We start from the raw sequence: 115,343 nt of genomic DNA on the forward strand, positions 1-115,343 counted from the left end.
TCATCGGCCGCGGCCTGGGCGCCGTTCTGAACAATGGTATTGTACGGCCCGCCTACGCTGCCGCCGGTGTCAAACCAGATCGTGACGCCTTTGCCGCTGGGTGTTTTTTGCGCCTCCGCGTGGTTCGCGACAAGCATGGTCAGCAACAACGCCGCAAAGAACAGTAAACCGTACCTGGTTCTCATGAGCTGCTCCCTCGATTTCAGGTGAAAAAAGTCACATACCCGCATTAGCGTTGCCTACTTAACGCATTTCCGGACTTGGTGTCTAATTGGAAAAAATAATGCACATTGCACTTGTTGATTGCTTTTTTCGATGTTTGGCAGTGTTTTTCGCCTGTCTTTGAATATGAATATTTTAAAAAAAATAGCGTGTTAGTGACTAAAACAGTGTTCGCGTCTAAATTTTGACGATATTTGTTGTCACCTGCACTTGGATGTGCTGCCTTTTTGTTGAGAATTTGAAGTCAATTTTGAAACCGAATGCCATTGCTTCAATTCAATAGAAAAACTCTATTTGACATTATTTGTCTTTGATCGTAGCAGGCCACATATGCTTAAAACAAAAGATATTCATTCGGGTGCATCGATGAAACCTTGCTGTTTCCATCACAAAGGCATCTGAGCATTCTTTGCTTCGGGGCGAGGTCGTCCCGCTATTGCAATGGAAGCTCAAATCCTTTTTGAACGCCATGCTTCTACAAGCCAATGGACGTCGGTTGACGCCGTCCGACCACCCTCAGCCCCGCTCCACGGGACACCTGTCGCATAGCAGGCGTCCACCTTTTCTATTTTTCTTTACAGATATTCTTTCATTTCTTCGCCGGCCCTTTATCAACTCGTTGATAAAGGGCCGGCGTTCTTTATTGTTCTGGTTTCAAGGAAGCCTTGATTACCGAAAGGAAGCGGATCCCTCGAGATTTGCCGCAGGGATATATCTGTTCACCCTCAACACAAGGAGATGCCATGCAGATCAGCAGAAGGAACTTCATGAAGTTTTCGGCCGTAGCCGGTTCGGCCCTGGCCTTCGGCGGTCTGGGATTCAATCTCAGACCCGCCGTGGCCAAGGCTGAATTGTCGAAATTGCGGGACGCCAAGGAGACAACCTCGGTCTGTTGCTACTGTTCCGTGGGCTGTGGCCTGATCGTCCACACAGCCCTTGGCGGGAAGGGGCGGACCGTCAACGTGGAAGGGGATCCGGACCATCCCATCAGTGAAGGCTCGCTGTGCGCCAAGGGGGCCTCGGTCTACCAATTGGCCGAGAACGAGAACCGGGTGACCAAGGTGCTCTACCGTGCGCCCTATGGCGACAAATGGGAGGAAAAATCCTGGGATTGGGCCATTGACCGAATCGCCCGGAAGGTCAAGGAGGCCAGGGACCAGACTTTCGTGACGAGCAATGCCCAGGGGCAGGTGGTCAACCGTACGGACGGGATCGCCCATGTGGGGTCAGCGGCTCTGGATACCGAGGAGTGCTGGTACCTCCAGGGCCTGATGCGCAGCCTGGGGCTGGTGTACATCGAGCATCAGGCCAGATTGTGCCACAGCTCCAGCGTGCCGTCCCTGGCAGAGTCTTTTGGTCGCGGGGCCATGACCAACCACTACAACGACCTGATGAACAGCGACTGCATTTTGATGATGGGCGGGAATCCGGCGGAATGTCACCCGGTTTCCTTCAAATGGATCATGAAGGCCAAGGAGCGGGGCGCGACGCTGATCAGCGTGGATCCGCGCTTCAACCGGACCTCCAGCAAGGCCGACATCTACGCCCCGATGCGCTCCGGTACGGACATTCCCTTTCTGGGGGGGATGATCAAGTATATCCTGGACAATGAAATGTATTTCAAGGACTACGTGGTCAACTACACCAACGGCGCCTTCCTGGTGAACCCGGAATTCGGCTTTGACGACGGGCTGTTCACAGGCTGGGATCCAGAGAAAAACGCCTACGACAAGTCGACCTGGACCTATCAGTTGGACGACAAGGGCGTGCCCAAGCGCGACCTGTCTTTGAAGGACAAGAATTGCGTGTTCCAACTGCTCAGGAAGCACTACGACCGGTACACCCTGGACCGGGTCTCTGAGACCACCGGCACGCCCAAGGACAAGTTGCTGGAAGTCTACAAGGTGTATTCGGCAACAGGAAAACCGGACAAGTCCGGGACCAACACCTATGCCATGGGCTGGACCCAGCACACCATCGCGGTCCAGTTGATCCGGACCATGGCCATGATCCAGCTCCTGCTGGGCAACGTGGGCAACGCCGGCGGCGGAGTGAACGCCCTGCGTGGCGAGGCCAATGTCCAGGGCTCCACGGACAGCGCTTTGCTCTATCACATCATCCCGGCCTACAATCCCGCTCCCCGGGCGGTCTGGCCCACGTTGGCCGATTACAACAAGGCTAACACTCCCGTCAGTCACGATCCCAAGAGCGCCAACTGGTGGCAGAACCGGCCCAAGTACATCGCCAGCCTGCTCAAGGCCATGTATCCGGACAAGACGCCCGAGGAGAGCTACAACTACATGCCCCGGCTGGACGTGGGCCAGAACTGTTCCTGGCTGGTGATGTTCGACCATATGCTGCAAGGCAAGTTCAAAGGCCTGTTCGCCTGGGGCATGAACCCGGCCGTCAGCGGCGCGCACTCCAATAAGACCAGGGAGGCCATGACCAAGCTGGACTGGCTGGTCAACGTGAACATCTTCCGGAACGAGACCGGCTCATTTTGGCACGGCCCGGGCATGGACCCCGCCAAGGTCAAGACCGAAGTCTTCATGCTTCCGGCCGCAGTGTTCTATGAAAAGGAAGGCTCCATCACCAATTCCGGGCGCTGGGCCCAGTGGCGCCATGCCGGTCCCGAGCCGTTGGGAGAGAGCAAGGCCGACGGGGACATGATGGTCATGCTGCTCAAGCGGTTGAAGGAACTCTACCAGGAGGAAGGAGGCGCGTTTCCCGATCCCGTAGCCGGTTTCACCCTGGACGCCGTGGTCACGGACGGCAGGTTCGATCCGGTCAAGATGGCCAAGCTGCACAACGGCTACTTCCTCACCGACAAGAAGATCGGAGACGTGACCTACAAGGCCGGGACCCAGGTCCCCGGCTTCGCGCTGCTTCAGGACGACGGCTCCACGGCCTGCGCCAACTGGCTGTACTGCGGGTCCTTCACCGAGGCCGGAAACCTGATGGCCCGCCGCGACAAGACCCAAACCGAGATGCAGGCCAACATCGGTCTGTTCCCCAACTGGGCCTGGGCCTGGCCGGTCAACCGACGGGTCCTGTACAATCGGGCTTCCGTGGACCAGCAGGGGATGCCATTTGCCCCGCAAAAAGCGGTCATCAAATGGGAGCAGGGCAAGTGGGTCGGCGACGTACCCGACGGCCCCTGGGCTCCTTCGGAGAGACACCCCTTCATCATGACCACCGAGGGCTTCGGTCGTCTTTTTGGACCGGGTCTGGTGGATGGACCGTTCCCGGAACACTACGAGCCCCTGGAATGTCCCTTTGAAACGCAACCGTTCTCCAGTCAGCTGCATAATCCCACGGCTCTGCACTTTTCCGGGCCATTGGAGAAGCGGGCCGTGTGTGATCCGCGCTATCCGTTCGTTGGAACCACGTATCGGGTCACCGAGCATTGGCAGACCGGGGTCATGACCCGATGGACCCCATGGCTTCTGGAATGTCAGCCCCAGATGTTCGCGGAGATCGATCCGGAACTGGCCAGGCTCCGGGGCATCGCCAACGGGGACAAGGTGATCGTGGAGAGCATCCGTGGCCAGGTGGAGTGCGTGGCCATCGTCACCCCCCGGCTGAAACCCTACAAGGTCATGGGACAAAGCCTGCATATGGTCGGCGTGCCCTGGCACTACGGCTGGGTGCATCCCAAGGACGGCGGGGACGCGGCGAACCTGCTGACTCCGGCCGTGGGCGATCCGAACACCGGTATTCCGGAGACCAAGGCGTTCATGGTCAACATCCGCAAGGCATAGCCGTCCGTTGAAAAACTCCCAATTGCCGCGTTGCCGCGAAAAGTTCAAATTCTCACGTATGAAGATATACGCTTCGATCTTGAGCTTTTTTTGCGCATTGCACTTGGGGTTTTTGAACGAACAGCGGACAGGGACAACTCACACGAAGACTGGAGGAAACTGAGTCATGCAAGGAAAAACGTTTTTCGTCGACCTGACCAAGTGCACAGCCTGTCGGGGCTGCCAGGTGGCCTGCAAGCAATGGAAGAAGCTGCCCGCCGAGGAAACCAAAAACTGGGGCTCGTTCCAGAACCCCAAAGATCTGTCCTTCAACACGTTGAAGCTGGTCCGGTTCTCTGAAGTGGAGGAGAACGGGGAGTTCAAGCACTGGTTCTTCTTTCCGGACCAATGCCGGCATTGCGTGCATCCGCCGTGCAAGATGGTCGGCGACATGTATGACGACACGGCTATTCTTCACGATCCGGAAACCGGCGCGATCCTTTTCACGGACAGCACCAAGAATCTGGACGGCGAGGAGATCCGGATGTCCTGCCCTTACGACATCCCCCGCTGGGATGAAACCAAGGTGCAGGCCAAGTGCGACATGTGTCTGGACCGGGTGCAGAATGGGCTGTTGCCGGCTTGCGTGCTGTCCTGTCCCACCGGGACGATGCATTTTGGGGACCGTGAAGAAATGCTGGAACTGGCCGGGAAGCGCCTGGCCGAAGTCCGGGCCTACCGACCCAACGCCGTGCTGGTTGATCCGGAGGATACGCGGGTTGTCTTTCTGTGCGAGGAAAGCCCCCGCAAGTATCACGGCTACGCCATGGCCCATGCGGACGTTCCCGGGGCGCTGAGCCGGAAAAGAATGCTGGCCGCCGCTGTTTCGCCCGTAAGGCGCTTGTTGGGATAAGGATTCGTCAATTCACAAGGGCCGTGCCCGATCCCCAAATGTTTGGGGATCGGGCACGGCCTTGTCATGTCAACCTTGTAACCAATCGTAAGGAGAAATGAAGAAAATGATTGAGATCACCCCTTCCGTGAAGCAGCAACTGGACAACCGACTTTGTCGGCAAGCCCGCGGCCTCGATTCGCGTTTATCTGGCCGCGGGCTGTGGTGGAGAGCACCTCGCCCTGGCCCTGGACGAGAAGCGGGACACGGACCTGGTCCAGGAAATCAGCGGCTATGCCTTTCTCGTGGACAAGGAATTGAGCGAGAGAACCGGAGCCATCAAGGTGGACATGACGCCGTATGGATTTTCCGTCACTTCCGAGGTCCAGGTGGGTGGCGGGGGGGTGGGGGAGGGTGCTCCGCCTGCTGAGGAGCCGTGTGGTAGTGAATGCAAAAAGGGGCGCGGCTCAGCAGTTGCGTCTCTTTTTACGAATCCCGCCGCAACGCGCCGTGCATGGCCGCGCCCAGAGCGCCGACCATGTCCGGTTGTTCCGGGACGATGATCCGCCCTCCGATCCGTTCCTTTAGCAGATTGACCACGCAAGGGTTGTGGGCCACGCCGCCCGCAAAGCAGAGTGGCTGCTCCAGGCCGACCCTGCTGAGCATGGCCATGGTTCGTTCCACGATGGCCAAGTGGAGGCCCATGGCGATATTTTGCGGTTGTTCACCACGGCCCATGAGGGAGGTGGCCTCGGATTCGGCGAAAACAGCGCACATGCTGCTGATTTGCACCTGTTTGTCCGCGGCCAAGGCGAAGTCGCCGAACTCCTCGATGGGAACTTGCAGCGAAGTGGCCATGATCTCCAAAAACTTGCCCGTACCCGCGGCGCAGCGGTCGTTCATCTCGAACTTCAGCACCCGGCCTTCAGACCCTAAAGAGATGACCTTGGTGTCCTGACCGCCGATGTCCAGGACGGTGCGTGCTTCGGGATACAGTTTGGCTGCTCCCAGGGCGTATGCCTGGATTTCGGTAATTGCATCGCACGGATTCAGGATGCCGTTTTTCACGAACAGCTTGCGGCCGTACCCGGTGGCCGTGATCCGGCGTACTCGCACTCCCGTGAGGATCTCGCGACATTGCCGCAAAGGGTCGAAGGTGGTGGGGACTTTGGCTTGGTGCGTGATTTCCCCGGTCGGGCTGAGAACGACCAGTTCGATGGACCGGGAGCCAATGTCTATACCTGCGGCTCCTTCGGTATATTCGGCGTGTAACATAAGTGAAAATACTTGATCAAAGGTTGGTTTGCCCCCTCCCAAAATCTCTTCCAATCAACGGGGAATCATCTTTGAAATCCTTATCGCAATTTTGGGTTTTATGTCTAATTGTAAATAATGATGCATGATTCCTGATTAGATAGCTTTTTTCGATTGATTTCCGGCATGGACGTTTATTAATGCGTTGCGGCGATTTAAAGAAACTCCTGTCAGTGCCATTTAACATAGAACCGACGTTGAACTGTAACACAACTGTAACCACGTGATTCACGTTGGGGTGATATGGGTATCTCGAACAACGGCGTCCCGGAGCAATTTGCTCTTTCCGATAAACCACGAGAAAAACAGCAGGGGGCACAAGGACAGACATGACGACAGCCATGACCGCTCAAGTCGATTATCTGATGCCGAAAAACGATGTTTCTTCTCCGCCTTCGCCCAACATTCACCCCGTAACACTGAACTATCCGGCATGCTCCAACGGCCGTCCGGACACGTCCTCTCCCAGGGCCTGCGTCCTGATGCGTCCGGCTCCGTACGTCGCCCCCACCATGCCTCTGCTCAATGTTTACGATACCTTCCGCAATCACCCGGATCTGATGGTCTTGCCCGTGGTTCAGGAAGGCAGACCGGTGGGGCTGATCAATCGCTTCAAGCTTCATGAGATGTTCAGCCAACCGTTCACCCGGGAACTGCATGGCCGCAAACCCATCAGCATGTTCATGGCCTCCAATCCGGTGGTCGTGGACAAGAATGTGTCCCTGGACGATCTGGCCCGGATCATCATCGACGCCGGGATGCAGCACATGTACGACGGCTTCATCCTGACGGAGCAGGGAAAGTACGCCGGTATCGGCAACGGGCATGACCTCCTCGGGGCCATCACCGAGCGCAAGCAGGCCCACCTGTTCTACCTCGCCCACTACGACGCCCTGACGGACCTTCCCAACAGGCTTCTGTTCAAGGATCGACTGGGCCAAGCCTGTACCCGGTCCCAGCGCAACGGCCACTCCGTGGCCCTGATGTTTCTCGACCTGGATCGTTTCAAATTGATCAACGACACCCTGGGTCACTCCGTGGGGGATCGGCTTTTGAAAAGCGTGGCGGCCCGTTTATTGGACACCGTGCGGAAAAAGGACACGGTATCCCGACTGGGCGGGGACGAGTTCACGATTATTCTGGATGACGTCGAAACGCCTCAGGACGCGGCGGTGGTCGCCCAGAAAATACTCTACGCCATGGGTCAGCCCTTTGTTCTTGAGGGCAACGAGGTGGTGGTGACCACGAGCATCGGCGTGGCTTTTTATCCCCAGGACGCCGCGAACCCGGAGGAATTGCAGAAAAACTCCGACGCGGCCATGTACCATGCCAAGGAAAGGGGCAAGAACAACTACCAGTTTTTCAAGTCGGAAATGAACCTTCAGGTCAACGCCCGGCTGAGCCTGGAAAACCACTTGCGCAAGGCCGTGGAAGCGGAGCAGCTCCTGCTGCACTACCAGCCCCAGGTGGAGCTGAGCACCGGCAGGGTCGTGGGCGTGGAGGCCCTGCTGCGTTGGCAGCATCCGGAGCTGGGGTTTGTCCCTCCTTTGAACTTCATCCCTCTGGCCGAGGAGTTGGGGCTGATGGCCTCCATCGGCGAGTTCGTGCTTCACGAGGCCTGCCGTCAGAACAAGCAATGGCGGGACGAACTGGGAGTGCGGGTCTGCATGGCCGTGAATCTGGCCGGATGGCAACTGGAGCAGCCCGATTTCCCGGATACCGTGGAGCGCATCCTGCGCAAAACCGGCCTTTCCCCGCGTTGCCTGGAATTGGAGCTGACGGAAAACGTGCTCATGGAGAACATCGAGCAGGCCCAGAGCGCACTGAACGTGCTCGGCCAAATGGGCGTTCTCGTGGCCATCGACGACTTCGGCACGGGGTATTCATCCCTGAGCTATCTGCTCAACCTGCCCATCGACACCCTGAAGATCGACAAGTGTTTTATCCAGAGCATCGGCCAACAGGAAGACGGCGCGACCATCGCCACCGCGGTCATCGCCCTGGCACGCAGCCTCAAACTCAACGTCGTGGCCGAAGGCGTGGAAACGGCAGAACAGCAGGAGTTTCTCCGCGAACAGGGCTGCGATTTCATTCAAGGCTATTTTTTCTGCCGCCCCCTGCCCGCAGCGGACCTCGTTCCAATCTTCGCCAAACACGCGAAAATCCCCACCTCCCGCAAACTCAACTGCCTGGCCGCGGACTGAGCTGAATGCTCGGCGTTCAGCTCTCCGGAGCGGTGGGCAATATGTCGGGAATGCAACGACCCCGCTTTTGTCGTCGACGTCTCTGATCTCGCTTCCCGGCAATGAAATCATTGATACTCCCAAAATGGTGCAGGCAGTTTTCCAGGCTGTGAATCCCGCTGAAAATTGCATGGAGAGGCAGCTTGCGCTAAACACGAATCGGTTCGAAAGCTGACCCGAGTCTGGCAATTGTTCACGTATTGAATCGCGGCTTGGCTGGCGCCGCGGGACTGGTTTCGACGATTCCGCGTTCGTGGAGGTTTTCAGGTATGGGCGACGAATCAGTGCAAAACAAACACTCCGAAAGAGCTAACACCGCTGTGACAGGTCAGCTCCATCATCAGGGCAAGCGGACCGGCAATCTCTATTTCCCGAAATCAGCCGATTTGGCGGCGCTTCTTCAGCCGGTACTCTCGCGGGAAAGCACGATCATCGCCGCGTATCTTTTCGGCTCCGCGGCCAGGGGGCAGATGCGGGTCGGCAGCGACATCGATGTCGCGGTCATCCTTGACAGCCTCGGCCCCAAGATGGATCGTAAACAACTGTTTGACCGGCTTCTCCCCCGTCTTTGCCGCGCCGTCCGCCATGACGTCCATCTTGTCGTTCTCAATGATGCGTCCTACCTGCTCCGAGTCCAGGTCGTCCACGACGGGAACCTGATTCACGTCGCGAATCGGGAAAAAATGGCCCGGTTTCAGATGGTCAGTACGGTCCTTTACGCGGATTTTTCTCCCATTTTGGAAATGACCCGATCCGGGCTACGGCAAAAACTGCGGGAGCGTACTCGTGCTTAGGGACACCCTTTGGGCCAAGATATCGGCACTGGAATTTCACTTGGAGCGGATCAAGGAAAAGAGAAATGTGCGGATGGAAACATTTCTCAACGACCTGGACCGCCAGGAGAGCGTGCTCTTCAATCTGCAAATGGCCGTTCAGAATTGCATCGACATGGCGGCGCACATTGTCAGCGAAAACCGCATGGGCATTGCGGGCAGTACCAACGAGCTGTTCTATCTCTTGGAGGAGCGGGGAATCATCGAGACTGAGTTGACGGAAAAGATGGTCCGGGCGGTCGGTTTTCGCAATTTGGTTGTCCATGAATACGGAAAAGTCGACCTTGAGATCGTCTTTCGCGCCGCACACGAGAATATTGACGACTTGATGGTTTTCTCCGAGGTCGTTGCTGAGCGGTTTGGATGATATGCCAACAGGACGACGGCGCGATTCTCACAAAACACCCGCATATCCCCACCTCCCGCAATCTCAACCACAGGGCCGCGGAATGAGCTGAATGCCCGGCGTTCGGCTCTATTGGTCGACGGCGTCGCGGAAGGCTTCGAGCCCGAAGCACGCCGCTGGGCGCGTTTCGGGCTCGTGTTGGGAATCAATCGCGGCGTGCTCTCAGGCCCAGGCCAGCGCGCCCATGGCCGACTCCCGTTCCCGTTCCTGCTGGCAACACACGCACAGGGTGGAAGTGGGGTGGATTTCCAGGCGCTTGAGGGGGATTTGCTCGCCGCATTCCTGGCAAACGCCGTAAGAGCCGTCGTCAATGCGGGACAACGCGGCCAGGATTTGCCGCGCCAGATTCCTTTCGCGCTGACCGATCAGGATCAGCATGTGTCGATCCGATTCCAAGGAGGCCCGGTCGTTCAGATCCGGGCAAGCCTGATAGATTTCGCTGATCGCCTCGGCCGTGGCCGTGCCCTTGTCCCGAATCTGATCCATCAAGCCGTGCAACAGGTTCCGAAACACAAACAGTTGATCGTGGGTCATAGCGCTCCCTCCTGGTTTTTTTCAGAACACCACTACCAAGGGCGTATGACGAAAACATGTCGGGAATGCGACGTTTTCTCGTCAATGCGAAAGGGGGAGGATTCCCATTGACGTTTGACCTTCGCCTCGGTGCATCCGCCCCTCGGCGCGAGCGATTCATGGTTGGAGCGTGATCGGGAAGACGCCGTACCTGATTGCCACAAAACTGTAACGGAAATGTCGCGAACGGATTGACGCTTTCGGCTACGATCTTGTAGTTAGCCGCCATTAAGGTGACGGAAGGCAGGCTTTTAACCAAATGAAGTTGCATCAATGCGCATTGAGTTGAATCAGATCGGCAAGCTCTTCAAGAGCGCTGTGGCTCTGGACGATATCACTTTTACCGTTGAATCCGGGGAGTTGGTGGTGATTCTCGGGCCGTCCGGGTGCGGAAAGTCGACCTTGCTGCGAATCATTGCCGGCCTGGACGACGCCAGTTCGGGGATGGTGCGGATCGGCGAGCAGGACGTGACCAGACTGTCTCCGGATCGCCGCGGCATTTCCATGGTCTTTCAATCCTACGCCCTGTTTCCACACCTGAGCGTCGCGGAGAATATCGTCTTTGGGCTGCGCATCCGGAGGCGGAGCAAGGCCGAGATCCAGAAACGGCTGAACCATGCCGCGGTCATGCTGGGACTTGAAACCCTGCTGGACCGCAAGCCGGCTCAGCTTTCCGGAGGCCAGCGCCAGCGGGTGGCCCTGGGACGGGCCATCGTCTCGCAGAAGCCGATCTGCCTGATGGACGAGCCCCTTTCTAATCTGGACGCCAAGCTGCGCCATGAAATGCGCCGGGAGATCCTGGAACTGCAACGCGAGCTGCGCCTGACCATGGTTTATGTGACCCATGACCAGGTGGAGGCCATGACCATGGCCGATCGCATCGTGCTCCTGGATCATGGCCGCGTGGCCCAGATTTCCTCGCCGGCGGATCTCTATGCCCGGCCCTCCAGCTTGTTCGCGGCCCAGTTCATCGGGTCACCGCCGATGAACATGCTGGCCCTGGAACCCTTCGGCGAGGGCTGCGCGCTTGCGGGAGGTGAGAGGCTGATCGTCCGGGGCGGGTGCGAGCCGTTGTTTCTTGGGGTTCGCCCGGAGGACGTCCGCCCGGCTGAGGATGGAATACCCGGCCTAGTCACCCGAACGGAGTATCATGGCGCGGACACCCTGGTCGCCGCCCGAGTGAGCGGGCAGGAGGTGGTCATGCGTTTGTACGGCAAGCACGACTATCAGGCCGGAGATGCGATCCACGTGATTTGGGACCGGGAAAGCAGCCACCTTTTCAGCGCGGAGAACGGGGAGCGTCTCGAAGGACTGGAGCCTCGGCTCGTGCTCCCGGAAATCGCCCGCTGAGCGATGACGGGGCGGACTAAAGGTCGAATGTCCAGGGGCATCTTTTCGGCCTCTTTATCCTGAAACCAGAAACAAGGAGAGTTTGCATGCGCCTTATCGCGACCGCCGTGGTTTTCTGCCTGCTGCTCATGACGAGCACGTCTGCTCTGGCCCAGAACGTCAATCTGACCATGTATTACCCCGTGGCCGTGGGTGGCCCGATCACCAAGATCATCGACGAGATGATCGCCGATTTCCAAAAGGACAATCCGGGGATCACGGTCCAGGCCGTGTACGCCGGGAACTACGACGACACGCGGACCAAGGCCCTGGCCGCGCTGAACGCCGGAGAGCCGGTGCAGCTTTCCGTGCTGTTTTCCATCGACGTTTTCGATCTGATGGATCAGGACGTGATCGTGCCTTTTGACGATCTGGTCGCCACCGATGAGGAGCGCGAGTGGCTGCGAAGCTTTTATCCCGCGCTGATGCAGAACAGCACGGTGGACGGGAAGGTGTACGGCATCCCGTTCCAGCGCTCGACCATTGTGATGTACTACAACAAGGACGCGTTCCGGGATGCCGGACTGGACCCGGAGAGCCCGCCGGCCACTTGGGACGAAATGGTCCAGGCTTCGAAAAAGCTGACCAAACGCGACGCTTCGGGCAACGTGACCCAGTGGGGCGTGCACGTCCCGTCCTCGGGATATCCCTATTGGATGTTTCAGGCCTTTGCCATGCAGAACAACCAGGTGTTGATGTCCGGTGACGGCACCGAGGTCTACTTTGATCATCCGGCTGTGGTGGAAAGTCTGGAGTTTTGGCGCGACCTGTCCCATGCCCACGACGTCATGCCCAGGGGCGTGATCGACTGGGGAACGCTGCGCCAGAAATTCCTGGAGGGCAGCACGGCCATGATGTGGCACACCACCGGCAACCTGACTCCTGTCCGCAACGAGGCCCGTTTTGATTTTGGAGTGGCCATGCTCCCGGCCAAACAGCGCCGCGGCAGCCCCACGGGCGGCGGCAATTTTTACGTGTTCAAAAACGCCAGCGCCGAGGAGCAGAAGGCGGCTTTGCAATTCATCCGTTGGATGACCTCCCCGGAGCGGGCCGCGGACTGGTCCATCGCCACCGGGTACGTGGGTGTTCGCCAGGACGCTTACGCCACCCCAGCGTTGTCCGAGTACGTGGAAGGTTTTTCGGCGGCGGCCGTAGCCCGGGATCAACTGGAGTACGCCACCGCGGAGTTCTCCACCTTTGAGACGGCCCGGGTGAAGAAGTTCCTGGACGACGCCATACAGTCGGTGCTCACCGGGCAGGCCCAGCCAGCCCAGGCTCTGCAAGGCGCCCAGGCCGCGGCTGAGCGCGTGTTGCGCGCGTACAAATAGATGCAGTTTGATGGTCCGCCCCGGTCCGGTACTTCGGATCGGGGCGATTCCATCGCAACGGTTTTCTCTTCTTCTTTGCGGCGCGAGGGGTGACGGTGGTTCGCGTTTCCAATCAAGTGTACGGATGGCTGCTTTTTTTTCCGGCGGCGGTGATGTTTTTTCTCTTCACCCACTACCCCATCCTGGCCACCCTGAAGGCCAGCTTTTTCTCCACGCCGCGCGGTGCCCGTCCGGCCAGGTTCGTGGGTCTGGAAAACTACCGGGTAATGTTTGACGACCCGGTTTTTTGGAAGGTCCTGGGCAACAACTTCATCTTTGCCGCCGGAACCATTCCGCTGAGTATCGGCCTGGCCCTGCTGATGGCCGTCTGGGTCAACGGCAAGCTGTCCGGCCGCAGCATCGTGCGCACCGCGTACTTCACACCCACTGTGCTGCCCATGATCGCCGTGGCCAACATCTGGCTCTTTTTTTACACCCCGCAGATCGGTCTGCTGGACGGCTTGACCGGGCTGCTCGGTTTTCCCAGCCGCAACTGGCTGGGTGAACCGTCCACCGTGATGAGCTGTTTGATCGTGATGACCATCTGGAAGGAGGCCGGCTTTTTCATGATCTTCTATCTGGCCGCGCTCCAGTCCATCTCTCCGGAACTGCAAGACGCCGGGCGGATCGAGGGGGCCGGCAGGTGGTACTTCTTCCGCCGGGTGACCTGGCCGCTGTTGATGCCCACCACGGTGTTCATTCTCTTTAATGCTGTAATCAACGCCTTCAAGCTGGTGGACCACCTGTTCATCATGACCAAGGGCGGCCCGAACAACGCCTCTTCGCTGCTACTGTACTACATCTATGAAGTGGCCTTTTCCTTCTGGGATACCGCCTACGCCTCCACCCTGACCATGGCTCTGCTGGCCGTCCTGGCCGTTTTGGCCCTCAGCCAGTTCGTGTACCTTGAACGGCGGACCCACTACCAATGATTTCCGCTAAAATTTCCCACTACCTGGAAAGTTTCGGAGCCTGGCTCCTGGCCCTGATCTGGGCCGGGCCGCTGCTGTACGCGGCCTGGGCCGCTTTTCACCCTCCGGCGTACATCGCCAATTTCGATCTGTTCGCGCCGTTGACCCTGGACAATTTCCGCACGGCCTGGAACACCGCTCCCTTTGCCCGCTACTTCCTGAATTCCTTCGCCTACGTGAGCATGACCCTGGCCGGGCAGTTCGTCTTGTGCACCCTGGCCGCCTTTGCCTTTGCCCGGTTTTCGTTTCCCGGGCGGGACATCGCCTTCATGCTGGTCCTGGTGCAGCTGATGATCATGCCGGACCAATTGATCGTAAAGAATTACGAACTGATGAGCCGCCTGAATCTGGTGGACACCACCACGGCCATTTCCCTGCCCTACATGGCCTCGGCCTTCGGCACCTTCCTGCTGCGTCAGACCTTCAAGCAGATCCCCAGGGAGCTGGAGGAAGCGGCCCGGGTGGAGGGCGCGGGCTGGCTGCGGGTGCTCTGGAAAGTCTACGTCCCCCTGGGCAAGCCCACCTACATCGCCTACGGCCTCGTCTCGGTGAGTCACCACTGGAACAACTTTCTCTGGCCCCTGGTGATTACCAACTCCGTGAACACCAGACCCCTGACCGTGGGGCTGGCCATTTTCGGCGCACCCGAATCCGGCGTGAACTTCGCGATCATCACCGCCGGAACATTGATCGCCGTTGCCCCGCTGCTCATCGCCTTCCTGCTGTTCCAGCGCCAGTTCGTGCAGAGCTTCATGCGCTCGGGCATCAAGTGATCGCCCTGGTCTCAGGGCCGGCATTCACCTGTTTTTGAGTTGGACCACAAGGATCACCGGGGCTCCCGGCCCTTGCCGCGGAGCCGGAGCCATGCCTGGGCGGCCTTGTCGCAAAAAGTTGTCGCGTCGGCGAGGAGCAGGGGGAGGCGTCTGGACAGGTCCGTATAATACGCATCAGGGAACTGGTCCTGGTAGGCGCGGTAGGCGGGAATGCCTCCCTGGCGAAACAATGTCAGCCAATCGGCGAGAATCGTTGAATCCGCCTCCAGGTGGAATTGAAAGCCGTACGAGGCGCGGCCGACCCGGAAGCACTGGTTGGGACACGTCTCCCCCTGGACAAGCAGGGTCGCGCCGGGGGGCAGGGTGAACGAGTCCTCGTGGAACTCCATCAAGGGAGGCAGGGGCAGGGCCGCGCTGATGACCGGATCGTCCTCGGCCGCCGGGGTTGGGTGGTGCTGAACGAATCCGAACTCCAGCCCGGAAAGGGTGTAGGTGGTTCCACCGTGGGCCCGGGCCAGCAGTTGCGCGCCCAGACAGATGCCGGCCACGGGCCGTTGCTTTGCCTCAAAGGTGCGCATCAGGTCCAGGAGCCGGGGGAAGTGCGGGGCCGATGCGTCGTCAAAGGCATGTTGCGGCCCGCCCAGGACCACGAGCCCGGCGAAGTCGTCCAGCTCTTTCGGCAGATCATCGCCGTCCATGGGACGCAGAGTGGTCACCCGTGCGCCCTGGCGCAGCAACGCCTTGACGAAGTTGCCCCCCGGTGCCAGGCGACTGTGCTCAATCACGAGGATACGGACATCCTGGACGTCTTCGGCGGGCCACGGAGCTATGGCGACACGTGTTTCGTAATAGGGGCAGCCGTCGCCGACCCGGCTGGCCATATCCCGGGTCAACTGGTTCAGGCCGTGCCCACCCTTGACCCACCCTCCCCGCTCGGCCACGAGAATGTCCTCACGCATCCCAGAGGCTACGCTCAGACGAGCCTTGACCGCCCCGTACGGACTGAAGACCTTGACCATCCGTCCTTCTTCGAGCTCTAGCCTCGCGGCCTGACACGTGGACAGAACGACTACGGGCAGCGGTTCATGGTCGGCCAGGGTTCGTTCGGAGCAGATGGCGTCATGGGGAGCGACGGTCAACAGGGTGTAGGGGAATTCCGGAGTCTCCGGAGACGGGTCGGGATCGTCCAAATGTTTCAGGAAGCGGAACTTTCCGGACGGAGTCGGAAAGCGGCGGTCCGCGTAGGGAACCATGGGCGCGTTGACCCGGAAGGGGCGACTTCGCAGCGCCTGCAAGTCCCCTCCCTGATCCCGGAGTGGTGCGCAAAGGTCTTCCAACCAGGCTTCCAGATTGCGACAATAGGCCTCGGCAAAGGGAAACCGTCGGGCCAGTTCCTGAAACATCCGGAATTCCGACCGGCACTCGCCCACCGGCTCAATGACCCTGTTCACCGCGCCGACGTAGTTGTGGCCGTAGCTGGCCATGACGTCCTGTTCTTCCAAAAACGTGGTCGCGGGGAGAAAGGCATGGGCGTGGTCCGCGGTGTCGTCCAGGAAGTGACCGCTGTAGACCACGAACTCGGTTTGGCGAAAGGCCCGGCTGACTTTGTCGCTGTTGGGCGCCATGCACACGGGGTTGGAAGCGGTGACGAAAATCATCCGGATTTTCGGGTTCGTCGCGTTCAGAATCTCCTCCCCGATCCTGGGCATGAGCAGGGTCCGCCGAGGCGGATGCAGTCCATTTCCCCACAATCGCTGGTCATAGGGCCCGTACTCCTCGAACCCTTGACTGACGCCTCCTCCGGGAACGCCCAGGTTGCCGCTGAGCGCTCCCAGGGCGTCGATGGCCTGGATGGACTGATGGGCCAAGGCGTGCCGGTGCAGGCCCCAGCCCAGGAGAATGGACGTGGGCTTGGACGTGATCAGGGTGTCGGCGAAAAGCCGGACCTGATCCTGACCAACTCCGGCTTTTCGGCACAGTTCGTCCAGGCTGAAACCGCCCACCAGCTCCAAAAACGCCTCGCCTCCCTGGCTGCACTGCTCCAGGAATGTTTTGTCCTCGGCCCCGGCGGCCAGGATCAGCTTGGCCGCGGCCAGGGCCAGGAAGACGTCGCGGCCCGGCCGCACCGCGATATGGTGATCCGCCAGGGCCGCGGAACGGGTCCGGGCCGGGTCGACCAGCAGAATCGGCCCGCCTCGTCGGCGCAGATCCCGGATGATCGGGATCAAGCCGGCGTTGGTGGAAACCGGATTGCGGCCCCAGAGAATCATGGACCGACTGTTGGCGTGATCCAGCGGGTCATGGGAGACCCGGTCGCCGACACTGAGATTCTGGGCCGCCTGACCCGTCCCGCCGCAGAGAGAGCCGCGCGGGGTGGTCACGCCGCCCAGCAGGCTGAAGAAATAACGGTTGAGCAGCTTCAGGGCCGTGCGTTCTCCGTACCCTTGGTAGGAGAGGATGGCTTCCGGCCCGGATTCGGCGATCACGGTTTTGATCCGCTCGGCTACAAGGTCCAAGGCAGCGTCCCAGCTCACGATCTCCCAGCGGCCATCACGTCGGACCATCGGAGCCGTGACCCGTTCCGGACTGTAGACCCGCCGCACATACCGCGCCGTCTTGCCGCAGGCCGCCCCCCTGGTCAGCGGATGCTCGGGGTTCCCGCTCAACCGGACCAGGCGTCCGTTCTCCACGGTTGCCAAAAGCCCGCAGGTGCTGGGGCAGTCCCGGGTGCACGTCGTTGGGATGATTGTTTTCATGGTCATGGTATTGCTCGGTTCAGTGAAGGAATCCCGCATTCCCGACGAGAGTTCGCGCGGCACTCGCCGAAGTCATGACCGCGATCGTCGGGAGTCTGTGCTCGACATGGATTTCCCGCAAGGCTTCAATGGCTTCGATTTTGTTGCTGTCGGGCTACGATTGATGGTCCTGGGTCTGGGGGGTGGCGTCGGAAGCGGCGGTGGGCGCGACCAGGGCGAGATAGCGGCCCAGCAGCCAGATGGTTCGCTCGAAGAGACTGGTGGCCGCGAACAAGGATTCCTGCACGGCATACGACAGTTCCTCTGTATGGCGCAAGAGACCGTGCCGCAAACGCTCCATGAGTGCGGAACGGTCCGAGGTCATGGCCGCCAGCATGGCCGCGTCATCTTCGTCGAGATCGATTTTATCCGATGCACTCAGCGTTTCGGCCATGGTGCGCAGGATGGCGTGCATCCCTTCGGTCAGGGATCGCTCCAGGTGGGTTCGGTCGCGCAATGCATCCGCGGGCCCCAGCATCCGTCGCAAGGCGAAGAGGCTCTCCCGGAGGTCGCCGAGCACCCTGTTTCGGGCCTGATGGTTCAGGATGCGGTGCATGGTTTGGCGGTCCTGGGTGCGATCGATCAACTCGGAGAGAAACAGCTCGATCTCGCGCAATACGCCGGCATTGCCGTTGTAAAGCGCCTGGATGTCTTTTCGGGCGGTTTCAACGGCCTGGTCCGCCGTGACGATATAGTCGGGCAGGCAGCTGAAGAGGCGGTTTTGCTCCCTGCTGACCAAGTCCAGGGCGGTTTCCGCGTCTCCCAGGGCCTGATCGTAGAGGTAGACCGGTCTGGCCAGTTCCTCCTCCTGGGTGGCCGGGGCCAATCTGCCCAGCAATCTGAGGACCGGCCCCAGGAGCATGGAGGCCAGGATGCAGCCCAGCAGCTGTTGCAGAAGATAGACCCAGGCGGCCTGGAGGCTGATGGACGGAGTGATCCAGGCGGTCAGGGCCTGGACCAGGGGGATGTGCCGCCACTGTTCCAGCCCAAACAGGATGAGCATGATCGCCGTGGAGCCAATCTTGAGGATGACCTGCTGCAGGATGATCCGACGGGAGGTGCCGGTGAGATTGGCGGAAAGAAACCACAAACTGCCCGCGGACCCCAGGCCCGCTCCGTAGATGACCATCATGGTCTGGGGCATGGTCAGCAGTCCGACGCTGGTCATGGCCACGGCCACGATGGAAACCGTGGCCGAGGACTGGGCGACCAGGGTCAACGCCGCGCCGATGCCGAAGACCATGAGATAGGAGTCCGCCCCCAGTTCCAGCAGGTCCCGCACCGCCTGCATTTCCCGGAGCGGGGCCGCGCCTTGCTTGATGAACTGCAACCCCAGAAACAGCAGGGCCACGCCCAGCAGCGCGCCGATGAGATGCCGGAATCGACTTGATCTGTCCAGATTGAAGTAGAACGCCGCGCCGACCATGCCCAGCAGGTACAGGACCAGAACGCGGATATCCACCGTGGCCGCGAGCACCAGGGCCGAAGTGCCCAGGTTGGCCCAGATGACCACGGGCATCGCGCCGCGTAAGGACATGAGTCCGGCCGTGGTCATGCTCGTGGCGATGTAGGCCACGGCGTTGGTGCTTTGGGTGGCGGCCCCGGCCAGAACGCCCAGCAAAGCGCCTCGTACCGGGTTGTTCACGACCTTGGTCACGATCTTCCGGAACTTGCGACCGCTGAGTTGCTTGAGATGGTCCCCCACCAGCTTGACGCCGATGAAAAACAGCCCCAGCCCGGCCGTTATCGTTCCCAGAATTTCGATCAGCATCTCGGGATGCGGTCCGCGGTTCAGCCGCGGCGAACGGCCAGGCCGAGCATGATCAGCAGGAGAATGGTGGTCGCCCCGGCCCCGATGACCAGGACACGAGTGGTTGTCGCGTCCCGGGCCATGAACTCACGGGACAGCTCCAGACGCATCGCGGCGGCGCGGATGAGCAGCTCGTTCACCAAGCCGTCCAGGTTCACGTTCAGTTCCCGGTCGATTCCGCGCAATTCGTGATCCACGTCTCCGGCCTGACCGGCCAGATCCTCCCCCCACAGATTCAGCCGTTCTTCATAGGCCTTCAGGATCAGATCGTGCTCCGCCAAAAGAGGAGCAACCAACCCGGCCTCGGGTAATCGCAGTTCCTCCATGCCCTCGCGCGCAACGCTCAATCTCTCCCGCATCCCGGACGCTTCCCGCCGCATGGCCGCGGCATAGAAGGCCAGATCGTCCGGGTCCGCGCCGCGCAGCAGAACGTTTTTCCACTCTTGCACCTGGTTCTTGAAGTGGACCTGGGCCTGTCTCGCGTTGTCCGATGTTTCCATGAGCTGATTCAGGGTCTGCATGTCCCTGGCGTACCGTTGGCTTGCCAGGCGCAGGCTGAAGAGGCCGGCGGCGCTGTTCACAACGAACAGCAGGATGATCAGTCCAGCCAGGCGAACCAGAAAGCCGCGTCGGTCGGGAAAAGTGGTGGAGGACATGGGGTCGATCTCTTGATGAAGAGGTGATCAAGGAAAAAGGCAATGGGCCATGAACCTGCCGGGAGCGTGAGAAAAGCTGCTCGCAGGGTGTCCAAGTAGTGCCAATGGAGAACCTTGGCAATGCCGGTGAGCCGGAAAAGGCGGGGTCAGCCCTGACGGGGCGAGGGGTTTTTGAGGTTGGTTTTGATTTCCGACCAGAGGTCGACGTAGGACGCGACGCAGTCCTAAGCGTCCGGGGGGCGAAAAGCGTAATTGACGGATATTTTTCTCTGGATGGGCAATGCCTGTCGTGAAAATGTCGTCAACTCGTCACGAAATCGTGATGCATCGCCGTGCGAGCCGCGGTAGGAATGCTTCCGTCCATCCCGGGAACGAGGACCGTCGCGAGGATCATTTGATGTTCGCGGCCCGGGCCGAACAATCAAGCAGCCAAATCAGGAGGAAGCCATGGTGAATCTGGAAAAGGCGCAGGACGAGTATCGCAAACGACAACTGGAACTGAACACCATTCGCAGACAGCATGAAGCGCAGATCAAGGATTATTCGGAGTTCATGAGGACCATCAGACAGCGCGATGGTCGCAAAGCCTCGCGGGGTTAACAGCAACCGAGAAGACGACCCCCCTCCGCTTCCAACCAGGCAAATTCCAACCAGCCAAAAGAAAGCCGACCCCGTCCAGGAAGACGCGGTCGGCTTTCGGCGTTTGGAGGCGTCGCCACGGGCCGCTACAGGCTGGAGGCCAGGACCATGTCCGCGATGGGGCCGCGGGAGTGGGCGCCTTTGAGCACCCTGATGGTTCAGCCGTCCTTGCGTTTCGTGTTCAACAAATGGAGATTACCCAAAAACTGCTCGGTGCAACGTTCCCAGGAGTAGGTTTCGGCATGGATTCGGCAGGCTTGGGGAGAGATGGGTAGGGCCTGGTGCACGGCTTCATGCAGATTCTCGGACAGCCATCCGGTCTTGCCGTGGACGACCACGCTTTGGGGGCCGGTTACCGGATAGGCGGCCACGGGGACGCCGCAGGCCATGGCCTCCAGGAGGACCAGGCCGAAGGTGTCCGTTGTGCTGGGGAAGACGAAGACGTCTGCGGCGGCCAGGTGGGCGGCCAGTTCCTCGCCGCGTTTGGCTCCGACGAACCGGACGTCCGGATAGGCCGCTTTGAGCTTCGCGAAAGCCGGGCCGTCGCCGACCACGTACTTGGTGCCGGGAATATCCAGGCGGAGGAAGTCCTCGATATTCTTCTCCACCGCCACCCGGCCCATGAACATGGAGATCGGACGCGGAGCGTCCACGTTTCCGGCTCGACCCGTCACGTGCTCACCTCTGGCGCGGTTGTCTGAATTGGGGAATCGGAGGGGGGCCAATGAAGAGGGGATCATGGTTTTTGACCGTCGCTTTTTGGAATTTTTCACGGCGTTCAAGGGCCTGAAAAGCAACACCGTCAAGTATGCCCGGTCAATGTTACAGAAAGATGGTGGTTTTGTGGCAATTCTGTCGAACCCGGCATGAGGGGCCATGCGGCGCAAATCGTCATATGGACGGCATCCCACCTATACTATATTCAGCCTCGGTCGCAGGCCTTTCACAGCGGCCTTGCTGACGTCATCAACGCCTCGGCGGGGACGACGTTCGCCTACTCATGGAAGACTAGAAGGCGGCTGGTTTGGGGTAAGGTCGTATTTCGCGCATCATGAGCGGTGAATTAGTAAAAAAAATCTAGTAACTACTCAGCACCGAGTAGTGCCGTTGTCGGTATCGGAATCGGGATCGGGATCGAAAACGCTGGGAAGCGTTCAAAATTTTTCCTGTTCCGATTCCGATTCCGATAGCGACCCCGACTCCGATTGCCGGAGCAAGGGCGGATACAAAATGTGCTGAGTAGATACAAAATCTAGAGGATATCATGCAGCAGCACTCCGATGTCGTTTCGATTACCTTCCCTTCCAAAGCGACCTTGATCCCTGTTTTCGGGGCAGCGATTCGGGAATATGCCACGCTGGCTGGTTTTTCCGCGAAGGATGCCGAACGTCTTTGTCTCGCCTTTGAAGAAGCCGCTTCCTACGCCATTTCGCTGGGTTTTGGGCAGGAGGACGACGTGTTGCGGCTCGGATTGTCCCGCACCACGATCGGCCTTGAGATGGTTGTCCGCTCCAAGGGGCTGCCCCTGGAGGACGAGGCGCTTCCGACCTTCGATCCGCAACGGTTCGCGGTCGCAGGGGACGACACCGGGTTGCACTCTTTTCTTGCCCGGCAAATGGTTGACGAGGTGACGTTTTCTCTACTGGAGGGTGGAGAGCGGGAGATCCGACTCGTCAAGCATGGGGGCGCCCAGGAAGGTGGACAGGACAAGGGACGGGAAATGAGGGCACTGTCGCGGAAGCCTTCCACCGGTCCGCCCAAGCGTCGGACACTGACCAGCCACGCCGTTCGCCTGGGCAAGCCCGAGGATGGCGAAGGCATCGCCCGGTTGGCATTGCGGGCGCATGGCGCGGTGTTCTTCAATGAAGCCATCTATTATCCCGCCCGAGTTCGCGAGATGCTCGAGCAGGGGGAGATGGTCTCCGTGGTGGCTGAAACGGCAAGTGGAGAACTCATGGCGCATTGCGCCCTGGTGGCCGACACGCCGGGAGCGCGCGTGAGGGAACTGACCTATGCCTTCCTGGATACGCGGTTCAAGAGCCCCGGCGTGAACGAGGCCGTGTACGCCTTTCTCAGCGAGAGCGCCCGAACGCTGGGTCTTCGCGCGATGTGCGCCCTGGCGGTCACGAACCATATCCATTCCCAGCGCAACCTCCTTCAGCAAGGATTTAAGGAAAGTGCACTGCTTTTGGCGGCAAGCCCGGCCTCCCGGAGTTGGCGGGAAAAGGACGGGCATGATCCGGGGCGCATCGCCAGCGTCGTGTTCGTCAACTATCTGTGCGGAGGCGACGAGGCCCTCCTCCACGTTCCGGACAGGCACCGGCCCATGGTCAGGCAAATATTCCAGCATCTGGGGAAAAAATATCGCTTTTCCGATGATTCGGGGCGCGGTCTGCCTGAAGGCCCCGCACAGATTTATTCGGAATCCGACTTCAAGGAAGGGTGGACGTGGATCAGCGTCGCTCAATACGGATACGACATCCTGAAACACGTGGGCGACCGGTTGGCATTGTCTTGCGGACAGGGAATCCCGGTCGCGCACCTCGAGCTTCCCTTGGCGGACCCGGCCACCGGAGCGGTGGCCGATCTTGTTGAAAAGATGGGGTTCTTCTTTGCCGGAGTCGGCTTGAACGACGATGGAGGAGAGGTTCTTGTGCTCCAGTACCTGCATGGCGTGGATCCGGGCTACGACTCCACCCACCTTGCCACCCCCTTTGGCCGTGAACTTTTGGAGTATGTGCGCAGCGTGGAGCCCGGCACGTATTCTGATTCGCGTCCGTGACCAGGCTCGGACAGGAAGGGTGAATCTACATCGAAATCCAAATCGCGATCGAAATCAAATCGAAATCGAAATCGGAATCGGAATCGGAATCGGAATCGGAATTAATAAAATGGTGTCTACCATCCCGTAATTGCGTCACCTTCTTGGTCATGACGTTCGATTTCGATCACGATTTCGATTTCGATGCCGATTCAGATAGCGAGTGGGGTCGAGAACAAATCTACCCTGCTCGGACACGAAGGGGAACGCCAGGGGAGGATATCAGGGGGCGAAACGCATTAGCACACTGATTCCGTTGCAAGCGATACGCTCACGAAACTGTTTTCGATTTTTCCTTCCAATGACTCCCGCATGGACCGGATGACCTGCTGGACTTCGCCAACGCGTTGGTCGGGGTCAAATTCCAAAAAGATTTCAATGAAGACCCGCCCTCCCGTTCTCCGCGAGCGGACACCGTGATAGTGGACATACTCATGATAAAATTTCGCCAGTTCCTGGGTGATGATGATCTGGTATTTTTCTTCGAGGGTTCTGTCCAGGAGGTCGAAGAGAGAACTTTTTATCAGCCCGTAAAAGGAATAGATGATGACGCCGCCTAATGCCAGGGATATGACGGGGTCGATATAGAGCGACCATGCGTATTTCCGCAGGAGAATCATGGCCAGCAGGCTGACCAGTATCCCTCCGGCGATGACCGTGTCGGACATGGGCACCCGCCATTGAATGTCCGTAACCGGAGAAGGGATCCTTTTGTGGATCCGATAGTTGCGAATCCAGAGATAGCCGCTTGAAATCATGGATGCCAACATGATCACGGCTCCCATGGCCAGGTGGCCGGGATCAAGAGGAACGGGCGAAACAAGCCGCCCGATGGACGTGTAAATGATGTATCCGACGGAAAGCACAACAAACCAGGCGCCGATCACGCCAATGAGATTTTCAATTTTCCCCGCTCCGTAGTCAAAATTGGCGCCCATCCCTTTTTTCATTTTGTGAAGAATGAAAAAAAGCATGGCATTGGCGAATAAAACGTTGAAATCGCCGAGAAGATCCGCATAGAGCGTCATGGAATTCGCAAGAACGGCAATGACGAGGGTCGGGCCGAGAAAGGCCAGGTCCATGATGACTGAAATGAGCGCCGTTCGTTCCTTCGTGGCGTCGGCGTTTGTGTTGGCTGGCGTGTTCATGTGGGGATTGATACTCCGTAATGTCATTTGGGTAAACCGCCGGCATTGCCGGGAGACTTACGGAGCGAGACAGTTCCTGGAGTACCATTGAAAGCGCCTCACCCCGTCTGCCCGTAATACGCCCAGACCTGGTCGAAGGATTGGCCGAAGGAGCGGGTTTCCATGTAGTTTCGGGCTTGGGCGCGCATTTTTTGGAGCAGGTCCGGGTTGTCCAGCAGGGTGGTTATGGCCTGGCAATAGGCTTGGGCGGTGGTGGAGGGGACGATGAAGCCGGTTTGGTCGGGGATCAGGTTTTCCTGGGGGCCGCCTTCGGCGGAGACGATCACCGGCAGGCCGGAGGCCTGGGCTTCCAGGACCACGTTGCCGAAGGTGTCCGTGGTGCTGGGGAAGACGAAGACATCCGCCGAGGCGTAGGCCTGGGCCAGGGCTTCGCCGTCCAGGTAGCCAGTGAACACCGCGGGCGTGCCGCCGAGGTTGCGCTCCATCTCCTCCCGATACGGGCCGTCGCCCACGATGATCAGCCGCACGTCGTTTCGTTCCCGGGCAAGCTCCCGGAACGCCTGCTCCAGGATGTGCAGGTTCTTTTCCTTGGACACCCGGCCCACATAAAGCAGCCTGGTTTCGTTTCGGAACTGGAAGCGCTTTTCATAAAAGCCGTTGCGCTTGGAGGGGTGGAAGCGATCAATGTCGATGCCCCGTGGATAGACCCGGACCTTTTCCGGGCTCAGGCCCTTGGCGATCAGTTCGTTGGCCGTGGCGTGGGACGGGGCGAAGACCAGGTCCATCTGGTCATAGTACCAGAGCGTGAACCGCCACATCAGTTCCTCCATGGCGGAGTCCTGGGTCAGGCACTGGGTGTATTGGGGCAGGGAGGTGTGGTAGGTGCCGTAGATGGGCAGGTGCATCATCTTGGCCAGGGCCAGGGCGGTCAGGCCGATGGGGCCCGGGGTCGCGGTGTGAATGTGGGTGATTTCCTTGTCAAAGCAAAAGCGCATCATTTCCAGCAGCGGCGGGTAGAACAGCTTCAACTCGGGGTATTCCGGCAGCTCGAAGACCCCGATGGGCGTGAAGTTTTGCACGCCGTCCGCGGCCCGGACCGCCTCGTCCGGGGCGCAGGTGATGATGGTCATGTCCTTGCTGGTGGCCAGGGCCAGGGAAAGCTGCTGCTGAAGGGTCAGGGCCACGCCGTTGACCTCGTAGAAGGTGTCCGTGAAATGGGCCACCCGGGGGGCCGAGGCGCTTCTGGATTCCAGAAGTCCCTTGTCCGCGGCGAGTGATTCCCGGATTTCGCGGCTGAATTTCCGGTCGTGGGCAAACATGGAGTAGGAGAGGAAGTAGGGGGCCAGCAGGGTGTACAGGGCTCCGGCCGAGCCCAGGGAGTGGAAGATGTTGAAGATGCTGCCCTGGGCGATCTTGCGCAGCATGTGGTCCGCGGAATGTTTCAGAACCTGGTTGGCGGAGCGGTTCACAAAGGAGAACCATGCCTTGCCCTGGCCTTCGCGTCCGTTGTCGCTGGAGCGGACGATGGACATCAGTTCCGGGTCGTTCCAGATCAGCCGGGCCGTCTCGTAGCGCAGCAGATCCTGGAGCTGTTCCGGGGGATTGCGGTGGGAGCCGGGGCCGATTCTGGGCCGAATTCTCTGGGACCAGAGGGCGTGCAGGGAGCCCAGCAGCCCGGATGCGTCCTCCCGGCCGGGATACAGGTTGCGGTCGATGAACTTGAGCAGAATGTCCTTGTTGACGTGTTTTCTCAGCTCGAATTGTCGGGCGTAGAACTGGTAGGCGATGCTGTAGAGGTTGTGGGCCAAGGTCTGGGGAGAGGACGAAACGCCCACTGGAATGGCCTCGCCGTCACGGACGCCATTGAGAAAGCCGACTGGGTCCCGGTGTCCGGACATTACCGTGTGCGTCCGGGCCATGTTCAGGGAACTGTGGTCGTCCGAGCCGCCGGTGAGGTGCTTGATCCAGGGTTCCGGAGGCAGGGCGGCCCTGTCGTGGACGTTCTCCAGTCGCTGGATGTCCTCCGGAGAGAGGCCCCCAAGGATGCGCTTCAGGTTGATGTTCAGGTGCTCGTCCCGGGCTCCGTTGATCTCGAAATGCTTGAACAGCAGCAGGAGCTGTTCGAAATGGGCCTTGGTCAGCTTGTCGTTGACCGAGAACAGCGGGTGGGCCAGAACGTGCACTATCCCGGTTCGTTGCAGGTACGCGGCCAATTCGAAGACGTTGTCGCGGTACTTCTGGATTTCCCGGTGCTGGACCTCGGTGATGTCGTAGGCCAGCACGTGGACCTTGCAGCGATCCTCGGGGAAGTAGGCCGTGATCTCCTCGCTGACGAAGGTGCCCGGCAGGTGGGCGATGTCCAGGCTGCCCTCGATGGTGTTGTGATCCGTAATGGTGATCAGGTCCATGCCCTTGTCCCGCAACATGCGATAAATGTGCAACGGTTCGGTGTAGCTTTCCGAACATCCGATTTTTTGCAGCACCCATTGCGATGGTCGCTTGGAGTACTTCGAATGCACGTGCAGATCGGCCTTGGTCGTCGGTTCCATATTCACCTCCCTGGTATGTTGGGGAAGTGGTACCCGGAACAGGTGACGAAATGACGACAAGGGGGTGACCAAAGATGACAGGCTTGTAAAAATCTCGTGACATTTCGGGTTGTCACCGAATCTTCACATCTCGGTCACCCGGCGGTCATGCTTCGGAGCGGGAATAGGATAGTGAGCGGGCGGTAGTTCACTTTCCCTGAACCTTCAGCCGGAGGATGTCCGTGATGAGCGCCACCGCTCCTGCTTCGCATCGCCTGATCGACCTGCCTTCACCCTTTGTCCGCCCGCTGCCCAGCAAATTGTTCGGCCTGGCCAAGCCATCCCTGGAGAAAGTGCTGGCCCTGAGCTATTTGAATCGCAAGTACGGGGAAGTCCTGTCCGGTCTGGATCAGACGCTGGGGGGCCGGGACCGGGTTGATTTCCTGGACCGGTCCTTGAAAGCCCTGAACATCAGCGTGGTCCTGGACGACGCGGAATTGGAGCGCATTCCAAAGGAGGGAGCGGTGGTCGTGGTGGCCAATCACCCCTTCGGGGCGTTGGAGGGGCTGGTCATGGCCGCGGTGCTGCGCAAACGGCGGCCGGATCTGAAGATCATGGCCAATCATCTGTTGGAACGGGTGGAGGAGTTGCGGGACTTGTTCCTGTTTGTCGACCCCTTCGAGGGTGGGGCAAACACGGTGCATGGCAACGGGGCGGCCCTGAAGAAGATTTTGGCCTGGCTGCGGGAGGGCGGATTGTTGGGGGTGTTCCCGGCCGGTGAGGTCTCTCACTTGCAGGTTCGGCGGCGGACCATGGGCGATCCGCCCTGGAACGAATCCGTGGCCCGGATCATCCGCAAGACCCGGGCCACGGCGGTGCCGATGTTCTTCCAGGGAACCAACGGTCCGCTGTTTCATATGGCCGGACTGATTCATCCGCTGCTGCGGACCGTGCTGCTCCCCCATGCCCTGGTGCGCAAAGCCGGTTCGGAAGTCCGCGTGCGCATCGGTCGGCCCCTGGGACCGAAGCACCTGGCCAACTGTCCCACGGACGCCGATTTGATCGGATATCTGCGCCACCGGACCTATCTTCTGCAATGCGGGGCCAAGTCGCGACCGAAACCTGCGCGGTCTTTTCCGCCCTTGTCGGTCTTGCCGTCCTTGCCCCCATTGCCGTTAGGCCCGGAGTGCCCGGAGGGACTGTCAGGGGCTCCGCGCGCCGTCGGGAACCCGTTGCATCTCGAACAGCAAGCCCTGTCCGCGGACCAGACTCTGCTGGAAACCGATGATTTTTGCGTCCATCTGGCCGAGGCCCACCGCATTCCGCATCTGCTGCACGAAATCGGTCGGTTGCGGGAAATGACCTTCCGACTGGCCGGGGAAGGCACGGGCAAGGAAGTGGACCTGGACATCTTCGACGCCCACTATCTGCACCTGTTTCTTTGGGACAAGCGGGAGCAACGGATCGCCGGGGCCTACCGGCTCGGGCGCACGGACGTGATCCTGAAGAACCACGGTGCCAAGGGACTGTACACCACCACGCTCTTCTCGTTCCGGCCCGGGTTCTGGGACAAGGTCGTCCCGGCCCTGGAACTGGGGCGGTCCTTCGTGCGCCCGGAATACCAGAAGAATTACGCGCCACTGCTCCTGCTCTGGAAGGGCATCGCCCGGTTCATCCTGCGCCATCCCCAATACCGCACCCTGTTCGGCCCGGTGAGCATCGACAACGAGTACCATCGCTTTTCCCGGCAACTGATGGTCGGCTTTCTGCGGGCCAACGGCCACATGCACGAACTGGCCGACCACGTCCGGCCCCGCCGCCCCTTTCGCCAACGCCGCCTGTTCCGCCTGGACGACTCCCTGCTGACCATGATGTCCAAGACCATCGACGACATCTCGGACATCATCACGGACATCGATCGGCACAAGATCGGAGTCCCGGTGCTGCTGCGCCAATACCTGAAACTGGGCGGGAAAATGCTCGGGTTCAACGTGGACCGGGAGTTCAGCGATGTCCTGGACGGCCTGGTCCTGGTGGACCTGCTCCAAACCGACCGCCGCACCCTGGATCGGTATTTGGGCAAGGAAGGGGCCAGGGATTTTCTGGCCGTTCATCAGGCTGGGGAAGGAGAGCCGAAAGAAGAGGAGAGCGGATTGAGCGGCGGAGGTCTAGCCGCGATGGCGGGGTGAAGGGGACGGGTATTGGGCTGAACGACGATATCGGATTATCAGTATTCGTGTACTCATCTTTTGGCCGGATGCCCTCCCGTGCTTTCCTCAATCCGACTATCTCCGTCACACAACTGTCATCAAAACATTTGGGAGTTTGTCGGTGGCTATGGAGAAGTCCTGCCTACCTATATTTTCTCCTCAAACACCTCATCAAAAAAAGTATCCTTCTCCAAACCGTCTTGCCATTTCCTGTGTCTTCGCACACTTTCTTCGCGAACATCTCGCGGAATGGACAAAAATCTAAGAGCATCCGTATATCCAAGCTCTTTAAACAGGATTTTTGTTCCCTTTTCCAAAAGAATCGTCTCGTCAGTATGTTTCAGCATGGTCGTTGTCATTTCAGATCTTCCTTTTCACAAAAAAAGATCGGAGAACCGGTCCAGATATCCAGGGTACGCCCAGATTTCCGAAGGCTGGAGAATGGGCAGGCGCGAGGCCTGCCCCTACCTGATATTGCCTGGCTGCCGACCCAAAAGCTCTAACAATCCGGATATGTCCGGCAGGACGATGTCGGCCTGGGAAGCCAGCGACGCCATGGTTCCCGCACCGGTGAGCACGCCGACGCACAGGCGTACCTCGGCCGAGCGGCCCATGATCATGTCGTGCCTGCTGTCGCCCACCACGGCCACATGGCGGGGCGAAAGCCCCACGGATTCGCAGAAAGCCAGGGCCATGCCCGGTCCGGGCTTGGCCCCGTATCCGCTGTCATATCCGGCGACAAAGCTCACGAATTCCTTCAGGGCGTAGCGCTCCACGGTGGCCGAGGCCGAGGCTTCGCTGTCGTTGGTGGCGATGCCCAGGCGCAGATTGAGCCGGGTCAGGTGCGTAAACAGGATGCTTAAATCCGTCACGGGCACGGCGCCGGCCAAGGCCTCCTCGGCAAAGATGGCATCCAGTGCACGCTGCAAGTCGCTCCGAGGGAGAACAGCGCCCAGATCGCGCCACAACTCGGCCAACTCTCCGACATGCCCCGCCGCGATGACCGAGTCGGCCTGAAAACGACACGTCGCCGCGTCATACCCGCCCGCTTCCATCATCACCCGTGCAAGATCTTCACTCCCGCCAGAAGCCATGGCCGCCGCCTTGGTTATGACCGAGCGCCATGTTTGGTGAAAGTCGAACAGGGTGCCGTCCTTGTCGAAAAGGACGCCGTGTATTTGTCTCGCGGGCATTGATGACATGGTTTTACTCACGATTTTCGAGTACGGTGGTTTCGGTGTCGGGTTGGTCGTTGAGGATGACGACGGGGTTGCGACTGAGCGCTGGATTTGCGTGGCGGCTCAGATGTTCAGTTCTTCCCGAACAGAGCTGAGTAGGGTGACGGGGGCGTTCATTTCTTCTGTTTTTGCCGCGCGAAGATCCTTGAGAACCTCGTAATCCTCGAGTTCTTCCCGAACCTTTTGGAATTCCTCGTAAGGTAAAACAACGAAGGCTTTTTTGCCGTCGTGTTCCAAAATACTTGGATTCAAAGTAATCATGCCTTTTTTCCTTCGATTTACCGATAAACTTCGCGACGATGGACAATCCGGTACACGAAAATCGTCGGCTTGACGGAGCGTCAGGACATCTTGGCCAGAAGCGCGGTGAAGTCCGCGCGGATTCGGTCCACGCGGCGGCGGTTCGCGCCCAGGTCCCAGTACCCGGTGCGCGAGGCCGAGCGGATGTGGATGACCGCAGCTTCATGGTCGAAATGGAACTCCAGGTCGTCCTTGAAGCGAAACAGGGCGCTTTGGACCACGGCCTTGACCAGGGAAGGGGATTGCTCGGTGATCTCGGTGCGCGGCAGGTCGCGGAGTACCTGGAGGAGGGTCTTCAGGGCCAGCTGCTCCTGGCCTGGGGGATAGGGCAGAGGCTCCACCCGGCGGGCCGGGTTCGTGGCTTGGCTGGAAACGCAGTTGGGGCTAGTGGGGCAGTCCAGCAACGTCATCTTATTTACCGCCTTGATCCGGGAGCCGGATGGAAAATGTGACATTCATTGGAATTCTCCTGTGCTGGCTATAGAGAACAGGTTTTAAGTTTTCCTGGCAATACCACCAACAGCCCCACTACCTGAAGCATCAGAGCCCCAGACGAAATTCAAATCTACTTTTACCACCTTGCGTTTTGGTGAGATTTCGTAAATTTTTTCTAGCAAAACGGCTTCTGTCTCGTCAGGCAAAGAAAAGACCTCCTGGGCAATGGCACCATCCGTAATTATTGACAACTGAAGTAGGCCCTTTTGTACTAGAAAACGCCCTGCGGAATAGACTTTATTTGGCATCAGCTCCCCGGATGTTTGGGTGCCAAACGGAATTTTTTCCGCCCAAAAAATACTGAGAAATTCTTGATGATGTCCACGGATATTGTCTACCGTATGAGTAATGACCTTAAGTAACTCTGAATTTTCATATTCAATTAGCAGGTTCTTCACGCACGGATCAAGCTTCGCGACAAATTTGCTAGCAGATGTTTGCACTGTTTTATGCATCCACTTCTCTCTGAGAAGCCAGGCAACGCCTCTTTCGCGGAGATCAATCGTTGTTTCAGAACTCTTAAGTCTAGTTAGTAAATCCAATATTTCTTTATCCAGAGCGGGAAGAGAAATGCGTACATTTTCTTTAAACTCCTCGTGTTGCACTTGAGATCTTGATTTATCTTTTAATTTATCAATAAATTTCCAGACTTTTTGCGTCCAAAAAATAACGAGGCAGACGGACAAATATGAGAATGTCAGCGTGGCCATAACAACGATGGGGAAAATATAGTCTTCAGGAATAGATCTTTCTAATGTGACCTGTGATAGCCATGGCCACACGACTAAAGTCACCACGACGCACAGCAAAACTGTCGCGGCATTAGTCGCGGTTACTTTAGAAAGAAAAAAATTTGATAACCATTCTGTCATCACAAAATCCATAAAATTTTAAGAAAAAACTGTCATTTGCTCCATGTGGTGCTAGATAAAATTATTTTGAGGAACAGGTTAATCCTTCCACTTCAACAAACTCTTAAAATGCCCAGAGAACAGGGGCATGGTGGTCTTGTCCATTCTATAAAAGACAATAATATAATACGAGAAGACCAATCTTGTCCAGGCGTAACGGGAGGTTGAATGAAGGGATGGCGATGTAAGGCCTCTGGAGTGGCGACTTGGGGAGGGGCATGTGGGGTCGGCGTTGCGTGACCAGGATTCCCGCATACGCGGGAATCCTGGCGTGGAGGGGGAGCTTTAAAAAGGTATCCGCCCTTTTTGGGGCGGATACGATTTCAGGACATTCGGCGATTCGTCAGGGCCGGATGACATTTCCGGCCAGTTGGAGGCTGGTGACCACGTCCAGCATGTTGGTGGTCTGGCCCACGGCTTTTTTGTCCAGCAACTCGAAGTGGGTCAGGCAGGTGCCGCAGACCAGGATGGTTACTCCGGCCGCTTCCAGTTTTTGCAGCGCTTCCAGGCCGGGGCTGCCTTCCACGGCCAGCCGCACGGCGCCGTTGACCAGGATCATCCGCCACAACTGAGGCCCCATTTCCGGCAGGGTGGCCAGGAAATTGAGCATCAGTTTTTCGCCCAGGCCCGGATCGCCTTCGCCAATTCCCGGAGCCGCCAGGAAGATCAGGGTTTTGGCGCCCTGGGCCGGCGTGGCGGTTTGGCCGACCGGGGCTTTGTCCGCCTGGGCGCCGGCTTCCCGTTCCCCCGTGATCCGCCATTCGCTTTGGGCGGTTTGTTCATTGCCGACCCGGTAGCCTTGATTTTCCAGAAACCGGGTCACGTTCTGCAAGGCAGCCTCGTTGTCCACCACGACGCTCACGGCTTTGGGCTGTTGGGCGTCGATATATTGCTTGCACTGGAGAACCGGTTGCGGGCAGGGGAGGCCTTTGCAGTCGAGATGGGTATTGCTCATGGCTGGGATTCCTTTTGGGCTGTAGGGTTTGAGTTGGAGGATATGAACAAGCACAGCCGGGGGGAAAAATCAAATTGAAGATTTCTATTGGATTTGGTGGTTGTGATTTGGTTTTTCGATAAAGGTGGGGGGAGTCAGAATTCAGGAGCCAGAATTCAGAAATCAGAATTCAGGAGTCAGGAGTCAGGAGTCATGTGGTGTGAGGTAGGTGTCGGGAAGCTGGTACAACTTGTCTTGAAATTGGGGAATCAGAACCGCTGAACCGTGAACCATTGAACCGTGAACGGCTAAACCTTTCTTCCCTTGTCTCCAACCGGCATCCGGTTTAGAAGCCTCGCCATGGGCATTCGCGTCAATCCCCTTTGGTTCGTCACTCCGGCTGTTCTGTTCACCGAAGTGCTGAGCCGGACGTTGCGGTTTTCCCAGGAAGGATTGGAGGATGTGGAGGGGGTGCGGCGGGAGGAGCCCATTGTCGTGCCGTTCTGGCATGACGAGTTGTTTCCCTTGATCCATCTGCACCGCGACCAGGGAGTGGTGGCCGTGGTCAGTCAGAGCCGGGACGGGGAGTTTCTGTCCCAGGTTATGGCCAGGTTCGGCTTTCAGCTCGCCCGGGGCTCCAGCCGTCGGGGCGGGGTGGCCGCGTTGATCGCGGCCCGCAAGGAGATGCGTTCGCGCAACGCGGACGTGGTGGTCACTGTGGACGGTCCGCGCGGCCCCCGGCACAAGGTCAAGGAAGGGGCCGTGTATCTGGCCGCCAAGACTGGCGCGCCGCTGGTCCCCTTGCGGGTGTTCATGTCCCGGTCCTTTGTCTTCCAGAAAGCCTGGGACAAATTCCAGCTCCCCTGGCCCGGCGCCCGGTGCCGGGTGGTTTACGGGCGGCCTTACCGGATTCCGGCGGAGCTGACCGCCGAGGACATGGCCCGGGAGTGTTCGCGCTTGGAAGGGCTGCTCAACGCCCTGGGCTCGTAGTCCCTCAGCAAATCCCGGAGTCTTCATGGATTTTCTTCAAGCCGCGGTCCTGGCCCTGGTCCAGGGGCTGACGGAGTTTTTGCCCATTTCCAGTTCCGCCCACCTGATCCTGGTGTCCGTGTTCACGGGCTGGGAAGACCAGGGGCTGACCTTTGACGTGGCCGTGCATATGGGAACCCTGGCGGCCGTGGTCTGGTACTTTCGCCGGGATCTGTTGGAAATGGCCCGGGATTTTTTTCGTTCCTTGACCGGCAAGGGGAGCGGACCCGGGGCACGATTGGCCTGGGCCGTGATTCTGGGGACCATTCCCGTGGGGCTGGCCGGATTGGCGTTTCGGGACGTGGTGGCCACGCATCTGCGCGATCCGTTGATTCTGGCCTTTGGGCTGATGTTCTTCGGGCTGCTTCTGGGCTGGGCGGATTGGCGGAACAAGGGGGGGCGCGATGAACACGGTCTGACCTGGCTGGACATCCTGATCATCGGCTGCGCCCAGGCCGTGGCTCTGATTCCCGGCACATCCCGATCCGGAGCGACCATGACCGCCGGGCTGTTTCTGGGCCTGAACCGGGAAGCCGCGGCCCGGTTTTCCTTTCTGCTGTCCATTCCGGTGATTTTTCTGGCTGGGGCCCTGGAGGCCGGACAGCTTTTCGGCCGGCCGGAACCCACGCAGTGGGGGATGATCTCCGTGGCCACGGTGCTGGCCGGGATCAGCGCCTATCTCTGCATCCACTACTTTCTCAAATTCATCCGCACGGTGGGGATGCAGCCGTTCGTGGCGTATCGGCTTATGCTGGGGGTATTGTTGGTTTGGCTGTATTGGTAGCGGACGCCGGGAAGCGACCGGATCGGCTCTTTGTTTTGAAGAAAAGTAACTATTCAGCACCGAGTAGTGCCGTTGCCGGTGTCGGTGTCGGTATCGGTATCGGAATCGGGATCGAAAAGGGTGGGGCTCGTTCAATTATTCTCCGTTCCGATGCCGATACCGATAGCGACCCCGACCCCGATTGCCGGAGTAAGAGCGGGTAAGATGTGCTGAGTAGATACGAAGAAAATTGGAACATCTTAATGCAAAACGGCATATTGTATGGAATCGGCGTCGGCCCCGGAGATCCGGGGTTGATCACCCTGGCGGCGGTCAAGGCCTTGTCCGAGGTGGACGTGGTCTTTGCCCCGGCTTCAACCAAGAATGATTTTTCCGTGGCCCTGGACATCATCCGGCCGCACTTGCGGGCGGATGTGGAAATCCGGCGGCTGGACTTTCCCATGACCAGGGACGACGCGGTGCGCAACACGGCCCGGGGCAGGAACGCCGAAGCCGTCCTGGAATGTCTGCACGGCGGACGCCATGCGGCCTTCATCACCTTGGGCGACCCGCTGATCTACAGTACCTTCGGGCATTTGCTGCGGGAACTGCGGGCTCGCGACGGCCAGGCGGAAGTGCGGATTATTCCGGGCGTGACCTCCTTCCAGGCGGCCGCGGCCCGCCTGGAGCAGACGTTGGTGGAGGGCGACGAGAGTTTGGTGGTGGCCACGGGCAACAGCGACATTGATCGGCTGGCAAAGCTGCTGGACGTGGCGGATGCCGCCGTGATCCTGAAACCGGCCAAGCGCTTCCCCGCGCTCAGGGCAGCCCTGGAAGACCGCGGACTGACGGACCGGGCCAGACTGATCGAGCGGTGCGGGCTGGATGGAGAGGCCGTGTACGCGAACCTGGATCAGGTCCCGGAAAAGCTGTCCTATTTTTCCCTGCTGCTTGTCGCGCGCAAGGGTGCTTGAGATATCAGCACGAACTCAGGAAGATTCCGCCGGAAAGACGTAGACTTGGTCCATGAGAACATGGACGTGGACGTGCGCTCCCTCGGGCATGGGGAACAGGCAGGGAACTCGGGCGTGCAGATGGATGTCCTCTCTGGCGTTGCCAAAAGCGTTGCCAAGAGCATTACCAGGAGCATTATTTGGCGCTTCGGGGGGGACCGCCGGGGGCTTGGACGCATGCGGCGCAATGCGCAGGTGGACCAGGGTCGCACCGGGCAGGAGCCGGGTGGCCAGCACTTCCCCCGGCACGGTGGATATCGGCGGGGTCGCGTCTGCCCTGAATATCTGGACCGCTTCCGGTCGAAACATGATTTCAACTTCGGCCCCGTCCTGAAACCCGGCGGAGGCTATCCGTCCAAGCGGGGTGGCGACCTGTCCGCCCCGAACCATCCCCCTGATCACGTTCACATCGCTGAAAAAGGTCGTCACAAAGGCGTTCACCGGCTTGGAGTAGAGTTCCACCGGGCTTCCGGTCTGAACGATCCGGCCCTGGTGCATGAGCACGATCCGGTCACCCATGAACATGGCTTCCTCGGGGTCGTGGGTGACCATGACCGTGGCCACGCCGCTGGATTTGAGCACGTGCAGGGTCTGGTCGCGGATCTGGACCCGGAGCCGGGCGTCCAGGCTGGAAAACGGTTCGTCCAGGAGAATGATCCGCGGGCCGGGAGCCAGGGCCCTGGCCAAGGCCACGCGCTGTTGCTGGCCACCGGAGAGTTCGTGCGGGTAGACCGCCGCGAAATCCTGCATGTTGACCTGCTCCAGGGCCTGAAACGCCTTTTGTCGGCGGGCGTCCTTGGACGCGACGGCCGTCAGCCCGAACAGGGTGTTTTCCAGGACCGTCAAGTGGGGAAAAAGGGCAAAGTCCTGGAACAGAAAGCCGGTGCCGCGCCGCTCCGGAAGCATCTGGCGGTGCTGGTCCGCGATGACGTGGTCGTCGATCAGAATCCGGCCGTGCTGGAGTTCCTCCAGTCCGGCGATCAGCCGCAACAGCGTGGTCTTCCCACAGCCCGACGGTCCGAGCAGGCAGACCACCTCGCCGGGTTGGACCTCGAGGTTGATGTTTAGCAGGACGATTTTGGGGCCGTATGCATGGCGAATGTCGTCGAGGATCAGGGACATGGAAAGGGCCTTTGGCGGTTGTCGTGGGTTGGGAGGAAAAAAATGTTTCGCGGGTCGGTGGTTACGTCTGCCCCGGTCTGGATCTGGCGATCATCAAGCTGGCCAGGATCACGGGGATGATTCCGGCCAGAACAATGGCCAGGGAAGAGCTGGACGACTCCTTGAGCAGGCCGTCCGAGGCCAGCTCGTAGGAGCGGATGGCCAGAGTGTTCAACCCGAAGGGGCGCATCATCAAGGTGGCCGGCAGTTCCTTCATCACGTCCACGAAAACCAGGACCCCCGCCGTGAGCAGGCTGGCGCGCATGATCGGCCCGTGCACCCGGCGCAGGGTCTGACCGGCGGACAAGCCCAGGGTTCTGGCCGCGCCGTCCATGCTGGGCGTCACTTTTTGCAGGCTGGCTTCGACGGTATTGGTGGACACGGCCAGGAAGCGGACCACGTAGGCGAAGATCAGCGCGGTCCAGGTGCCGGTGAGCAGCAGGCCCGTGGAGTAGCCGAAGAGCGTGCGGGCCAGATTGTCCACGGCGTTGTCCAGAAAGGCAAAGGGGATCATGATGCCCAGGGCGATGACCGCCCCGGGGATGGCGTAGCCCAGGGAAGCCGTTTGAACGGCGATCCCGGTGGCCTTGCCCGGAACCAGCCTGCGTCCGTAGGCCAGCAGGACCGCCGCGCACACCGCGGCCAGGGCGCTGATCCCGGCCAGGGAAAGGCTTGTTCCGGCCATGCGCAGATAGCGCGGATCGACGAAATCCCAGGTTTGCCATGTCCAGATAATCATCGCGCCCACCGGCAGAATGAATCCGAAGAACACCGGCAGAAAGCAGACCGTGAAGGCCAGCCCGGCGGAAATGCCGGAAAGCTGGAATCGGGGCAGTTGCCGATAGTAGCCCGTGGTGTGGCTGACCCGTCCCCTTCTGGACCAGCGCTCCAGAAGGATCAGCCCCAGAATGAAGAACATCAGCACCGCGCCCAGTTGGGCGGCGATGGCCGGTTGTCCCAAGCCCATCCATGTCCGGTAGATCCCCGTGACGAACGTGTCCACGGCGAAGAAATCCACCGTCCCGAAATCATTCAATGTCTCCATCAAGGCCAGGGCCAGGCCTCCGGCGACCGCGGGTCTGGCCAGGGGCAGGGCCACGCCGAAAAAGGTGCTCCAGGCTCCCCTGCCCAGGGTCCGGCTGGCGTCCAGGACGCAGACCGATTGTTCCAGGAACGCCGCCCGGGAGAGCATGTAGACGTAAGGATAGAAGACCAGGGTCATCATCACGATGGCCCCGGGCAGGGAACGAATCTGAGGGAACCAGTAGTCCGCCGCGGACCGCCAGCCGAAGGATTCCCGCAGCAGCGTCTGCACCGGGCCGCCGTACTCCAGCAGTCCGGTATAGGTGAAGGCGATGACGTAGGCCGGAATGGCCAGGGGGATGATCAGGCTCCATTCGAAAAATCGCCGCCAGGGGAAGCTGGTCATGCTTACCAGCCAGGCCGTGCTCACTCCAAGTAACAGGGTGCCCGCCCCCACGCCGAGCATCAGACTCAGGGAATTGCCCACGTAGCGGGGCAGGACCGTGGCGGCCAGGTGTCGCCACACCTCCAGGGAGGGAACGAACAGGTGGGCCATGATCACCAGGATCGGCGCGGCCACCAGGGCGGCAAGGCCCAGAACCATGAACATCCAGATGCGCAAGCAAAGACTCCGGCTAATGGAATGAGCCTCGGCGCGGCGCGGGCCGTGCCAAGGCAGGAATTGGGTTCGGCAGTGGTCATGGTCGAGGGCGACAACATGTCGCCCTCGACCATGGGAGAAGATGTTACCTCAGAGGACGGTTCCGGGCAAACGGTGTCGAAGCGGAGAACTTATCGCCAACCGGCGCGGTCCATGACCCGCACGGCTTCGGCATTGTATTTTTCGATCAGTGACAGGTTCAGATCGTCGGCCTTGAACTCACCCATCCGGACCACCGGGCCGCTGGGTTGGACGCGAGGATTCACCGGGTACTCGTTGTTGTCCCGTGCGTAGACGTCCTGAGCCTGCTCGCTGGAGAGGAACTCCAGGAGTTTTAGGGCTTCGTCGATGTTCCGGGCGCTTTGCGTCATAGCGCCGCCGCTGAGATTCATATGGGCGCCGCGATCATCCTGGTTGGGCCACATCACGCTCACCTTGGCGGTGACGTCCTGGTCCGCCGGATCGTCGGAAGCCAGAAGACGTCCGAAATAGTAGGTGTTGGCAATGCCCACGGCGCATTCGCCGGAGGCCACGGAACGAATCTGCGCGGTATCGTTGTCCTGGGGCCGACGGGCGAAGTTGTTCACGAATCCCCGCACCCACGTTTCAGTTTGCTCCACGCCGTGGTGGGCGATCATCGAAGCCACCAGGGACTGGTTGTAGATGTTGGAGGAACTGCGCACGCAGATCACGTTCCCCAGTGCTGGATCGGCCAAGGCTTCGTAGGTGGCGATCTTTTCGGGATTGATCCGCTCGGGATCGTAGTAGATGATCCGGGCACGTGAGGAGAGACCGTACCAATACCCCTCGTCGTCGCGGTACTGGGCTGGGATGTTCTCCTCCAGCACGGTGGAACGGGCCGCCTGCAGGACGCCGGCCTGCTTCGCGGCCACCAAGTTGCCGACGTCCACGGTGATCAGCACGTCCGCGGGGCTGTTTCGGCCTTCGCTACGCAGCCGTTCCAGGAGCGCGGGACCCTGGCCGGTGAGCAGGTTGGCGGAGATTCCGGTCTGGGCTGAGAACTCATCCAGGAGCGGCTTGATCAAATGCTCCTGCCGGGCGGAATAGATGTTGACCTCCGCGGCATGCGCAGACGGGATTGTGGGAAAAATCAAGGACAGGACAAGCAAGGGCAGGGTGAGGAATATGGTTTTTGTTTCTTTCAGAAGCGACATGGTCAGTGAACCTCCGGTTTGATGTGAGAGTAAGGCAATCCTTTTTGTCGAGAAATATCGAGAAAGAAATTGATAGGCACTTTCATATTGGTTGTCAATGTTGCGTTGAGCAGTGGCGAAAAATAATGGGATTTGTCGGACCATTTTTTGACTGGAAATCAGAATGTGCTGAGCAGATGTAACTACTCAGCACAGAGTAATGCCGTTGCCGGGGGTCGGAATCGGAATCGGAATCGGAATCGGGATCGGGATCGAAAACGCTGGGATGCATTCTCAATTCTTCCTGTTCCGATTCCGACCCCGATACCGATTGCCAGAGCAAAAGCGGACACAAAATGTGCTGAGTAGATACAGCAGTTTCCCAACAAAAAAAGCGACTCGGTATAACCGAGTCGCTTTTTTGAAGTATGGAAGTTGTTTTTGGGTGCTATTCCAGCCACCGATTGGCGTAATATTGAAAAATTTCCGTGACCTTGCGGCCATGGACCGGCACGAAGGGGCCCAGGGCCGCGGCGGTCCGGGTGTCGGCCGCGCATTCGTAGGTCCATTCCGTGTATTCCAGTATCCCGATGTAGTTGCCGGGGCCGGTGCTCGCTTGCTTGACGGACCAGGCCACGGAGTCCCGATCCACCTGCATGTAGCGCCCGACGTATCCGGCCCCGTTGTTCACGAACTCGACATTTCCGATCCGGGAGTGGAAATTGCGGTCGATTTTATCGATCCAGTTTTGGGAAAACAGAGCGAATTGTTGTTCAATATAAATTGCCTGCGAGGAGACCGGAGGCGAGTCGAATCCCGAGGCGGCCGATGGAAGGGGGGCCGCCGGAAGCAGAACCGTCAGTAACAGGATCATGCGAAGATGTCGCATAGGTGTCTCGTGAAGGTTGAAGGTCCCCCTCCCCGGACGGGGAGGGGGAAACTGAACAGGAGAGATGTTATTCGAAGCGAATTTCCACGCGACGGTTCAGAGAGCGTCCTTCGCGGGTGTTGTTGTCGAAACGGGGTTGGGTCAAGCCGAAGCCCTGCGTCGTGATGCGGTCCGCGGGGATGCCTTCGTTGACCAGGAAGCTCCGGACCGAGGAGGCGCGACGCTCGGAAAGGCCCATGTTGTAGCTGGCCGGACCGATGTTGCAGGTATGACCATCGACCATGACCTGCTTGCCGGGACGGGACTTGATGATTTCAGCGGCTTCTTTGAGCAGGGGCGCGAATTCGGGCTTGATGTTGTACTTGTCGAAGTCGAAGTTGACGTTGCGGAAGACGATGACTTCTTCCACCGGAGCCGGAGCGGGTTCGGCCACCGGTGCGGCGGGGATAACTTCCACGTCGTAGAAGACCTTGCGCACGAAGTCCGCACGCTTGCCGTCGTCCGTCAGGTCCATGAGGTCCGCGGTGACCGAGCAGGGGTTGATGGCGGCGATCTGCTCCACCATGGCTTTTTCAGCCGCGGTCTGGGCGAAGCTGATCACGTGGAAGCAGATATTTTCGCCGTATTTGGCGTACATGTCCTGCACTACGGGCAGCGGCTTGGGGCCGATGTTGGACTCGCCGTCCGTGACCAGGATCACGGCGCGTCGGTCGGACAGGCCGCCGACAACGGAGTCAAGGGACTTCAGGCCCAGACCCATGGGGGTCAGGCGACCGAAGATGTCGTACTGGGTCTTTACGCTGTCGATGCCCTGGTTCATGCGACCCTTGTTGTACGGGGAGGGCCCGATGTATTCTTGGAAGGGAGCGTAGGTGTACAGCCCGGAGGTGAAGGCGATCTCAGGAATGTCGGCGTTGACGGCCTTGAGGACTTCCTTGGCCACTTCGATTTTTTCCTGCTTGTTCGGATCGTGGCGGGCGGCCAGGGAGCTTTGGGACTCGGAAGGGGCGCTCATGGCCATGGATCCGGAGTGGTCGATGAAAAAGAGAAAATTCTCCGCTCTGGGGACGATCCGTTCGGTTTGGGCCACGGCGGTCGTCGCCATGCCCAGGCAGAGGGCCAACAGGCCCAGGAGGGCCAACAGGGAAACCAGCGGCTTCAGAACATGTTTACGCATCATTTCATCTCCTTTTGCTTAAGTCTTAAAAGCGTGCAGGGCACGACGCCCGTGGTGTCACGGAAAAAAACCGAGAAGGAATACGGTTGGGTCTTTTAGAAAAGTCGCGAAAAAAAGGTCACCTCCTTCTCCAGACAGCGACTACTCGTTACGCCATAGGGTGAAGAATATCGCACCCCGAAAAAAAGCTCAAGAGGGGGTTGATGCGTCCGGTGAAGAATTATGCGGAGAGCTTGGGGGCGAGCTCGGCGAAGAGTCGTATTGGGAAAGCAACGGAGAAGCCGACGCTTCCTTGGGCAGGATGAAGTAGAAATTGTTGCCCATGGGAGTCGGTTCATAGCTCATCCTGCCGCCGTGCAGTTCCACGATCTGGCGGATGAAGAACAAGCCGTGGCCGGTCCCCGGTTCCTGAGCGGTGTTCCCGGCTCGGAACCCTTCCTCAAAGAGGTGATCCCGTTCCTCTCCGGTGATGTGCGGTCCGGTGGTGAAAACGTTCAGCTTGACTCCGTCCAGGCCGATGCCGAAAAAATTGGGCATGTCCTCCCATCCATAGGAGAGAAACTTGACCCACCGACCGCGGGCGTCGCGAACCGGGGCGGCGTACTTCACGGCATTGGAAAACAGGTTGGCGTAGACCTGGGTTATCAGGCCGACGTCCACGACCACCTCGATTTCCTTGTCCGGAACCCCGGCCCAGGCGATTTCGATGCCGCGATCCTCGAACTGGGTCATGAATCGGGCGATCTGCGGATCAATGATCTGGTTCTTGAAGTTGCAGACCCGTTTTTCCAGGACATATCGCCCCTGTTCAAAATGACTTCGGCGCAACAAGGTTTCCAGAAACAGACTGGTGTTGTCGTAGTGGCGCTGAATTTCCCCGAACTGATCCTGGAGCGCGTCCTGAACGTAGTCCATTTTGGCGACGAGTTGCTTCCACCGCGCGTCGTCGACGGACAGGCCGTCCGGGGGAGCTTGGCGCATGTCTCCGGCCAGCTCGCCGAGGGCGTTGATGGTGCTTTCCAGACGACGATAAAACAATTTGAAGTACATGTTGGGCACGATGACATTATGCCCGATGTCCTTGACCAGGCTGCGGATGAACAGGATGTGCTCCTGGTTCTTCTGGCTGATCATCCGATTGTGGAGTTGAAAGCCGACCCGGTTGGCGTATTTTTCCAGAAAGAGTCGGTCGTGGTCGGAAAGGGCGTCCACGGGGTAGATGTCCAGAATGCCGATCAGATGATTCTCGGAGTCGGCCGGAGGAAGGGATTGCAGGTCCTTGTTGCCTTTGATCGGGAGATAATAATGGCCCTCATGGATCGTGGGCGTGGAGAAAGAGGGAATATCCGACGCGGGGGTCGGTTTTTGGCCTCGCTCCGGGCAAATGACGATATGATCGACGCGGTGATCCTGGAACATGTACAGGGTGCAGTCCAGGTTGAAAAAAACTTTTGGGACCAGGGCGCAGACGGTCATCAGGTCCCGAAAGGAATCGAATTCCTGGGCCAGGTCGAAAAAAACGTTCAGGGCCGTGCTTTGCAGGGAGGAGAAGTTGTAGTCCGCGTAGTCGTCGATCTTTTCATGGATGCGTTTCTGGACGGACAGAGCCCTGGGGTATTCCAGGCAAAGCGAGGCGATATCCAAGGGGGTGGGGCTGTGCATATGCTGATCCGAAATAATCGTCTTCGCAATCCGCTTCGAGGTTTTTCGGGTTGAGTCGATCCAGGCCGCGACGGTCAGGGAGTGAAGCCGGGGGGCAGGGCGTCCTTGTCCGGCACGGCGTCGGGAAGAGGAGCGAAGGCGGTGTCCGGCGTTTCCAGGTCAAAAGGGGCGTATTCGGCTTGATCCGGCGAAACGACGTGCAACATCAACCCCATGTCTTGACCATGGACCTTGTAGGATCCAGCGCCGAGGCGCAACGCTTCCATGGGCTCAACGATAATGGCCGACGCGGCGCGAACCGGGCAATGGTATTCGCAGAACCCGCATCCCGAACATTTTCGTCCGTCCACAAAGGGCACGGGCTGAGAATGGGTCGCCACCCTTCGCAGATCAATGGCATCATACGGGCAAACTTCATCGCAAACAAGGCATTTTTTGTTCCATTCCCAGGCCAGACATTTGTGGCGCAGGATCGTCGCGGTTCCGACCTTGGCCCAGGTTTTTTCAGTGAGCGGGAGGTCGCGGATGGCCCCGGTGGGGCAGACCCGGCCGCAGGCCGTGCATTCCGGTTCGCAGGGGCCCCGGCGGGGGGTCAGGCGCGGGCTGAACAGGGCGACGGCTCCGGCCTGGAACCAGATCGGCTGGAGGGTGTTGGTGGGACAGGCCCGCATGCACAGCCCGCAACGGATGCAGCGGGCCAGGAAATAGCGTTCCGGCAGACTGCCCGGAGGGCGGAGCAGGGTTTCCGGAGTAATGTCGCCGGGCAGCATTTCGTCCCGGACCTCCAGCAGTCCGGTGTAGGTCAGGGTCGCGGTCCCGGCCCCGGCCAGTCCGGCCAGCAAGGCCTCGCGCCGTTGCGGGGAAAAGCTCGGCGTCTTTCCGCCGAATTCGCGGGATGGCTGGAACGTCACGGCCTGAACCGGACAGATCCGGACGCATTCCTGGCAGGCGATGCATTCTTCATGGATGGTCCGGGATGGATTCGCCGGGATGGCGGCCATGGGACAGCGCCGCTGGCAGGCTCCGCAGTCGGTGCAGGTTTCGGAGACGGTTCTGCGGATCAACGGCCGTCGGCCCACAAGGGCCAGCAGGGCCCCGGAAGGACAGAGATACCGGCACCAGAAGCGGGGGCTCCAACGGGCCAGGCTGAAAACAGCCAGGAAGAACAGGAGAAGAAACCATTGGGTCGTGAACCTGGGCTGGTGGAGTTCGGCGTAGGCGGCCCAGGTCCAGTCCAGGTGCAGGGCCAGGGGACGCAGGACGTGGAGCGCGGCGTCGCCGAGCAGGGACGCCGCCGGGTGGACCAGAAGGGTGTAGAAGCGAGTGATCAGGGACAGAGGCGATGCGAGGAATACCGTGGACACGCCGAGGACGGCGGCGGCCAGGATGAAGAACAGGATCAGATATTTGACCCGGCGCAATCCGCTGGAAGGCTGGGACGGGGGCGGCAGGATCGGGGCGGAGGGATCGTCCTGAGCCGAGAGCTCTCCGGAAGAGCGGCCCTTCCCGGCGGAGCGCGGGATGCGGGCTAGGCGGTCGGTGAGGTCCAGGGTCGTGCCCATGGGGCAAAGGTAGCCGCAGAAAAAGCGGCCCAGCACCACGGTCAGGGCCAGGATCAGGACCGCCGGGGCCAGGGCGGCGATCCAGGCCCGGTCCGCCAGAACCGTGCCCGCCAGGACCAGGGGGTCCAGGCGGAGAAAGGCGTCCACCGGGGCCCAGTCCGGCACGGGGAAAAAGGCCAGGCCGAGCAGGATCAGGAAGGCGGCCAGGCTCAGGGTTTGGACGATGCGTTGAAACGGGATCATGCCGCGACTTCGTCGATGCGCAATCCGGACAGGTCCATGGTGCCCAAGCCGCGTTCATGGGCCAGCAGAATGTGTTGAACCTGGCGCGGTTCGAAGCGGCGGCCGTACCATTCAAAGAGGCTGACGGCCATGGCGTCCGCGGCCACCACGTCCCTGGATGCGATCACCGTGTTTTCCTGGAGCACCTTGCCGGGTCCGAAGGGGCCGTTGGTGGAGAGCACCCGTGTGGCGTCCACCACCGTGAGGTCGGGCATGAGCAGGGTGGTCAGGTCCACGATGGCCGTGTGCAGATCGAACCGGCGGTGCAGGATGCCCCGGTCCAGGATCAGGCCGAGCATGCCCTTCATGGCCAGGCTGACTCCGGTGGCGGAATGGGATTTGGCCACCGGCGCGGCGATGAGCACGTCGGCGGTGAGCACGTCCTCCATGACCTGGGTTTCGCGGAGCTGTTCGCCCTGAGGGATCGGGACGGAGCGGAAAAAACGGGCCGCGTTCAGGGTGTGCACGGAAACGTCGGGCAAGGCCGCGCAGGCTTCCTGGATGCCGGACTGGACCAGGCACATTTCCGCGTTTTGCAGGGGGTGATCCAGAACGCGCACCCGGGCGGCTCCGGCTTCCCGGCACATCAGGGCCAGTTCGCGGACCACGTCCGGATGGGTGTTGGTGGCCCGCTCCGGCGGTTGGGCAAAACTCATGTTCGGCTTGATCACCACCCGCTGGCCGGGGCGGACAAAGGCGGCCATCCCGCCCAGAGCCTCCACAGCGGCCCTGGTCGCCGGGCCGGGTTCGCCCCTGGCCACGGTCAGGTCCGGTGTTTCGTCAGCTCTTTGGGCCGCGGCCAGAGGCCGGGCGTGCAGCAGTCCGTGGCCGCCTGCGGCCAGGACCAAGGCCGCCGTGCCCTGGGCTTTCAAAAAATCCCGGCGGGAGACGCGGAGGGGGGGCTGGTGGGCAGGACCACAAACAGGACCCAAAACAATATCGGATACCGTATCGGAAAGACTCTCGGAATCGGCGAAACGGCGGGTTGACGGCATGGGGAACTCCTTGGATTGGGGTTCGGGAAGAGAAGCGGAACGCGCCTTTACAATGGCGGACGGGGTGGCGTAAAAAGGCGGTTTGCCGAACTCAGACCGGCAAAACCGACGGCGAACATGGAAAACCATTCATTATTTCATTCTTTTTTTCAAGGCCGCGCCATGGGGTATCTGGACCGGCTGATCGACCTGGCGTTGGAAGAGGACGGACGGGACCTGACCTCCGAGGCGCTGTTTACCGAGAACGACCAGGCCAAGGCCCGGATTCGGGCCAAGCAGGACACCCGGATTGTCGGGCTGCCGATTATTCCCTTGATTTTAGCCCGGTTTCCCGGTGCGGTGCGCGTGAGTTTTCCGGAGGCCGAAGGAGCCCTGGTGCCTTCGGGCACATATGTCGCCCTTTTTCAGGGTCAAGCGCGGGCCTTGCTCAAGGCCGAGCGGGTGATCCTGAACTTTATCGGCCGGCTCTCCGGCATCGCCAACCTGACCCGGGCCTTTTGCGAACGGATTGCCGGGACGGGCGTGCGGCTTCTGGACACCCGCAAGACCACCCCGGGTCTGCGCTATCCGGAGAAATACGCGGTGGCCGTGGTCGGCGGGTCCAACCACCGGCTGGACTTGAGCGAGATGCTGATGCTCAAGGACAACCATATCGACCGGGCCGGAGGGATCACGCCTGCCGTGCGACGCCTGCTGGCGGCCTACGACCCGTGTCCGCCCATCGAGGTGGAATGCCGGACCCTGGAAGAGGTCGCCGAAGCCGCGGCCCTGTCCGTGCAACGAATCATGCTGGACAACATGCGTCCGGAAGAGATGGCCCGGGCCCTGGCCATGATCCCCCAAACCATGGAAACGGAAATCAGCGGCGGCGTCGCCCTGGACACCATCGCCGCCCTGGCCGCCCTCCGGCCCACCTTCATTTCCGCCGGAGCCCTGACCCATTCCGCGGCCTGCGCGGATTTCAGCATGACCATCGATCTTACGCCCAACGCCTGATTTTATAATACGTGCAGCATGAAACAAATAGCTGGGGTGAACTTCAAGTCGAAATCGAGATCGAAATCGAAATCGCTATCGAAATCGCTGATGCAGTCATTCTCTTTGAAGCACTTGTTTTTCTCGATTTCGATTTCGATACCGATTTCGATTCTGACACCGGGGCCAAGTTGACCCGGTAATGTCATTCTTATGCAGCAACATATAGTAATTTTTGCCTTTGTTTAAGCAACAGGATACCTTCATGACCACCGACATCTCCCAGCGTACCCAACGCATCACGGCCCTGCGTCGCGAACTCGGATCATCCCTGGCCATTCTCGGCCACCATTACCAGAGCGACGACGTGATCCAACACGTGGATTTTCAGGGGGACTCCCTGGAGCTGGCCCGCCGGATACCCGGGCTGGACGCCCGGTACATCGTGTTCTGCGGCGTTTCCTTCATGGCCGAAACCGCGGCCTTGCTGGCCAAGCCGGAACAGACCGTGTTGATTCCCGACCCCAAGGCCCATTGCTGCATGGCCGGGACCGCGCCGGATCGCAGGGTGGCCGCGGTTCTGGAGCGGATCACCGCGGCGGGCCGCAAGGTCGTTCCCCTGGCCTATGTGAACTCGTCCGTGGGAGTTAAAGCCCTGTGCGGGCGGTACGGCGGCAGCGTCTGCACCTCGGCCAACGCGGCGATCATGCTCGAATGGGCCTTGGAACAGGGTGACAGCGTTCTCTTCTTGCCGGACAAGAACCTGGGCATGAACACGGCGGATTTGCTGGGCATTTCCAAGCAGGACCAAGCCGTGCTGAACGTGCGCGAAGAGAGCGGTTGGAACGAGGATATTTTGGCCCGGAGGCTGCTGTTCTGGCCCGGGGTCTGCGCCATCCACTTCCGGCTCAAGCCCGAGGACGTGCGCCTAGTGTTGGAGGACGATCCCCGGCCCCTGATTTTCGTGCATCCGGAATGCGATCCGGCGGTGGTGGCCCTGGCGGACGTTTCGGCGTCCACTTCGGGCATTATCCGGGCCGTGCGCGAGGCCCCGGTCGGCGCGACCATCTACATCGGCACCGAGGACAACCTTGTTTTGCGCTTGGCCAGGCTGCATCCGGACAAGCATATCTCTCCGCTGGGGGCCGGGTATTGCAGCGCGATGCTCAAGATCACCGAGCCGAAGCTGCTGGACGCCCTGGAAAATTTGGACCGGCATGAACCAGTCCGGGTGGACCCGGAGGTGGCCCCTGACGCCCGCAAGGCCCTGGAAACCATGCTGGCCGTGATGGAGGGCGCGAAATGACCGACACCATCGAAACCACGGCCCTGGTCATCGGTTCCGGCATCGCGGGCTGCGTCGCGGCTCTGACCATGGCCGAGGCCGGTCTGGAGGTCACCCTGGTTTGCGCCGGGGATCAGCTTGACGAGGGGAACACGGCTCTGGCCCAGGGAGGGATCGTCTATCGCGGCCTGGACGATTCCGCCAAACTGATGGCCTCGGACATCTTTACCGCGGGATGGGAAATGAATTCACCCTCCGCGGTGCGTTTTTTGTGCCGCAAAGGGCCGGAGATCCTGCACAAGGTGTTCCTGGAAAAGCTGGCCGTGCCCTTTGCCCGGGAAGAACTCGGCGATTACCATCTGACCATGGAAGGCGGGCACAGTCGGGCCCGGGTGCTGTACAGCGCGGACTATACCGGACGGGTGATCATGGACAGCCTGATCGTGGCCGTGCGCAAGAGTCCGAATATCCGGGTGATGACCGGGATGACCGCGGTTGATCTCCTGACCACCCACCACCACAGCGGTGCGCTGGAAATCCGCTATCAGATCACCAATCAGTGCGCGGGGGCGTACATTCTGGAGAACTCCACCGGGATGATCCGCCGCTTTCTGGCCGACTACACGGTGCTGGCCACGGGCGGCATCGGACAGGTCTACCTGAACACCACCAATACCCCGGGCTCCCTGGGGTCGGGCTTCGCCATGGCCCACCGGGCCGGGGCTCGGCTGATGAACCAGGAGTACATCCAGTTCCACCCCACGTCCTTGTTCCATCGCGGCCCGCGCAAGTTCCTGATCTCCGAGGCGGTACGCGGCGAGGGAGCGCGGTTGATCAACGTGCATGGCCGCGCCTTCATGGGCGACTACGACCCCAGGGCGGATCTGGCTCCCCGGGACATCGTGACCCGGGCCATTGTCGATGAAATGCTCAAGACCGGGGATGACTTCGTCTACCTGGACGCGGCCAAATATATCCATAAAGACCTTGCGGCCCGCTTTCCCACCATCCACCAGCGCTGCCGGGAATTGGGCGTGGACATGACCAGGGAGCCGATCCCCGTGGTTCCGGCGGCCCACTATTTCTGCGGCGGCATTCTGGTGGACCAGCGCGGCCGGACGACCATCGAACGCCTCTACGCCGGGGGCGAATGCGCCTGCACCGGGGTCCACGGGGCCAACCGGCTGGCCAGCACCTCCCTGCTGGAAGGGCTGGTCTGGGGTTGGGCCATCGGACGGGACGTGGCCTCCCGAATGAAGCGCGGGACCATGCTCAGCGCCAAGCTGAAGGCGTCCATCGCGCCGTGGAAGGTCCTGGGCCAGCGCCAGAACGAGGACCCGGTCCTGGTGGCCCAGGACTGGGCGGCCATCAAGCACACCATGTGGAATTACGTGGGCATCAAGCGGACCACTCCGCGCCTGAAGCGGGCCTTCGACGATCTGCGCGACCTGAACAAGCGCCTGCACTCCTTTTATAAGGAAACGAAGCTTTCCAAACCGCTGGTGGATCTGTTCCACGGCTGCCAGACCGCCTACATCATCACCACCGCGGCCATGCGCAACACCGAGAGCAAAGGCTGCCACTTCCGGGTGGATGAGTGAAACGGCACACGTCTTCCTGGCGCGGTTATCGGGGCCGGTGTCGGCCCGGACAGGGAGAAGTGGGCTTTCAGGCCGTGGTGGAGCAGACGGATTTGTGGGTCGTGGCCCAGCGGGATCTGCGGCGGGAAGTGCTCCAGGCGGTGAACGCTTGTCGTGGGCTGCTTCAGGCGCACATCGCCCGGCAACCGGAATTCGCCGCCAGCCTGGAGCCGGTGCAGGTCCAGGCAGATGTTTCGGAAATCATCCAGGACATGGCCCGGGCCGGACGGATCTGCGGCGTGGGCCCCATGGCCGCGGTGGCCGGGGCCGTGGCCCAGTGGGTGGCCGCCTGGATCGTCGAACACTGCCCCGAAGCCGGTCCGACCTTGCTGGTGGAAAACGGCGGCGACCTCTACCTGCGGTCCGACCGGGAGCGGATTATCGGCCTGTTGGCCCTGCCCGAGGGCGAGTCCAGCCTGGGGTTGCGACTCGGCCCCGAGGATTTCCCCTGCGCGCTCTGCTCCTCCTCCGGGACCATCGGTCACTCCCTGAGCTTCGGCCAAGCCGACCTGGTAGCCGCCCGCTCCCGCGACGCCGCCCTGGCCGACGCCGCGGCCACGGCCCTGGCCAACCTGCTCCGCACTCCCAAGGACATGCCCCTGGTCATGCAACGGGCCGAAGCCTTTGCCGAACACGGTCTGGACGGCGTCTTCGCCCAATGCGGGGATCAGATTGGGGTCTGGGGGCGGATGGATTTGGTTTGCCTGGAGGCGTGATTGGTTGAGGCGGTTGTGCAACTGACCGGCGTAGTTTTGAATGAGGTCGCGTAACTACTCAGCACAAAGCAATGCTGTTGTCGGGGTCGGAGTCGGGGTCGGAATCGGGATCGAAAACGCTGGGATGCGTTCTTATTTTTTCCTGTTTCGATTCCGATTCCGATTCCGACCCCGATTGCCGGAACAAGAGCGGACGTAAAATGTGCTGAGTAGATACGAGGTCGCTTTGTTTAATCTACGATATTCACTCTGGCCCTCTCGTGCTCAAAAGAGGTGTCGATTCCTTTGACAAAGCCCATGAGTTGGGAAATGTCCCGCTCGGGGGTAAGCTGGGCTTGCGGGTTCCTTGCGCTTGACGACGGGCATGTCGGGCTCTTCACAATCTCCAGCAAGTCATGCTTCACGGCCCAGTGGATGCAAAACCGGATTTCTTCCGGGCAGTGCGGGGTGAATTCGGAAGACAGCAGGGTCATTTTGTGGATCAGGCGGTCCAGGGGGATGGGGTTGCGGGCGAGGATGAGGAGGGGTTTGAGCTGGTCCGGGGAAATCAGGTGTTCCAGGCCGGCGTAGATCACGGGAAAGTCGTGTCCGGCGGTGATGCGTTCTCCGGTTTGGGTGCGGATCAGCAGCGTTTGGGGCGTTGGGCTGTTGCTGGGGAAGTTCGCGAAGATTTTGGAGAAGGGGAGTTCCAGGGGGCGCGGGGTGTCGCGGGATGAGCGGGGATCTTCGGCATGGTGGGGCGAGGTGCGTTCCCGGAGGTGGTCCCAGAGCGTCAGGTACTGCTCGATCACCCGGGACCAGGAGAAGGAGGTCCGGACATGCTTTCGGGCCTGGGTTCCCAGGGTGGCGCGCAGTTTTGGGGCGTCCAGCAGTCGGCGCAGCGCGGCGGCGAGGTCCGGGACGTGGACCGCGGTTTGCTGGGCCAGGAGGAACTGGACTTCGTAGTCCGGGATCAGGCCGGAGAGCATGTCGATGTTCGACGAGTCCGGCGGGCCCCAGGTGGGCACCAGCAGGCCGGTTTGGTCGTGTCGGATGATGTCCCGATAACCGCTGTAGTCCGCGGCGATGGTCGGCAGCCCGGCCAACCCGGCCTCCAGGAGGGTCAGACCGAAGGTCTCCTGGGGGTTGTCGGCCAGGGAAAGGAAAATGTCCGCCGCGGCGTAGAGCCGGTGTTTGCGGGCCTCGTCCGGGCTGGGGACGAGGCGGCAGGGCAGGCCCACGTTGTGGGCCAGGGCCGTGAAGGCGCCGGGAAAGTCGTCCTTGGGCTCGACCCAGCCGGCCACCACCAGGAGCACATCTTGCCGAGGGTCCGAGCGTCCGGAGATGCGCTGCCAGGCCCGGAGCAGGGGCAAAAGGTCCATCTTGGAATGGGGAGTGATCCGGCCCAGGACGAGGAGCACCTGGGTCTCGGGCCCCGCGTCCAGCTCGGCCCGGCCCTCTTTGCGCAATGCGACCGGATCAGGGGTCACGGGTTCGTCCATGCCCAGGGGGATTACCGCGGTCTCGGGCTGGGGGAAGCGCTCTTGATCCAGACTGTAGCTCGCGCGGAGATGGTCGAAATAGGCCAGCACCGCGTTTTGTCCGGCCGTGGAAGTGGCCACGACGCAGTCCCTGGGAGTGCAGCCCGGGTGGAGGTGGTCCAGGAATCGGGCCGGGTAGCCGGGATAGCTCAGGGAGTGGGTGACGCTGGTGATGGGGAATTGCCGTGCGGCGCAGGCGTTGCGCAGCCTGGCCAGAGCGGGAGGATGGTTGATGCAGTCCGAAAGATGGAAGCAGTGGTAGTCGGTGGATCGCAGGGACGATGGGAGATCCTGGCGCAAAAAAAAGCGCAGCCGCTTATCCGCGGAGAACTGAGGGAACCGTTGTTGGAAGAGCTGCTGAGTCGAGTGGATCTCCCTGGGGGTAGCCAGAAAAAAATGATATTCGGCAAAAGGATCCCGGTGCAGCAAGGCGGCCAGAAACTGCTCGTTGGCCACCTTGCGGCCCCAGACCGCGCCGGGTTCGAGAAAGGGGTCCAGCGTCGCCCAGATGCGTCGAGAGGGGTTCTCATTCAGTTCTGCGTTCAACATGACACAAACAGCCAAGGCATGCTCAGGGTTGAAATCGAAATCGCCTTCATCTTCATGATATAATTACTTTCTGGTAACTACTCAGCACAAAGCAATGCTGTTGTCGGGGTCGGAATCGGAATCGGAATCGAAAACGCTGGGATGCGTTCTTAATTTTTCCTGTTTCGATTCCGATACCGATACCGACCCCGATTGCCGGAACAAGAGCGGACGTAAAATGTGCTGAGTAGATACGCTTCAGGGTACTCCCGGGTCAGGATGCTCCCCCGGCCGCGCTAAGATCATTGGCGCGGATTTCGGCGCGTTTAATCTTGCCGCTGATGGTCTTGGGCAGTTCGTCCACGTAGTCGATGATCCGGGGGTACTTGTAGGGCGCGGTGAGGGACTTGACGTGGTTCTGAAGTTCCTTGGTCAGTTCCTCGGAGGCTGTGTAGCCCGGAGCCAGGACCAAGGTGGCCTTGACCGTCTGCCCGCGATCCGGGTCCGGGATCCCGGTCACCGCGGCTTCCACCACCGCGGGGTGGGTGATCAAAACGCTTTCCACTTCAAAGGGGCCGATCCGGTAGCCCGAGCTTTTGATCAGGTCGTCCACCCGGCCCAGGAACCACAGGTAGCCTTCCTCATCCATCCAGGCCTTGTCCCCGGTATGATAGAAACCGCCCTTGCGCGCCTGGGCCGTCTTGTCCGGTTCGTCCAGATATCCGGCGAAGAGGCCTAGCGGAGCAGCGGGGTCCAGGCGGATGCAGATCTCGCCCTCCTCGCCCGGGGCGCAGGGCTGGTCGTCGTCGTTGAGCAGGACCACGTCCCAGCCTGGGCAGGGTTTGCCGATGGAGCCGGGTTTGGGGGTCATGAACGGAAAGGTGGCCACTTGCAGGGTGGTTTCGGTCTGGCCGTAGCCCTCGTAAATGGGCAGTCCGGTGGCTTCCTTCCAGGCGTGAAAGACCCCTTCGTTGAGCAGCTCTCCGGCAGTGGTGCAGTGGCGCAGGCTGGAGAGGTCCAGGCCCGAGAAGTCCTGGCGGATCAGGAAGCGGTAGACCGTGGGCGGCCCGCAGAACGAGGTCACCTTGTGTTCGGCCAGTAGTTCGAGCAGCCTGGCCGGGTCGAACTTGCCCCGGAAATCGTGGACAAAGACCACGGCTTGGGCCATCCACTGGCCGTAGAATTTGCCCCAGACCGCCTTGCCCCAGCCGGTGTCGGCCAGGGTCAGGTGGATGTCCCCGGGGCGCAGATCGTGCCAGTGCACGCCGGTGACGTAATGCCCCAGGGGGTAGGTGTGCAGGTGCTCGACCATCTTCGGCGGTCCGGTGGTCCCGGAGGAAAAAAAGATCAGCAGGCTGTCCCGGCCTCCGGCGTTTTCAGCCGGATCCTCGGGCCGGGGAAAAACGTCGGATGCCTGGGCCATGATCGCGTCGTAGTCGGCCCAACCTGGCTTTAGGGCGCTCCCGCCGACCTGGATCAGGGTGCGCAGGCCGGGGCAGTCCGGCAGGGCGGCCTGGACCGCTGGCGCGACCCCGGCGTCCGTGATCACGGCCTTGATTCGGGCGAAATTGACCCGGTAGACGATGTCCTTGGTGGTCAGCAAAGCCGGAGAAGGCACGGCCACCGCGCCCAGCTTGTGCAGGCCCAGCATGGCCACCCAGAATTCCACCCGGCGATGCAGGATGAGCATCACCCGGTCGCCTTTTTTCAGGCCGAGCTGTTGCAGGGCATTGGCCAGCTTGCCGGATTCGGTCCGGAAAAAGCCCAGGGAGAAGTCCCGGCGGTTCCCGGCGTCGTCCACATGGATCATGGCCGGACGGCCCGGCTCCCGTTCGGCGTGCACGTCCAGAAAGTCGAAGGCGAAATTGTAGTTCTCCGGTATCTCCAGCCGGAAGTTGGTCAGAAAGTCTTCGTGGGGATGGTAGGTCGGGTGCATGATTGTCCGCATTGGTTGTTTAAATGATGACGTCCAGAAAAGTGGCCTCGGATTGGTCCAGGCCCCGCAGGGCGTGAGGCGTTCGGGAGGTGAAGTAGAGGCTGTCTCCGGGTTCGAGGATCAGGATCTGGTCTCCCAGGCGCAGTTCCAGGCGGCCGGAGAGCATGTAGATGAATTCCTGTCCGGCATGTTCGGTGAAGGTCGGTTCCTGCTCGCTTTTCGGCGGTACGGTGACCAGAAACGGCTCCATCCGGCGGCCGGTGAAGCTGTAGGCCAGGCTTTTGTAAGTGTAGTCCTTGCGCCGGTCCACGTTCATGCCTTTGTCCTTGCGGACCAGGGCGTGGTTGTGCAGGTGGGCCTCGCCGCCGGAGAGCAGCACGGTCAGGTCCACGCCGCAGTTTTTGGCGGTGTTGAAAAGATGGCTGACCGGGATTTCCACGGTCCCGGATTCGTACAGGGCCACCTTGTCCGGGGTGGATTCGATCCGGGCGGCCATTTCCTCGACGCTGAGGTCCAGGGCCTCGCGCAGACCGCGCAACCGCGGGGCGACCTGGGCGTAGGGCGGGGTTTCGGGGGAAATGTCAGGCATGATGATCGTCCTGGGATGAGGTTTCGTTACTTAAGTGATGAAAAAGTGTTTGTCGACAGGCCGTTCAAAAACCCCAAGTGCAAGGAGCAAGAAAAGCGCAAGGTCGAAGCGTATGTGTTGATACGTGAGAGTTTGAACTTTTTACTGCGACGCGGCAATTGGGAGTTTTTCAGCGGACTGTCAGGGCGACGGCCATGTTGAGAGCGTTACGCAGGCTTTGGGCCGAGGCCTTGCCCTGGCCGACCAGGTCGTATCCGGTGCCGTGGTCCGGGCTGGTGCGGACGTAGGGCAGGCCGAGGGTGACTTGGACGCCGTCGTGAAAGTGCAGCAGCTTGAAGGCCGTCAGGCCCTGGTCGTGGTACATGGCCAAAACCGCGGAGAAGTCGCCTTGCGCGGCCCGGTGGAAAACCGTGTCCGCGGCCAGCGGGCCGACCACGTTCCAGCCTCTGGCCCTGGCCTGGCTCACGGCCGGGGCGATGATCCGTCCGTCCTCGTCGCCGATCCGTCCATCCTCCCCGGCATGCGGGTTCAGGCCGCAAACCGCGACGGGGCCAGGCAGACCCTGGGCGTGCATCGCGGCTCTGGTCAGCTCCAGCTTGCGCAGAATCCGCTCGACGGTGATCAAGCCGGGGACCGCACGCAGCGGGGGGTGGGTGGTGACCAGGCTGACTCGCATCCGAGGCCCCGCAAAGTGCATGCAGACGTCGTCCGGGGTCAACCCGGCCTTGGCGGCCAGAAACTCGGTGTGCCCGGCGAAATTGAATCCTGCCCGCTGGAGCGTGGCCTTGTTCAGCGGGCAGGTGGTCAAGGCCTGGACATGGCCGGATTGCAGCAGGGAACAGGCGGTTTCCAATGCCAGTCCCGCTGCCTGGCCGCCTGCTGTTGTGGCCGCTCCCGGCTGCATCTGGAAGGAGTCGAGGTCTGGAGGCGTATAGAGATGGACGCTTGACGGCTGAACCTTTACCTGTTCCGATAATCGGTCCAAATTGGACAGCCGATGCCAGAACACAGAACTCCCTGACGCCTGCTGGTGGTGCGCCAAGGCCTGTTCCGGGCCGATGATCAGCACGGAGGTCCCGGCGAGCGACTCGGGGAGGCCGTGTTGGAAAACGCGACAGACCAGTTCCGGGCCCAGCCCGTTGGGGTCGCCCAGGGTCAGGCCCAGGGTCAGGCCCAGGGTCAGGCCCAGGGTTTGGCCCAGGGTTTGGCCCAGGGTTTGGCCCAAGCCTCGGCCCTGAACGGAAGAGGGGGGCACGGCTTACCCGTTATTCTGCTTCGGAGCCAGGGTAAGGCAATCCTCGCGAAAGATGCAGCCGTCCTGGTCGCAATAGCCGGCTTCGGCCCGGGCGAAGCAGTCGAAGTTGCCTTCGTCCAGTTGGATCATTCGGACGGCTTGAATTTTCGTGGTGCCGACGCCAAGTTTTAACCCGCGTGATTTGGCCATGGCTCGAATTTCCGTCATTTTCATGGGAGAACCTCGTTTGTGAGGGGTGAAGGGCGGACGTCCAAAACGGCGGTCAGGCCGGGGACAGGTCCGCCCCAATGTCCGTGTAGGCTTGGATATACTGCTGCGCCGCGCTGGACCAGGAATAGTCCTTGCGCATGGCCCTGACCCGCATGGCCTTCCACTCCGCCGGGCGTTCCCAGACGTCCAGGGCCAGCTCAATGCTTTGCAGAAAGGTCCGGGCGTCGGGCGGGGTGAAGATGAATCCCGTGGATTCGGGATCGGGGTAGCCGGTGATGGTGTCCAGGAGTCCGCCCAGGGCCGAGGCCACGGGCAGGCTGCCGTAACGCAGGCTGTACATCTGGGTCAGGCCGCAGGGTTCGTAGCGCGAAGGCATCAGGAAGAGATCCACCCCGGCCTGGATGCGGTGGGCCAGGTCTTCGGTGTAGCCGATGCGGGCCACGAGCCGTCCCGGGTAGGTTTCCATCATGTCCTGGATCTGGGCTTCAAACTGGAGATTGCCTTCGCCCAGGACCACCACGCAGACGTCCTTGCGCATCAGTTCAGGCAGGATTTCCAGGAGCATGTCGATGCCCTTTTGCTCCCGGAGGCGGCCGACGAACCCGAGCAGGGGGCGGGACAGCAGCTCGGGGTCCAGGCAGAGTTCGTGAAACAGGCTCTCCTTGCAGCGCAGTTTGCCCCGCAATGTCTCCGGCGAATAGGTGCTGGGCAGGTAGCGATCCTGCCTGGGGTCCCAGACGGCGTAGTCCGCGCCGTTGAGAATTCCCCGCAAGTCCGCGGTCCGGTGGTTGAGAATGCCTTCCAGGCCGCAGCCGAATTCCGGGGTCAGGATTTCCTTGGCATAGGTCGGGCTGACCGTGGTGACCAAGTCCGCGTAGGAGATGCCGGACTTGAGCAGATTGAAGTCTCCGAAAAATTCCGCCCCGGAGCTGTTCCAGGCCGCCGAGGGCAGCCCGGATTCCAGGAACAGGCGGTAGGCGAACCGGCCCTGAAAGGCCAGATTGTGGATGGTCACCACGGACTTGGTTTTTTTCCAGAAGGTGTCCACCTTGCGCAAAAAATGCAGATAGGCCGGAACCAGGGCCGCGTGCCAGTCGTGGGCATGGATGATTTCCGGGGGGTTGGACAACCGTCTGGCCCATTCCATGGTCGCCCGGCAGAAAAAGATGAATCGCTCGCAGTTGTCGAAATAATCGCCCTTGTGGGTGCAGTACAGAAAGCGGCGATCAAAGTATTCGCCCCGGGAGATGAAATAGACCGGCAGACCGTGATAGTCGGCCAGGAAAATGTCCGCCGTGGTGTCCGGCCAGGGGTAGCCCACCGGGCAGTCTTCGTAGATCAGGCGTAAGGGAAATTCGCTGCTGGCCAGCCGCCCGTAGAACGGAGTGATCACCCCCACGCTCACGCCAAGTCGGGACAAGGCCAGGGGCAGGGCGCCCATGACGTCCGCGAGGCCCCCGGTCTTGGAGAAGGGGTACATTTCCGAGGCCACGAACAGGATCTGAGGATGGCTGTCCATGCTGATTCCTTTAGGTTTTGCGTCGATGGAGCGAACTACGAGACGGACACCGGAGGGTTCAGGGCCTCGTGACGGCGACGAAGTTCTTGGAGGATGCTTCCGTGGTCAAAGGCCAGTTGGTCGGGCAGGGCGGTCAGGGGAAAGACGCGCACGGCCCCGGCGTCGTCTCCGGCCCGGAGTTGGTCCGGATTCTTGGCCTGGGCCGTGAAGATCGTGCTGATGGTGTGCTGGCGCGGGTCGCGGTCCGGGGCGGAATAGACGCCGAAAAGTCCGGTCAGCTCCACTTCCAGTCCGGTTTCCTCCAGGGCCTCGCGCACAGCGGCCTGTTCCGCGGACTCGCCGTAATCGATGAACCCGCCGGGAATGGCCCAGCCCGGAGGAGGGTTGCGACGTTCAATGAGGACGATTCCCCGGTCGGGAAGGGTGATCAGAATGTCCACGGTGGGTACTGGGTTGGTATAGATGGTCAGCGGTTTGGCGCAGTGGGGGCAGGGTTTTTGGAGTCCTGGCATGGTTGGGGATGCTTTCATGGAGGCGTGAAAGCCGGGGAAGAGGATGAGGATGGGGCGGTTGACTGAAAAACTGTTCCTGCACGGGAAGATACCATATTAGTCGGGGCCTTGGCAAAGGGCAACAGGTAGGCTTGCATTGGGCAGGGAAATACGAAATCGAAATCGAAATCGTGATCGAAATCGAAATCGATATCGAAAATACTGTTCATTTCCAAGTAATTAAATCGTTTTCTTGGTCATGACGTTCGATTTCGATTTCGATCACGACTTCGATATCGATTCAGAGAGCGGGTGAGGATAAAGATCAAATCTGCTCTGTGAAATTGGGCGAAAGCGCGGACTGCTCAACGCGGGCTTCGATTTCAAAGAGGTCCACGCCCTCTTCCTCACGTTCCTTTACAGCAGCCCGACGAACCGTGATGAATTGTCCGGTGGGTTGACGGACCCGGTCTTGGCCGGTGAACAGGCTGAAGGCCACGCTTCCTGATCCGCAGGCTGTTTCCGGGACAAAGGAGTCCACGGTCGCGACGTAAACGTACGGCGTGATGGCATTGCCGGAGAAGTGGATCGCCCCGAAGGCCGGGAGGTCGAAGCGGTTGCACAGATCGGCCAGTTCGCGTTTGGTTCGGGCGTGGCCCGTGGGGCTGCTCGAGGCATGTCCGTCCGGTTTTGGGGTGAGAATGAAGCCGATGCCTTCCAGGAGGACGATGTTTTCGGACATGGACCAGCGCAGGGGGATGGTCGCACGGGTGGCGTGGGGCATGTTGACGAAGTCCGCCGGACGATCCAGGCCGCTGACTCGGACGGTTCCTTTCGGCCCCAGGGTGGAGGCGAAAGCCAGGGTGGCATTGATGCAGAATTCCCCGCCCATCATCTCCAGGCGCGGCGGACGGGCCTGTTCGTCCACGAAGCCGACCTGCTCCACGTCGCAAAGCAGGTCCGCGGCCAGGGAGGCCCGAAGGGAGGTCGGGCAGTCCTGGACCAAAGCGGTGGCGTTGCCGCCGGCGATGAGGAATTTGCGAGTCGTCATGGAGAACGGGCGCGTCAGGTTCGAGGCGCGGACGACGGCTTGCGGCGGCGGGAACGCTTGCGCGGTGGGCGGGAACGCTTGATCTCGACGTTTTCTCCCGCTGTTTCGGTTGCCGGTCCGTCCGGTATCGCCGTCGTCTTCTCGTTCGGTTTTTCGGCGCTTGCCATCACCTGACGGCGTCTTGTCCTTTCGGGCTTTTTATCGGCGGTCTTTTTATTGATTTTGAAGTCCGGACGTTGCGCTTCGATTTCCATGCGCAGGGCGTTCCAGGGTTCGAGGCGCTCCGGATCCTCGCCGGCCACGCGCAGACCGATTTCATACAATGCCAGGGTCTCGGGGAAGGTCTCCTGGGCCACGAAGCCGCGCTTGGAGAAGCGCTTGCGTTTGTCCGGGACGAAGCGGGACTGGTTGGCCATGACCTGGATCATCCGCATGGTCATCAACTTGGGCATGCTGATCCGGATGCAGATGGGCGTGAGCAGTTCGGTCAGCCGGAGGTGGAGCGCAAGCCGTTCTTGCTCCTCGTCCCGGGCCGCTTGTTCACTGAGGAGTCGGCTCATGGGGGCGAAAAACAGGGTCGCGAAAATTAGGACCGGATTTAGGCCGCCCCTGTCTCTGATCCGGTCGTCCAGGCGGCCCAGCCAGGACCACAGGACGGATTCCCGGTTTTGCGCGCGGCCCTGGTCCAGATACTGCGCGATTTCCGGGAGTAGATCCCCGAGCAGGCCGGTTTTATAGAGCAGGCGAACGGCCTGTTCCCCGGAGCCGTAGGCAAAGAGCTTGATCAGTTCCTCGAAGACCCGGGGCGGGGCGGCCTTGAGGATTTCCTGGTGATGGCGGAGAATGGCGTTGAAGGTGGCGGGTTCGATCCGGAAGCCCAGGCGGGAGGCGAAACGCACGGCCCGGATCATGCGCACCGGGTCCTCCCGGAAACGAATGTTCGGATCTCCGATGCAGCGGATCAATCGGTCGCGGATGTCGCTCAATCCCCCGACATGGTCGATGACGGAGAATCGCTTCACCTCGTAGAACAGGGCGTTGATGGTGAAGTCCCGGCGCAGGGCGTCCTCTTCCGGAGAGCCGTAGCAATTGTCCCGAAAGACGTACAAATCCCCGTTCCCGTCGGCATCCGGCTCGGGGCAGCGCCGAAAGGTGGAGGTTTCGATGATCTGGTCGCCGAAATGGATATGCGCCAGCCGGAACCGGCGGCCGATGATGAAACAGTTTCGGAAGGCCTTCTTGATCTGATTGGGCGTGGCGTTGGTGCCCACGTCGAAGTCCTTGGGCTCGCGCCCGAGGATCAGGTCGCGCACGCCGCCGCCCACCAGGTAGGCCGTGAATCCCTTGCGCCCGAGTTGGTACATGACCCTCAGAGCGTCGGGATGGATGTTTTTGCGGGAGATGGGGTGTTCGTCGCGGGGAATGATTTGTGGGGGCATGCGGGTGAGGAAAACGTAAAACGTATTGCTATATTCGGTTGCAGGGAGTGTCGGCCAAAAATTCTTCCATCAGGTCGTCCAGGGTGGTTCCGTATTCGTGCAAGGCAAAGGCGGCGCCGCAGGACCCGCAGCGCAGGGCGACGGCCCGTCAGCCGCGCCGGGCGTGCAAGCGATCGCCGCACTTCCGGCAACGGAGTCGGGTCCTGATGTCTTGGATGGGCGGGAGCATGATAATCCTTGCGTGGCGGGACAGGTTGTGGTCACGGACGCGAACATACAGCGAGACTGCGGAAAGTCAATTCCAATCCCGTGGCTTCACGGCTTACGCGGTTTTCTTTTGTAAACGATCCGGGTAAGAATCTTCAGCCGTCAACCATCAACAACAAGGATACGGAGACGATATGCACGGACGTTTGTTGGTTTGCATCCTGGCCGCGATGTTCTGGTTCTGGAGCGCGGGAATCGTGTCGGCCCAGCCACCGGGACAGCAGGGAGGGCCGCCGCCGGCCGTGGTGGTCGTGGCGTCGGTCGCGTCCGGGGAAATGGTCGAGGAACGGGAGTTCGTGGGCACGGCCTATTTTCAGGAAACCTCCCTGGTGGCCTCGGAAGTCAGTGGTCGGGTTCTTGAGGTCCATTTCGAACAGGGGGACCGGGTTCGCCGCGGCGACAAGCTGGTGACCATGGACGGGGTACTCAAGTCCAAGGACCTCTTGTCCCGTCGAGCCCAGCGGGAAGAAGTCCTGGCCGAACTGTCCCGCGTCTCGCGGGAACTGGATCGGATGCAACGGCTGTATGAGCAAAACACCGTCGCTGAACAGGAGTATGAAAAGGTCAAGTTTCTCGCCAGCGCATTGGAGCGACGAGCCGAGTCCCTGGCAGCGGACATTTCCCGGATCCAGGAGGAGCTGCGCATGCTGGTCATCCTGGCCCCGTTTGACGGAGTGGTCCTGTCCCGGAAGAGCAATCTCGGGGAATGGCTGTCGTCGGGCTCTCCCGTGGCGGAACTGGCGCGTTACGATGTGGTGGACATCCTGGTCAATGTGCCCGTGGACGTGGCTCTCGGGCTGGAGCTGGGCCAGGTCGTGCGGGGAAGCGCCGCGGGCCGGGAGTTGGAGGGGCGGGTTCAGGCCGTGGTGCCCCGTGGCGACGTGGGCTCGCGGACGTTTCCGGTCAAGGTCCGGCTGCCCAACGAGCATGGCCTTCTGGAAGGCATGGAGGTGCGGATGTACCTGCCCACCGGCCAACGTCACGAGGGATTGACGGTCCCCCGGGACGCTGTTGTTCCCAGCCCCATGGGCCAGGTGATTTTTCTGGTCCGGGAGGGGCAGGCCAAAATGGTCCCGGTGACCGTGCTCGGCTTTGCCCGGGACACGGCCGGGATAGAAGCCCAGGACGTCGCCCCCGGTGACCAGGTGGTGGTCAAAGGCCAGGAGCGCCTGCGAGACGGACAGCCGGTGCGGGTTGTGGAGTGAAGGGTGAGGAGTGAATGATGAAATGTGAACCTCGCAATTGCCCCCTGAACCGTGAACCTCATCAACCGCTGAACCCTGAACCCCTGAACCCCTGAACACCCATGAATCCCATTAGCTTCGCCATCCGCAATCCGGTCACCATCCTGGTGGGCGTGATTTTCGTCGTGATTTTTGGTCTGATTTCCCTGCTCGGCATGCCCTACCAACTCACGCCCACGGTGATCGAGCCGGAGATTTCCGTGCAGACCGTGTGGAGCGGGGCCACGCCGTATGAGATCGAGCGGGATATTATCGAGGAGCAGGAAAACGTCCTCAAGGGCATCCCCGGCCTGGTGGAGATGGAAAGCGAGAGCTTCAGCTCTTTCGGGCGGATCAATCTGCGCTTCTCCCTGGGCACCAACGTGGACGACGCCCTGCTGCGGGTCTCCAACAAGCTCAACGAGGTCCGCTCCTATCCCCAGGGCGCGGACCGGCCCGTGATCACGGCCACGGGCGCGGCTTCCTCGCCGATCATCTTCACCTCGTTGCGGACCTTGCCGGACAACCCCAAGGACATCGACACCTATCGGACATTTTTTGAAAACGAGGTCCGCCAGGACCTGGAGCGGGTCGAGGGGGTGGCGGACCTGTTCGTTTTCGGCGGCACGGAGCGGGAAATGCACGTGGTGGTCCTGCCGGAACGGCTGGCCGCCTACGGCATGACCTTGAGCGAGGTCATCCGGGCTTTGCAGGCCGAGAACGTCAACGTGGCCGCAGGGAGCATCGACGTGGGCCGACGGGACTACCGTATTCGGACCGTGGCCGAGTTCCAGAGTCCGGAGGAGATCGAGGCGCTTCCGGTCCGTTCCTCCGGGCAGGAGCGGGTGTTCTTGCGGGATGTGGGGCATGCGGAGTTCGGGTACGAAAAGGCGTCCGCGGCCATGCTGCATCGGGGTGAAAAGGGCATCACCGTGGGCATTCAGGCCGAGCCCGGGACCAACGTCCTGGAACTGACCGACGCGGTGGAGGCGGTGGTCCGGCACCTGAATCAAACCGTCCTGGAACCCCAGGGGCTGGTCCTGCTCTGGCTGTCCGATCAGCGCGACTATATCCAGGGAGCCATCTCCCTGGTTCAGCAGAACATCCTGATCGGCGGCCTGCTGGCCATGATCGTGCTGTTCATCTTTCTGCGCCGGATTTCCACCACCGGCATCGCCGCCGGGGCCATTCCCATCAGCATTATCGGCACGTTCATTTTCATGAGCGCCTTCGGCCGGAACCTGAACGTGGTCAGTCTGGCCGGGATTTCCTTTGCCGTGGGCATGTTGGTGGACAGCACCATCGTGGTCCTGGAAAACATCGACCGCCACCTGAAGATGCGCAAACCCACCTGCCAGGCGGCCCTGGACGGCACGCGGGAGGTCTGGGGCGCGATCCTGGCCTCGGCGTTGACCACGGTGGCCGTGTTTCTGCCGGTGGTCTTCATTCAGGAGGAGGCCGGTCAGCTTTTCAAGGATATCGCCATTGCCGTGACCTGCGCCATCAGCTTGAGTCTGGTGGTTTCGGTGATGGTCATCCCGTCCATCACCTGCCAACTTTTTCGGGTGGTCAGTTCGGTCAAGCCCCGGGACCTGGGTCCATTACCCAGGCTGGGCGGCTTTTTGGTCAACATGATCATGTTCTTCGTGCGCCAGGCCGTACGCAACTGGTTCACCCGGATTCTGACCGTCAGCGGCTTGACCGCCGCGGCGGTGCTTATCGCCTGGCTGTTTTTTCCGAAGATGGACTATCTGCCCGAGGGCAACCGTAATCTGGTCCTGAACATCCTGATCCCGCCCCCCGGTCTGTCCTATCCGGAGCGGGTCGCCATCGGCGAACAGATCCACGAGCGCCTGGAGCCCCATTACGACCAGGACGTGGACGGATTTCCCGGTATCCTCCATCTGTTCTACGTGGGTGCGGAGTCGTTCATGTTTTTCGGGGCCGTGAGCACCCATGAGCAGCGGGCCGGTGAATTGATTCCGCTGTTTCGCAACGTGATCGGGTCCATCCCCGGAATGCTCGGGGTCAGTTTGCAGGCCGGGATATTTCAGACCCGGCTGGGCCGGGGGCGAACCATCGACATCGATATCGTCGGCCCGAACCTGGAGGAACTGGTGGCCGTGGGCGGGACCATGTTCGGGATGCTGCGCGGGATCTACCCGGGGGCGCAGGTTCGGCCGATTCCCTCCCTGGAACTGACCTATCCGGAGATCCGCTTCATTCCGGATCGGGATCGGCTCCGAGCCGCCGGGCTGAGCGCGACGGATTTGGGACTGGCCCTGGACGTGCTGACCCACGGACGCAAGATCGGCGATTTCAAGGAGGAGGGGCAGAAAACCATCGACTTGGTCCTGCGTTCATCCGTCCAGGCCATGGAAACCCCCGAGGTGCTGCATCACGCCCTGGTGGCCACGCCCCAGGGTATTTCGTTGCCGGTCTCTTCCCTGGCCGCCATGGAACGGACCACCGGAATCACCCAGATCCGGCACCTGGAACGCCAGCGGACCGTGACGTTGCAGCTCACGCCTCCGGAAGACGTGACCCTGCAGGAGGCCATGGAAACCGTTCAAAATCAGGTCGTTCCGGCTCTGGAGGCCCAGGGGCTGCTGGGCAACTCACGGGTGGAGATGAGCGGGGTGGCGGACAAGCTGACCGAGACCCGGCTGGCCCTCCAATGGAACTTCATCCTGGCCGTGATCATCATTTACCTGTTGATGTCCGCCCTGTTCGGCAACTTCGTCTATCCGCTGATCATCCTGTTCACCGTGCCCCTGGCCACGGCCGGCGGGTTCGTGGGGCTGAAGCTGGTCAACGTGTTCATCGCTCCCCAGCCCCTGGACATCCTGACCATGCTCGGCTTCGTGATCCTGGTGGGCGTGGTGGTGAACAACGCCATTTTGCTGGTCAATCAGTCGCTGATCAACGTCCGTCAGCACGGCATGGAGCACCTGGAAGGCGTATTGGAGGCCACCAGGGTCCGCCTGCGGCCGATCTACATGAGCACCACCACCAGCATCTTCGGCATGCTGCCCCTGGTGGTGGCCCCGGGGCCGGGGTCCGAGCTGTATCGCGGCCTGGGCAGCGTGGTCCTGGGCGGGCTGGCCCTGTCCACGGTGTTCACGATCTTCGTGATTCCGTCCCTGCTGGCCTTCTTCATCCGCATGGAAACCCCCGGCTCGGCAATGGGCGCGGACGACCCCCTAGGCGGGGCGGAGCGCTGCGAGTTGCCGGAGTCTGAAAAAGGAGCGAACAATGAAAAGCTATCGGAAGGAACTGTGGTTTGACGTTGCCGGTCGCCGGGCGTTCATCAACATCACGCCCCAGGTGGAGCAGTGTCTGCGGGAAAGCGGCATCCAGGAAGGATTGCTGCTGTGCAACGCCATGCACATCACGGCCAGCGTGTTCATCAACGACGACGAATCCGGACTGCATCAGGACTATGACGACTGGCTGGAACGCCTGGCCCCCCACGCCCCGGTCAGCCAGTACCGCCACAACCGCACCGGTGAGGACAACGGCGACGCCCACCTCAAACGCCAGATCATGGGGCGGGAAGTGGTGGTGGCCGTGACCAAGGGCCGTCTGGACTTCGGTACCTGGGAGCGGATCTTCTACGGGGAATTCGACGGCAATCGCCGCAAACGGGTGTTGGTGAAGATCATCGGGGAGTGAGGCCGGGCCGACTCAAGCGCCGCTCTGCAGCACGACCCGCACGGCGCACGGACCTTTCTTGTTGACGCTCTCCTGAAAGGAAACCCTGTCGCCCACGGTCAGTCGGTTGATGTCCATGTCCACCAGATCGCCGTAGTGAAAGAAAAGGTCTTCCTCGCCCATGTCCGGGCGGATGAATCCGTATCCGCCCTGAATGGAGACCACGGTTCCGGATTGGTCCTCGCCGGGTTTCGCCTTGGCCGCGTCCACGGGTCGGTATTTCTCCTTGACGAACAAATCCCGCACGATCTGGTCGTCGTGGCGCTCGGGGTCGTCGATGACTTCGTTGATCAGGATCGGATAGGTGGCATTATCCAGCAGGGCCTGGGAGGTCTTGGTGACCCGGTGGTTTCCGTACTGATCCACGTATTCGAAGTCGCACCCCAGGACCATGACCCGCGCGCCGATGGTATTCAGCTTTCTGGTCAGGGGCAGGTAGTCCCCGTCCGAGGCGATGAGCACGATGACGTCGTACTTCTTGAAAATGGCCAACTCAAAGGCCTCCAACGCCAGCCAGACGTCGATGCCCTTTTCCCCCTCCGGAGACATGGGCAGATAATGCGTGATCACCCCTTCCTTCATCAGGATGTCGTCGAATATCCGCTCCTTGAGCAGCAAGTCGCGGGCCTGGGCGTCGTAGGCCGTCAGCCGACCCCGGAAATAATGCATGTCCACGATCTTGCAGTTCTTGACCGGCCGTTCCTCGCGGGCCGCGACTTCGTGGATGATGAACTGGTGGATTCCGTTGATGCTGATCCGGGATTTGCGGGAGTGGTCGTAGAGGTAATAGTTGCTGACGTGAAAGAAGAAATTGCCGTCGTAAAAGATGCCGACCTTGGTCAGATTCGTGTTGGTGATCATTCAGGTTCCTGATGTTGGTTGTTCGAAAAATTCCTTCCTCCCCGTCAATCCTTGCCCCATCGCTGCCTCTGGCGAGTGATCCGTCGGGCGGCTTTTGTGGCCTCTGATCGGTACGTCAGGAAAATCCTCTTGCTCATGGCTTTCAGTATAGAGCTGCGAGGATGGGCTAGCAAGGGATGGAGGCGGGAAGGCTGCTGCAACAATTTTCGCTTGACATTATTTTGGGGCAAGGTAAGGTTTCTTTTAGCTGAATGACAAAGTCCGCTCAGGGCAAACCATCCGAAAGGATGGGACGCAAAGCCGACGGCCTACGTCTCGCCCGCACCGCACCCCGTGCGGGAGGGATAGGGCGGCAGGGTTGCCGGACAAAACGGGCGACGCCAAATGTTTTTTGGCCAAGCCCGACAGGGTAGCAAAGGCGAAACAGAAACTCAGGTCTCAGGTCCCAGCCTTCTGTTTTCAAGCCTTCAGCCCTCTGAAAAAGCCCGCGCCAAAAAAAGGACGGTCGTTCAGTGCTAGTGACTCGTTGTGGCGGCGTTCTGGTAACAGTTGGAACGAAATCGGGCAAACATTCCACCCAAAATCCGAAGGAGGGCATTATGCAAATGCCAAGAAAAGGTGAAAAAGGCTTTACGTTGATCGAATTGTTGATCGTTGTGGCGATTATCGGGATTCTGGCGGCGATCGCGATTCCGCAGTTTGGGAAGTATAAGGCAAGGTCGGCGGCTTCTGCGGCTACGGCGACATTGAAAACATGTGCGACACAGCTTTCGGCAGCCTATGCTGCTGGTGATACTCCAGACGAACATGATTCGTTGACAGTAACTGGTGGGAATACTACCTGGACTTGGGAATGTCCGATAGGAAATGAGACACAAGACTTCGTATTGTCTTTAGCCAATGGGACTATTAATGCATTCACGAACGAAGTCTATGTAGTAAGCGCAGTCAATGTAAGATGTTCATTTAGTTCGCCAGGTATTGTTGAGTGCGAACCTGCTAATTAGCAGACGTATTTTTTTGTCATTATTTGATTTTTGGCACAAAGGCAGTTCGCTAAGTAAAACTTAGCGAACTGCCTTTTTACTTTTTTTGCCAATCATGCTGGCGCATTTCGTCCCTGATGCCCTATTTCTGGTTATATTGTCATTTTAAGGTTTGTGGGGTTTAGTTGGGCATTATCTGTAATCGACAATATGTTCGAGTTTTTTGCATGCTCTTGGCCGCGATCCTGGTTTATGTCCTATGTTTAGGGTTGCGGCTGGCCGAACTCCCGGCCTGGGAGCCTCAGTTGCATCAGGTGCAGGGCGAGAGGCTCCAGACCACCCACGACGCTTACTACTTCCTGGCAGGAGCCAAGGGAACGGCGCGTCCTAATCCTCATCATGAGCCGTTTTTCAAGCTGACCCGTTTTTTTCATGTCACCACGGGCATGTCCTACGGCGATTTGGGCTTCTGGCTGCCCGTCTTCCTGGCACCCCTAGTGGTTTTTCCCCTGGCCTTCCTCGCTTGGCGAGAAGGAGTTCCCGAGGCGATTCTGCCCATGGGCATTATGGCTGGCGGAGCCATGGGCTTTTTGGCCCGGACCAGATTGGGATATTACGATCATGATATGCTCAGCCTGCTACTGCCGGTGCTGTTCACGACGTGTTTGTTTTTTTTTCTGGATTATTGGCTGCCCAAAAAACAAGGTGGCGGCGGTTTCGCGCTAAAGCCCAACGGTTATTATTGGCCCGCTGACTGGAAGCTGTTCCTCGGCGCCTGTTTGGGTTTGGGCGTCCTGGGCTGGGCGTATGTCGGGTTTTATTCCTCGGGCCGACTCATAGTGATGGCCATCGTCGCCATGGGCGTTCTTTTGACTTTGGCCTTGGCTCGGGACGGCCGACAGCGGGCGGTTCTCTGCGTGTGCCTAGGCATGGTCTTTCTGCTGGCCGTGAACATTTTCTGGGGAATGTTCGTGTTGGCAGTCTTGACCCTGGCGCTCGGTCCTTTTTGCAAGTGGTTCAGGTCAGGTCCGTACTTTTGGCTCCTGGTGAGCGTGTGCGCCCTGGCAGTTGTCTGGGCCGGCAATCTCGACACGCAGGTCAGTTCGGTGCTTCGCCAACTGGCCAAATATTCTCCCGTTGTTTCCGAAAGCAATCAGACCATCGACACCTTGGCCTTGCCTTCGGTGATGCAAAGCGTTCGTGAAGCCCGCTTGCTCTCCTGGGAAATCATGGCAGAACGGTCCGGCGTGACCGGATGGTTGTTTGCTTTGGGTGTTGTCGGATTCGTCTATCTGGCTTGGCGGCGCCCCCTTTATCTCCTGTTTCTTCCATTGCTTATACTGGCTGTAGGCGCAGTGAAGCTAGGTGCGCGATTCACCATGTATGGCGGCGTCCCGATTGGTTTGGGCCTAGGCTTGGGTCTGGCCTTGCTGCTTGGCAGGCTTCGCCTCGGACAGGCTGCCAGAACCGCTATTCTGAGCGCGTTTGCCTTGGTGGCGGCCATGTTACTATGGGCCCAGTCCGACATATTAAAACCTGTTCCAGTCCTTTCCCGTGCATATGCCGAGACATTGCTGCAACTGCGGGAAAGTACACCGGTCGATGCCCGGATCTGGACATGGTGGGATTACGGCTATGCCACGCAGTACTATGCAGAACGGGCATCCTTTGGTGACGGGGCGCTGAATACACGAGATTATCTTTATCCCTTGGCCCTGGTGCATGCCACCTCATCCCCTTTGCAGGCGGCTCAAGTGATCAAGATGGTGACAGCCGGCCAAAACAATCAGTGGAGGGAAGAGGGAACCAAGGAAGGGCCGTTCGATGGAACTGCTGTGCCTTGGCCGCTTTATCTGCAACCGCCCTTGAGCGGATTGCGAGAGATGGGCGCGGCTCAGGCACAGGCATACATGGACGACTTGGCCGAGACTAGACAGACATGGCAGGACACCCTGCCGGAGCAGTATATACTCTTTTCGTGGCAGAATCTGGCCATGGCGGCTTGGATCATCCATTTCGGCAACTGGGACGTGCAAAGCGGTCAGGTGGGCTCCGGCAAGATTCAGCGGATTTTCATGGATGTTTCCGTGGACCTAAATGCCGGTGTACTTGTTTTTTCTGATGGGAACACCGTAGAATTGGACGGTTTTCTTTCGGTTTCCCAAGGCGGGGTTGACGAGTTCACCTGGGACAAGGAGACCGGTGACTACGTGATATACGTCGACGACCTGCAGCAGTTTTTATTCGTGGACAAGACCATGTATGACTCCATGCTCGTGCAGATGCTCCTAAACGATTCGGTCCTGTTCATCGAGGATTTTGAACTTGTATTGGACAATTCCCCCTGGGCCAGAGTCTATCGGGTGCGGTGATTGTTTGCGGCCAAACGGGTCAGGGCTTTGGTCAGGGCGCTACGCAGTGGTTCGACACTGGCCAGGATGTCCTCGTTGGGAGCCACGTCTTGAATGTCCTTGACCAGGAACAACGTGCCCAGGCAGGCTGATTCAGCGTCCAAGATCGAAATTTCCAGGCGAAGCAAGGGTGGTCTGCGCATATCTGCAGGACAATTTTCGCCGTCAAACGCCCCGTCTGCTGTACCGCCACCGTGATTTGTCCTGAGACCGCCCTTTTCAACCCCCATCTGCTCCAGGATTTTCCTCAGCTTCCTGTGCAATGCCTCCATGTCCGGTGCATTTTTCAGTTCCGGCAGCAAGTCCATCCAGCGTCGATCACTGGGTAGCCCTGTCGCCCTGAGCATGGTGTCGGCCGTTTCTGGAAAACAGCGCAGGCGCAACGTTTCCAAATAGCCAAGTTTGCCCGCGAAAATGAAGGCTCCCGCGCCTATCAGCACCAGGAGCAGGCCGCTTTGCTCATCCCGGATGTTCACCAGGACGATGGCCAGGGTGCAAAGTGTTGCTGTCAGGCCGTAGAGGACCATCACGGCTTTGGGTGTATTCAGGCCTATTCTGAGCAGCCGGTGGTGGATATGATCGCTGTCCGGCTGAAAGATTTTCCTGCCTTGGACAAGGCGGCGCAGGGCGGTCAGGAGGATATCCAGAAGGGGTAGCCCCATGGCCAGGACCGGGATGAGAATGGCCGCACCCACGTGGGTTTTGACCGAGGTGATCAGCCCGAAACCGGCGATGGCGTAGCCCAGGAAATACGTGCCGGCATCCCCCAGAAAGATCGTGGCCGGATGGAAATTGGAGCGCAGAAAGCCCAGCACCGACCCGGCCAGGGCCGCGAAAAACAGGGCCGTGAGATAATCCTCCCGCGGAATGGCCAGCACGATCATCACCAGGGACGCAAAAAAAACAATCCCCCCCACCAGCCCGTCCAGTCCGTCCATCAGGTTCAGGGCATTCATGAACAGCAGAAACCAGAACACGGTCAGGAGGTACGACGTGACCGGGTCGAAGAAGACGGCCAGGCCGAACAGGACGAACTTGTCCAGGGCGATGCCCCCGGCATAGGCCGCACTGGCCGCCAGAATCTGGACTGGGAGTTTTTTCCAGGCGTTTAGCCGGAAGAGGTCGTCATAAAGCCCTAAACCCAGGGCGATCAGCGCCCCGGCCAGCAGACCGAGCAATGATCGGTCCGGGATGATCAGTCGGGAAACATCCGTGCCCCAGAGCCAGGCGATCGTCAGCGTGATCCCCACGGCGGCAAAGATGGCCAACCCGCCGGTCCGGGGGATCACCCCGTCGTGCACCCTGCGCCCTCCCGGTGTGTCCAGGGCTCCCATGACCACCCCCAGTTTGCCCGCCAGGGGGGTCAGAATCAGTGCTAGCAGAAGAGAAAGCAGAAAAGTGGTCAGCAGGGTGGTCATGGTCTTTGTCCGATACTCCGTTCAACGGATCCGTTGAAGGACATAGAATCGAGTCGTCGCTTTCGTGTGGGCTTCGACCATTTTTATGTCTTTTCGTTTTGTCAGGTAGTCGTCGATGTCGCGATAGTCGAATCCCAGGTGCGTTGAATACTTATCCCTCTCAGGCCGAAATTGCGACAGACGTTCACCGCGCAGGAGAGCAAGCAGATACCCTCGGGGCGATGTTCCAAAACCCTGGAGTTCCCTGTGGAGGGGGCTCTTGAGGATTATCTTGGCGAGGCCGGGAAATCCGATTTCCACGGGAACAGTGATCAGTAGTCTGCCGCTGGATTTAAGGCTGTTCAGCAACGTTTGCAGCGCATGACTCAGGTTGCCGACGTGTTCCAAGGTTTCCAGGCAGGTAACAAAATCGAAACGAAGTTTGGCCGCTTGGCAGTTGAGATCAAACTTTTGAAAATTGATGCTTGGATAGGTTGTTCGTGCGGCTGCCAGGTGTTCGATAGTATGGTCAAAACCATGAGTATCCTCGGCCTTGATCATGGCAGCGATCAATGAGGTCAGGTACCCGTTGGAGCAGCCAAAGTCACCATATGTGGCGACATGGCTGGGGGCATGTTTTTTCGCAAGCCGTGCAATGCGCCGCAAACGCAAGCGATGGGGCAGATTTCGTAGCCGACCATCGGTATATGTCAGGGAATGATCCAGAGGCATTGGTCGCAGGCTTCTATTGTTTTGTAGGTGAGGTCCCCAAAAAGCCTTACCTTCTGAACACGGCCCTCCAAGCATACGATGAAAAGCAGATCGCGCTCTTGAAGAATCCGAGTTTTTCATGTTTACGGTAGATTTGCCATTGCCGCCGAGCTTTGCCGATTTTATTCCTGGAAAGAGAGCCGGGTACTATTCGATATTTGGTTAACGCCACTGGAAGGCATGTGGCCAATAATCCCGTTCGCAACAGTGTAAGCCAAAAAGCATAGTCCTGCCCTGTGCGCAATTCGGGCATGCGGGCATCGCCAACCATATCCCGTTCAATTATCACCGTGGAACAGCCCATGGTTGCCTTTTTGCGCAACATGTTCTCATAATTAACCGTTGAACGAGATTTGCCGTCCACGACCTTGCCTGTGAATTTTCCGTGCCGGTCGATGACTTCGAACGCAGTGAAGGAAAATGAGAGGTTTCCAAATGCCATGAAATCCAGGTGTGTTGAGAGTTTATGTGGAAGCCAGACGTCGTCGGCGTCGAGAAAGGCAAAATAATGGCCTTTGGCCCTGTCCATGGAGCGGTTGCGGGAAAAAGCAGGCCCCTGGTTCGCGTCGTTGCGAACAGCCTTGATTCTGCTGTCCGAAGCGCACAGGTCTTGGATCATCTGCCATGTGCCGTCCTGAGAAAAATCGTCCGTAATCAGCCATTCCCATTTCTGGTGCGTCTGAGAGCGGACGCTGATGGCGGTTTGTTTGAGATACGCAGAGCTGTTGAATGTCGGGGTGATGATGGAAATGAGAAAATGAATTCCATGAGACATTCTAATGTCTCCACAGGTCAATATATTCTTTCATTTGTATTTCTGCATTAAATTTTTCCTCTATCAATATCTTAGCGTTTTCACCAATCATTTTTTTTTCAGAATCGGATAGTTTGGTTATTATATCAGCGGATTGTTCTATTTCATTTTCTAAAACAATAAATCCTGTTTTTCCATGTAAAATAAGATCCTCAATTCCTGGAGTATAAGAGGTAATGCATATGCATTTTGCAAACATTGCTTCCTTAATAACGTTGGGAAGTCTTTCACCTTTTTTATATGACAATAAAATAAAAAAATCAGAGTTTCGCATTATTTGAAATAATTTTTGCTGTTGTATATGGCCATAAAATTTAACATAATTTTGTATTTTATTTGATTTTGATAATTTTTCTAAATTATTTCTAAAATTACCGTCTCCAACAATTGAAAGCTGAGCATCTATTTTTCTTTTTAAAACAATAGTGAATGCGTTTATGACTTTATCAAATCCTTTTTCTCGAATTAATCTTCCTGCGGTGAGTATTTTATTGTTTTTAGTTTTTTTTTCATTTAAAAAGCTATTTAGATAGGCTATGTCAATTCCTCTATGAACTACATTTATGCGAGATAAGCCAACTCCGAGATTCTTTATTGTTTCGACATTTGCTTTGGTATGAGTGAAAATGATGTCTGCAATTTTTGCAAGACTAGCACTTATGCCAAGCCTCATTTCAAGGTCATATGCTCCAAGAAATAAAGAAATTCTAATTTGTGGTGATTTATTTCTTATTAGGTAGCCAACTATACTTGGATAGTGTCCCCAATATAAATGTACGACGCTTGGATTGAACTCTTTGATGCGGCTCAAAATAAAAAAACTTGCCGGTACCAACGCAAGACATTTGAATAATTGGAGAGGTTTGTTGAATTCATTTTTAACCAACCAGCATATCAATTGAATTGATGAATTCAAATAACGCAAGCAAGCGAATAGTCCAAGAATGTAATTTTTAATGCCACAGCACGTGATCGGAATTGGTTTAAGGTCGCGATCTTTAACCATTTCTTCAAAATCGCGATGTGCCGGTTTTTGTGTGAAAATTGCGATCTCAACTCCAAGTCTATTTAACACGCGTACATCGCTGCAGGCAAATGTTTCTGAAGGAGCAGGGAATTGAGTAGTTATATACGCAATCTTCATTACTTTATTAGTCCGTGGAAAAGGTTAAAACCCCCGGCTTTAGCCGGGTGGCTTTCAGCTAGCGGTTTGGCTTTACGCTGGTGTACCGCCTGGACTGCCTTGCATGCGAATAACGCGTCGGATTTGTGTAAACGTGCTTGCCGAGGCCTGGGTGTTTAACGTGGCCGATGAGGAGCACGTACGAACCGGCTGCGAAGCCTGCCGGTCAAGGCTGGACTTTCAGTCCGCTGGATCAAACCCACCAGCTTTAAGCTGGTGGTTGTTTAGTCATAAAAAGCAGTTAAAAAATTGTATTGTATATATTTTTTAATTTATATCAAGTGCTTTCATATACTCTACAACAGCATTATTAACAGAAAAATCAGCAGCACGTTTCCTTACATCAGGTGGATTGGGATCGTTGAGTGCCGAATCCATTGCCTCTGCAAGCGCAATTGTATCTCCAACAGGAACAAGCCGGCCCCATCGTTCATTTTCAAGTACCTCAGAAGGCCCATAAGGGCAGTCCGTGCTAACTACAGATGTGCCACAGGCCATAGCTTCAATCAAAGCGCAAGGTAAGCCTTCCCATATAGAGGTAAGAACAAAAAGTTTTGCTGCTCGCATCCAAGCGTAAGGATTGTCAACAAATCCTGGCAGGGCGATTTCGTTTGTAAGCCCCAAGTTTTCGATTAACAACTGTAATTCATTCCGAAGTTCGCCTTCGCCCAGAATCACCAAGCGCACAGAGCGTCGATCTCGAAGTTTAGAAAATGCGTTAATGAGTGTTTTGAAACTTTTTAGAGGCGTCAATCTTCCAACCCCAAGGACGACGGGAGGTTGATTTGGAGCAAACCATGGGTGCTCGGGGGGAGATTTTCCGAGAACTTCAATTCGAGGGGCATCAATTGGGTTGTAGATCACCTGAATTCGTTCGCGAGGCAAACCGGTAAGCAGTACAAGGTCATCCGCCACTCCTTGTGAAACAGCCACAACCTTATATGCTTTGGGGTAAAATAAGCGCATGAGAAATGGCATGACCCTTGTTCTGAAGCCTTTCGCATATGCTCGAGTTGAAATTAGTGGACTACGTTCAGAAATAACGAGTCGTAGCGGGAAATTGGCCAATTTTGTAGCTAGAATTGCAATCACATTAGCATGGCGCAATGCAGTTAGCATGGCCTGTGGTTGTTCTTTTTGAATGTACTTTGCAAGTGGCAATACGCTTGTCAACATACGAGAAGTATTTAGGTGGATGATGCGTACTTTTGGTGATATATTTTTCAAATATGGTCCTTCGGCTTTTGAAAGTACAAAGTCTGTACCAATGCCGCGATTAGTAAAGGCATTGGCCAGTGTGACCATTACTCGTTCCGCTCCACCGCCGCTAAGCATAGGGAGATACAAGGCAACTCGTTTTGAGAGGAGTGGAGGCATCAAATGGCTCTTTTTTATGTGTTGTTGACTCCCCAATGTTATTCAGGAAATTCTGAAAACTGGAGGGGGTAAGATGGACAAAGACTTTCAACTCATCCTGGTTTGGATCAACGATTTGGATGAGGCCCAGCGCAAAGGAGTTCGTGGCGGTCCTTGTTGCAAGAGACCGGAGCGGTTCCACGGGGACTGCATTTTGGATCAGGACCGAGGTGCCAAGGCAGTGAAAAAAGGGTTGTCTGGAGCGCTGGGCAAAACACGATGCTTTTGCTTGACGTGGCAACGCGCTTTGGGGATTTGTCCAACAAAACGTCATCCCGTGCAAAGTAATTGCTCCTGGTCGGCATGTGCATGAAAGAGAGCCTGTGTTTTCTGCAAAACGTCAACCCTACATCAAACACTCAAGGGCTGGATCAGTCGTTTTCTCTGCAGCTACTGGAGATAGCCAGACCTTTCGACCTGTTTGCCCAATAGATGTCGGGTGGCTTCATCCTGCTGAACATTTTTCAAATCAATACTCCAATTTTTCAACCCTGGCCTGCCAGGTATAATTCCTTACAAACTCATCATGAGCGGTTTGTCCCAGTTGTACGGCAAGTATTTTGTCCTGCCTCAACCTTTCCAGGGCTTTTACCCACTCATTTACATCATCCGGCGGACATAAAAGTGCATTTTTTTCATGTGCAAAAACTTCTCTGAGCACGGGCAGGTCAGAGCAGATGATGGGTTTCTGGGCTGCCATGTATTCAAATAGCTTTAAAGGTGACATCCAATTAACTGTGTTACCGCCACCTGATATGGAAACATCAGATTGGTAGGGCGCAAGTAGAACATCAAAGCTAATGCGCAACCTTTCTCCTTCAGCTGGCGCAACGAAGCCGCGGAATAATATATTGTCGTGACCCTTTGTCTTAATCATCCAGTATTTGATATCCGTCTCAGTTCCACCAACTAAATGAAAATTGGCCCAGTCACAGTTCTTGGCCATATCAATGATGATATCCACACCTCTACCCTTATACAAATGCCCCACATACCCCACCTGCAATCGCGCACCCTTGTTGGGCAGGTCAAAGGGTTCAATTCCTTCCGGCACAGGATCTGCACCGTCCGGGGCGACCTGGATCTCATTACCATCACAAGAGTAATTATCTAGATAATATTTTTTCAGGGCATGGGTTATGACCACCATCTTCTTCAGCTTGGATGACTCTAGAATCCGACGAAACATCCAATTACTGATTGTTCCGCTGTCTCCCAGCGGAGCGTGGGACTCGAAAATGACCGGCAGACCAAGCTTGGCAGCAAAAAAACACCCGGGAGCATTCCGACAGTACACAACATCTGGTTTTAATAACCTAGCCTTTAATCCAGCCAAAAAACCATATATATGCCCTCGGCCTCTGATGGGCAGCCAGGGCAAGTTGATGATCTCAAAGCACTTGTCCACCCCATAAAACTTATAAACATCCTCCACACCCGATTCCAGTGCATCCTTTTTATCCGGCGCAATCAGCACCACCTCATGCCCGTTTTTGGCGAACGCCTGACACATCTTCATCACGTGGATGCTGTTGGCTGCACGGGATGGGATGGTGGATGAAGATATGTAGACTATTTTCATCTGCATTAGTCGATTTAAAATTTTCGCAGGCCATTCTTGGTTCGATTTAAAGTGAAATTTTTCTTTGCGCCTGAATATTTTGTCAATATAAATCTGGCAACAACACTGAGCATCTGAATCCAATACACATACGTTACGCGCTTGTTACAAGATTTTTTTATTTGTCAAAACAGCTACCAAATGAAATCCTGTGCCCTCATCTGCGATCCGGTAGTTTCGCCAAACATCTCGCCATGCAAACCGCATGAATGGTTTGAATTCCAGTGAAAATACCTTGTTATTGAAAAAACGTCTAAAAATATTGTACCACCAAGGTTTGCGAAAAATATATTCGTATTCTTTTATGCTCAGCCCTGCTTGGCTATCTGCGAGCTGATTTTTCAGCAAATCAATTGTATAATGCCTGTAATGCTTCTTGTTCAAGGGGATATTTGTAGTAGGGACTGAAATTATGATTGTGCCGCTGTTATTGGTACGATGACAAAGTGAGTTAAAAAAAACAGGTAATTCATTTTCCTGGATATGCTCTATCACTTCTATGGCTGCGACAATGTCAAAAGTGTCTTTTATAGCATTAAAATCCTGGGCAAAAAAAGTGCAATCAGGATGAAAAGCTCTGGCAAAAGCAATAGATTTCGATGACAGATCAACACCAACCCTGACAGGGATAGAGGAAGGAAGCCCGCTGATAAAGTAACCATCCCCGCAGCCGACTTCCAGAACCGATTGCGGGTGCATGGCAACAACCTTCTCCTGTAGATGCTTCTGGTAGCAAAGATAATCAAAGCCCCAGTTCAGCTTGCGCATTAGAGAAGGAGTCCCGTCTGTTTCAAAGTGCGGGATATAGTGGTAAGGGAATTGGTAAAGATTATCCTGAAGTTCGAATTTATTACTATTGCTCATTTGCCTTGGTCTCTGCTGCTTTGAAAAATATTTCCAGTGATGCCAAAAGAGTGATTAATTGTGAATGATTAAATCTCCGAGATTGATGCTCCTGCCAGATGGTGGGGATACGAATTCCTTCCACGATATTTCTTTTATGCAAATCATTGAGGCTTTTTTCGGCAATGGTTTTCAAATCCGGCTTTTCCCGGTAGGCCTTTTCAAAGTCAATATAATTCAATCCCGGAGAGGGTTTCGTGAAAACAAACGGCAGATATCTGCGGACAAGATTACTGGATCTATTTAGCAAACGTTTCTGAAACACTTGGAAACGCGAAGCTCCAAGTGGCAGTCCGCCCAGATTCTTCAACGGCAATGAAAAAAGATCCGGATACATATGCTGCAAAATCTTTTTGTACAAAAACTGGCCGTTGCGAAGCTCGTGGGGCAGATTTAACATAAATTCTATCCAGCGGGGGTATAAAAACGGGGTAATACGTTGGTAGCCTTTTAAAAGGACAAGGGGCAAAATATTGCACCTCTGCCTTATAAAAAAGTCCAGTTGTTCATCAAGGGTAAGTAGCACGGCATCGGCCAGCGGAGCTGAGGGCAAAAAGTCTTTTTCCGGAAAAAAAAACTTCAACTTAGTATAATTATTCCTTTGGATAAAAGCAGCTTTTGCCTGCGGCCAATCTGTGCTTTGATTTGCAGGCAGATGTGACCCGGACAGGGGATCCCCCATAAAGCCGCTTAAATAGCAAGGATTGCCTCTAAAATCATCAAAAATCTGGCTGAACAAAAAACCTTCAATCAGTGCTATGGGGAATTGATATTTGCTGGCGTAACTAATCAGATCATCTTCATTCCAAGTGATTTGATCCAGGTTGACCGCTTTGTTTGCAATTCCTGACTTCTGCGTCACCTTTTGCCCGATTTCATAATCAAGCGCTCCAGGAATTCCAACGGTTACTGTCTGCACCTGCTCTTTTGGAAGGTGCTGTAAAATACCGGCAAGGATGGCACGAGAGTCCATACCACCGCTTATTGGGACAACAGTGGCTCTGTTTCCTATCTTCCGGGCTGTGTCTTTAAAAACATCATCAAGTATTTCTGCCCCTTTGCTGACAAGGTCTTTTTCCGGCCTCTGGCTTTTGGCTTCTTCAATTTCAATTCCGTAGCGGGATAGCAAGCCAACAAGGTTCACCGGCCTGGGCCTGGGTACATAACCGTAGTGGAGAAATGCCTTGATCTGGTCCTTAGTTAGTTTCTGCTGCACTTGGGGTCAGCCTTCTTGAGATAAGAAAGATTTCAATCGCCAGCATGAAAGCCGACCAGGAGATGTAATAAATCAGATAAGATATGCCTGCCCCTAGAAGCCCTGTGCTGGGAAGCAGAAAAAATAGAGCTGTGAAATATATGAGTGTGGCAGCTAAATGAACCCCAAGGGTGGTATGTGGCCTGCCCATGGAAAGCATGGCCGGCTGCAGAGGGAATGCCGCAGCCGCAACAACAATCGCCATCATGTACCATAGCATGACTTCCACGGCTTTCAGGTACTCTTCTCCAAAAATAAGTAAAATCACTATTTCCCCGAAAAAAATGAAGAAAAACCAGACGCTCAGTGCAAACAATCCGGCCAGAAGAGAAGATCGGAGCCCAAACCGTACGAACTCCTTTACTTCTCCTTTGGCGTAAAGTCTTGCCAAATCAGGAAATATGGATTGATATAAAGGATCGATCGTCTTTTGGAGCACCAGAGAAAACTGCTTGGCTATTTTGTATAACCCTACCGCTGCGGGGCTCAACAAAGCGGCAATGATCATGATATCCACTTCCCTGGAGGCCATCCGGATCGAACTGTTGATATTGGTCGTCAACACAAAGCCCCAGATCCTAGAAAATTTTCTTCCGATATTCCTTGTGGTTGCGTGCATGAAGTCATGGTGTTTTTGCAATAGAAGCTCATTGTATGCCATACAGACCAGCAACAGCTTGCCCAAGATATCCACCATCGCCCATACAATGAGAAACGACCACAGACCTGCGCCGACAAAAAAAGCGATGGTTACGCCTGCCAGTTTTATGGCTGAAGCGATTACGTGCTGGTAGGCCAACTTGTTGAACTTGTCGAAAAGACGCAGAATCGCCATGGGCGTTCCCTGGATGTGAAAAAGGATGGTGGAGCTGTAAATGGTTGCCATGATTACAAGCTGCTGATCCCATCCTCGCCAATGTCCGACAAACCATGCAGCAGAGGCGGCGATAATCATGCCGAGAACCGCTGTGGAGCAGTCCATGAGGAAACCGAACTTGAGCAGGGATTTAAAATCCTCGTCACTTTCTTTTTCCAGAGCGTCTGCTCCGTACTTGATAATTGCCTGCCAAGTCTGGAAATTGACCAGTTTATCAACAATCCCGACATAAGTGGTGATAAGCACCAGTATGCCAAAATTTTCGACTCCAAGAGCGCGGGCAGTCATGGCCAGAGAGGCCAACCCTAGCAGGGATGCACCTACATTACCGCTGAACAGCACAGCTGCATTTTTGAATAAACGCCTCAGCAGATCGTCCTGCAGCCAGTGGCGGGGATGGCCCAGAGATTTGACGAACCTGAGTATATTCATTTTTCCCTTGCCGGGAGGAAGGGAGAACTTGCCGATAGTTTGCGGATTGCATGGGCCATCGCGGTTTCATGCTTGACCAAGCTAGTTTTCCATCAACAATCCGGGTACCCTGTTAAAATTATCCAGTACGTGGTGAAAATACTCTCTGGACCAGACATCCAGTTCCCGCAGCTGGCGGATAAAGGCAACGACGTCGGCCTTGGCCGCTGCAAAATCCACGGCATCAATGCGGCTGGTAATGAGGTTGGTGCAGTGCTCTTTGTCCAGGGGGGCGAGTGGTGTATGCACCTCGTTGCCTCAGCCTGGCCTCGAGTTGGGGAGCAGGAGCGGGACGTTCTTGGGGACCAGAAATGCGAAGTCATACCAATCCCTGTCTTTGATTCTATTAATCTTAGGGCCGTGCCGCCACACAAGGCGGCATGGGTGAAAAAATCAGTCCGAGACAGGCCCAGCAGCGCGACAGCCTGAATAGTCGGCAAGGGCTCTGTCCGTGGAACCGTGATTTATCCTCAGGTATTCCTCAAGCAATTGGACGACGGCTTCAGTCATCATGGTTTTTATCCAAGAATTTTGCAAAGGTGTCCAGGGTCGTTGAGGAATAAAGCTCAGAAAACGAGATCAGGGCATGCCGGTCCAGCCGCATGAACTGATCCCGGTCCAAACGTAGATCGTCGAAAAGCAGATCCTGTATCCCCTGGATGGAACGGACGCCGGGGACCCGGTAGAGTTCGTCGCAGACGGCTTTTTCCGGGGAGGCCACCAGATATCTTTCCCCCCTCTGTTCGGCGAAAAGTAACCCGCGGGGATAGGCGATTGCGGGGATGTCTTGGTAAAAAAAAGAGCCTATCGGGGTGTCGTATCGTTTCTTCCTTCTCTTGCCGAAGGTCGCTGATGTGACGTGCGTGACGTGTTCGGGGATGAGGCCGTGCCTCCTGAGCGCGTAGACGAAAGACACGTACGAGGGGCCGTAGAGGCGATTGGCGGCCTTGCCAATCAGGTCAGGATCGTTTGCATGTTGGGCCTTGATGTACAGCCCCCTTTTCAGACGATGTAAAACACCCTGACGGGTGAGGCGGGCAATGGCCGCCTTGGGGTTGGCGTATCCGGCGAAATGGCCCTGAAGCCACAAGGCATCCGGAAGATCGACCAAGTCGTTCTGCATGTTTCCTCCAACAAGTTCAGAAAAAATACACTTGCTGGAGGGAATACGCAAGCACTGATGATGAGCGGGTAAAGATATGAGTTGTAAGCGAAAAGAAGGCTGGTGGACGGTTTTTGATTTTCTAGCTAGTACCGTATAACATTTAAATTTTCGGATAAAGCCGTTTCAGTTTGATCCTGGCGTTTTCGGTTTTGAATTGCCAGTCGAATTTTTCGAAAACGATTGTTCATGTTCTTTTCCCAGGCAGCGACTTCAGCTTGCATTATGGCCATGTCGGGAATTCTGCGACTTAAGCACTGACCTTTGAGGGCGCTGAGTTCGATCTCAGCCATGTTGAGCCAGCTTCCATGCTTAGGTGTGTAATGGATTTCGAGTCGTTCCGCTAATCGTCTGGCTTCCGCTGCATCAAAGGTCTCGTAAAGAGAGGCGATATTGTGAGTATTGAGATTGTCCATCACCAACCGCACTTTGGTTGCTGCGGGGTAGCGCTCGTCCAGCATCTGCTTGATTTGCTGCACCCAGTCCTTTCTGGTGCGACGTTCGCAAATCGCGACATGTCGCTTGCCTGCAAGTGGCTCAACTTCCATAAAAATCTCAACAACGCCCTTTCTCACATACTCATCATCAACGCGGGAAATCTGTCCCGGCTTGCACGCTATCGGCTCTCGAACTTCGCCAACAAGTTGTTTATTGGACTCATCCATACAAACCACGGGAAAGTTTGGATCATACGGCAGATGATAGACCTCCAGAACATCTTCCATCGCGGCTACAAAAGCGGCATTTCCCCGTGGTGGAATTTTCCAGTATTTGCTGAGATGAGGTTTAAGTTCCGTTTTTTTAAAATCCGTTGCACGGTCATGTGTGAAACAGATGGAGCAAGATTGAGTTCTACGGCCTTGTCGGCGAGCAGCCTGACAGTCCAGCGGCAGTTTCCTTCAGGAACTTCCGAACAGGCCAGCGCGATTAGCCGCGCTTCAAAAGCTCCGTCGAATATGACTTCGCGCGGAGGCTTCTCTCGTTGTTTACGATCCAGGGCGGCATTGAGGCCTTCTTCAACAAAACGCTTCTTAATGTGCTCGACTGTGCGGGTTGTGACCCCAAGAGCTGTCGCCGTATCGACGACACTCCATGAGGGTCCATTTGGCCCGGCATCACAGAGCAACAAGGCCCTGGCATGGATGAATTTTCTGGCGTGAGTTTTACCACGCCGCGTTAAATTTTCAAGTTCTCCGCGTTCTTCTTCAGTTAAAGTGACTCGGTAGCGTGGGCACATGGCGACCTCCCTGGTTTGTATGGAGTTCGCCTACCACAAAGAAGAACTAAACGAAAGAATAATTGTTACATGGTACTAGGCTTGGCTAAATTTTTCGCAGAGGCATGTATTTAAAGAGAAGCTGGTTGGAAAATACGAAGGAGGGGCATTATGCTCGTCGTGAACATGTTCGAGGCCAAGACGACGCTTTCCAAGTTGGTTGAGGCCATTGAAAGCGGAAAGGAAAGCGAGGTGATCATCGCCCGTCACGGTACTCCGGTGGCCAGGCTGGTCCCGATTCCCAGTCAGCCGGTCGCCAAAAGAATTGAAATAGCCAGGGGGGAGTTCATTGGTGCCGGATGATATTGATGCGGACAACGAGCATATTGTCGCCCTGTTTCAGGACCCCATGCCGTGAGACTGCTCCTGGACACGCATATTGCCTTGTGGGCCGTCGTGGACAGTCCCAGGCTCTCCGCAAAGGCAGCGTGAGCTGATCCTGCCCTGAAGTGTTCGCTTTCTTGACATTTTTCTTGCAAAATTTTCCAGCGCTGATCATTTCCCCGCAAGCATCCTGCTTTTCACATCCCAGAAATCTCTGGGTCTCTTGAAGGGATCATCCGCCCGGCCTCTTGCCCGCCCATCCCTGCTGCCCTATACTGGAAGCATGAGGGAACGAAAACATGTTTTTTGAATTTTTGATGAATGCATTCAAAGGAAGAGCTAGGAGAGATTATGACGTCAAGTGCCACGGTTGAACATATCGCGGACCAAGTAATGGCATTACAACCTTCTGAGAGAGCCCGTCTTGTGGATTGGTTTTTCGACCTGGAACTCGGTCATGACAGCTGGGATGAGCAGATCGCCAAGGACTCACAACCTGGGGGGCGGCTCGAAGGAATCTTGTCAAAAGTGCGTCGCGACATTGAAGCAAAACAAACCCTTCCGCTTGATGAATTCCTCGACAACGCCTGATTTCTGGAGCGCGTATCGCGAACTGCCCTCTGATGTGCGACGCAGGGCTAAAAAAGCATATCGCCTCTGGTTGAAAAATCCACGCCATCCTTCTCTGCGGTTCAAGAAGGCTGGTCAACTCTGGTCGATACGTATCGGTTCAGAATACCGTGCCTTGGCTCTCCACCAAAATGCAGTCTATTATTGGTTTTGGATCGGAAGGCATGATGCCTATGAGCAGTTGATTGCGGATTCGTTTTTCCACAAGTAAAAATGAAATCATTTCCCCCAATCCTCCGGATTTCCTCGAAAAGAATTTGTCGCCTGAAGTGCTGGCCTATTTGGAGATTGCCACGCTACGGCGCGTACCTGCTTCGTTCATCGACGAGAAGCTCTAAACCATGCAAGGCTTTACATAGGGAGGTCTATTGATATGCAGCTAACAGATGTATCACGTATTGAACTGACAACCATCATGAAAGAAGCTTTTGCAACCGTTCTCAGTGAACGTCGGGATTTGCTTGAAGACGCTGTTGCCGAGGCCATTATTGATATGAAACTTGGCTTGGCTATCGAAGAAGGTGATGTTGGAGAATATGTCAGTGAAGAGGTGGTGTTGGAGAAGCTGAGGTCTTCGGCATGAAGATCAGTTTGCGAAATCGTTTCTCAAAGATATTGAAAAGCTTGCAGGGCAACAAAATGTTTCGGAAAATGTACTGAATATTGTCAGCATATTGAAAGAAGCTGAGGGCTTAGTGAAAGTTGCAAATGTTAAAGAAATCCAGGGTTATGCCTCTTACTACTACAGAATCAGAATAGGCAACCATCGAATCGGATTGAAGAAAACTGAAGAAGAAATTGAATTGATACGCTGTTTGCATCGGAAAGATATCTACAGAATGTTTCCTTGATGTTGGAAGAGTATCAGGATTTATTGAAGAGGCATCCAATTTTCGACAAGCAATCCAGGTACTCTAATGAACTCACGTGGCAGAACCAGCCCTTTACTTCTGGCATGCCCCGCGATCTGATTGTCATATGCTCCGATACTCTTACGGCGGGTCTCCAGGTCGGCAATGATCCGGCCACTGTGTAAGGCGGCATGCGCATCAAATTCTAAACTTCCAGCTTCGCGAAAAATCCCTCCACAACCTTCAGGTTCGCATCCGGTTTCCCTGATTTCTCGACACCTTTGATCAGTTCCATGACCGTAACTGAGTGTTGAAAAAGTCCTTATCCGGCAGTCCGTTCAAAAACCCCAAGTGCAAGGAGCAAAAAAAGTTCAAGGTCGAAGCGTATTTATTCATACGTGAGAGTTTGAACTTTTTGCAGCGACGCAGCAATTGGGAGTTTTTCAACGGACTGGTAACGGTGCTGATCACAACTGTCCGTGACAGCGGCGGAAATTCTCGCGAATAACGGCGGGACGGTTCTTGATGGTGTAAATACAGATGCAGGTGTCGAGCATGTATTTGAGCATCAAAACCTCTCTCGGTCCTGCACGGCCGGCTGCTCACGCTCGTTCATGAAGTCCGCGGTCACGCCGGGGCCATCAAACCAGCTATCCCACGCCTCCCCGGCGGGGGCGATGATCCGGCTTCGCCCTACTGCCACAACATCAACGCGCTTCACGTCTTCCGGCAGGGTCACGGCCTTGGGAAGTCGGACCGCCTGGGATCGGTTGCTTTTGAATACAGTGGGTTGTTCCATCGGCTTCTCCTCCTTCGATCAGATTCGTTTGTAAGGGGCAGAGTAGCAAGACCTTGGGATATGCCAACGGGATATCTTCAAGGCGTCTGCGATGAGGGAAGTGACTGGAAGCGAACCGCGGGTGTTGCTTTGACCTCCATGTGACTTATGTGCAAAGTAGCCATGAATACACGCTCCACCATTGGGATGCGATTTTCGCTTTTTCCAATTTGTTGGGGAACACCAAGGGGTTCAGGTGGTCAATGAAACACGCTATAGACCTGCCCACATCAGATGAATTGAAACGAGTCATCACGCTGGAAGGCAGCAGGCTGCCCAGCTTTCCCCAGGCAGCCTTGAAGTTTCTGGAGATGGTCGGGGACGAGGATGTTTCCGTGAAGGACATGGCCCGGGTGATCGAATCTGATCCCGGGATTGCCGCCAAGGTGCTGGCGATGGTGAATGCCGCGGGGTTTGGTCTCCGGCGGAAGATCTCCACGCTGACCGAAGCTCTGGTTTTTCTTGGAATTGATGAGATCAGAAAATTGTGCATCGGGATGACCGTCTTTCAGGGCCTGTTCGCGACATCCAGCTTAGGAACGTTCGGCCGGATCCATTTCTGGCGGCATTCCCTGTCCGTGGCCGTACTTTCCATGGAGCTCGCAAAGAAACTTCAGTTTCCAAACCCTGAAGAAGCATATGTCGCCGGTCTCCTGCACGACGTGGGCAAAATCTTTCTCGATCTTCAAGGTCACAGGGATTACGGTGACTTTCTTCATGATGCCGGCTCCATCCAGGAGCCGATCGTCGATCTGGAACGGAAAATCCTCGGCCTTGGACATGACGACGTGGGGGCTTACTTTTGTTCCCTCTGGGGCTTGCCCGAGAGCATCATCCTGCCGGTGAAGTACCATCACCAGCGTTTCCCGGCCGAGGACCTGCCCACTGATCAGTCGTTGCTCATCTCCATCGTGGCCCTCTCGAACTTCATCTGCTGGACCCAGGGCGTTGGGTCCTTTGAGAGTGAGACGATCTGCCCTCCGGTGCTGGCTCCTGAAATCGAGCGGTTTGTCGACTTGGACAAGATCGACGTCATTGCCAGGATCAGGGCCATGAACAGCGAAATGGAACGAATTTCCGAGTTCTACCGGTTCGTGTTTCCAACCCCCGGTGAAATCCAGGAGAGCATGCTCTGGATGAGCTTCAGTCTCGCCAGGGTGAATACCAGGCTCGCGCATCGGGACGTCACTCAAACTACACATGACTATCGCCAGGTAAGCGGGAACGTCGCCCTCCACGATGTGGGGTTTGCTTTCGGCAAGTCCCTGGCACAGGCCGGAACCGCCAGGGAGGTCATGGATATCGTTATGTTTCATATCGGGTCCTTTTTTGAACCAATGCACTGGGCCATACTGCTCAAGGATTCGAAGAGCGAGGGCGTGATCTTCAGCGCCGTGGAGGGGCTGAACAAGGAACGACTCCAGGGACTCAGAGTGCCCAAAGGCAAAGGGCTGTCCGGGTATCTCGCGGAACGGGATATGCCCTTGATCTCCGAGAATATATTTCAGGACGCCCACTTGGCCGGGCGCATGGGGCTGTATGTTGATTTTGAACCGCTGTCCTGCATGGGGACCTTGCTCAAAATCAATCAAAAGTTTTTTGGTGTTGTCGAGCTTGTCAATAAAATGAATGGATTGCCGTACACCCCGGAAGAATTGAAAATACTGGAATCCATTACAGAACAGGCATCCATGGCCATCGAAAGGCTTTCCTACCAGCAGTCGTTGCGGAAAATGGCCACGACGGATTCCTTGACCGGGCTGAAAAACAGGTGCTCCTTGGAGCGGATGTTGAGCAACAGGGATCTGGTGCTGCGACAGTATGGCCATGACCTTTCCATCATGATCATTGACATCGACAGGTTCAAGCGGATCAACGAAATGAAGGGGCGTAAGGCTGCCGATGAAATCCTGAAACAGGTTGCCGGTATTCTTCGGTCGGCCTTCAGGAAGTCAGACAATGTCTTCCGCTACGAGGGCGACAAGTTCATCGCCCTGCTGCCCGGAACCGACAGGCAGGCGGCGGATCAAGCCAGAATGCGGATGCTCAAGTCCTTTGATGCGCTTAAAGGCGACATGGGTGTAACCATCAGCATTTTTGTCCATTCCGTGAAATCGGATCATGCCCGAGGGCTGATCACCTTTCTTGAAGAACGTCTTGCCCAGGACAAAGCCGTGTTGGAATGCACGCCCGATGCTTCCGTGGAAGCGGAACTCCAGCCCTTGCTTGAACAGGAAACAGCGCAACAGCCGGAAAGAAAAAGGATCTACCGGAAAAAAGTCCGCCTGGACGGTGTTTTCGAGCGCCCTTCGGCCAATAGCTACGGAAACATCCTGGTTGAAGAGCTCGCCCTGACCGAAATCGGTTTTCGGGTGACAACAGGACCACTCAATATCAAACCCGGTGACTTTCTCGAAGTCTCCTTTCGTCTGGACGATACGCTACACTCTTTGATTGAGCGACGTGTCGTCGTCAGAAGCGTCCAGGGTGAGCAGGTGGACGCGGAATTCTACAACCCCCCACCATATGCAAAGGATCTAGGCTTTTACCTCTTGGCCTGATGTGAGATGGGTGAGAGTGGGCAGGGGGGCCAGGGGATCGTCGAGGCCTGGGTTCAACTCTTGTCAGTCCGTGTCAAAAACAGTACAGTTCCGTCTCCTTTATCAACTGACACGAGGTGAGCACGCCCATGCAAAAGAAGAAAAATTCGCGCACCGTTTACATCGTGGCCCTGGCTCTCTTTCTGGTCGGCTTTGGGACGTTGTTGATGGCTGGTCTGAAGCAGAACAGCATTTACTTTTTGAATGTCTCCGAGGCATTGGCCATGCCGGCGGAGGATATTCAGCAGATTCGCCTGTTCGGGACCGTGGCCGGGGACGGCCTGGTTTTTGATCCCCAGCATATGGGGGTCCGGTTTATGCTGGCGGACAGCGACGATGCGTCGCAACGCATCCCGGTCCAGTACCGGGGCGTGGTCCCGGATCTGTTCGAGCCCGGGGCCGAGGTGATTCTGGAAGGCGGATACCTGATTCAGGAAGGGGTCTTCAACGCCAAGACCCTGATGACCAAGTGTCCTTCGAAGTACGAGGCCGAGAACCGGCCCGGATGATTTTTTCCCCTATTCCTTCTGCAGAAGCGGTCCGCGAGTGACGTGAGCGGGCCGTTTTTTTTGGAGCGCATTTATGCACATTATTCCGTATTACAGTCTTCTGGCCGCCTTGTTGCTCTCGTTGCTGGCTGCCGCGGCCTGCGTCCATCAAGCCTGGGAGGGCCGGTCCAAGGTGCTGCCCTGGGTGGAGAACGCCCAGATCGTGATCTGCACCTTGGTGACCATCAGCTCGTTTTTTCTGCTCTGGGCGTTTTACGTCAAGGATTTCTCCCTGCTCTACGTCAGTCGCTACTCCGATCTGACCCTGCCGCTGTTCTACCGGCTGACCGCCTTCTGGGCCGGGCAAGCCGGGTCGATGTTGTTCTGGGCGTGGCTGGTGGTGATTTGCGGGACGATCATTCTGTTCACCAAGCGATACCGACTGCTCGGCGGGCAGACGCGGGTCTTTTTCTGGATTTTCTTTTTGGGAATCCAGGCCTTCTTCATGTACCTGCTCACCGGACATCAGAATCCCTTCATGGAAATCTCCCCCGCGCCGTTGGACGGCCAGGGGTTGAATCCGCTGCTTCAGCACCCGGGGATGATCATCCATCCGCCGACCCTGTTCATCGGCTATGCCGGGTTCACCATCCCGGCCTGTCTGGCTTTGGCCTGCTGGATCACCGGAGAGAAGCAGTCCTGGATCCAGATCGCTCACAACTGGACCCTGACCGCGTGGATTTTTCTTTCCGGCGGGATCATCATCGGCGGATGGTGGGCCTACCTGGAGTTGGGATGGGGCGGTTACTGGGCCTGGGACCCGGTTGAAAACGCCTCCTTGATTCCTTGGCTCAGCGCCACGGCCTTTCTGCATACGGCCATCGTCGGCCAGGGCCGCAAGGCCCTGGGCAAAACCAACGTGCTGCTGATGGTTCTGACCCTGGTGCTGTGCTTCATGGCCACCTACCTGGTGCGCAGCGGGGTGATCGACTCCCTGCACGCCTTTGGCGACGGCGGGGTCGGCAATCCGTTGATGCTGTTCATGATGTTCAGCATGGTGGTCACGGCTCTGGTCCTGTTTTTCGGCCCGGCCCGGGATGATCGGCCCTTGAGCGGACTGGCCAGTCGGCAAGGCTTGCTGGTGGTCACGGCCTGGGTCTTTCTGACCTTGGGCCTGGTGGTTCTGATGGGCACCTTCTGGCCGGTGATCAGCAAACTCTGGACCGAGAACCCCATGGGCCTGGACGCCGGATTCTACAACCGGGTCTGTTTGCCGCTCTTTGCGGTGATCGGCGCGATCCTGGTGATTTGCCCCTGGATTCAGTGGAAGGAAGGCGTGCGCCACGGCAAATGGCTCGCGGTGCTGGCCGGAATCTGGCTGGCCTTGGGCGTGCTGCTCTGGATCAACGGGATTCGCATGCCTCTGGCCCTGGTCGGCGCCAGCGCGGGATTGGCCATGGTGGTCAGCATCGTCATGCTGTTCATCCTGGACCCGTCCTTGCGGCGGCGGCGCACGGCCTGGGGGGCTTACGGGGTGCATCTGGGCGTGGCCCTGATGTTTCTGGGCGTGGCCATTTCCGGCCCGTACAAGGTCGAGGCCGAGGCCGTGCTCGCTCCCGGGGAATCCATGACCATCCAGGACTATACCATCACCTATGTGGGCATGGAAACCTGGAGCACCCCGGCCATGATGGTCTTCGCCTCCCGGCTGGAGGTTTCCCGTGACGGCAAGGTCATCGGCGAACTGGCCCCGCAGCGACGTTCCTACCGGACCTGGGATCGGCCCCATGCCAAAATCGACACGCGCTTCAGCCTGGGCGTGGAACTGTATGCCACGCTGCTGGGCTTTACCGAGGACGAGATCATCAGCCTGAAAATGAGCACCCAGCCTTTGGTGAACTGGATCTGGATCGGTTGCGTCATTCTGTGTCTGGTGGGGTTTGTCGCGTTGCGCACTTCCAAGGGGAAGGTTCGGGAAACCGAAGCCGGAGCGGATGCTTCCATCGCCTGAGGGCGATGAAGAGCCGTGGCTTCGGAAGCAGTGGTCCTGAATGACCCAACGTGAATCAGCACTCGTCAGCCTGAGCGGCGTGGGCCATTTTTTCGGCCAACGTCTGATTTTTCGTCAGGTTACCCTGGACGTTGCTCCGGGGGAGGTGTTGCTGGTCCTGGGGCCCAACGGGGCCGGGAAGTCCACGCTGCTGCAGATCGTGGCCGGGCTGCTGACCCCGGGAAGCGGGGAGGTGGCCTGGAATCTGGAACACGGAGAGATCGGCTATCTCGGCCACGGGACCTGCGTGTACCCGTTTCTGAGCGCCTCGGAGAACCTGTTGTTTTGGGCCCGGATGCACGGCATGACGCCATCGATCCCGGAAATCTCCGCGGTCCTGGACCGGGTGGAACTGAAAGCCGCGGCCCTGGAACGGGCCGGCACCTTTTCCCGGGGCATGGCCCAGCGGCTCAGCCTAGCCCGCGTGCTCCTGCTCAACTCCCGGATGCTGCTTCTGGATGAACCGGCCACGGGCCTGGACACGGCTTCCCGGGCCATTCTGGACCGGGAGATCGATCAGGCCAAAGCCCGCGGGGCCGCGGTGATCTGGGTCAGCCACGACGCCCGCCGGGATGCCCGCCTGGCGGACCGGGTGCTGGTGCTGCAAGGCAAGCAACAGGCCTTTCTGGGGGCTGCCGCCGACTATCTGGAATGGTGCGGCGATGCTTAGATTGCCCAGGTTCCTGGTTCTGGCGCGTAAGGATCTGCGCCTGATGCTCGGACTGGGTCTGGGGCTGGCCCAGACGGTCCTGCTGGGGCTGCTGATCATCTTTGTCTTCAGCCTTTCCCTGCCCGTGGGCGAGACCATGACCGGACAGGCCGCGGCGGCCATCTTCTGGCTGGCCTCGGTCTTCGGCCTGGTTTTGCTGTTCAACGCCCTGTATCACCTGGAGGAGGCCAACGGCGTCCGTCTGGGGCTGCTCCTGGCGCCCATCAGTCCGGGGACCGTTTTCCTGGGCAAGGCCCTGGCCGGGGCCGCGCTGCTGTTTCTGGCCCAGATTTTTTTCCTGCTCGGGCTGGTGGTTTTTCTCGGCCAATCCCTGTATGGACAGTGGGCGTCGGCCCTGGGCTTGGTCCTGGCCGTGGACCTGGGCCTGGTCGTCCTGGGCTCCCTGCTGGGCGCGCTCAGTCAGGGTCAGGCGGCCAGGGAATCCCTGCTCAGCGTGATCCTCTTTCCGTTGCTGGTGCCCCTGCTGCTGGGCGGCGTCAAACTGGGCGGAGGGCTGCTGTCCGGGGTCGGATTCCAGGACGAATCCCAATGGTTGACGCTGATCCTGGCCTTCGACGCCCTGTTCGCCGCGGTGGCGTTGATTCTGTTTCCCCTGGTCTTCCGGGAGGGATGACAGTCCGTTGAAAAACTCCCAATTGCTGCGTCGCTGCAAAAAGTTCAAACTCTCACGTATGAATAAATACGCTTCAAACTTGCACTTTTTTTGCTCCTTGCACTTGGGGTTTTTGAACGGACTGTGGATAAGGACTTTTTCAACACTCAGATGAGCCGCTCATGAAGAATTCCGCCTTGCTTTCGACCCTGGCCGTGGCGGCCGCGCTGGCCCTGGTGGCCGCGCATCTGGCCATCTGGCTGCATGCCCCGGTGGAGGCGACCATGGGGCTGGTGCAGAAGATTTTCTATCTCCATTTGCCCCTGGCCTGGTGGGCCCTGCTCAGCTTTTTCCTGGTCTTCGTGGGCAGCGTGGGCGTGCTGGTGCGCAAAACTCCGGTCTGGGACGCCCTGGCCGGTTCGGCCGCGGAACTGGGCGTCCTGTTCAGCGGTCTGGCCCTGATCACCGGCTCCCTGTGGGCCAGGCCCATCTGGAACGTCTGGTGGACCTGGGACCCCCGACTGACCACGGCCCTGATCATGTGGTTCGTGTACATGGGTTATTTGGTGCTGCGCACCTCCCCGATCCCCGAGGTCAAACGTCGGACCCTCTGCGCGGTGCTGGGCATCGTGGCCTTCGTGGACATCCCGCTGGTCTTTTTCTCCACCAGGTTGTGGCGCAGCATTCATCCGTCCGTAATGTCCTCTTCCGGGGGGGGCATGGAACCCGAAATGTGGCAGGCCATGGGAGTTTCCCTGGCGGCTGTGGGCCTGCTTTGGCTTGTCTTGGTCGTTCTGCGCGTCAGGCAGATCCTGGCTCAGGATCGGTTGGACGGGCTTTGGGCCGCCCGGCTTTAAGTCTTTACAGTCCGTTGAAAAACTTCCAATTGCTGCGTCGCTGCAAAAAGTTCAAACTCTCACGTATCAAGAATACGCTTCGACCTTGACCTTTTTTTGCTTCTTGCACTTGGGGTTTTTGAACGGACTGCCGACAAAGGACTTCTTCAACACCCAGTTCAGCTCAGGTTAGCTCCGCCTGACGTTCGGAAAGCCAGCCCCTTCTTTTTTCCCACGATTCACACCGACCATGTTTCACCAGTTCAAAAATCCCAAACTCTACGTCATGTTCCTGACCGACGGCCTGTTGTTCGCCCTGGCCATGGTCCTGGGCTATCTGATTCGTTTCGATTTTCATGTTGACGACATCTACCAGGCGCAGATGATTCACCTGGTGATGATCGCCCTTCCGCTGAAGCTGGCGGTGTTCACAATCTTCGGGTTGTACCGGGGCATGTGGCGGTACACGGGATTGGGCGATTTGTGGCACGTGGTCCAGGCGGCATTGATCAGCAGTTTGCTCCTGGTGGCCCTGATGTTCACCTGGAACCGCCTGGAAGGGTACCCGCGCACGGTGTTCGTGCTGGACGCGGCTTTCACCATGCTTTTTGCCGGAGGGCTGCGGATGGTGATCCGGTCCGGTTACACCATGCAGGGCAGCATTCGCAATTTTCCCTGGTGTGTCCCTCTGCGGCGTACGCCCAAGGGCAAGCGGGTGCTGATCCTGGGGGCCGGGGACGCCGGGGAGAAGATTCTGCGGGAGATAGTGGAAAATCCGGACCTGGATCATCACGTGCTGGGCTTTCTGGACGACGATCCGGGCAAGCGGGGACGAACCCTGCACGGGGTTCCGGTACTGGAAGAAATCGCCATGCTGCCGTACGTGGTGGAAAAGTTGGCGCCGGACGAACTGCTGATCGCCCTGCCTTCGGTCAGCGGCACCCGGATGCGCTCCATCGTCGAGTTGTGCAAACAGGTGGGCATCCCCTTCAAGACGTTGCCGGTGATCGGGGAAATCATTGACGGCAAGGTCAGTGTGCGTTCCCTGCGGGAGGTCAATTTTCAAGACCTGCTGGGTCGACCGTCCGTTATCTTGGACAATGACGGCATCCGCGGGATACTGGCCGGGAGGACCATCCTGGTCACGGGATGCGGAGGGTCCATCGGCTCGGAACTGTGTCGACAGATCATTCGCTACGCGCCCAAGAGACTGATCCTCCTGGATTCCGGCGAGACCAACCTCTACGCCATTCAGATGGAACTGGAGCACGAGCATCGTTTCACGGCCTATGTCCCGGTGTTGGGGCAGGTGCAGGACGAGGCCCTGATGGAGGAAGTGTTCACCGCTTACGCCCCGGAGGTGGTCTTCCACGCGGCGGCCTACAAGCATGTGCCCATGTTGGAGAACAACCCCTGGCAAGCGGTGTCGACGAACATCGTCGGCAGCAAGGTGGTCATGGAGAAGTCCCTGGCCCACGGGGTCCAGCGTTTCGTGCTTGTCTCCACGGACAAGGCGGTGCGGCCCACCAACGTAATGGGGGCCAGCAAGCGGGTGGCCGAGCTGCTGCTGCGGGGCATCCAGAACGGGCGGACCCGGTTCATGGCCGTGCGCTTCGGAAACGTGGTGGGGTCGTCCGGCTCGGTGATTCCCCTTTTCCGCCGCCAGATCGAACTGGGCGGGCCGGTGACCGTGACCCATCCGGAAATGATCCGCTACTTCATGACCATTCCCGAGTCCGTGCAGTTGATTCTGCAAAGCGCGACCCTGGGCAAGGGCGGGGAGATTTTCGTCCTGGACATGGGCACGCCGGTGCGCATCCTGGACATGGCCCGGGATCTGATCCGGCTTTCCGGAAAAGAACCGGACGTGGACATCCCCATCGTGATTACCGGCCCCAGGGAGGGGGAGAAGCTCTTTGAGGAATTGATCATCGAAACCGAGGGCGTGGACAGCACCAGTCACGAGAAAATCATGGTCCTGCGCGAAGACGGTCAAAACGGCGAGACCGAGGACTGGAACGTTCGGCTGGCGGCTCTGTACGGATTGCTGGATCAGCTCGAGACCGCGGCAGGACGGCACGACGCCGTTGCGATCAAGGACATCCTCGGTCACGTCGTCCCGGAGTACAAGGCCCAGTGCGGGCGCCCGGTGTTTCCCTCCGAAGGTTTGGAGGAAAAGACCGCTTCGGTGCCGGAGATGAGGACCGCCAAGGAAAGCCCAAAGGAAAGCCCAGAGGAAAGTCTGACCGAAAGCCTGAGAGACCTGAGGGAAAGTCTGAAGGTGACGGCATGAGCGGAAACACCATCGGTCGTGTCTTTTGCCTGACCACCTTCGGCGAGTCCCACGGACCCGGCCTGGGCGGCGTGGTGGACGGCTGTCCGGCGGGGATCGCCCTGGACGAGGCCGTGATCCAGCGGGAGCTGGACCGCCGCAAGCCCGGGCAAGGGCTGGGGACCACCAGCCGCAAGGAGGCCGACCAGGTCCGACTGCTCTCCGGGGTGTTTGAGGGCAGGACCACGGGCACGGCCATCGGCTTTTTCATCGCCAACGAGGACCAGCGTTCCCGTGATTACGGGCCCCTGGAATTCCTGCATCGCCCCGGCCACGCGGACATCACCTACCAAGCCAAGTACGGTGTCCGGGACTACCGCGGCGGGGGGCGGTCCTCGGGCCGGGAGACGGTCTGCCGGGTGGTGGGCGGAGCCATTGCCCAGGAGGTTCTGGCCGCGCAGGGCGTCACCGTGACCGCGTACACGGTGGAATTGGGCGGCATCGGCCTGGAGAGCGTATCTTGTTCCGGGAGTCATTGTGAGTCCAGTTCCGGAGCAAGCCCGGGAGTGATCCAGGAGGGCGTGGCGGAGCGCCCGTTTTTCGCCGCTCACCCCGAATTGGTCGGCCCGTGGGAGGAGCGGATCAAAGAGGTTCGCGGCCAGGGCGACACCCTTGGCGGAGTCGTGGAAATCCTGGCTCAGGGCGTCCCGGCGGGTTTGGGCGAGCCCGTATTGGACAAGTTGGACGCCCGTCTCGCGTATGCCCTGATGGGCGTGGGCGCGGTCAAGGGCGTGGAAATCGGGGCAGGATTCGCGGCGGCCCGGATGCTGGGCAGTGCGAACAACGACCCGATCCTCGCCAATGGATTCGCTTCCAACAACGCCGGAGGCGTTCTCGGCGGGATCAGCTCCGGCCAGCCTCTGGTGGTCCGGGTCGCGGTCAAGCCCATCCCCTCCATCGCCAAGCCCCAGACCACCGTGGATCAACACGGGCGGGAGCACGAACTACGCATCGGCGGCCGCCACGACATCTGCGCCATCCCCCGGATCGTCCCGGTGCTCAAAGCCATGGTCTGCCTGACCCTGGCGGACTTGCTCCTGCTGCACCGCGCCGCGGGTCATTCGCGATCGTAGGTTTCCCCAACAATTCTCCTCTGGAGGTAGTCTCATGAGCACATTGACGGCAACATCCGCCTGGAAGACCCTGGCAGGCCATGCCGAGGTCATGAAGCGTCGGCACATGCGCGATCTTTTCGCCGAGGACGCCGGTCGATTCGAGCGGTTCTCGGCCACGGTAAGCGATATTCTCGTGGACTACTCCAAGAATCTCATCACCGAAGAGACCATGCACCGGTTGCTGGACTTGGCTCGGGAAGCCGAGGTGGAAACGTGGCGGGGCAGGATGTTCGGCGGGGAGCGGATCAATTTTACGGAAAACCGGGCTGTTTTGCATGTGGCGCTGCGTAATCGGTCCGAGCGGGCGATCAAGGTTGACGGACGGGACGTGATGCCGGATGTCCGGGCGGTGTTGGCCAAGATGCGCACCTTCAGCGACGCGGTCCGCGATGGGATATGGCTGGGGTTTACCGGCAAGCGGGTTCGGGACGTGGTCAACATCGGCATCGGCGGATCAGACCTGGGGCCGTACATGGTTACCGAGGCGCTGAAGTCCTACGGCCATCCGGATCTGCGGATGCATTTCGTGTCCAATGTGGACGGCACGCACATCGCTGAAACCCTGAAGGAGTGCGACCCGGAAACCACGCTGTTCCTGGTGGCGTCCAAGACCTTCACCACCCAGGAAACCCTGACCAATGCCCACACGGCCAAGGATTGGCTGCTGCGCGCCCTGAACGACCCGGCGGCCGTGGCCAAACACTTCGCGGCCATGTCCACGAACACGAAGAAGGTGCGGGAATTCGGCATCGACCCGACGAACATGTTCGAGTTCTGGGACTGGGTCGGCGGACGCTATTCCCTGTGGTCGGCCATCGGGCTGCCCATAGGCGTGTTCATCGGCATGGACCGCTTCGAGGAGCTGCTGGACGGGGCCTTTGTCATGGACGAGCATTTCCGGACCGCCCCGCTGGAGCGCAACGTGCCGGTGATTCTGGCCTTGCTGGGCATCTGGTACAACAACTTTTTGGGCGCCCAGAGCCATGCCATTTTGCCGTACGACCAGTACTTGCATCGTTTCCCGGCCTATTTTCAGCAGGGCGACATGGAGAGCAACGGCAAGCGGGTTACCCGTGACGGCGAGGCGGCGGACCACTCCACCGGCCCGGTGATCTGGGGCGAACCCGGAACCAACGGCCAGCACGCCTTTTATCAGCTCATTCACCAGGGCACCAAGCTGATTCCCGCGGACTTCCTGGCTCCGGCCCAGAGCCACAACCCTCTGGGCGACCATCACCAAATCCTGCTCTCCAACTTCTTCGCCCAGACCGAGGCTTTGATGCGCGGCAAGACCGAGGACGAGGCGCGCAAGGAATTGGAGGCCTCGGGCATGGACCGGGCGCGGATCGAAAAGATCCTGCCGCACAAGGTTTTTCCGGGCAATCGACCCACCAACTCGATCCTCTTTCCAAAGTTGACGCCCCACGTCCTGGGCAGTCTGATCGCCTTGTACGAACACAAGATTTTCGTCCAGGGCGTCATCTGGCGGATTAACTCTTTTGACCAGTGGGGCGTGGAGCTGGGCAAGGAACTGGCCAAGGCCATCCTGCCGGAACTGCCCGGGGACGCCCCTGTTTCCGGTCATGACGCGTCCACCAACGGACTGATCACGGCGTACAAGAAGATGCGCGGGTGACTGGCTTGCTGAGGAAGCAGAATCGGTGTCGGGGTCGGTATCGGAATCGGAATCCAAGGACAAAAGATGGGATTTGGACACGAGAAACTGGATGTATACCGTACTTCGATCGAGTATGTCGGCTGGGCCTATCGTTTCTGTGAAACACTAAAGGGTCATCGCAACGCCAAGGACCAGCTTCTGCGTGCTTCGCAAGCGATCCCGCTGAACATTGCCGAAGGTAACGGTAAAGCCACTGACGGAGATCGACGGCGCTATTTCGAGATTGCACGCGGTTCTGCGTTGGAATGCGGCGCCATCCAGGATGTCCTGCAAGTCTGTGGAGCGTTTTCGCCAGAAGAGAATGCGACCCGCAAAGCCTTACTGGACCGCATCGTGGCGATGCTGACGAAACTCGGGCAACGAGGCTACACAGTGCGTGAGGACCAACCACACTACACAGTCGGAATCGATCCCGATCCCGATTACGACCCCGACACCGAGGGGAACCAGGAGCAGACGGATCGCCAACAACTGGCTCCAGGCGACAGCTAGGCCGCGCCCATGCCCGGGAACATGGAGTTGCGAGGATGATCCACCTCAGGTGACGTAACGCAAAAAGGCGGCCCGCCAGGGCCGCCTTTTTGCGTTACGGGGAATATAGCGGGCGCTATTCCTGAAACAGCGTCGTGAATTGCCCGTAGCCCTCCAACTCCAAATCTTCCTGGGGGATGAAGCGCAGGGCCGCGGAATTGATGCAGTAGCGCAGGCCGGTGGACGCCGGGCCGTCGGGGAAGACGTGGCCCAGGTGGGAGTCGGCGTGTTTGCTGCGGACCTCGATGCGGCGCATGAACAGCTTGCGGTCCACGTGCTCGGTGATGTTCTCGGCGACCAGGGGCTTGGAGAAGCTGGGCCATCCCGTGCCGGAATCAAACTTGTCCAGGGTGCTGAACAGCGGTTCTCCGGAAACCACGTCCACGTAGATGCCCGGGCGTTTGTTGTCCCAGTAGGCGTTCTTGAAAGGCGGCTCCGTTCCATTCTCCTGGGTGACCTGGAACTGAAGCGGGGTCAGCCTGGTTTGCAGTTCGTCACGGGAAGGCTTGACGAACGGGGCGGCAAATCCCTTGGCCGTGGTGCGCGGCTGGACCACGGTGTCGCTCCAATGCGCGTCCAGGAAGGGCTGGCGACCGGACAGCTCCCGGTATCGCTGATAGTGGGCCGGGTTGGTTTCGGAATAGCTCTGGTGGGAGTCCTCGGCGGGATAGAAGGCTTGGGCCGGAAGGATCGGCGTGGCCACGGGCCGGGAGAACCGGCCGGAGGCGTCGAGGGCCTGCTTGGAGGCTTCGGCGGTGATGCGCTGGGATTCGTCGTGATAGAAGACGGCGGTCTTGTACTGCGATCCGCGATCCGCGAACTGACCGCCGGGGTCCGTGGGATCAATGGAGCGCCAAAAGGCATCCAGGATTTCGGTATAGGATGTCTTCGCGGGATCGAACCGGACCTGGACCGCTTCGACGTGGCCGGTTCGGCCGCCGGTCACCTGCTCATAGGTGGGGGATTCCACGGTTCCTCCGGTGTAGCCGGAAATCGCCTCCAGGACGCCGTCCAGTTTGCGGAGGTCGGATTCCAGACACCAGAAGCACCCGCCGGCCAGGGTGGCCGTCTGGATGGTTTCAGGGGCGTGCTGCATGGTGCTCTCCTTGGCTTCAGCCATTGTCGAGATCATCAGGGTCAGGATAGGAATCAGCGCCAAGATGGTAATACGTCTGTGCGTTTGCTGATTCATGTCTCTTGCGTGGAAAAGTAGCCGGAGTGGATCAAATAAGATCGGGAACCGGTATGGCAAGAAGGCATGTCCGACGTGACGGAGAAATCGGTGCCGGAAACCATTCAAGGCAATGATGCGTGGGGCGGCGAAGTCGGGAATGTCCCAAGGGCGTGGACACGAAGCATCCATCGCATGCGCAAGGGAAGCGCCATGCGGGGTGGTGCACGGGGGGCGGGCTTTGAGCCCTTGAGGGAGGGTGTCGCCGGAGGTCGGGACGAAGTTACTGTTTTCGGCCGCTTCCCCGGCATTGCGGGCACAGACCGAACAGGTACATTTTGTGGCCGGTCAAGGTAAAGTCGTGGTCCTTGGCCAGTTGTTCCTGGAGGCTTTCAATTTGATGGTCCACGACTTCTTCGCTGCGGCCGCAACTGGTGCAGATCAGGTGGTCGTGATGGGCTTGGCCGAAGGTCGGCTCGTAGCGGGAGACGCCGTCTCCGAAGTTGACCTCCCGGGCGATCCCGGAGTCGGAGAGGAGTTTCAGGGTTCGGTACACGGTGGCTTGTCCGACACGCGGGTCGATCAGCTTGACCAGATTGTAGAGTTCCTCGGGGGAGACGTGGTCTCTGGTGTTCCAGAAAACGTCGAAAATCAGGCCACGCTGGGCGGTGAACTTGAGCTTTTTCTTGCTCAGGAAGTGGAAAAACTGATTGCGCGCATCGTGCATGGTAGGCATCTCCAAGGAAAGATTGATTTTGCTGTACAGTGCATCACACCCTCTGTCAATGTATGCCTCTTTAGCGTGGGTATGTGTAAAAAATAAGTAATTTCAATGTATTGACATTGGTGTCAAGAGAATTTATGGGTGTATGGCCATGACGCGCCATTTCGTTGAAATGGGGTTCCAGCCTCAAGGTACGGCCAAGAATGGAATGTGCTGAGTGGTTGCATATCGGATGGCACGAAAGAAAGGAAGACCTCCGTCCGACAGCGGATGGAAAGTGAAGGGCCGAGGCCCCCAGACCCTCTGATTCCTCGATTTTTGGAGCGTTTCATGACCAAGAACAGTCAATGTCCGCGAATCCGAATCAACACCAAATTTTGCACATGTACGCATCAGGGCTGTCCGAAGCATGGGCTGTGCTGCGAGTGCCTGCATTATCATCGCCAGCGTCGCGAACTGCCGGCGTGTTATTTCACTGAGGATGAAGAGCGTTCCTACAATCGAAGCATCGAATTTTTCGTGCAAAGACGCACGCCCAAATGACACTTGTCCCAAATCCCATGGACTCCTTGAACATGGGGTGCCTGAAGCACCTTCTCGGCATCGTGGCCAATTCCTTTGACGCTTACTCGACGGTGCTGTTTCTGCCCGACGAGGAAGGCGTCCTGAGGATGGCGGCGCACTTCAGCCTCGGGAACGACGTGGCCGAGGGGACGGAGGTCGTGCCGGGCAAGGGGTTGGTGGGCTGGATTCTGCGCAACGATCAGCCGCTCCTGGTCAACAACTTCGAGTTGCAGACCGAGTCTTTGGGATACTATTCCGGGCGAAGCGAATCCGCGGTCAAGTCGTTCATGGGATGTCCCTTGCGCGACGGGCAGGGGATCGTCTGCGTGGACAGCAAAAAAAGTTACTCCTTCAGCACCAAGGACCAAAAAATCCTGCATCAGTTCGCGGAATTTATTTCCAAATTGCAATTGGATTCCTGCCGCCAGGAGACCAATAGGCAGGATTTCATCTACTACCAGGCCTTGCGGGAACTCCAGGAGCTTCGCCAACGGTATCCGCTTTGGTCCGCCTATCTGAATCAATTCCTCCATATCTTGGCCCGCACCACGCGGATCAAACACGTCGCCCTGGCCGCGCGAGACGAGTACGGCCAGAATTTTTTCATTGAGGGCTGGACGGACGATTTTCCCATCAATCAGCGTTCGAAAAACGAAAAATATCCCTTCGGCAGTGGGCTCGTGGGCTGGGTGTTCAAAAACGAGAAGCCGGTCTTTTCCGCGGACGCCGAGTCCGGCCATACCGGGTCGACCCTTTTCGGCAAGGACGTTATCGGGGGGCTGGCCTTGCATACCGTGATCTGCCTGCCGCTGAGCGTGCATAAGCGGACCAGGGCGGTGCTGATCCTCGCCGATGAGGCCCCGCGGGATATCAGCGATGAAATGCGGTTTTTTTTGCGTCTGGTCACGGAGTATCTGGAGTTTTTCCTGGAAAATCTTTATCTGAAAAACCAGTTGACCAAACTGCGAGCCCAACTTTCCCCAAAAACTTCGCTGATCTTTCCAAATACCGACGACCAGGACTTGCCACCAAGCTGAGGCGGCTGTATCAATTCTAACGCCATGTAGCGATGCACGGGGCGCGATACACAGGCGACCTTCAGGGCTTGCCGTTTTTTTCGCGTCCCGTAGGCTACCCGGCCAGGCTTGATTTTCGTGCCTCGTTTCGGCTGCTCCCGGCTTTTGCCGCACACTTTCCGTAATCCACAAGGTGGACTGCCACGATGTTTTTTCAACGTTTTTTTTCGTTCATGAGCAAGGACTTGGCCATGGACCTGGGAACGGCCAACACCCTGGTCTATACGCCCAAAGACGGGATCGTCCTGAACGAGCCGTCCGTCGTGGCCCTGGACAACCGAAGTGGAAACGTGCTGGCCGTGGGCAGGGAGGCCAAGGAGTTTCTGGGGCGGACCCCGAAAAGCATCCGGGCTATTCGTCCGTTGAAGGACGGAGTCATCGCGGACTTCGAGGTCACCAAGGAAATGATCGCCTACTTCGTGCGCAAGGTGATCCGGGGGATGCGGTTGGTCAAGCCGATGATCATCATCGGCGTGCCGGCGGGCATTACACAGGTGGAAAAGCGGGCGGTCATCGAGTCCGGGACCCAGGCCGGAGCCCGCGAAGTCCGGTTGATCGAGGAGCCGATGGCCGCGGCCATCGGCGCGGGGTTGCCCATTGACCAGCCCATCGGGAACATGGTCGTGGACATCGGTGGCGGCACCACCGAGGTGGCCGTGCTTTCGCTTTCTTCCGTGGCCTACTCCGAGTCCGTGCGCATTGCCGGGGACGAGATGAACGAGGCGATTCAACGGTACGTGCAGGACAAGTACCAGATGTTGATCGGTGAAAACATGTCTGAAAAGGTCAAGATCACCATCGGTTCGGCCCATCCGTTGAAGACGCCGCTTTCCATCGAAATCGGCGGAAAAAACATGGTGGACGGCAACCCCCGCACCCTGATCCTGCACGACGCCGAAATCCGGGATGCCATCCAGGAGCCGGTCAACGCCATCGTCCTGGCGGTCCGCAGGGCCCTGGAAAAGACCCCGCCGGAACTGGTGGCCGACGTGGCCACCAACGGCCTGTACCTGGCCGGAGGCGGGGCGCTGCTCAAGGGACTGGACGATCGTATTTCCGAAAGTTCCCATATCCAGGTGATCAAGGACGACGATCCACTGACCACCGTGGTGCGCGGCGTGGGGAAGGTTCTTGAGGACCAGAAGCGTTACGCTTCGGTATTTATCAATTAGCGCGGACCGTCGCTTCGCCCGTTTCTTTCCTTCAGTAATTCCGCCAGCTTGGCGTCCATGCCCTCCAGGCGGCTTTCCAACTTCAGCCAGACCTTGGCTGGGTCCTCTTTCGTTCCTTCCTCAATGGCCTTTTCCTCCATCGCTCCGACGATGATTCCCACCACCAGATTGATGACCGTGTACGTGGTCACGATGATGAACGGCACGAAGAACATCCAGGCTTGCGGGTAGACCTCCATCACCGGTCGGACGATGCCCATGGACCAACTTTCCAGGGTCATGATCTGGAACAAGGTGTACAACGAGCCGCCGACCGAGCCGAACCACTCCGGGAAGGACGCGGAGAACAGCTTGGTGGAGATCACCGCCCCGACGTAGAAGATGATGCCCACGATTCCGGCCACGGAGCTGACTCCGGGCAGGGCGTGGAGCATGGCGGCGATGACGCGGCGCATGTTCGGCAGCGCGGAGATCATCCGCATCACCCGGAGCACGCGCAACGATCGCAGCACGGCCAATCCCCCATGGCTGGGCACCAGGGAGATGGCCACTACCAGGAAATCGAAGACATTCCACCCTTCCCTGAAGAAGCTGCGGCGCTGGGCGTACAGCTTCAGCCCGATCTCCACGATGAAAATGGCCAGGCAGAGCCGGTCAAGGCCCAGGAGCAACGGCCCGGCCAGTTCCATGGCCCAGGCCGAGGTTTCCAGGCCGAGGACGATGCCGTTGATGATGATCACGAAAATAATAGCGTTCTGAAATCGGCTGTTCTGGACGAGGTTCAGGATTCGATCGCGAGTACTTGTGTTGGGTGTGGTGGTCATGGGGTTGGTTCGTTGGGTGATGGTTGAGGAAAAGGACCGGATGATTGTTGAACACACGTCCTCTTAGCGGCAGTCCGTTCAAAAATCTCAAGTGCAAGGAGCAAAAAAAAGTTCAATGTCGAAGCGTGGTTATGGATACGTGAGAGTTTGAGATTTTTGCGGCGACGCGGCAATTGGGAGTTTTTCAACGGACTGTCAGGACGATTTCTGGAACTCCAGGGTGAGATGCCTGGGCTCCCAAGCCCCGCCCCAGAAGGAAAAGGCCTCGCTGCTGTGAAACGCGGAGCGGACCGAGACGTGCTCTTTGCCGCTGACGGACAGTCCGTCCGTCTCCAGCCCGAGGTCCACGAAGTATTCCATGTCCGCCACCAGCAGGTGCACTATTTTCGGCTCCGCGCCGACCGGAACGGGACAGGGGATGAAAAAGTCGTAGACCACCTGGTGGCCCTGGATGGAGGCCCGGAAGTCCGTGACCGAGGCCACGTGGAAAGGGGAGTCGTTGACCTTGATCTGGATGAAGTAGTCGTATTCGCTCAGATACTCGAACGCTCCCCGGCGGACCTCTTCGATCTCCTCGTCCGAAAAGACGCCGTTTCCGTCCGCGTCGAACATGTCCATGATCTGGCTGCTGAACATTTCGTCAAAGGTCCAACGGTGCTGAAATCCGACCAGCCCCGTGGCGTCGAACCGGGCCTCAATGGCGTAATCCACCCAGACGTGCGGATGGGCCCGGGCCGGTTGCGCGGTCATGAAGAGCAACGTGGTCACGGCCAGAAAAAAGAGGCTGGTCCGGCGAAGCCGATGCATGGCGTTGGTCCTTGTTCGTAACTGCTCAAATGCGGCAAGCATGGCCTGGATGCCCGCCTTCGCGGGCATGACGAGTTTGAGAAGCGTGCCAATCGAAGTCATTCCCGCAGAGGTGGAATCCAGATGCAAGGCAACCTTCAGGCAGTGCCCGACTTTTTTAAGTAGTTATCTTTGTTCTTTTTTTGAGACAAGCGTGGCTAAAACGGGTTAGCTTTCCTCGAACGGTTTCCCTGAACGGTTATCCGGATGCTCATCCCGAAGTTCGTCCAATATGCCATCCGGCCCACCCACGACCACCGTGACCATCCGGTCCGCCATCAGCCGACGGGCCAGGGCGTCTCCGGCGTCTTCCCGGGTGACCCGCGCGACGTGGTCGGTGTACGTGGTCAGGTAGTCCGGCGCAAGGTCGTAAAACCCGATCATCCCCAGGGTCGCCGCGATGTCGCTGTTGGAGGCCAAGCCCAAGGGAAAGCGGCCGATGATGTTGTCCTTGGAAGCGGCCAGCTCCTCTTCGGTCACGCCCTCGTTGATGAAGACGGCCAGGGCGTCGCGAAGCACCGACAGGGCCTCGGCGGCGTGATGGACTCCGGTCTGCATGGTGATCAGGAACGGGCCTTCCGCGGCCATGGGCTGAATGTGGCTGGAAACGGAGTAGGCCAGCCCGCGTTCGGTGCGGACATCCTGAAAGAGCCGGGAGGTGAACCCGCCGCCTCCGAAAACGTGGTTGGCCACGCTCAGGGGAAAACGGTCCGGGTCGTCCAGGCGCAGGAGTGGCCCACCCATGAAAATATGAGCCTGCTCCGAGGGAAAGGGAATGTGCTCCAGGATCGGTTCGGACGGCAATTCCGGTGAGGGTAGGGCCGAGGGCCGCTCGCCCTGGGGCAGGGTTGCGGCGATGCGTCGGCTCAATGCTTGCGCGGCGTCCAAGGACAGGTCGCCGGTCAGGGCCAGAACGGCGTTTTGCGCGGTGTAGTGGTGTTGGTAAAAAAACTGGATCAGCGTTTTTTCCAGGGTGGGGACGCTTTGTTCCGTCCCCAGCGGATGGGCGGCGTAGGGATGATCGCCGTAGGCCAGCCGGTAGAACTCCCTGGCAGCGACGGCCCCGGGCTCCTGGCGCTCCCGCTGCAGGGCTTGCAGGGTCTGGCGGCGAGCCCTGGCCAGGTCGTCCTCGGGAAAGGCCGGGTCCGCGAGCAGGGAAACAAGGGTCGCCACGGCGGTTTCCATCCAGTCCGGCTCGGTCAGGGTGCGCAGATGGACGATGGCCATGTCCCGAGCCGCGCTGGTGCTGAACTGAGCCCCAACGGACTCGAAGCGCTCGGCCACGGTGTCCGCGTCCAGCTCCGGCGTGCCGAAGGCCAGGGCCAGGTTGGTCATCCGGGCCAACCCGCCATGTTCGCCGTCCCGGGCCGAACCGGCGTCGAAGACCAGCCGGATGTCCAGCATGGGCAGGGCCGGGGCCGGAGCGAAGAGCACGCGCAGCCCGTTGGACGTGGTCCAGGTTTCAAAATCAGCGGCCCGGGCCGGGGTTGTCGGCCCGCAAAGGAAACCGAGCAGCACCAGCAGGGCAAGGGCGGCCGGGCCGACGGAAGGCTGGAAAACGAGATTAGTGGTCGGACGGTTCATGTTGGGGTCCTTGGCGGTTTGGGGAGGTGGAGCCGTTTGCTCCGGGCATGGGCAACGGGTCCAGGATGGCCACGGTGCGGGTGTCCGGGATCAGGTAGGTCCGGGCGACGCGTTGGACGTCCTCGGCGGTCACGGCCCGGATGCGTTCGGCATATTCCTCGCCGACCCGCCATCCCAGGCCGATGGTTTCCAGCATGCCCAGTTCGAAGGCCCGGGCGTTCAGGGAATCCTGGCGATAGACTTCCGATGCGATGACCTGGGCCTGGACCCGCTGCAGTTCGGCTTCGTCCACGGGGATTTCGATCAGCCGCCGGATCTGATCCAGCAGGGCCTGCTCCAGGGTTTCGATGTCGGATTGTGACGACGGGGCCGCGGAAAGGGTGAACAGGGTTTCCAACCGACTGTAGCCGCCGTACCCGGCCCCGGCTCCCAGGGCCAGTTCCCGTCCGCGAACCAGTTCGCGATCCAGGCGGGAGGAGCGTCCGGAGCCGAGGACGCCGGCCGCGACCATCAGGGCGTAGGCGTCGTCCGGGGCGGCGTCAGCGGCCAGAAGCGTCGGAATGCTCGGAGCTTTCCAACCCATGATCAGGTGGGGCAGCTCCGCTGGAACCCGCAGGACGACCCTGCGTTCGCCCCGCTGGGGAACCTCGGTCCGGGGCTTGATTTCCGGCAAGGGGCGGGCGGGAATCGGGCCGTAATGGCGTTGGGCCGCCTCGATCACCTCGTCCGGGTCCACGTCGCCCACCACCACGACCACGGCGTTGTTGGGCGCGTACCAGGCGTCGTACCAGGCCTGAACGTCCTCCAAAGCATAGTTCTCGATGTCGGTCATCCAGCCGATCACCCCGTGGCCATAGGGGCTGTTCAGAAACGCCGCGGCCATGAATTGTTCGTGCAGCAGGGCGGTGGGACGGTCGTCCCGGGTCAATCGGCGTTCCTCGACAACCACGTCCCGTTCCGGCTGGAACTGTTCCTCTGTCAGGCGCAGGGCGTGCATCCGCTCGGCCTCCATGGCCATGGCCGTTTCCCAATGCGCGCTGCCCAGAACCTGAAAGTAGGCCGTGAAGTCCGGGCCGGTGAAGGCGTTCTGGTTGCCGCCGAGGCGGGCGATGATCCGGGTGAACTCGCCGGGCGGGTAGGCTTCACTGCCTCGAAACATCATGTGTTCAAGCATGTGGGAGATCCCGGTGATGCCGCTCTGCTCGCTCCTGGATCCGACGTCGTACCAGATTTGGTTGGTGACCACCGGTGCGCGGGGATCCGGCAGCACCAGGACGGTCAACCCGTTCTCCAGACGGTGTTCCACGACGTCGGCCTGAGTCCGGGCCGAGACAGATAGCGACAGAAGCAAGAACCAGCAAATCAGAATCAACGTTTTGAATTTCAGCATGATGAGAATTTTAACCAGATTGTTGAAATGAGTGGGACGACGAATTGATTCAAAAAATGAACATTCCGGGCGGGGTTGGCAAGGGGAGGGGAAGACCGGATTTGATTGTGCTGCAATGACGAAGAGTTAGTTCATGCTTGGTTCGACAAATTATCTCAGGCCTGTTTATCTTGCAAGGTTGTTGATTTTCCACGTTTTTCACCGTATGAATCCCGATCGGTTTCAGTCTGGGCAGCGGACGTTTCGGTCCTCTGCCTGGAGCTGGTTCAAAGCGTATGAGGAAAATTTTACGCGAACGAGGTGTGGTTAACCCTTTTCCCCGCAAGGAGGCACTTGCATGAAAAAACGACTGTTGTTGACTGTATTGGCGGGACTGCTGGCGTTGCCCCTGTTGATCGGCCAGGCTCACGCCCAGATCCGGATCGGTCTGATGGCGCCCTTGACCGGCTCCTGGGCCAGTGAAGGTCAGGCCATGAAGCAGATCGTGGATCTGCTGGCCGAAGAACTGAACAACGCCGGCGGCGTATTGGGGCAGAAGGTGGAGATCGTGGCCGAGGACGACGCCGGGGATCCGCGCACCGCGGCTTTGGCGGCCCAGCGGCTGTCCACCCGGGGCATCGTCGCCGTCATCGGGACCTACGGCTCCTCCATCACCGAGGCCAGCCAGAACATCTACGACGAAAACAAGATCGTCCAGGTGGCCACGGGGTCCACGGCCATTCGGCTGAGCGAAAAGGGTCTGCGCTACTTCTTCCGGACCTCCCCCCGGGACGACGAACAGGGGCTGGTGGCGGCCAACACCTTGAAGGACATGGAGTTCAGCAAGGTGGCCATCCTGCATGACAACACCACCTACGCCAAGGGCTTGGCCGACGAGGCTCAGTCATTGCTCAAGGATAGCGATGTGGAGATCGTCTTCTTCGATGCCCTGACTCCCGGCGAGCGGGATTACAGCGCCATCCTCTCCCAGTTGCGCAACCGCGCTCCCGAAGTCGTGCTCTTTACCGGCTACTTCCCTGAAGCCGGACTGTTGCTGCGTCAAAAGAAAGGCATGGGCTGGGACGTGCCCTTCATCGGCGGCGACGCCACCAATAATCCGGACCTGGTGAGCATCGCCGGGAAGGAAGCCGCCGAGGGCTTCATGTTCCTCAGCCCGCCCGTGCCCCAGGACTTGGGTTCTCCTGAGGCCACCTCGTTCATGGCCGCCTACCGGGCCAAGTACAATGATGATCCCGCCTCGGTCTGGGCCGTGCTGGCCGGCGACGCGTTCAACGTCATCGTGGCCGCCATCGAGGGGTCCGGCTCCACCGAACCGGACAAGATCGCCGAATACCTGCGCACCGGCCTGACCGACTTCGAAGGTCTGACCGGCGCCATCGCCTTTGACGACAAGGGCGACCGGGTGGGCGAATTGTACCGCGTGTATAAGGTTGACGGCGAAGGCCGGTTCATCCTGCAACCGTAAACATCGACGATTCCAGGGGCGGGTGTGAAACCCGCCCCTGCTCATGATGGATGTCCGGACGATCCATCGTCCCCATCCGACCACCATCCCAAGGACATGTCATGCAACTTTTTCTCGAACAATTGACCAACGGGCTGGCCGTGGGCGGGATCTACGCCCTGATCGCCCTGGGCTACACCATGGTTTACGGCGTGCTCAAGTTGATCAACTTTGCTCACGGCGACCTGTTCACCATCGGCGCTTTTCTCGGTCTGACCCTGCTTTTGTCCCTGGGTCTGACCGATCATATCGGCCCGGTGGCCGGGATTTTGGTGCTGGTGTTGATGGTCATGGGGCTGGTGGCCGTGATCGGCGCGTTGCTGGAACGGACGGCTTATCGCCCGTTGCGCACCTCGCCCAGGCTGTCCGCGGTGGTTTCCGCGCTGGGCGCGTCCATCTTTTTTCAAAACGCGATCATGCTCATCTACGGGGCCAGATTCCGGGTCTATCCCCACGATCTGCTGCCCACCACGGCGATTTCCCTGTTCGGGGTGGACATCCCGGTAATGCGCATTGTTCTTTTCGCCGCCTCCCTGGTGATGATGGCCGGGCTCTATTATTTCGTGCAGCGGACCAAGACCGGCACGGCCATCCGGGCCGCGGCCATTGATCAGGGCGCGGCGAAACTGATGGGCATCGACGTGAACCGGGTGATTATGTACGTTTTTCTGATCGGTCCGGCCCTGGGCGGAGCCGCCGGGATGATGGTCGGCCTGTACTACGGCCAGATCAACTTCACCATGGGCTGGGTCTACGGCCTGAAGGCCTTTACCGCAGCCATTCTCGGCGGCATCGGGAACATTCCCGGAGCCATGCTCGGCGGTCTGCTGTTGGGGGTGATCGAGGCCATGGGCGCGACCTACATCTCCCTGGCCTGGAAGGACGCCATTTCCTTCATGGTTCTGATCCTGATCCTGATCTTCCGGCCCACGGGAATTCTGGGCGAACGCGTGGCGGATAAAGTATGAAACCGGCGACCATCATCAACGTTGTCGTTGTGGCGGCCCTGCTCGTGGCCCCGTATTGGCTGAACGCCTACTGGGTGGACGTGCTCAATTCCATCGGCATCTACGCGGTGCTGGCTTTGAGCCTGAACATCATCCTGGGTTACGCCGGCCTGTTCCACATGGGCCATGCCGCGTTCTTCGCCATGGGCACCTATACGACGGCCATCCTGAACACCCAGTTCGGGATTCCGGTGCTCTGGCTGATGCCTCTTTCCGGGATGGTAGCCGGGTTCTTCGCCCTGCTGGTGGCCAGGCCGATCATCCATTTGCGCGGGGACTACCTGCTCATCGTGACCATCGGCATCGTGGAGATCGTTCGCATTGCACTGGTGAACAACGTCTTCGGGATCACCGGCGGGTCCAACGGGATCTTCGGGATCAGCCGCCCGGTTTTGTTCGGCCATGTGATCCGTACGCCTCATGATTTTTATTACCTGATCTTCGCTTTTGCCGCGATCACGGTATTTTTCTTTTTGCGCCTGGAGAACTCCCGTTTTGGTCGAGCTCTGAACTACATCCGCGAGGACGACGTGGCCGCGGAGGGCAGCGGGATCGACGCGGCGCACTACAAGCTGGTGGCCTTTGTCCTGGGCGCGTTCTGGGCCGGAATGGCCGGGACCATCTTCGCGGCCAAGATGACCATCGTCTCGCCCCAGTCCTTCACCTTCTGGGAATCCGTGGTCATGTTCACCATCGTGATCCTGGGCGGGTCCGGGAACATTCGCGGCGTGATCCTGGGCGCCTTTCTGATCGTCGGCCTGCCGGAGGTGTTTCGGGAGTTCGCCGGGGCGCGGATGCTTATTTTCGGCGCGGCCATGATCCTGATGATGATCTTTCGGCCCAAGGGCATTCTTCCTCCTCCGCCCCGGACCTTCAATCTGGACTTTCTGTCCTCGGCCCGGGGAGGTGGGAAATGAACGCTTCTCCGCTTTTGCGGCTGACCAGCCTGACCAAGTCCTTTGGCGGGGTCATGGCCGTGAACCAGGTCAGTTTTGACGTGGACCACGGCTCCATCGTCGGCTTGATCGGCCCCAACGGCGCGGGCAAGACCACGGTGTTCAACCTGATCACCGGCAACTATCGTCCGGACTCCGGCGAGATCCTCTTTGACGGCCGGAACATCGTGAACATGCGCACCAATCGGATCGTCTCCCTGGGCATTGCCCGGACCTTCCAGACCATCCGCCTGTTTCAGAACATGAGCGCCCTGGAAAACGTCCTGGCCGGGTGCCATTGCCGAATGCGCTCCGGCGTGGTCGGGGCCATGCTCCGGCTGCCCTGGCAGAAGCGGGAGGAGCGCGAGGCCCTGGAGATCGCGGTGAACGAACTGGAGTTCGTCGGCCTGCGGCCCCACCTTGACCAGGCGGCCCGGAACCTGTCCTACGGCAACCAGCGCCTTCTGGAAATCGCCCGGGCCCTGGCCACCAAGCCGCGCTTCCTGATTCTGGACGAACCGGCCGGGGGCATGAACGACTATGAAACCCAGGTCCTGGTGGATTTGATTTCCCAGGTCCGGGAGCGCGGGATCACCGTACTGCTCATCGAGCACGATATGAATCTGGTGATGCAAATTTGCGAAAAGTTGGTGGTGTTGGAGTACGGCATCATGATCGCCCAGGGCACTCCGGCGGAAATCCAGAAGGACCAACGGGTCATCGACGCCTACCTGGGGGCCCCGGACGAAGATGATGAGGACTTTTGATCATGTTGCTGCGCATTGAAAATCTGGAAGTGAAATACGGCAACGTGCAGGTGTTGCACGGGTTGAACCTGAACGTGGCCCAAGGCGAGATCGTGACCATCCTCGGGGCCAACGGCGCGGGCAAGTCCACCACCCTGATGACCATCAGCGGTCTGGTCAAGCCGTCCGGCGGGGGGATTTTCCTGGAAGACAAACCCCTGCACAAACTGGAGGCTCACGACATCGTCAAGCTGGGCCTGGCCCAGGTCCCGGAGGGCCGGAGAGTCTTCGGCACCCTGAGCGTGAGAGAGAACCTGCACCTGGGCGCCTTTACCGCCACGGACCAGGCCCAGATCCGCAAGAACCTGGACTGGGTCTACGAGATGTTTCCCATCCTGCACAAACGCCGCAGCCAGCTTGCCGGAACCCTCAGCGGCGGAGAACAGCAGATGCTGGCCATCGGCCGCGGCCTGATGGCCAGCCCCAAGATCCTGCTCCTGGACGAACCCAGCCTGGGCCTGGCCCCGATCCTGGTCAAGTCCATCTTCTCCACGGTCAAGGAAATCAACAAGTCCGGCGTAACCATCGTCCTGGTGGAACAAAACGCCCGCCTGGCCCTGAAACTGGCCGACCGGGGCTACGTCCTGGAACTGGGCAAAATCGTCCTCGAAGACTCGGCCAAAGCCCTGCTGGCCAACCCGGAAGTGCAGAACGCGTATCTGGGGGGAGTGGGGTAGCCGCCTTTTTCCTCACCCGTACGCCCGGCGCAGGCGGCGTTCCACGCGGCCGGCGAGGGTGGAGAAGGTGAGGGTCAGGAGGAGGTAGAGCACGGTGATGGTGATCATGATCTCGAAGGTCATGTAGGTGGAGGCCATCAGTTCCAGGCCCTGGAAGGTCAGTTCCTGGACGCTGATCACCGAGACGATGGCCGTGTCCTTGATGGTGGCGATGAACTGGCCGGACAGCGGGGGGACGATCCGGGAGACCGCCTGGGGCAGGATGACGTGACGCATCTGCTGCCAGGGGGAGAGGCCCAGGGCGTAGGCGGCCTCGCGTTGGCCCCGCTCGATGGATTGAATTCCGGAACGAACGTGCTCGGTGATGTAGGCCCCCTGGTACACGGCCAAGGTGAGCAGGGCGGCCAGGAAGTTGGGCATCCGGTCCACGGGCACGGCCATCCAGGTCAATAATTCCTTGCCCCAATCCGGCAGGTTGCGGAGCATCACTTCCACACCCAGCAAGGTTATCAGTTGATCTGCCAGGAAAAAATAGAAAATGAAGATCAGAACCAGGGGCGGAATGTTGCGGACTACCTCCACATAGGTCCAGCCGACCATCCTGGGGAACAGGGACTTGCCGCATCGGGCCAGCCCCATGATCACGCCGATCACCGTGGCCAGGAGCATGGTCCAGATGCTCAGGCGGATCGTGGTCAGCAACCCCTGGGTGATCAAACCGGGCACCCAGCGGCCGGCCGCTTCATCCCAACGCAGCAGGTAATTGGCCAGCAAATGCCAGCGCCACTGGTAATCCAGGGTGGCGTGGACGCGCCAGAGGAAAATCGCGGCAAAGGCGACGATCGCCAGAATCAGGACGGCGTCCAGGGTGGTGAAGCGGGTCCGCTTGGAAGGCATGGAGATGGTGTTTGTGCTGAGAGGGTTCGGCTGGGCAACATCCGTCGCCCAGCCGATACGTGGTTTCGCTGGTCGGTTATTCCACCTGGTCCTTCCAGTCCATGGTCGTGAACCAGTAGGCGTAGCGGTCCTGTATCCAGCCTTCGCCGGTGACCTGGAGGATCCAGCTGTTCACGTAGTTGAGCAGATCCGGATCGCCCTTGCGCATGGCGATGCCGATGGGCTCGTTG

Annotated in this window: 100 protein-coding genes, 2 pseudogenes and 1 riboswitch (2 of these 103 running past the window's edge); of the genes and pseudogenes, 47 read left to right on the forward strand and 55 right to left on the reverse strand. The window is 58.6% G+C overall.

Going from position 1 to position 115,343, the window contains the following annotated elements:
• Positions 1–185 carry the 5' end (the start) of a sugar ABC transporter substrate-binding protein gene (locus DESLA_RS0101060; RefSeq protein ID WP_051434260.1) on the reverse strand. The gene continues 811 nt to the left of window position 1, outside the view, so the window shows 185 of its 996 coding nt (coding positions 1–185); its start codon is at positions 183–185; its stop codon lies off the left edge, out of view.
• Positions 186–965: 780 nt separating this feature from the next.
• Here DESLA_RS0101060 and fdnG point away from each other — a divergent pair.
• Both fdnG and DESLA_RS0101070 read left to right on the forward strand, forming a co-directional pair.
• A complete protein-coding gene (fdnG, locus tag DESLA_RS0101065; protein ID WP_028571048.1) occupies positions 966–3,983 on the forward strand; it encodes a formate dehydrogenase-N subunit alpha in 3,018 nt (1,005 codons plus the stop codon).
• A 166-nt stretch (positions 3,984–4,149) separates the two neighbouring features.
• Complete coding sequence (locus tag DESLA_RS0101070; RefSeq protein ID WP_028571049.1) at positions 4,150–4,875, forward strand: 4Fe-4S dicluster domain-containing protein; 726 nt, start codon at positions 4,150–4,152, stop codon at positions 4,873–4,875.
• Between the two features lie 465 nt (positions 4,876–5,340).
• On the opposite strand, the gene DESLA_RS0101075 is transcribed toward DESLA_RS0101070, so the two are convergent.
• Positions 5,341–6,129, reverse strand: a complete 789-nt coding sequence (locus DESLA_RS0101075; RefSeq protein ID WP_028571050.1) for an acyl-CoA dehydratase activase — start codon at positions 6,127–6,129, stop codon at positions 5,341–5,343.
• A 380-nt stretch (positions 6,130–6,509) separates the two neighbouring features.
• On the opposite strand from DESLA_RS0101075, the gene DESLA_RS17935 reads away from it, so the two are divergent.
• The 3 genes from DESLA_RS17935 (at position 6,510) to hepT (ending at position 9,611) form a co-directional block, all read left to right on the forward strand.
• On the forward strand, positions 6,510–8,372 hold the full coding sequence (locus tag DESLA_RS17935; RefSeq protein WP_169732576.1) for an EAL domain-containing protein: 1,863 nt from the start codon (positions 6,510–6,512) through the stop codon (positions 8,370–8,372).
• 359 nt (positions 8,373–8,731) lie between these two features.
• Positions 8,732–9,205, forward strand: coding sequence for a type VII toxin-antitoxin system MntA family adenylyltransferase antitoxin (mntA, locus tag DESLA_RS0101085; protein ID WP_169732577.1), 474 nt, complete (start codon positions 8,732–8,734; stop codon positions 9,203–9,205).
• Positions 9,198–9,611, forward strand: coding sequence for a type VII toxin-antitoxin system HepT family RNase toxin (gene hepT / locus DESLA_RS0101090; protein WP_028571052.1), 414 nt, complete (start codon positions 9,198–9,200; stop codon positions 9,609–9,611). The genes mntA and hepT overlap by 8 nt, the downstream gene beginning before the upstream one ends.
• 201 nt (positions 9,612–9,812) lie before the next feature.
• On the opposite strand, the gene DESLA_RS0101095 is transcribed toward hepT, so the two are convergent.
• The gene (locus DESLA_RS0101095; protein ID WP_028571053.1) at positions 9,813–10,184 is read right to left on the reverse strand and encodes a TraR/DksA family transcriptional regulator; all 372 of its coding nucleotides are present in this window, start codon (positions 10,182–10,184) and stop codon (positions 9,813–9,815) included.
• A 312-nt stretch (positions 10,185–10,496) separates the two neighbouring features.
• On the opposite strand from DESLA_RS0101095, the gene DESLA_RS0101100 reads away from it, so the two are divergent.
• The 4 genes from DESLA_RS0101100 to DESLA_RS0101115 all read left to right on the forward strand — a co-directional run bounded on the left by DESLA_RS0101100 (position 10,497) and on the right by DESLA_RS0101115 (position 14,723).
• Positions 10,497–11,573 carry an ABC transporter ATP-binding protein gene (locus DESLA_RS0101100; RefSeq protein WP_028571054.1) on the forward strand — a complete coding sequence of 359 codons (1,077 nt, stop codon included), beginning with the start codon at positions 10,497–10,499 and terminating at the stop codon, positions 11,571–11,573.
• A gap of 86 nt (positions 11,574–11,659) precedes the next feature.
• Positions 11,660–12,940, forward strand: a complete 1,281-nt coding sequence (locus DESLA_RS0101105; RefSeq protein WP_028571055.1) for an ABC transporter substrate-binding protein — start codon at positions 11,660–11,662, stop codon at positions 12,938–12,940.
• A gap of 89 nt (positions 12,941–13,029) precedes the next feature.
• On the forward strand, positions 13,030–13,911 hold the full coding sequence (locus DESLA_RS0101110) for a carbohydrate ABC transporter permease (protein WP_245589980.1): 882 nt from the start codon (positions 13,030–13,032) through the stop codon (positions 13,909–13,911).
• Positions 13,908–14,723, forward strand: a complete 816-nt coding sequence (locus DESLA_RS0101115) for a carbohydrate ABC transporter permease (protein ID WP_028571057.1) — start codon at positions 13,908–13,910, stop codon at positions 14,721–14,723. The genes DESLA_RS0101110 and DESLA_RS0101115 overlap by 4 nt, the downstream gene beginning before the upstream one ends.
• A gap of 53 nt (positions 14,724–14,776) precedes the next feature.
• On the opposite strand, the gene DESLA_RS17940 is transcribed toward DESLA_RS0101115, so the two are convergent.
• The 3 genes from DESLA_RS17940 to DESLA_RS0101130 form a co-directional block, all read right to left on the reverse strand.
• Positions 14,777–17,485, reverse strand: a complete 2,709-nt coding sequence (locus DESLA_RS17940) for a molybdopterin-dependent oxidoreductase (RefSeq protein WP_035261172.1) — start codon at positions 17,483–17,485, stop codon at positions 14,777–14,779.
• Between the two features lie 148 nt (positions 17,486–17,633).
• Entirely contained in the window at positions 17,634–19,289 is a 1,656-nt protein-coding gene (locus tag DESLA_RS0101125; RefSeq protein WP_028571058.1) for a Na/Pi cotransporter family protein, read from the reverse strand.
• 20 nt (positions 19,290–19,309) lie between these two features.
• Positions 19,310–19,984, reverse strand: a complete 675-nt coding sequence (locus DESLA_RS0101130; RefSeq protein WP_028571059.1) for a hypothetical protein — start codon at positions 19,982–19,984, stop codon at positions 19,310–19,312.
• Between the two features lie 447 nt (positions 19,985–20,431).
• On the opposite strand from DESLA_RS0101130, the gene DESLA_RS22655 reads away from it, so the two are divergent.
• On the forward strand, positions 20,432–20,584 hold the full coding sequence (locus tag DESLA_RS22655) for a hypothetical protein (RefSeq protein ID WP_156932824.1): 153 nt from the start codon (positions 20,432–20,434) through the stop codon (positions 20,582–20,584).
• A 197-nt stretch (positions 20,585–20,781) separates the two neighbouring features.
• On the opposite strand, the gene DESLA_RS17945 is transcribed toward DESLA_RS22655, so the two are convergent.
• Positions 20,782–21,297 carry a glycosyltransferase gene (locus DESLA_RS17945; RefSeq protein ID WP_245589981.1) on the reverse strand — a complete coding sequence of 172 codons (516 nt, stop codon included), beginning with the start codon at positions 21,295–21,297 and terminating at the stop codon, positions 20,782–20,784.
• Between the two features lie 64 nt (positions 21,298–21,361).
• On the opposite strand from DESLA_RS17945, the gene DESLA_RS23515 reads away from it, so the two are divergent.
• The gene (locus DESLA_RS23515) at positions 21,362–21,493 is read left to right on the forward strand and encodes a hypothetical protein (RefSeq protein WP_281172380.1); all 132 of its coding nucleotides are present in this window, start codon (positions 21,362–21,364) and stop codon (positions 21,491–21,493) included.
• A 394-nt stretch (positions 21,494–21,887) separates the two neighbouring features.
• Positions 21,888–23,405: an ATP-binding protein gene (locus DESLA_RS0101145; protein ID WP_028571060.1), complete on the forward strand. Its 1,518-nt coding sequence runs from the start codon at positions 21,888–21,890 to the stop codon at positions 23,403–23,405.
• A gap of 278 nt (positions 23,406–23,683) precedes the next feature.
• Here the strand turns inward: DESLA_RS0101145 and DESLA_RS0101150 are convergent, their stop codons facing one another.
• Positions 23,684–24,592, reverse strand: coding sequence for a cation diffusion facilitator family transporter (locus tag DESLA_RS0101150; protein ID WP_028571061.1), 909 nt, complete (start codon positions 24,590–24,592; stop codon positions 23,684–23,686).
• Between the two features lie 98 nt (positions 24,593–24,690).
• Positions 24,691–27,141, reverse strand: a complete 2,451-nt coding sequence (locus DESLA_RS0101155) for a glycosyltransferase (protein WP_028571062.1) — start codon at positions 27,139–27,141, stop codon at positions 24,691–24,693.
• Positions 27,142–27,365: 224 nt separating this feature from the next.
• Between DESLA_RS0101155 and DESLA_RS17950 the strand changes: the two genes are divergently transcribed.
• On the forward strand, positions 27,366–29,309 hold the full coding sequence (locus tag DESLA_RS17950) for a bifunctional lysophospholipid acyltransferase family protein/GNAT family N-acetyltransferase (RefSeq protein ID WP_051434263.1): 1,944 nt from the start codon (positions 27,366–27,368) through the stop codon (positions 29,307–29,309).
• A 167-nt stretch (positions 29,310–29,476) separates the two neighbouring features.
• Here DESLA_RS17950 and DESLA_RS0101165 read toward each other — a convergent pair whose 3' ends face one another.
• From DESLA_RS0101165 to yedF, 6 genes are all read right to left on the reverse strand, one after another.
• Positions 29,477–29,689 (reverse strand): hypothetical protein, encoded by a 213-nt coding sequence (locus tag DESLA_RS0101165; protein WP_051434264.1) that lies wholly within the window; start codon positions 29,687–29,689, stop codon positions 29,477–29,479.
• Positions 29,690–29,794: 105 nt separating this feature from the next.
• Positions 29,795–30,523: an HAD family hydrolase gene (locus DESLA_RS0101170; protein ID WP_028571064.1), complete on the reverse strand. Its 729-nt coding sequence runs from the start codon at positions 30,521–30,523 to the stop codon at positions 29,795–29,797.
• Between the two features lie 108 nt (positions 30,524–30,631).
• Positions 30,632–30,829, reverse strand: coding sequence for a hypothetical protein (locus tag DESLA_RS0101175; protein WP_028571065.1), 198 nt, complete (start codon positions 30,827–30,829; stop codon positions 30,632–30,634).
• 80 nt (positions 30,830–30,909) lie between these two features.
• Positions 30,910–31,323 (reverse strand): DUF1499 domain-containing protein, encoded by a 414-nt coding sequence (locus DESLA_RS0101180; RefSeq protein WP_035261175.1) that lies wholly within the window; start codon positions 31,321–31,323, stop codon positions 30,910–30,912.
• Between the two features lie 39 nt (positions 31,324–31,362).
• On the reverse strand, positions 31,363–32,235 hold the full coding sequence (locus DESLA_RS0101185; RefSeq protein WP_156932826.1) for a hypothetical protein: 873 nt from the start codon (positions 32,233–32,235) through the stop codon (positions 31,363–31,365).
• 382 nt (positions 32,236–32,617) lie between these two features.
• Entirely contained in the window at positions 32,618–33,229 is a 612-nt protein-coding gene (yedF, locus tag DESLA_RS0101190; RefSeq protein WP_028571068.1) for a sulfurtransferase-like selenium metabolism protein YedF, read from the reverse strand.
• Positions 33,230–33,568: 339 nt separating this feature from the next.
• Here yedF and DESLA_RS0101195 point away from each other — a divergent pair, with 339 nt between their 5' ends.
• The 3 genes from DESLA_RS0101195 to cobI all read left to right on the forward strand — a co-directional run bounded on the left by DESLA_RS0101195 (position 33,569) and on the right by cobI (position 35,974).
• Positions 33,569–34,198, forward strand: coding sequence for a lysophospholipid acyltransferase family protein (locus DESLA_RS0101195; protein ID WP_028571069.1), 630 nt, complete (start codon positions 33,569–33,571; stop codon positions 34,196–34,198).
• Positions 34,199–34,223: 25 nt separating this feature from the next.
• Positions 34,224–35,021: an undecaprenyl-diphosphate phosphatase gene (locus DESLA_RS0101200; protein ID WP_028571070.1), complete on the forward strand. Its 798-nt coding sequence runs from the start codon at positions 34,224–34,226 to the stop codon at positions 35,019–35,021.
• Positions 35,022–35,263: 242 nt separating this feature from the next.
• Positions 35,264–35,974, forward strand: coding sequence for a precorrin-2 C(20)-methyltransferase (gene cobI / locus DESLA_RS0101205; RefSeq protein ID WP_028571071.1), 711 nt, complete (start codon positions 35,264–35,266; stop codon positions 35,972–35,974).
• 15 nt (positions 35,975–35,989) lie between these two features.
• On the opposite strand, the gene DESLA_RS17955 is transcribed toward cobI, so the two are convergent.
• The 8 genes from DESLA_RS17955 to DESLA_RS0101245 form a co-directional block, all read right to left on the reverse strand.
• Positions 35,990–37,135 (reverse strand): ABC transporter ATP-binding protein, encoded by a 1,146-nt coding sequence (locus DESLA_RS17955; protein ID WP_035261178.1) that lies wholly within the window; start codon positions 37,133–37,135, stop codon positions 35,990–35,992.
• A gap of 61 nt (positions 37,136–37,196) precedes the next feature.
• Positions 37,197–38,819: an ABC transporter permease gene (locus tag DESLA_RS17960; RefSeq protein ID WP_035261180.1), complete on the reverse strand. Its 1,623-nt coding sequence runs from the start codon at positions 38,817–38,819 to the stop codon at positions 37,197–37,199.
• Between the two features lie 170 nt (positions 38,820–38,989).
• The gene (locus DESLA_RS0101220; protein ID WP_051434265.1) at positions 38,990–40,033 is read right to left on the reverse strand and encodes a Fe(3+) ABC transporter substrate-binding protein; all 1,044 of its coding nucleotides are present in this window, start codon (positions 40,031–40,033) and stop codon (positions 38,990–38,992) included.
• A 427-nt stretch (positions 40,034–40,460) separates the two neighbouring features.
• Positions 40,461–40,901, reverse strand: a complete 441-nt coding sequence (locus tag DESLA_RS21345) for a hypothetical protein (RefSeq protein WP_051434266.1) — start codon at positions 40,899–40,901, stop codon at positions 40,461–40,463.
• A 67-nt stretch (positions 40,902–40,968) separates the two neighbouring features.
• Positions 40,969–42,081, reverse strand: a complete 1,113-nt coding sequence (locus DESLA_RS0101230; protein ID WP_051434267.1) for an OmpA family protein — start codon at positions 42,079–42,081, stop codon at positions 40,969–40,971.
• Between the two features lie 186 nt (positions 42,082–42,267).
• Positions 42,268–43,740, reverse strand: coding sequence for a sensor histidine kinase (locus DESLA_RS17970; RefSeq protein WP_084031793.1), 1,473 nt, complete (start codon positions 43,738–43,740; stop codon positions 42,268–42,270).
• 74 nt (positions 43,741–43,814) lie between these two features.
• Entirely contained in the window at positions 43,815–45,545 is a 1,731-nt protein-coding gene (locus DESLA_RS17975; protein WP_051434268.1) for a 4Fe-4S binding protein, read from the reverse strand.
• Positions 45,542–46,579 carry a DUF362 domain-containing protein gene (locus DESLA_RS0101245; protein WP_084031794.1) on the reverse strand — a complete coding sequence of 346 codons (1,038 nt, stop codon included), beginning with the start codon at positions 46,577–46,579 and terminating at the stop codon, positions 45,542–45,544. The genes DESLA_RS17975 and DESLA_RS0101245 overlap by 4 nt, the downstream gene beginning before the upstream one ends.
• A gap of 117 nt (positions 46,580–46,696) precedes the next feature.
• Here DESLA_RS0101245 and nadC point away from each other — a divergent pair, with 117 nt between their 5' ends.
• The 4 genes from nadC (at position 46,697) to DESLA_RS0101270 (ending at position 51,195) form a co-directional block, all read left to right on the forward strand.
• A complete protein-coding gene (gene nadC, locus DESLA_RS0101250) occupies positions 46,697–47,575 on the forward strand; it encodes a carboxylating nicotinate-nucleotide diphosphorylase (RefSeq protein WP_028571075.1) in 879 nt (292 codons plus the stop codon).
• 244 nt (positions 47,576–47,819) lie between these two features.
• Positions 47,820–48,860 (forward strand): quinolinate synthase, encoded by a 1,041-nt coding sequence (locus DESLA_RS0101260; RefSeq protein ID WP_028571077.1) that lies wholly within the window; start codon positions 47,820–47,822, stop codon positions 48,858–48,860.
• Positions 48,857–50,440 (forward strand): L-aspartate oxidase, encoded by a 1,584-nt coding sequence (nadB, locus tag DESLA_RS0101265; RefSeq protein ID WP_028571078.1) that lies wholly within the window; start codon positions 48,857–48,859, stop codon positions 50,438–50,440. The genes DESLA_RS0101260 and nadB overlap by 4 nt, the downstream gene beginning before the upstream one ends.
• Positions 50,437–51,195 (forward strand): UPF0280 family protein, encoded by a 759-nt coding sequence (locus DESLA_RS0101270; protein ID WP_028571079.1) that lies wholly within the window; start codon positions 50,437–50,439, stop codon positions 51,193–51,195. Before nadB ends, DESLA_RS0101270 begins: the two co-directional genes overlap by 4 nt.
• A gap of 230 nt (positions 51,196–51,425) precedes the next feature.
• Here DESLA_RS0101270 and DESLA_RS17980 read toward each other — a convergent pair whose 3' ends face one another.
• The 10 genes from DESLA_RS17980 to DESLA_RS23745 all read right to left on the reverse strand — a co-directional run bounded on the left by DESLA_RS17980 (position 51,426) and on the right by DESLA_RS23745 (position 61,962).
• Positions 51,426–53,264 carry a glycosyltransferase family 4 protein gene (locus DESLA_RS17980; RefSeq protein ID WP_051434269.1) on the reverse strand — a complete coding sequence of 613 codons (1,839 nt, stop codon included), beginning with the start codon at positions 53,262–53,264 and terminating at the stop codon, positions 51,426–51,428.
• Positions 53,265–53,517: 253 nt separating this feature from the next.
• A complete protein-coding gene (locus DESLA_RS0101280; protein WP_028571080.1) occupies positions 53,518–55,179 on the reverse strand; it encodes an AMP-binding protein in 1,662 nt (553 codons plus the stop codon).
• A 19-nt stretch (positions 55,180–55,198) separates the two neighbouring features.
• On the reverse strand, positions 55,199–55,768 hold the full coding sequence (locus DESLA_RS0101285) for a helix-turn-helix domain-containing protein (protein WP_035261184.1): 570 nt from the start codon (positions 55,766–55,768) through the stop codon (positions 55,199–55,201).
• Positions 55,769–55,937: 169 nt separating this feature from the next.
• The gene (gene pdxA / locus DESLA_RS0101290; RefSeq protein WP_337833212.1) at positions 55,938–57,023 is read right to left on the reverse strand and encodes a 4-hydroxythreonine-4-phosphate dehydrogenase PdxA; all 1,086 of its coding nucleotides are present in this window, start codon (positions 57,021–57,023) and stop codon (positions 55,938–55,940) included.
• Between the two features lie 3 nt (positions 57,024–57,026).
• Positions 57,027–57,236, reverse strand: coding sequence for a hypothetical protein (locus DESLA_RS0101295; RefSeq protein ID WP_028571083.1), 210 nt, complete (start codon positions 57,234–57,236; stop codon positions 57,027–57,029).
• A gap of 49 nt (positions 57,237–57,285) precedes the next feature.
• A complete protein-coding gene (gene glgA / locus DESLA_RS0101300; protein WP_028571084.1) occupies positions 57,286–58,752 on the reverse strand; it encodes a glycogen synthase GlgA in 1,467 nt (488 codons plus the stop codon).
• A 35-nt stretch (positions 58,753–58,787) separates the two neighbouring features.
• Positions 58,788–59,264, reverse strand: a complete 477-nt coding sequence (locus tag DESLA_RS0101305) for an NUDIX domain-containing protein (protein WP_028571085.1) — start codon at positions 59,262–59,264, stop codon at positions 58,788–58,790.
• Positions 59,265–59,568: 304 nt separating this feature from the next.
• Complete coding sequence (locus tag DESLA_RS0101310; RefSeq protein WP_028571086.1) at positions 59,569–60,294, reverse strand: histidine racemase CntK family protein; 726 nt, start codon at positions 60,292–60,294, stop codon at positions 59,569–59,571.
• A 14-nt stretch (positions 60,295–60,308) separates the two neighbouring features.
• Positions 60,309–61,733 (reverse strand): polynucleotide adenylyltransferase PcnB, encoded by a 1,425-nt coding sequence (gene pcnB, locus DESLA_RS21350; RefSeq protein ID WP_051434270.1) that lies wholly within the window; start codon positions 61,731–61,733, stop codon positions 60,309–60,311.
• Positions 61,734–61,761: 28 nt separating this feature from the next.
• Positions 61,762–61,962 carry a dual CXXC motif small (seleno)protein gene (locus DESLA_RS23745; protein ID WP_420024976.1) on the reverse strand — a complete coding sequence of 67 codons (201 nt, stop codon included), beginning with the start codon at positions 61,960–61,962 and terminating at the stop codon, positions 61,762–61,764.
• Positions 61,963–62,134: 172 nt separating this feature from the next.
• Between DESLA_RS23745 and DESLA_RS0101325 the strand changes: the two genes are divergently transcribed.
• The 3 genes from DESLA_RS0101325 (at position 62,135) to DESLA_RS0101335 (ending at position 66,898) form a co-directional block, all read left to right on the forward strand.
• Entirely contained in the window at positions 62,135–63,205 is a 1,071-nt protein-coding gene (locus DESLA_RS0101325; protein WP_028571088.1) for an efflux RND transporter periplasmic adaptor subunit, read from the forward strand.
• A 101-nt stretch (positions 63,206–63,306) separates the two neighbouring features.
• Positions 63,307–66,510, forward strand: coding sequence for an efflux RND transporter permease subunit (locus DESLA_RS17990; protein ID WP_084031795.1), 3,204 nt, complete (start codon positions 63,307–63,309; stop codon positions 66,508–66,510).
• A complete protein-coding gene (locus DESLA_RS0101335; protein ID WP_028571089.1) occupies positions 66,479–66,898 on the forward strand; it encodes a secondary thiamine-phosphate synthase enzyme YjbQ in 420 nt (139 codons plus the stop codon). Before DESLA_RS17990 ends, DESLA_RS0101335 begins: the two co-directional genes overlap by 32 nt.
• 12 nt (positions 66,899–66,910) lie before the next feature.
• On the opposite strand, the gene DESLA_RS0101340 is transcribed toward DESLA_RS0101335, so the two are convergent.
• Positions 66,911–67,798: an NYN domain-containing protein gene (locus tag DESLA_RS0101340; RefSeq protein ID WP_028571090.1), complete on the reverse strand. Its 888-nt coding sequence runs from the start codon at positions 67,796–67,798 to the stop codon at positions 66,911–66,913.
• A gap of 259 nt (positions 67,799–68,057) precedes the next feature.
• Positions 68,058–68,164, forward strand: a riboswitch (cyclic di-GMP riboswitch).
• A gap of 233 nt (positions 68,165–68,397) precedes the next feature.
• On the opposite strand from DESLA_RS0101340, the gene DESLA_RS23520 reads away from it, so the two are divergent.
• A complete protein-coding gene (locus DESLA_RS23520; protein ID WP_281172381.1) occupies positions 68,398–68,805 on the forward strand; it encodes a pilus assembly FimT family protein in 408 nt (135 codons plus the stop codon).
• 206 nt (positions 68,806–69,011) lie between these two features.
• Positions 69,012–71,156, forward strand: a complete 2,145-nt coding sequence (locus DESLA_RS0101350; protein ID WP_028571091.1) for an STT3 domain-containing protein — start codon at positions 69,012–69,014, stop codon at positions 71,154–71,156.
• On the opposite strand, the gene DESLA_RS18000 is transcribed toward DESLA_RS0101350, so the two are convergent.
• From DESLA_RS18000 to DESLA_RS22665, 12 genes and pseudogenes are all read right to left on the reverse strand, one after another.
• On the reverse strand, positions 71,141–72,613 hold the full coding sequence (locus DESLA_RS18000; protein ID WP_051434271.1) for an MraY family glycosyltransferase: 1,473 nt from the start codon (positions 72,611–72,613) through the stop codon (positions 71,141–71,143). The two genes, DESLA_RS0101350 and DESLA_RS18000, sit on opposite strands and share 16 nt — an antisense overlap.
• 21 nt (positions 72,614–72,634) lie before the next feature.
• Positions 72,635–73,324 (reverse strand): class I SAM-dependent methyltransferase, encoded by a 690-nt coding sequence (locus DESLA_RS22105; protein ID WP_169732578.1) that lies wholly within the window; start codon positions 73,322–73,324, stop codon positions 72,635–72,637.
• Between the two features lie 46 nt (positions 73,325–73,370).
• Entirely contained in the window at positions 73,371–74,138 is a 768-nt protein-coding gene (locus DESLA_RS0101365) for a glycosyltransferase family 2 protein (protein ID WP_035261188.1), read from the reverse strand.
• A 1-nt stretch (position 74,139) separates the two neighbouring features.
• Positions 74,140–75,321 (reverse strand): glycosyltransferase, encoded by a 1,182-nt coding sequence (locus DESLA_RS22110; protein ID WP_084031797.1) that lies wholly within the window; start codon positions 75,319–75,321, stop codon positions 74,140–74,142.
• Positions 75,322–75,627: 306 nt separating this feature from the next.
• A complete protein-coding gene (locus DESLA_RS22115) occupies positions 75,628–76,737 on the reverse strand; it encodes a glycosyltransferase (RefSeq protein WP_084031798.1) in 1,110 nt (369 codons plus the stop codon).
• Between the two features lie 508 nt (positions 76,738–77,245).
• A complete protein-coding gene (locus DESLA_RS0101380) occupies positions 77,246–78,358 on the reverse strand; it encodes a glycosyltransferase family 4 protein (protein ID WP_028571095.1) in 1,113 nt (370 codons plus the stop codon).
• 144 nt (positions 78,359–78,502) lie between these two features.
• Entirely contained in the window at positions 78,503–79,261 is a 759-nt protein-coding gene (locus tag DESLA_RS0101385; RefSeq protein ID WP_028571096.1) for a class I SAM-dependent DNA methyltransferase, read from the reverse strand.
• Positions 79,251–80,516: an adenine nucleotide alpha hydrolase family protein gene (locus tag DESLA_RS0101390; protein ID WP_028571097.1), complete on the reverse strand. Its 1,266-nt coding sequence runs from the start codon at positions 80,514–80,516 to the stop codon at positions 79,251–79,253. Before DESLA_RS0101390 ends, DESLA_RS0101385 begins: the two co-directional genes overlap by 11 nt.
• Positions 80,497–81,864, reverse strand: a complete 1,368-nt coding sequence (locus tag DESLA_RS0101395) for a lipopolysaccharide biosynthesis protein (RefSeq protein ID WP_028571098.1) — start codon at positions 81,862–81,864, stop codon at positions 80,497–80,499. The genes DESLA_RS0101390 and DESLA_RS0101395 overlap by 20 nt, the downstream gene beginning before the upstream one ends.
• 81 nt (positions 81,865–81,945) lie before the next feature.
• The gene (locus tag DESLA_RS22660) at positions 81,946–82,152 is read right to left on the reverse strand and encodes a hypothetical protein (protein WP_156932827.1); all 207 of its coding nucleotides are present in this window, start codon (positions 82,150–82,152) and stop codon (positions 81,946–81,948) included.
• A gap of 253 nt (positions 82,153–82,405) precedes the next feature.
• Positions 82,406–83,026: a type IV toxin-antitoxin system AbiEi family antitoxin domain-containing protein gene (locus DESLA_RS18005; protein ID WP_051434273.1), complete on the reverse strand. Its 621-nt coding sequence runs from the start codon at positions 83,024–83,026 to the stop codon at positions 82,406–82,408.
• Between the two features lie 142 nt (positions 83,027–83,168).
• A pseudogene (locus DESLA_RS22665) lies at positions 83,169–84,302 on the reverse strand (IS630 family transposase).
• A gap of 150 nt (positions 84,303–84,452) precedes the next feature.
• Here DESLA_RS22665 and DESLA_RS18015 point away from each other — a divergent pair.
• The 4 genes and pseudogenes from DESLA_RS18015 to DESLA_RS23630 all read left to right on the forward strand — a co-directional run.
• Positions 84,453–84,644 carry a type II toxin-antitoxin system Phd/YefM family antitoxin gene (locus tag DESLA_RS18015; protein WP_211239014.1) on the forward strand — a complete coding sequence of 64 codons (192 nt, stop codon included), beginning with the start codon at positions 84,453–84,455 and terminating at the stop codon, positions 84,642–84,644.
• Between the two features lie 372 nt (positions 84,645–85,016).
• Positions 85,017–85,256, forward strand: a complete 240-nt coding sequence (locus DESLA_RS0101425) for a hypothetical protein (protein ID WP_028571101.1) — start codon at positions 85,017–85,019, stop codon at positions 85,254–85,256.
• Positions 85,257–85,668: 412 nt separating this feature from the next.
• Positions 85,669–85,878: a hypothetical protein gene (locus DESLA_RS0101435; protein WP_028571102.1), complete on the forward strand. Its 210-nt coding sequence runs from the start codon at positions 85,669–85,671 to the stop codon at positions 85,876–85,878.
• 19 nt (positions 85,879–85,897) lie between these two features.
• Positions 85,898–86,146 (forward strand): annotated as a pseudogene (locus DESLA_RS23630) (type II toxin-antitoxin system RelE family toxin); the annotation flags it as partial.
• A 568-nt stretch (positions 86,147–86,714) separates the two neighbouring features.
• Here the strand turns inward: DESLA_RS23630 and vapB are convergent.
• On the reverse strand, positions 86,715–86,945 hold the full coding sequence (gene vapB / locus DESLA_RS0101455) for a type II toxin-antitoxin system VapB family antitoxin (protein WP_028571105.1): 231 nt from the start codon (positions 86,943–86,945) through the stop codon (positions 86,715–86,717).
• Positions 86,946–87,187: 242 nt separating this feature from the next.
• On the opposite strand from vapB, the gene DESLA_RS0101460 reads away from it, so the two are divergent.
• From DESLA_RS0101460 to DESLA_RS18030, 10 genes are all read left to right on the forward strand, one after another.
• The gene (locus tag DESLA_RS0101460; protein ID WP_028571106.1) at positions 87,188–89,545 is read left to right on the forward strand and encodes an HDOD domain-containing protein; all 2,358 of its coding nucleotides are present in this window, start codon (positions 87,188–87,190) and stop codon (positions 89,543–89,545) included.
• A 128-nt stretch (positions 89,546–89,673) separates the two neighbouring features.
• A complete protein-coding gene (locus DESLA_RS0101465) occupies positions 89,674–90,093 on the forward strand; it encodes a cytochrome c maturation protein CcmE (RefSeq protein WP_028571107.1) in 420 nt (139 codons plus the stop codon).
• A 73-nt stretch (positions 90,094–90,166) separates the two neighbouring features.
• Positions 90,167–92,083 carry a heme lyase CcmF/NrfE family subunit gene (locus DESLA_RS0101470; protein WP_028571108.1) on the forward strand — a complete coding sequence of 639 codons (1,917 nt, stop codon included), beginning with the start codon at positions 90,167–90,169 and terminating at the stop codon, positions 92,081–92,083.
• Positions 92,084–92,123: 40 nt separating this feature from the next.
• Positions 92,124–92,792, forward strand: coding sequence for a heme ABC exporter ATP-binding protein CcmA (gene ccmA / locus DESLA_RS0101475; RefSeq protein WP_028571109.1), 669 nt, complete (start codon positions 92,124–92,126; stop codon positions 92,790–92,792).
• Positions 92,785–93,465 carry a heme exporter protein CcmB gene (locus DESLA_RS0101480; protein WP_035261191.1) on the forward strand — a complete coding sequence of 227 codons (681 nt, stop codon included), beginning with the start codon at positions 92,785–92,787 and terminating at the stop codon, positions 93,463–93,465. The genes ccmA and DESLA_RS0101480 overlap by 8 nt, the downstream gene beginning before the upstream one ends.
• Positions 93,466–93,626: 161 nt before the next feature.
• The gene (gene ccsA, locus DESLA_RS0101485; protein ID WP_084031800.1) at positions 93,627–94,301 is read left to right on the forward strand and encodes a cytochrome c biogenesis protein CcsA; all 675 of its coding nucleotides are present in this window, start codon (positions 93,627–93,629) and stop codon (positions 94,299–94,301) included.
• A 229-nt stretch (positions 94,302–94,530) separates the two neighbouring features.
• Entirely contained in the window at positions 94,531–96,573 is a 2,043-nt protein-coding gene (locus tag DESLA_RS18025; RefSeq protein WP_084031801.1) for a polysaccharide biosynthesis protein, read from the forward strand.
• Positions 96,570–97,685, forward strand: a complete 1,116-nt coding sequence (gene aroC, locus DESLA_RS0101495; RefSeq protein WP_028571112.1) for a chorismate synthase — start codon at positions 96,570–96,572, stop codon at positions 97,683–97,685. The genes DESLA_RS18025 and aroC overlap by 4 nt, the downstream gene beginning before the upstream one ends.
• Before the next feature lie 34 nt (positions 97,686–97,719).
• Entirely contained in the window at positions 97,720–99,363 is a 1,644-nt protein-coding gene (pgi, locus tag DESLA_RS0101500; RefSeq protein WP_028571113.1) for a glucose-6-phosphate isomerase, read from the forward strand.
• A gap of 66 nt (positions 99,364–99,429) precedes the next feature.
• Positions 99,430–99,897, forward strand: coding sequence for a four helix bundle protein (locus DESLA_RS18030; protein WP_084031802.1), 468 nt, complete (start codon positions 99,430–99,432; stop codon positions 99,895–99,897).
• Positions 99,898–100,012: 115 nt separating this feature from the next.
• On the opposite strand, the gene msrB is transcribed toward DESLA_RS18030, so the two are convergent.
• Both msrB and DESLA_RS0101515 read right to left on the reverse strand, forming a co-directional pair.
• Entirely contained in the window at positions 100,013–101,056 is a 1,044-nt protein-coding gene (msrB, locus tag DESLA_RS0101510; protein ID WP_245589982.1) for a peptide-methionine (R)-S-oxide reductase MsrB, read from the reverse strand.
• A 334-nt stretch (positions 101,057–101,390) separates the two neighbouring features.
• Positions 101,391–101,834, reverse strand: coding sequence for a Fur family transcriptional regulator (locus DESLA_RS0101515; protein ID WP_028571115.1), 444 nt, complete (start codon positions 101,832–101,834; stop codon positions 101,391–101,393).
• A gap of 327 nt (positions 101,835–102,161) precedes the next feature.
• Between DESLA_RS0101515 and DESLA_RS23390 the strand changes: the two genes are divergently transcribed.
• From DESLA_RS23390 to DESLA_RS0101530, 3 genes are all read left to right on the forward strand, one after another.
• A complete protein-coding gene (locus DESLA_RS23390; RefSeq protein ID WP_084032170.1) occupies positions 102,162–102,374 on the forward strand; it encodes a DUF6485 family protein in 213 nt (70 codons plus the stop codon).
• Positions 102,371–103,432, forward strand: coding sequence for a GAF domain-containing protein (locus DESLA_RS18035; RefSeq protein WP_084031803.1), 1,062 nt, complete (start codon positions 102,371–102,373; stop codon positions 103,430–103,432). The genes DESLA_RS23390 and DESLA_RS18035 overlap by 4 nt, the downstream gene beginning before the upstream one ends.
• Positions 103,433–103,617: 185 nt before the next feature.
• Positions 103,618–104,643, forward strand: a complete 1,026-nt coding sequence (locus DESLA_RS0101530) for a rod shape-determining protein (protein ID WP_028571117.1) — start codon at positions 103,618–103,620, stop codon at positions 104,641–104,643.
• On the opposite strand, the gene DESLA_RS0101535 is transcribed toward DESLA_RS0101530, so the two are convergent.
• From DESLA_RS0101535 to DESLA_RS18045, 4 genes are all read right to left on the reverse strand, one after another.
• A complete protein-coding gene (locus DESLA_RS0101535; RefSeq protein ID WP_028571118.1) occupies positions 104,640–105,467 on the reverse strand; it encodes an ion transporter in 828 nt (275 codons plus the stop codon). The two genes, DESLA_RS0101530 and DESLA_RS0101535, sit on opposite strands and share 4 nt — an antisense overlap.
• A 195-nt stretch (positions 105,468–105,662) precedes the next feature.
• Positions 105,663–106,343: a DUF1007 family protein gene (locus tag DESLA_RS0101540; protein WP_169732579.1), complete on the reverse strand. Its 681-nt coding sequence runs from the start codon at positions 106,341–106,343 to the stop codon at positions 105,663–105,665.
• Positions 106,344–106,481: 138 nt separating this feature from the next.
• Positions 106,482–107,897 (reverse strand): M16 family metallopeptidase, encoded by a 1,416-nt coding sequence (locus tag DESLA_RS18040; protein ID WP_084031805.1) that lies wholly within the window; start codon positions 107,895–107,897, stop codon positions 106,482–106,484.
• Positions 107,878–109,287 carry a M16 family metallopeptidase gene (locus DESLA_RS18045; protein ID WP_051434276.1) on the reverse strand — a complete coding sequence of 470 codons (1,410 nt, stop codon included), beginning with the start codon at positions 109,285–109,287 and terminating at the stop codon, positions 107,878–107,880. The genes DESLA_RS18040 and DESLA_RS18045 overlap by 20 nt, the downstream gene beginning before the upstream one ends.
• Positions 109,288–109,624: 337 nt before the next feature.
• Here DESLA_RS18045 and DESLA_RS0101555 point away from each other — a divergent pair, with 337 nt between their 5' ends.
• From DESLA_RS0101555 to DESLA_RS0101575, 5 genes are all read left to right on the forward strand, one after another.
• The gene (locus tag DESLA_RS0101555; protein ID WP_028571120.1) at positions 109,625–110,752 is read left to right on the forward strand and encodes a branched-chain amino acid ABC transporter substrate-binding protein; all 1,128 of its coding nucleotides are present in this window, start codon (positions 109,625–109,627) and stop codon (positions 110,750–110,752) included.
• Positions 110,753–110,853: 101 nt separating this feature from the next.
• The gene (locus DESLA_RS0101560; RefSeq protein WP_028571121.1) at positions 110,854–111,759 is read left to right on the forward strand and encodes a branched-chain amino acid ABC transporter permease; all 906 of its coding nucleotides are present in this window, start codon (positions 110,854–110,856) and stop codon (positions 111,757–111,759) included.
• Positions 111,756–112,715 (forward strand): branched-chain amino acid ABC transporter permease, encoded by a 960-nt coding sequence (locus tag DESLA_RS0101565; RefSeq protein ID WP_028571122.1) that lies wholly within the window; start codon positions 111,756–111,758, stop codon positions 112,713–112,715. Before DESLA_RS0101560 ends, DESLA_RS0101565 begins: the two co-directional genes overlap by 4 nt.
• On the forward strand, positions 112,712–113,500 hold the full coding sequence (locus DESLA_RS0101570) for an ABC transporter ATP-binding protein (protein WP_028571123.1): 789 nt from the start codon (positions 112,712–112,714) through the stop codon (positions 113,498–113,500). Before DESLA_RS0101565 ends, DESLA_RS0101570 begins: the two co-directional genes overlap by 4 nt.
• A gap of 2 nt (positions 113,501–113,502) precedes the next feature.
• Positions 113,503–114,216 carry an ABC transporter ATP-binding protein gene (locus tag DESLA_RS0101575; protein ID WP_028571124.1) on the forward strand — a complete coding sequence of 238 codons (714 nt, stop codon included), beginning with the start codon at positions 113,503–113,505 and terminating at the stop codon, positions 114,214–114,216.
• 12 nt (positions 114,217–114,228) lie between these two features.
• Here DESLA_RS0101575 and DESLA_RS0101580 read toward each other — a convergent pair whose 3' ends face one another.
• Entirely contained in the window at positions 114,229–115,113 is an 885-nt protein-coding gene (locus DESLA_RS0101580; RefSeq protein ID WP_028571125.1) for an amino acid ABC transporter permease, read from the reverse strand.
• A 76-nt stretch (positions 115,114–115,189) separates the two neighbouring features.
• Positions 115,190–115,343 carry the final stretch of a transporter substrate-binding domain-containing protein gene (locus DESLA_RS0101585; protein WP_028571126.1) on the reverse strand. The gene runs 689 nt beyond the window's last position, so only the last 154 of its 843 coding nucleotides appear in the window; its start codon lies beyond the right edge, outside the window — the gene reads right to left on this strand; its stop codon occupies positions 115,190–115,192.

It is taken from the genome of Desulfonatronum lacustre DSM 10312, from assembly GCF_000519265.1.
Taxonomy (GTDB): Bacteria; Desulfobacterota; Desulfovibrionia; order Desulfovibrionales; family Desulfonatronaceae; genus Desulfonatronum; species Desulfonatronum lacustre.

Excerpts from the sequence above, each read along its gene's own strand:
- DESLA_RS0101435 (WP_028571102.1), top strand. The coding sequence starts at position 85,669 with ATGCAGCTAACAGATGTATCACGTATTGAACTGACAACCATCATGAAA.
- DESLA_RS0101220 (WP_051434265.1), bottom strand. The coding sequence starts at position 40,033 with ATGTCGCTTCTGAAAGAAACAAAAACCATATTCCTCACCCTGCCCTTG.
- DESLA_RS0101125 (WP_028571058.1), bottom strand. The coding sequence starts at position 19,289 with ATGCTGATCGAAATTCTGGGAACGATAACGGCCGGGCTGGGGCTGTTT.
- DESLA_RS0101245 (WP_084031794.1), bottom strand. The coding sequence starts at position 46,579 with ATGCCGTCAACCCGCCGTTTCGCCGATTCCGAGAGTCTTTCCGATACG.
- DESLA_RS0101145 (WP_028571060.1), top strand. The coding sequence starts at position 21,888 with ATGCAGCAGCACTCCGATGTCGTTTCGATTACCTTCCCTTCCAAAGCG.
- DESLA_RS0101460 (WP_028571106.1), top strand. The coding sequence starts at position 87,188 with ATGAAACACGCTATAGACCTGCCCACATCAGATGAATTGAAACGAGTC.
- DESLA_RS0101280 (WP_028571080.1), bottom strand. The coding sequence starts at position 55,179 with ATGCACCCGACCTACCATCCCCACGAAGACTTTCTGACCAACTTCCGG.
- ccmA (WP_028571109.1), top strand. The coding sequence starts at position 92,124 with ATGACCCAACGTGAATCAGCACTCGTCAGCCTGAGCGGCGTGGGCCAT.
- DESLA_RS18040 (WP_084031805.1), bottom strand. The coding sequence starts at position 107,897 with ATGAACCGTCCGACCACTAATCTCGTTTTCCAGCCTTCCGTCGGCCCG.
- DESLA_RS0101480 (WP_035261191.1), top strand. The coding sequence starts at position 92,785 with ATGCTTAGATTGCCCAGGTTCCTGGTTCTGGCGCGTAAGGATCTGCGC.
- ccsA (WP_084031800.1), top strand. The coding sequence starts at position 93,627 with ATGAAGAATTCCGCCTTGCTTTCGACCCTGGCCGTGGCGGCCGCGCTG.
- nadB (WP_028571078.1), top strand. The coding sequence starts at position 48,857 with ATGACCGACACCATCGAAACCACGGCCCTGGTCATCGGTTCCGGCATC.
- DESLA_RS0101115 (WP_028571057.1), top strand. The coding sequence starts at position 13,908 with ATGATTTCCGCTAAAATTTCCCACTACCTGGAAAGTTTCGGAGCCTGG.
- DESLA_RS0101175 (WP_028571065.1), bottom strand. The coding sequence starts at position 30,829 with ATGATTACTTTGAATCCAAGTATTTTGGAACACGACGGCAAAAAAGCC.
- DESLA_RS0101335 (WP_028571089.1), top strand. The coding sequence starts at position 66,479 with ATGAAAAGCTATCGGAAGGAACTGTGGTTTGACGTTGCCGGTCGCCGG.
- DESLA_RS0101555 (WP_028571120.1), top strand. The coding sequence starts at position 109,625 with ATGAAAAAACGACTGTTGTTGACTGTATTGGCGGGACTGCTGGCGTTG.
- pgi (WP_028571113.1), top strand. The coding sequence starts at position 97,720 with ATGAGCACATTGACGGCAACATCCGCCTGGAAGACCCTGGCAGGCCAT.
- DESLA_RS17970 (WP_084031793.1), bottom strand. The coding sequence starts at position 43,740 with ATGCACAGCCCCACCCCCTTGGATATCGCCTCGCTTTGCCTGGAATAC.
- DESLA_RS0101385 (WP_028571096.1), bottom strand. The coding sequence starts at position 79,261 with ATGAGCAATAGTAATAAATTCGAACTTCAGGATAATCTTTACCAATTC.
- DESLA_RS0101170 (WP_028571064.1), bottom strand. The coding sequence starts at position 30,523 with ATGCCCGCGAGACAAATACACGGCGTCCTTTTCGACAAGGACGGCACC.
- DESLA_RS0101285 (WP_035261184.1), bottom strand. The coding sequence starts at position 55,768 with ATGCCTGACATTTCCCCCGAAACCCCGCCCTACGCCCAGGTCGCCCCG.
- vapB (WP_028571105.1), bottom strand. The coding sequence starts at position 86,945 with ATGGAACAACCCACTGTATTCAAAAGCAACCGATCCCAGGCGGTCCGA.
- DESLA_RS0101540 (WP_169732579.1), bottom strand. The coding sequence starts at position 106,343 with ATGCCCGCGAAGGCGGGCATCCAGGCCATGCTTGCCGCATTTGAGCAG.
- DESLA_RS23515 (WP_281172380.1), top strand. The coding sequence starts at position 21,362 with ATGGTTTTTGACCGTCGCTTTTTGGAATTTTTCACGGCGTTCAAGGGC.
- DESLA_RS18005 (WP_051434273.1), bottom strand. The coding sequence starts at position 83,026 with ATGCAGAACGACTTGGTCGATCTTCCGGATGCCTTGTGGCTTCAGGGC.
- DESLA_RS0101365 (WP_035261188.1), bottom strand. The coding sequence starts at position 74,138 with ATGTCTCATGGAATTCATTTTCTCATTTCCATCATCACCCCGACATTC.
- DESLA_RS0101150 (WP_028571061.1), bottom strand. The coding sequence starts at position 24,592 with ATGAACACGCCAGCCAACACAAACGCCGACGCCACGAAGGAACGAACG.
- DESLA_RS0101560 (WP_028571121.1), top strand. The coding sequence starts at position 110,854 with ATGCAACTTTTTCTCGAACAATTGACCAACGGGCTGGCCGTGGGCGGG.
- DESLA_RS0101340 (WP_028571090.1), bottom strand. The coding sequence starts at position 67,798 with ATGATCACCAACACGAATCTGACCAAGGTCGGCATCTTTTACGACGGC.
- DESLA_RS0101310 (WP_028571086.1), bottom strand. The coding sequence starts at position 60,294 with ATGACGACTCGCAAATTCCTCATCGCCGGCGGCAACGCCACCGCTTTG.
- DESLA_RS0101095 (WP_028571053.1), bottom strand. The coding sequence starts at position 10,184 with ATGACCCACGATCAACTGTTTGTGTTTCGGAACCTGTTGCACGGCTTG.
- DESLA_RS0101230 (WP_051434267.1), bottom strand. The coding sequence starts at position 42,081 with ATGATGCGTAAACATGTTCTGAAGCCGCTGGTTTCCCTGTTGGCCCTC.
- DESLA_RS17940 (WP_035261172.1), bottom strand. The coding sequence starts at position 17,485 with ATGACCATGAAAACAATCATCCCAACGACGTGCACCCGGGACTGCCCC.
- yedF (WP_028571068.1), bottom strand. The coding sequence starts at position 33,229 with ATGAGCAATACCCATCTCGACTGCAAAGGCCTCCCCTGCCCGCAACCG.
- DESLA_RS0101105 (WP_028571055.1), top strand. The coding sequence starts at position 11,660 with ATGCGCCTTATCGCGACCGCCGTGGTTTTCTGCCTGCTGCTCATGACG.
- DESLA_RS17990 (WP_084031795.1), top strand. The coding sequence starts at position 63,307 with ATGAATCCCATTAGCTTCGCCATCCGCAATCCGGTCACCATCCTGGTG.
- DESLA_RS22115 (WP_084031798.1), bottom strand. The coding sequence starts at position 76,737 with ATGCCTCCACTCCTCTCAAAACGAGTTGCCTTGTATCTCCCTATGCTT.
- DESLA_RS22655 (WP_156932824.1), top strand. The coding sequence starts at position 20,432 with ATGGTGAATCTGGAAAAGGCGCAGGACGAGTATCGCAAACGACAACTG.
- DESLA_RS23390 (WP_084032170.1), top strand. The coding sequence starts at position 102,162 with ATGACCAAGAACAGTCAATGTCCGCGAATCCGAATCAACACCAAATTT.
- DESLA_RS17950 (WP_051434263.1), top strand. The coding sequence starts at position 27,366 with ATGAGCGCCACCGCTCCTGCTTCGCATCGCCTGATCGACCTGCCTTCA.
- DESLA_RS0101200 (WP_028571070.1), top strand. The coding sequence starts at position 34,224 with ATGGATTTTCTTCAAGCCGCGGTCCTGGCCCTGGTCCAGGGGCTGACG.
- DESLA_RS0101535 (WP_028571118.1), bottom strand. The coding sequence starts at position 105,467 with ATGACCACCACACCCAACACAAGTACTCGCGATCGAATCCTGAACCTC.
- DESLA_RS22110 (WP_084031797.1), bottom strand. The coding sequence starts at position 75,321 with ATGAAGATTGCGTATATAACTACTCAATTCCCTGCTCCTTCAGAAACA.
- DESLA_RS0101165 (WP_051434264.1), bottom strand. The coding sequence starts at position 29,689 with ATGACAACGACCATGCTGAAACATACTGACGAGACGATTCTTTTGGAA.
- DESLA_RS0101465 (WP_028571107.1), top strand. The coding sequence starts at position 89,674 with ATGCAAAAGAAGAAAAATTCGCGCACCGTTTACATCGTGGCCCTGGCT.
- DESLA_RS18045 (WP_051434276.1), bottom strand. The coding sequence starts at position 109,287 with ATGCTGAAATTCAAAACGTTGATTCTGATTTGCTGGTTCTTGCTTCTG.
- DESLA_RS0101155 (WP_028571062.1), bottom strand. The coding sequence starts at position 27,141 with ATGGAACCGACGACCAAGGCCGATCTGCACGTGCATTCGAAGTACTCC.
- DESLA_RS0101395 (WP_028571098.1), bottom strand. The coding sequence starts at position 81,864 with ATGAATATACTCAGGTTCGTCAAATCTCTGGGCCATCCCCGCCACTGG.
- DESLA_RS18015 (WP_211239014.1), top strand. The coding sequence starts at position 84,453 with ATGCTCGTCGTGAACATGTTCGAGGCCAAGACGACGCTTTCCAAGTTG.
- nadC (WP_028571075.1), top strand. The coding sequence starts at position 46,697 with ATGGAAAACCATTCATTATTTCATTCTTTTTTTCAAGGCCGCGCCATG.
- DESLA_RS0101515 (WP_028571115.1), bottom strand. The coding sequence starts at position 101,834 with ATGCACGATGCGCGCAATCAGTTTTTCCACTTCCTGAGCAAGAAAAAG.
- DESLA_RS0101350 (WP_028571091.1), top strand. The coding sequence starts at position 69,012 with ATGCTCTTGGCCGCGATCCTGGTTTATGTCCTATGTTTAGGGTTGCGG.
- DESLA_RS0101195 (WP_028571069.1), top strand. The coding sequence starts at position 33,569 with ATGGGCATTCGCGTCAATCCCCTTTGGTTCGTCACTCCGGCTGTTCTG.
- pcnB (WP_051434270.1), bottom strand. The coding sequence starts at position 61,733 with ATGCCCCCACAAATCATTCCCCGCGACGAACACCCCATCTCCCGCAAA.
- DESLA_RS0101425 (WP_028571101.1), top strand. The coding sequence starts at position 85,017 with ATGACGTCAAGTGCCACGGTTGAACATATCGCGGACCAAGTAATGGCA.
- DESLA_RS21345 (WP_051434266.1), bottom strand. The coding sequence starts at position 40,901 with ATGCGACATCTTCGCATGATCCTGTTACTGACGGTTCTGCTTCCGGCG.
- DESLA_RS0101130 (WP_028571059.1), bottom strand. The coding sequence starts at position 19,984 with ATGTCCTCCACCACTTTTCCCGACCGACGCGGCTTTCTGGTTCGCCTG.
- DESLA_RS0101570 (WP_028571123.1), top strand. The coding sequence starts at position 112,712 with ATGAACGCTTCTCCGCTTTTGCGGCTGACCAGCCTGACCAAGTCCTTT.
- DESLA_RS18025 (WP_084031801.1), top strand. The coding sequence starts at position 94,531 with ATGTTTCACCAGTTCAAAAATCCCAAACTCTACGTCATGTTCCTGACC.
- DESLA_RS0101180 (WP_035261175.1), bottom strand. The coding sequence starts at position 31,323 with ATGTCACATTTTCCATCCGGCTCCCGGATCAAGGCGGTAAATAAGATG.
- DESLA_RS23520 (WP_281172381.1), top strand. The coding sequence starts at position 68,398 with ATGCAAATGCCAAGAAAAGGTGAAAAAGGCTTTACGTTGATCGAATTG.
- DESLA_RS0101260 (WP_028571077.1), top strand. The coding sequence starts at position 47,820 with ATGACCACCGACATCTCCCAGCGTACCCAACGCATCACGGCCCTGCGT.
- DESLA_RS0101185 (WP_156932826.1), bottom strand. The coding sequence starts at position 32,235 with ATGACAGAATGGTTATCAAATTTTTTTCTTTCTAAAGTAACCGCGACT.
- DESLA_RS0101530 (WP_028571117.1), top strand. The coding sequence starts at position 103,618 with ATGTTTTTTCAACGTTTTTTTTCGTTCATGAGCAAGGACTTGGCCATG.
- DESLA_RS0101295 (WP_028571083.1), bottom strand. The coding sequence starts at position 57,236 with ATGAAAATGACGGAAATTCGAGCCATGGCCAAATCACGCGGGTTAAAA.
- DESLA_RS0101075 (WP_028571050.1), bottom strand. The coding sequence starts at position 6,129 with ATGTTACACGCCGAATATACCGAAGGAGCCGCAGGTATAGACATTGGC.
- DESLA_RS17955 (WP_035261178.1), bottom strand. The coding sequence starts at position 37,135 with ATGTCCCTGATCCTCGACGACATTCGCCATGCATACGGCCCCAAAATC.
- DESLA_RS0101565 (WP_028571122.1), top strand. The coding sequence starts at position 111,756 with ATGAAACCGGCGACCATCATCAACGTTGTCGTTGTGGCGGCCCTGCTC.
- DESLA_RS18000 (WP_051434271.1), bottom strand. The coding sequence starts at position 72,613 with ATGACCACCCTGCTGACCACTTTTCTGCTTTCTCTTCTGCTAGCACTG.
- DESLA_RS17975 (WP_051434268.1), bottom strand. The coding sequence starts at position 45,545 with ATGATCCCGTTTCAACGCATCGTCCAAACCCTGAGCCTGGCCGCCTTC.
- DESLA_RS0101470 (WP_028571108.1), top strand. The coding sequence starts at position 90,167 with ATGCACATTATTCCGTATTACAGTCTTCTGGCCGCCTTGTTGCTCTCG.
- DESLA_RS0101580 (WP_028571125.1), bottom strand. The coding sequence starts at position 115,113 with ATGCCTTCCAAGCGGACCCGCTTCACCACCCTGGACGCCGTCCTGATT.
- DESLA_RS0101380 (WP_028571095.1), bottom strand. The coding sequence starts at position 78,358 with ATGAAAATAGTCTACATATCTTCATCCACCATCCCATCCCGTGCAGCC.
- DESLA_RS0101305 (WP_028571085.1), bottom strand. The coding sequence starts at position 59,264 with ATGCCAGGACTCCAAAAACCCTGCCCCCACTGCGCCAAACCGCTGACC.
- DESLA_RS18030 (WP_084031802.1), top strand. The coding sequence starts at position 99,430 with ATGGGATTTGGACACGAGAAACTGGATGTATACCGTACTTCGATCGAG.
- DESLA_RS0101575 (WP_028571124.1), top strand. The coding sequence starts at position 113,503 with ATGTTGCTGCGCATTGAAAATCTGGAAGTGAAATACGGCAACGTGCAG.
- DESLA_RS18035 (WP_084031803.1), top strand. The coding sequence starts at position 102,371 with ATGACACTTGTCCCAAATCCCATGGACTCCTTGAACATGGGGTGCCTG.
- cobI (WP_028571071.1), top strand. The coding sequence starts at position 35,264 with ATGCAAAACGGCATATTGTATGGAATCGGCGTCGGCCCCGGAGATCCG.
- aroC (WP_028571112.1), top strand. The coding sequence starts at position 96,570 with ATGAGCGGAAACACCATCGGTCGTGTCTTTTGCCTGACCACCTTCGGC.
- DESLA_RS17935 (WP_169732576.1), top strand. The coding sequence starts at position 6,510 with ATGACCGCTCAAGTCGATTATCTGATGCCGAAAAACGATGTTTCTTCT.
- DESLA_RS0101100 (WP_028571054.1), top strand. The coding sequence starts at position 10,497 with ATGCGCATTGAGTTGAATCAGATCGGCAAGCTCTTCAAGAGCGCTGTG.
- DESLA_RS0101325 (WP_028571088.1), top strand. The coding sequence starts at position 62,135 with ATGCACGGACGTTTGTTGGTTTGCATCCTGGCCGCGATGTTCTGGTTC.
- DESLA_RS17980 (WP_051434269.1), bottom strand. The coding sequence starts at position 53,264 with ATGTTGAACGCAGAACTGAATGAGAACCCCTCTCGACGCATCTGGGCG.
- DESLA_RS0101070 (WP_028571049.1), top strand. The coding sequence starts at position 4,150 with ATGCAAGGAAAAACGTTTTTCGTCGACCTGACCAAGTGCACAGCCTGT.
- glgA (WP_028571084.1), bottom strand. The coding sequence starts at position 58,752 with ATGGACAGCCATCCTCAGATCCTGTTCGTGGCCTCGGAAATGTACCCC.
- DESLA_RS22105 (WP_169732578.1), bottom strand. The coding sequence starts at position 73,324 with ATGCCTCTGGATCATTCCCTGACATATACCGATGGTCGGCTACGAAAT.
- msrB (WP_245589982.1), bottom strand. The coding sequence starts at position 101,056 with ATGGCTGAAGCCAAGGAGAGCACCATGCAGCACGCCCCTGAAACCATC.
- fdnG (WP_028571048.1), top strand. The coding sequence starts at position 966 with ATGCAGATCAGCAGAAGGAACTTCATGAAGTTTTCGGCCGTAGCCGGT.